109 protein-coding genes and 3 pseudogenes (1 of these 112 cut by a window edge) are annotated in these 102906 nt (G+C 49.8%); 34 read left to right on the top strand and 78 right to left on the bottom strand.

Features of this window, described 5'->3' with window-relative positions; genetic code table 11:
* Positions 1-119 precede the first annotated feature (119 nt).
* From AC6B99_RS26525 to AC6B99_RS26420, 22 genes are all read right to left on the bottom strand, one after another.
* Positions 120-563 carry an XF1762 family protein gene (locus tag AC6B99_RS26525; RefSeq protein WP_496664623.1) on the bottom strand — a complete coding sequence of 148 codons (444 nt, stop codon included), beginning with the start codon at positions 561-563 and terminating at the stop codon, positions 120-122.
* Between the two features lie 47 nt (positions 564-610).
* Positions 611-814 carry a hypothetical protein gene (locus tag AC6B99_RS26520; RefSeq protein ID WP_496664622.1) on the bottom strand — a complete coding sequence of 68 codons (204 nt, stop codon included), beginning with the start codon at positions 812-814 and terminating at the stop codon, positions 611-613.
* Positions 815-833: 19 nt separating this feature from the next.
* A complete protein-coding gene (locus tag AC6B99_RS26515) occupies positions 834-1028 on the bottom strand; it encodes a hypothetical protein (protein ID WP_496664205.1) in 195 nt (64 codons plus the stop codon).
* A gap of 252 nt (positions 1029-1280) precedes the next feature.
* Positions 1281-1898, bottom strand: coding sequence for a hypothetical protein (locus AC6B99_RS26510; RefSeq protein WP_496664621.1), 618 nt, complete (start codon positions 1896-1898; stop codon positions 1281-1283).
* Positions 1895-2344, bottom strand: coding sequence for an ASCH domain-containing protein (locus AC6B99_RS26505; RefSeq protein WP_496664620.1), 450 nt, complete (start codon positions 2342-2344; stop codon positions 1895-1897). Before AC6B99_RS26505 ends, AC6B99_RS26510 begins: the two co-directional genes overlap by 4 nt.
* A gap of 36 nt (positions 2345-2380) precedes the next feature.
* The gene (locus AC6B99_RS26500) at positions 2381-2509 is read right to left on the bottom strand and encodes a hypothetical protein (RefSeq protein ID WP_496664619.1); all 129 of its coding nucleotides are present in this window, start codon (positions 2507-2509) and stop codon (positions 2381-2383) included.
* A gap of 21 nt (positions 2510-2530) precedes the next feature.
* The gene (locus AC6B99_RS26495) at positions 2531-2713 is read right to left on the bottom strand and encodes a DUF7167 family protein (RefSeq protein WP_496664618.1); all 183 of its coding nucleotides are present in this window, start codon (positions 2711-2713) and stop codon (positions 2531-2533) included.
* A gap of 19 nt (positions 2714-2732) precedes the next feature.
* The gene (locus tag AC6B99_RS26490; protein WP_496664617.1) at positions 2733-3137 is read right to left on the bottom strand and encodes a hypothetical protein; all 405 of its coding nucleotides are present in this window, start codon (positions 3135-3137) and stop codon (positions 2733-2735) included.
* Between the two features lie 28 nt (positions 3138-3165).
* A complete protein-coding gene (locus AC6B99_RS26485) occupies positions 3166-3813 on the bottom strand; it encodes a hypothetical protein (RefSeq protein ID WP_496664616.1) in 648 nt (215 codons plus the stop codon).
* Positions 3814-3822: 9 nt separating this feature from the next.
* Positions 3823-4101 (bottom strand): hypothetical protein, encoded by a 279-nt coding sequence (locus tag AC6B99_RS26480; RefSeq protein ID WP_496664615.1) that lies wholly within the window; start codon positions 4099-4101, stop codon positions 3823-3825.
* A gap of 118 nt (positions 4102-4219) precedes the next feature.
* Complete coding sequence (locus AC6B99_RS26475; RefSeq protein ID WP_496664614.1) at positions 4220-4543, bottom strand: HNH endonuclease; 324 nt, start codon at positions 4541-4543, stop codon at positions 4220-4222.
* A gap of 9 nt (positions 4544-4552) precedes the next feature.
* Positions 4553-5338 carry a PD-(D/E)XK nuclease-like domain-containing protein gene (locus AC6B99_RS26470; protein ID WP_496664613.1) on the bottom strand — a complete coding sequence of 262 codons (786 nt, stop codon included), beginning with the start codon at positions 5336-5338 and terminating at the stop codon, positions 4553-4555.
* The gene (locus AC6B99_RS26465) at positions 5304-6203 is read right to left on the bottom strand and encodes a hypothetical protein (protein ID WP_496664612.1); all 900 of its coding nucleotides are present in this window, start codon (positions 6201-6203) and stop codon (positions 5304-5306) included. The genes AC6B99_RS26470 and AC6B99_RS26465 overlap by 35 nt, the downstream gene beginning before the upstream one ends.
* Positions 6204-6348: 145 nt before the next feature.
* On the bottom strand, positions 6349-6597 hold the full coding sequence (locus AC6B99_RS26460) for a hypothetical protein (protein ID WP_496664611.1): 249 nt from the start codon (positions 6595-6597) through the stop codon (positions 6349-6351).
* Complete coding sequence (locus AC6B99_RS26455; protein ID WP_496664610.1) at positions 6594-6971, bottom strand: hypothetical protein; 378 nt, start codon at positions 6969-6971, stop codon at positions 6594-6596. Before AC6B99_RS26455 ends, AC6B99_RS26460 begins: the two co-directional genes overlap by 4 nt.
* Entirely contained in the window at positions 6968-7240 is a 273-nt protein-coding gene (locus AC6B99_RS26450) for a hypothetical protein (protein ID WP_496664609.1), read from the bottom strand. The genes AC6B99_RS26455 and AC6B99_RS26450 overlap by 4 nt, the downstream gene beginning before the upstream one ends.
* Entirely contained in the window at positions 7237-7371 is a 135-nt protein-coding gene (locus AC6B99_RS26445) for a hypothetical protein (protein ID WP_496664608.1), read from the bottom strand. Before AC6B99_RS26445 ends, AC6B99_RS26450 begins: the two co-directional genes overlap by 4 nt.
* Positions 7361-7555, bottom strand: a complete 195-nt coding sequence (locus tag AC6B99_RS26440; protein ID WP_496664607.1) for a hypothetical protein — start codon at positions 7553-7555, stop codon at positions 7361-7363. The genes AC6B99_RS26445 and AC6B99_RS26440 overlap by 11 nt, the downstream gene beginning before the upstream one ends.
* 23 nt (positions 7556-7578) lie before the next feature.
* Entirely contained in the window at positions 7579-8202 is a 624-nt protein-coding gene (locus tag AC6B99_RS26435; protein WP_496664606.1) for a hypothetical protein, read from the bottom strand.
* Positions 8202-8396, bottom strand: coding sequence for a hypothetical protein (locus AC6B99_RS26430; protein WP_496664605.1), 195 nt, complete (start codon positions 8394-8396; stop codon positions 8202-8204). The genes AC6B99_RS26435 and AC6B99_RS26430 overlap by 1 nt, the downstream gene beginning before the upstream one ends.
* A gap of 110 nt (positions 8397-8506) precedes the next feature.
* Positions 8507-9295 (bottom strand): Rha family transcriptional regulator, encoded by a 789-nt coding sequence (locus tag AC6B99_RS26425; protein ID WP_496664604.1) that lies wholly within the window; start codon positions 9293-9295, stop codon positions 8507-8509.
* Between the two features lie 48 nt (positions 9296-9343).
* Positions 9344-9571, bottom strand: coding sequence for a helix-turn-helix transcriptional regulator (locus tag AC6B99_RS26420; RefSeq protein WP_496664603.1), 228 nt, complete (start codon positions 9569-9571; stop codon positions 9344-9346).
* A 162-nt stretch (positions 9572-9733) separates the two neighbouring features.
* On the opposite strand from AC6B99_RS26420, the gene AC6B99_RS26415 reads away from it, so the two are divergent.
* Together AC6B99_RS26415 and AC6B99_RS26410 are read left to right on the top strand one after the other, a co-directional pair.
* Positions 9734-10036 carry a helix-turn-helix domain-containing protein gene (locus AC6B99_RS26415; RefSeq protein WP_496664602.1) on the top strand — a complete coding sequence of 101 codons (303 nt, stop codon included), beginning with the start codon at positions 9734-9736 and terminating at the stop codon, positions 10034-10036.
* 225 nt (positions 10037-10261) lie between these two features.
* On the top strand, positions 10262-10480 hold the full coding sequence (locus tag AC6B99_RS26410; protein ID WP_496664601.1) for a helix-turn-helix transcriptional regulator: 219 nt from the start codon (positions 10262-10264) through the stop codon (positions 10478-10480).
* Between the two features lie 154 nt (positions 10481-10634).
* Here AC6B99_RS26410 and AC6B99_RS26405 read toward each other — a convergent pair whose 3' ends face one another.
* Entirely contained in the window at positions 10635-10985 is a 351-nt protein-coding gene (locus AC6B99_RS26405) for a LytTR family transcriptional regulator DNA-binding domain-containing protein (RefSeq protein ID WP_496664600.1), read from the bottom strand.
* Between the two features lie 97 nt (positions 10986-11082).
* On the opposite strand from AC6B99_RS26405, the gene AC6B99_RS26400 reads away from it, so the two are divergent.
* Genes AC6B99_RS26400 through AC6B99_RS26390 form a run of 3 tightly spaced genes read left to right on the top strand, consistent with a single transcriptional unit; the run spans position 11083 to position 13722 of the window.
* A complete protein-coding gene (locus AC6B99_RS26400) occupies positions 11083-11721 on the top strand; it encodes a hypothetical protein (RefSeq protein ID WP_496664599.1) in 639 nt (212 codons plus the stop codon).
* A gap of 26 nt (positions 11722-11747) precedes the next feature.
* Positions 11748-12143, top strand: coding sequence for a recombinase family protein (locus AC6B99_RS26395; protein ID WP_496664598.1), 396 nt, complete (start codon positions 11748-11750; stop codon positions 12141-12143).
* A 55-nt stretch (positions 12144-12198) separates the two neighbouring features.
* On the top strand, positions 12199-13722 hold the full coding sequence (locus AC6B99_RS26390) for a recombinase family protein (RefSeq protein ID WP_496664597.1): 1524 nt from the start codon (positions 12199-12201) through the stop codon (positions 13720-13722).
* A 26-nt stretch (positions 13723-13748) separates the two neighbouring features.
* On the opposite strand, the pseudogene AC6B99_RS26385 reads toward AC6B99_RS26390, so the two are convergent.
* The 12 genes and pseudogenes from AC6B99_RS26385 to mobA form a co-directional block, all read right to left on the bottom strand.
* Positions 13749-13970: pseudogene (locus AC6B99_RS26385) on the bottom strand (multidrug ABC transporter ATP-binding protein); the annotation flags it as partial.
* A gap of 178 nt (positions 13971-14148) precedes the next feature.
* Positions 14149-15123 (bottom strand): diacylglycerol kinase catalytic domain-containing protein, encoded by a 975-nt coding sequence (locus AC6B99_RS26380; protein WP_496664596.1) that lies wholly within the window; start codon positions 15121-15123, stop codon positions 14149-14151.
* Positions 15120-16136 (bottom strand): SPFH domain-containing protein, encoded by a 1017-nt coding sequence (locus AC6B99_RS26375; protein ID WP_496664595.1) that lies wholly within the window; start codon positions 16134-16136, stop codon positions 15120-15122. Before AC6B99_RS26375 ends, AC6B99_RS26380 begins: the two co-directional genes overlap by 4 nt.
* A gap of 154 nt (positions 16137-16290) precedes the next feature.
* Positions 16291-16587 (bottom strand): hypothetical protein, encoded by a 297-nt coding sequence (locus AC6B99_RS26370; RefSeq protein WP_496664594.1) that lies wholly within the window; start codon positions 16585-16587, stop codon positions 16291-16293.
* Positions 16584-16937 carry a hypothetical protein gene (locus AC6B99_RS26365; protein WP_494880368.1) on the bottom strand — a complete coding sequence of 118 codons (354 nt, stop codon included), beginning with the start codon at positions 16935-16937 and terminating at the stop codon, positions 16584-16586. Before AC6B99_RS26365 ends, AC6B99_RS26370 begins: the two co-directional genes overlap by 4 nt.
* Positions 16938-17073: 136 nt before the next feature.
* Positions 17074-18219, bottom strand: a pseudogene (locus AC6B99_RS26360) (nitrate/nitrite transporter); the annotation flags it as partial.
* On the bottom strand, positions 18216-18401 hold the full coding sequence (locus tag AC6B99_RS26355; protein ID WP_046233447.1) for a hypothetical protein: 186 nt from the start codon (positions 18399-18401) through the stop codon (positions 18216-18218). The gene AC6B99_RS26355 and the pseudogene AC6B99_RS26360, both read right to left, overlap by 4 nt.
* Positions 18391-18924: a Rieske 2Fe-2S domain-containing protein gene (locus AC6B99_RS26350; RefSeq protein WP_056028502.1), complete on the bottom strand. Its 534-nt coding sequence runs from the start codon at positions 18922-18924 to the stop codon at positions 18391-18393. The genes AC6B99_RS26355 and AC6B99_RS26350 overlap by 11 nt, the downstream gene beginning before the upstream one ends.
* A gap of 169 nt (positions 18925-19093) precedes the next feature.
* On the bottom strand, positions 19094-19657 hold the full coding sequence (locus tag AC6B99_RS26345; RefSeq protein WP_046233445.1) for a 4Fe-4S dicluster domain-containing protein: 564 nt from the start codon (positions 19655-19657) through the stop codon (positions 19094-19096).
* Positions 19654-21831, bottom strand: a complete 2178-nt coding sequence (locus tag AC6B99_RS26340) for a molybdopterin-dependent oxidoreductase (RefSeq protein ID WP_494864460.1) — start codon at positions 21829-21831, stop codon at positions 19654-19656. Before AC6B99_RS26340 ends, AC6B99_RS26345 begins: the two co-directional genes overlap by 4 nt.
* On the bottom strand, positions 21818-22858 hold the full coding sequence (locus tag AC6B99_RS26335; RefSeq protein ID WP_056028508.1) for a hypothetical protein: 1041 nt from the start codon (positions 22856-22858) through the stop codon (positions 21818-21820). Before AC6B99_RS26335 ends, AC6B99_RS26340 begins: the two co-directional genes overlap by 14 nt.
* Positions 22859-23035: 177 nt before the next feature.
* On the bottom strand, positions 23036-23656 hold the full coding sequence (mobA, locus tag AC6B99_RS26330) for a molybdenum cofactor guanylyltransferase (RefSeq protein ID WP_056028511.1): 621 nt from the start codon (positions 23654-23656) through the stop codon (positions 23036-23038).
* Positions 23657-23889: 233 nt separating this feature from the next.
* On the opposite strand from mobA, the gene AC6B99_RS26325 reads away from it, so the two are divergent.
* Positions 23890-24606 carry a Crp/Fnr family transcriptional regulator gene (locus AC6B99_RS26325; RefSeq protein ID WP_056032624.1) on the top strand — a complete coding sequence of 239 codons (717 nt, stop codon included), beginning with the start codon at positions 23890-23892 and terminating at the stop codon, positions 24604-24606.
* Positions 24607-24669: 63 nt separating this feature from the next.
* On the opposite strand, the gene ric is transcribed toward AC6B99_RS26325, so the two are convergent.
* Together ric and hemG are read right to left on the bottom strand one after the other, a co-directional pair.
* Positions 24670-25377, bottom strand: a complete 708-nt coding sequence (gene ric, locus AC6B99_RS26320; RefSeq protein ID WP_496664593.1) for an iron-sulfur cluster repair di-iron protein — start codon at positions 25375-25377, stop codon at positions 24670-24672.
* 106 nt (positions 25378-25483) lie between these two features.
* Positions 25484-26944, bottom strand: a complete 1461-nt coding sequence (gene hemG, locus AC6B99_RS26315; protein WP_442952483.1) for a protoporphyrinogen oxidase — start codon at positions 26942-26944, stop codon at positions 25484-25486.
* A gap of 163 nt (positions 26945-27107) precedes the next feature.
* Between hemG and AC6B99_RS26310 the strand changes: the two genes are divergently transcribed.
* Positions 27108-27794 carry a Crp/Fnr family transcriptional regulator gene (locus AC6B99_RS26310; RefSeq protein ID WP_056028519.1) on the top strand — a complete coding sequence of 229 codons (687 nt, stop codon included), beginning with the start codon at positions 27108-27110 and terminating at the stop codon, positions 27792-27794.
* Positions 27795-27806: 12 nt separating this feature from the next.
* On the opposite strand, the gene AC6B99_RS26305 is transcribed toward AC6B99_RS26310, so the two are convergent.
* The 3 genes from AC6B99_RS26305 to AC6B99_RS26295 all read right to left on the bottom strand — a co-directional run bounded on the left by AC6B99_RS26305 (position 27807) and on the right by AC6B99_RS26295 (position 32672).
* Positions 27807-29120: a hypothetical protein gene (locus AC6B99_RS26305; RefSeq protein ID WP_056028522.1), complete on the bottom strand. Its 1314-nt coding sequence runs from the start codon at positions 29118-29120 to the stop codon at positions 27807-27809.
* 97 nt (positions 29121-29217) lie between these two features.
* Positions 29218-31476, bottom strand: coding sequence for a nitric-oxide reductase large subunit (locus AC6B99_RS26300; RefSeq protein WP_496664592.1), 2259 nt, complete (start codon positions 31474-31476; stop codon positions 29218-29220).
* A gap of 26 nt (positions 31477-31502) precedes the next feature.
* Positions 31503-32672, bottom strand: coding sequence for a TIGR04053 family radical SAM/SPASM domain-containing protein (locus AC6B99_RS26295; protein ID WP_496664591.1), 1170 nt, complete (start codon positions 32670-32672; stop codon positions 31503-31505).
* 181 nt (positions 32673-32853) lie between these two features.
* Between AC6B99_RS26295 and AC6B99_RS26290 the strand changes: the two genes are divergently transcribed.
* Complete coding sequence (locus AC6B99_RS26290; RefSeq protein WP_496664625.1) at positions 32854-33819, top strand: multicopper oxidase domain-containing protein; 966 nt, start codon at positions 32854-32856, stop codon at positions 33817-33819.
* On the opposite strand, the gene lpdD is transcribed toward AC6B99_RS26290, so the two are convergent.
* Positions 33729-34175, bottom strand: a complete 447-nt coding sequence (gene lpdD, locus AC6B99_RS26285) for a prenylated flavin chaperone LpdD (protein ID WP_496664590.1) — start codon at positions 34173-34175, stop codon at positions 33729-33731. The genes AC6B99_RS26290 and lpdD overlap by 91 nt on opposite strands.
* 244 nt (positions 34176-34419) lie before the next feature.
* Here lpdD and AC6B99_RS26280 point away from each other — a divergent pair, with 244 nt between their 5' ends.
* Genes AC6B99_RS26280 through AC6B99_RS26260 form a run of 5 tightly spaced genes read left to right on the top strand, consistent with a single transcriptional unit; the run spans position 34420 to position 37216 of the window.
* The gene (locus AC6B99_RS26280; protein WP_056028537.1) at positions 34420-34659 is read left to right on the top strand and encodes a DUF2249 domain-containing protein; all 240 of its coding nucleotides are present in this window, start codon (positions 34420-34422) and stop codon (positions 34657-34659) included.
* Between the two features lie 43 nt (positions 34660-34702).
* Entirely contained in the window at positions 34703-35023 is a 321-nt protein-coding gene (locus AC6B99_RS26275) for a hypothetical protein (RefSeq protein WP_046233434.1), read from the top strand.
* 22 nt (positions 35024-35045) lie between these two features.
* Positions 35046-35633, top strand: a complete 588-nt coding sequence (locus AC6B99_RS26270) for a DUF2249 domain-containing protein (RefSeq protein WP_496664589.1) — start codon at positions 35046-35048, stop codon at positions 35631-35633.
* 13 nt (positions 35634-35646) lie between these two features.
* Positions 35647-36879: a hypothetical protein gene (locus AC6B99_RS26265; protein WP_056028543.1), complete on the top strand. Its 1233-nt coding sequence runs from the start codon at positions 35647-35649 to the stop codon at positions 36877-36879.
* 31 nt (positions 36880-36910) lie between these two features.
* Positions 36911-37216 carry an iron-sulfur cluster assembly protein gene (locus tag AC6B99_RS26260; RefSeq protein ID WP_494864448.1) on the top strand — a complete coding sequence of 102 codons (306 nt, stop codon included), beginning with the start codon at positions 36911-36913 and terminating at the stop codon, positions 37214-37216.
* A gap of 347 nt (positions 37217-37563) precedes the next feature.
* Here the strand turns inward: AC6B99_RS26260 and mobB are convergent, their stop codons facing one another.
* Positions 37564-38076 (bottom strand): molybdopterin-guanine dinucleotide biosynthesis protein B, encoded by a 513-nt coding sequence (gene mobB / locus AC6B99_RS26255; RefSeq protein ID WP_496664588.1) that lies wholly within the window; start codon positions 38074-38076, stop codon positions 37564-37566.
* A 118-nt stretch (positions 38077-38194) separates the two neighbouring features.
* On the opposite strand from mobB, the gene AC6B99_RS26250 reads away from it, so the two are divergent.
* Together AC6B99_RS26250 and nrdD are read left to right on the top strand one after the other, a co-directional pair.
* A complete protein-coding gene (locus AC6B99_RS26250; protein WP_235533006.1) occupies positions 38195-38866 on the top strand; it encodes a radical SAM protein in 672 nt (223 codons plus the stop codon).
* Between the two features lie 11 nt (positions 38867-38877).
* Positions 38878-40848: an anaerobic ribonucleoside-triphosphate reductase gene (gene nrdD, locus AC6B99_RS26245; RefSeq protein ID WP_496664587.1), complete on the top strand. Its 1971-nt coding sequence runs from the start codon at positions 38878-38880 to the stop codon at positions 40846-40848.
* Between the two features lie 208 nt (positions 40849-41056).
* On the opposite strand, the gene AC6B99_RS26240 is transcribed toward nrdD, so the two are convergent.
* Positions 41057-42328, bottom strand: coding sequence for a molybdopterin molybdotransferase MoeA (locus tag AC6B99_RS26240; RefSeq protein WP_496664586.1), 1272 nt, complete (start codon positions 42326-42328; stop codon positions 41057-41059).
* Positions 42329-42539: 211 nt separating this feature from the next.
* On the opposite strand from AC6B99_RS26240, the gene AC6B99_RS26235 reads away from it, so the two are divergent.
* Positions 42540-43067, top strand: a complete 528-nt coding sequence (locus AC6B99_RS26235) for a Crp/Fnr family transcriptional regulator (protein WP_496664585.1) — start codon at positions 42540-42542, stop codon at positions 43065-43067.
* On the opposite strand, the gene hmpA is transcribed toward AC6B99_RS26235, so the two are convergent.
* The 4 genes from hmpA to AC6B99_RS26215 all read right to left on the bottom strand — a co-directional run bounded on the left by hmpA (position 43068) and on the right by AC6B99_RS26215 (position 47022).
* A complete protein-coding gene (gene hmpA, locus AC6B99_RS26230; RefSeq protein WP_496664624.1) occupies positions 43068-44324 on the bottom strand; it encodes an NO-inducible flavohemoprotein in 1257 nt (418 codons plus the stop codon).
* 463 nt (positions 44325-44787) lie between these two features.
* Positions 44788-45774: a glycoside hydrolase family 43 protein gene (locus tag AC6B99_RS26225; RefSeq protein ID WP_496664584.1), complete on the bottom strand. Its 987-nt coding sequence runs from the start codon at positions 45772-45774 to the stop codon at positions 44788-44790.
* Positions 45713-45937, bottom strand: a complete 225-nt coding sequence (locus tag AC6B99_RS26220) for a hypothetical protein (protein WP_496664583.1) — start codon at positions 45935-45937, stop codon at positions 45713-45715. The genes AC6B99_RS26225 and AC6B99_RS26220 overlap by 62 nt, the downstream gene beginning before the upstream one ends.
* Positions 45938-46131: 194 nt before the next feature.
* Positions 46132-47022: a LysR family transcriptional regulator gene (locus AC6B99_RS26215; protein WP_496664582.1), complete on the bottom strand. Its 891-nt coding sequence runs from the start codon at positions 47020-47022 to the stop codon at positions 46132-46134.
* Between the two features lie 121 nt (positions 47023-47143).
* On the opposite strand from AC6B99_RS26215, the gene AC6B99_RS26210 reads away from it, so the two are divergent.
* Positions 47144-48241 carry a branched-chain amino acid aminotransferase gene (locus tag AC6B99_RS26210; RefSeq protein WP_496664581.1) on the top strand — a complete coding sequence of 366 codons (1098 nt, stop codon included), beginning with the start codon at positions 47144-47146 and terminating at the stop codon, positions 48239-48241.
* Between the two features lie 174 nt (positions 48242-48415).
* Here AC6B99_RS26210 and pdaA read toward each other — a convergent pair whose 3' ends face one another.
* From pdaA to AC6B99_RS26190, 4 genes are all read right to left on the bottom strand, one after another.
* On the bottom strand, positions 48416-49201 hold the full coding sequence (gene pdaA, locus AC6B99_RS26205; protein WP_494864596.1) for a delta-lactam-biosynthetic de-N-acetylase: 786 nt from the start codon (positions 49199-49201) through the stop codon (positions 48416-48418).
* Between the two features lie 83 nt (positions 49202-49284).
* Positions 49285-50190 carry a sigma-70 family RNA polymerase sigma factor gene (locus AC6B99_RS26200; protein ID WP_494864435.1) on the bottom strand — a complete coding sequence of 302 codons (906 nt, stop codon included), beginning with the start codon at positions 50188-50190 and terminating at the stop codon, positions 49285-49287.
* A 65-nt stretch (positions 50191-50255) separates the two neighbouring features.
* Positions 50256-50702 carry a carboxymuconolactone decarboxylase family protein gene (locus tag AC6B99_RS26195; RefSeq protein WP_099520004.1) on the bottom strand — a complete coding sequence of 149 codons (447 nt, stop codon included), beginning with the start codon at positions 50700-50702 and terminating at the stop codon, positions 50256-50258.
* 211 nt (positions 50703-50913) lie between these two features.
* Entirely contained in the window at positions 50914-51102 is a 189-nt protein-coding gene (locus AC6B99_RS26190) for a hypothetical protein (protein WP_056028590.1), read from the bottom strand.
* Positions 51103-51238: 136 nt separating this feature from the next.
* Here AC6B99_RS26190 and AC6B99_RS26185 point away from each other — a divergent pair, with 136 nt between their 5' ends.
* Complete coding sequence (locus AC6B99_RS26185; protein WP_056028593.1) at positions 51239-51565, top strand: helix-turn-helix domain-containing protein; 327 nt, start codon at positions 51239-51241, stop codon at positions 51563-51565.
* A gap of 32 nt (positions 51566-51597) precedes the next feature.
* Here the strand turns inward: AC6B99_RS26185 and AC6B99_RS26180 are convergent, their stop codons facing one another.
* Positions 51598-52041 (bottom strand): phosphatase PAP2 family protein, encoded by a 444-nt coding sequence (locus tag AC6B99_RS26180; RefSeq protein ID WP_056028596.1) that lies wholly within the window; start codon positions 52039-52041, stop codon positions 51598-51600.
* A gap of 280 nt (positions 52042-52321) precedes the next feature.
* Here AC6B99_RS26180 and AC6B99_RS26175 point away from each other — a divergent pair, with 280 nt between their 5' ends.
* The 3 genes from AC6B99_RS26175 to AC6B99_RS26165 are packed head-to-tail and all read left to right on the top strand — an operon-like array spanning position 52322 to position 55255.
* The gene (locus AC6B99_RS26175) at positions 52322-53188 is read left to right on the top strand and encodes a class I SAM-dependent methyltransferase (RefSeq protein ID WP_056028599.1); all 867 of its coding nucleotides are present in this window, start codon (positions 52322-52324) and stop codon (positions 53186-53188) included.
* Entirely contained in the window at positions 53188-53955 is a 768-nt protein-coding gene (locus tag AC6B99_RS26170) for an RluA family pseudouridine synthase (protein ID WP_056028602.1), read from the top strand. The genes AC6B99_RS26175 and AC6B99_RS26170 overlap by 1 nt, the downstream gene beginning before the upstream one ends.
* Positions 53939-55255, top strand: coding sequence for a CapA family protein (locus tag AC6B99_RS26165; protein ID WP_496664580.1), 1317 nt, complete (start codon positions 53939-53941; stop codon positions 55253-55255). Before AC6B99_RS26170 ends, AC6B99_RS26165 begins: the two co-directional genes overlap by 17 nt.
* A 147-nt stretch (positions 55256-55402) precedes the next feature.
* On the opposite strand, the gene AC6B99_RS26160 is transcribed toward AC6B99_RS26165, so the two are convergent.
* Positions 55403-55807, bottom strand: a complete 405-nt coding sequence (locus AC6B99_RS26160; protein WP_046233412.1) for a MarR family winged helix-turn-helix transcriptional regulator — start codon at positions 55805-55807, stop codon at positions 55403-55405.
* Between the two features lie 196 nt (positions 55808-56003).
* Here AC6B99_RS26160 and AC6B99_RS26155 point away from each other — a divergent pair, with 196 nt between their 5' ends.
* Positions 56004-56171: a hypothetical protein gene (locus AC6B99_RS26155; RefSeq protein WP_172455590.1), complete on the top strand. Its 168-nt coding sequence runs from the start codon at positions 56004-56006 to the stop codon at positions 56169-56171.
* Here AC6B99_RS26155 and gyrA read toward each other — a convergent pair.
* Genes gyrA through AC6B99_RS26130 form a run of 5 tightly spaced genes read right to left on the bottom strand, consistent with a single transcriptional unit; the run spans position 56162 to position 63420 of the window.
* Positions 56162-58615, bottom strand: coding sequence for a DNA gyrase subunit A (gene gyrA / locus AC6B99_RS26150; RefSeq protein WP_056028604.1), 2454 nt, complete (start codon positions 58613-58615; stop codon positions 56162-56164). The genes AC6B99_RS26155 and gyrA overlap by 10 nt on opposite strands.
* Before the next feature lie 12 nt (positions 58616-58627).
* Entirely contained in the window at positions 58628-60598 is a 1971-nt protein-coding gene (gene parE, locus AC6B99_RS26145) for a DNA topoisomerase IV subunit B (protein ID WP_056028607.1), read from the bottom strand.
* Positions 60599-60654: 56 nt separating this feature from the next.
* Positions 60655-61641 carry an ABC transporter permease gene (locus tag AC6B99_RS26140; protein ID WP_081418554.1) on the bottom strand — a complete coding sequence of 329 codons (987 nt, stop codon included), beginning with the start codon at positions 61639-61641 and terminating at the stop codon, positions 60655-60657.
* Positions 61634-62593 (bottom strand): ATP-binding cassette domain-containing protein, encoded by a 960-nt coding sequence (locus AC6B99_RS26135; protein WP_494880330.1) that lies wholly within the window; start codon positions 62591-62593, stop codon positions 61634-61636. Before AC6B99_RS26135 ends, AC6B99_RS26140 begins: the two co-directional genes overlap by 8 nt.
* A 14-nt stretch (positions 62594-62607) precedes the next feature.
* Positions 62608-63420, bottom strand: coding sequence for a GDSL-type esterase/lipase family protein (locus AC6B99_RS26130; protein ID WP_056028613.1), 813 nt, complete (start codon positions 63418-63420; stop codon positions 62608-62610).
* A 143-nt stretch (positions 63421-63563) separates the two neighbouring features.
* On the opposite strand from AC6B99_RS26130, the pseudogene AC6B99_RS26125 reads away from it, so the two are divergent.
* Positions 63564-64292, top strand: a pseudogene (locus AC6B99_RS26125) (TylF/MycF family methyltransferase).
* Positions 64293-64753: 461 nt separating this feature from the next.
* Here the strand turns inward: AC6B99_RS26125 and purT are convergent.
* The 11 genes from purT to leuC form a co-directional block, all read right to left on the bottom strand.
* Positions 64754-65935 carry a formate-dependent phosphoribosylglycinamide formyltransferase gene (gene purT / locus AC6B99_RS26120; protein WP_494864424.1) on the bottom strand — a complete coding sequence of 394 codons (1182 nt, stop codon included), beginning with the start codon at positions 65933-65935 and terminating at the stop codon, positions 64754-64756.
* A gap of 142 nt (positions 65936-66077) precedes the next feature.
* Complete coding sequence (locus tag AC6B99_RS26115) at positions 66078-67907, bottom strand: ABC transporter ATP-binding protein (RefSeq protein WP_056028619.1); 1830 nt, start codon at positions 67905-67907, stop codon at positions 66078-66080.
* Positions 67907-69688 carry an ABC transporter ATP-binding protein gene (locus AC6B99_RS26110; RefSeq protein WP_056028622.1) on the bottom strand — a complete coding sequence of 594 codons (1782 nt, stop codon included), beginning with the start codon at positions 69686-69688 and terminating at the stop codon, positions 67907-67909. The genes AC6B99_RS26115 and AC6B99_RS26110 overlap by 1 nt, the downstream gene beginning before the upstream one ends.
* Before the next feature lie 308 nt (positions 69689-69996).
* Complete coding sequence (locus AC6B99_RS26105) at positions 69997-73725, bottom strand: dynamin family protein (protein WP_496664579.1); 3729 nt, start codon at positions 73723-73725, stop codon at positions 69997-69999.
* A 3-nt stretch (positions 73726-73728) separates the two neighbouring features.
* Positions 73729-74001 (bottom strand): hypothetical protein, encoded by a 273-nt coding sequence (locus AC6B99_RS26100; RefSeq protein ID WP_046234755.1) that lies wholly within the window; start codon positions 73999-74001, stop codon positions 73729-73731.
* A gap of 44 nt (positions 74002-74045) precedes the next feature.
* Positions 74046-74726 (bottom strand): endonuclease III, encoded by a 681-nt coding sequence (gene nth / locus AC6B99_RS26095; protein ID WP_494864416.1) that lies wholly within the window; start codon positions 74724-74726, stop codon positions 74046-74048.
* 140 nt (positions 74727-74866) lie between these two features.
* Complete coding sequence (locus AC6B99_RS26090) at positions 74867-77341, bottom strand: S-layer homology domain-containing protein (protein ID WP_496664578.1); 2475 nt, start codon at positions 77339-77341, stop codon at positions 74867-74869.
* A 132-nt stretch (positions 77342-77473) separates the two neighbouring features.
* A complete protein-coding gene (locus AC6B99_RS26085) occupies positions 77474-78034 on the bottom strand; it encodes a GerMN domain-containing protein (protein ID WP_494864412.1) in 561 nt (186 codons plus the stop codon).
* Between the two features lie 20 nt (positions 78035-78054).
* Positions 78055-79497, bottom strand: coding sequence for an N-acetylmuramoyl-L-alanine amidase family protein (locus tag AC6B99_RS26080; RefSeq protein ID WP_496664577.1), 1443 nt, complete (start codon positions 79495-79497; stop codon positions 78055-78057).
* Between the two features lie 253 nt (positions 79498-79750).
* Positions 79751-80353, bottom strand: coding sequence for a 3-isopropylmalate dehydratase small subunit (gene leuD / locus AC6B99_RS26075; protein WP_056028640.1), 603 nt, complete (start codon positions 80351-80353; stop codon positions 79751-79753).
* A 29-nt stretch (positions 80354-80382) separates the two neighbouring features.
* Positions 80383-81798, bottom strand: a complete 1416-nt coding sequence (leuC, locus tag AC6B99_RS26070; RefSeq protein ID WP_056028644.1) for a 3-isopropylmalate dehydratase large subunit — start codon at positions 81796-81798, stop codon at positions 80383-80385.
* Between the two features lie 162 nt (positions 81799-81960).
* Here leuC and AC6B99_RS26065 point away from each other — a divergent pair, with 162 nt between their 5' ends.
* Positions 81961-82854 carry a LysR family transcriptional regulator gene (locus tag AC6B99_RS26065; RefSeq protein ID WP_056028646.1) on the top strand — a complete coding sequence of 298 codons (894 nt, stop codon included), beginning with the start codon at positions 81961-81963 and terminating at the stop codon, positions 82852-82854.
* 114 nt (positions 82855-82968) lie between these two features.
* Here AC6B99_RS26065 and AC6B99_RS26060 read toward each other — a convergent pair whose 3' ends face one another.
* A complete protein-coding gene (locus AC6B99_RS26060) occupies positions 82969-83766 on the bottom strand; it encodes a carbon-nitrogen family hydrolase (protein WP_056028649.1) in 798 nt (265 codons plus the stop codon).
* A gap of 132 nt (positions 83767-83898) precedes the next feature.
* On the opposite strand from AC6B99_RS26060, the gene AC6B99_RS26055 reads away from it, so the two are divergent.
* The 9 genes from AC6B99_RS26055 to AC6B99_RS26015 all read left to right on the top strand — a co-directional run bounded on the left by AC6B99_RS26055 (position 83899) and on the right by AC6B99_RS26015 (position 93098).
* Positions 83899-84351, top strand: a complete 453-nt coding sequence (locus tag AC6B99_RS26055) for a hypothetical protein (protein WP_056028652.1) — start codon at positions 83899-83901, stop codon at positions 84349-84351.
* Positions 84352-84458: 107 nt separating this feature from the next.
* Complete coding sequence (locus AC6B99_RS26050; RefSeq protein ID WP_496664576.1) at positions 84459-85655, top strand: pyridoxal phosphate-dependent aminotransferase; 1197 nt, start codon at positions 84459-84461, stop codon at positions 85653-85655.
* Between the two features lie 336 nt (positions 85656-85991).
* A complete protein-coding gene (gene proB, locus AC6B99_RS26045; RefSeq protein ID WP_496664575.1) occupies positions 85992-87092 on the top strand; it encodes a glutamate 5-kinase in 1101 nt (366 codons plus the stop codon).
* Between the two features lie 61 nt (positions 87093-87153).
* On the top strand, positions 87154-88404 hold the full coding sequence (locus AC6B99_RS26040) for a glutamate-5-semialdehyde dehydrogenase (RefSeq protein ID WP_496664574.1): 1251 nt from the start codon (positions 87154-87156) through the stop codon (positions 88402-88404).
* A 45-nt stretch (positions 88405-88449) separates the two neighbouring features.
* Complete coding sequence (proC, locus tag AC6B99_RS26035) at positions 88450-89331, top strand: pyrroline-5-carboxylate reductase (protein WP_494880312.1); 882 nt, start codon at positions 88450-88452, stop codon at positions 89329-89331.
* Positions 89328-90548, top strand: a complete 1221-nt coding sequence (locus AC6B99_RS26030; protein ID WP_496664573.1) for a 2,3-diketo-5-methylthiopentyl-1-phosphate enolase — start codon at positions 89328-89330, stop codon at positions 90546-90548. Before proC ends, AC6B99_RS26030 begins: the two co-directional genes overlap by 4 nt.
* Positions 90545-91216, top strand: a complete 672-nt coding sequence (locus AC6B99_RS26025; protein ID WP_056028670.1) for a 2-hydroxy-3-keto-5-methylthiopentenyl-1-phosphate phosphatase — start codon at positions 90545-90547, stop codon at positions 91214-91216. Before AC6B99_RS26030 ends, AC6B99_RS26025 begins: the two co-directional genes overlap by 4 nt.
* Positions 91216-91866: a methylthioribulose 1-phosphate dehydratase gene (gene mtnB, locus AC6B99_RS26020; RefSeq protein ID WP_056028674.1), complete on the top strand. Its 651-nt coding sequence runs from the start codon at positions 91216-91218 to the stop codon at positions 91864-91866. Before AC6B99_RS26025 ends, mtnB begins: the two co-directional genes overlap by 1 nt.
* A 191-nt stretch (positions 91867-92057) precedes the next feature.
* Complete coding sequence (locus AC6B99_RS26015; protein WP_496664572.1) at positions 92058-93098, top strand: MerR family transcriptional regulator; 1041 nt, start codon at positions 92058-92060, stop codon at positions 93096-93098.
* A gap of 22 nt (positions 93099-93120) precedes the next feature.
* On the opposite strand, the gene AC6B99_RS26010 is transcribed toward AC6B99_RS26015, so the two are convergent.
* On the bottom strand, positions 93121-93993 hold the full coding sequence (locus tag AC6B99_RS26010) for an SDR family NAD(P)-dependent oxidoreductase (protein WP_494880307.1): 873 nt from the start codon (positions 93991-93993) through the stop codon (positions 93121-93123).
* Between the two features lie 144 nt (positions 93994-94137).
* Here AC6B99_RS26010 and AC6B99_RS26005 point away from each other — a divergent pair, with 144 nt between their 5' ends.
* Positions 94138-94602: a MarR family winged helix-turn-helix transcriptional regulator gene (locus AC6B99_RS26005; RefSeq protein ID WP_056032632.1), complete on the top strand. Its 465-nt coding sequence runs from the start codon at positions 94138-94140 to the stop codon at positions 94600-94602.
* A 185-nt stretch (positions 94603-94787) separates the two neighbouring features.
* Here the strand turns inward: AC6B99_RS26005 and argC are convergent, their stop codons facing one another.
* From argC to AC6B99_RS25970, 7 genes are all read right to left on the bottom strand, one after another.
* A complete protein-coding gene (argC, locus tag AC6B99_RS26000; RefSeq protein WP_496664571.1) occupies positions 94788-95741 on the bottom strand; it encodes an N-acetyl-gamma-glutamyl-phosphate reductase in 954 nt (317 codons plus the stop codon).
* Between the two features lie 210 nt (positions 95742-95951).
* Positions 95952-98369 (bottom strand): RNA polymerase recycling motor HelD, encoded by a 2418-nt coding sequence (gene helD, locus AC6B99_RS25995; RefSeq protein ID WP_496664570.1) that lies wholly within the window; start codon positions 98367-98369, stop codon positions 95952-95954.
* A 428-nt stretch (positions 98370-98797) separates the two neighbouring features.
* Complete coding sequence (locus AC6B99_RS25990) at positions 98798-99673, bottom strand: sugar phosphate isomerase/epimerase family protein (protein ID WP_496664569.1); 876 nt, start codon at positions 99671-99673, stop codon at positions 98798-98800.
* A gap of 197 nt (positions 99674-99870) precedes the next feature.
* Positions 99871-100560: a DnaD domain protein gene (locus AC6B99_RS25985; RefSeq protein ID WP_081418557.1), complete on the bottom strand. Its 690-nt coding sequence runs from the start codon at positions 100558-100560 to the stop codon at positions 99871-99873.
* A 33-nt stretch (positions 100561-100593) separates the two neighbouring features.
* Positions 100594-101817, bottom strand: a complete 1224-nt coding sequence (locus AC6B99_RS25980; protein WP_494880301.1) for an acetate/propionate family kinase — start codon at positions 101815-101817, stop codon at positions 100594-100596.
* A complete protein-coding gene (locus AC6B99_RS25975) occupies positions 101817-102689 on the bottom strand; it encodes a 3-hydroxyacyl-CoA dehydrogenase family protein (protein ID WP_056028690.1) in 873 nt (290 codons plus the stop codon). The genes AC6B99_RS25980 and AC6B99_RS25975 overlap by 1 nt, the downstream gene beginning before the upstream one ends.
* 158 nt (positions 102690-102847) lie before the next feature.
* Positions 102848-102906, bottom strand: partial view of an AAA family ATPase gene (locus AC6B99_RS25970; protein WP_056028693.1) — the final stretch only. The gene runs 1438 nt beyond the window's last position; the window shows 59 of its 1497 coding nt (coding positions 1439-1497); the start codon falls outside the window, past its right edge; its stop codon occupies positions 102848-102850.

The raw sequence follows: 102906 nt of genomic DNA, 5'->3' as shown, positions 1-102906 counted from the left end.
CCGAAACTTAATCTCCCTCATCTTCGTTCACTCTCCCTAATGTAATGGTTCCACGAACTGACGTTCTATCAAAGGGTATGATGGGCCGCCAGCTCGTGGGTACGGCTGTATGGGTGGTACTATTCAGCGAGTATCTCCCAGATTGTTTTCTGTCCGGTGGGATGCTTGTCCAGACGCGGGCGAGACTCGCAATTCCAGCTTCCGCCCTGCGTTTGGTAGAGTGACCTCCAACCCGAAGCTCTCAGGCTTGTGCCCGGTTCCTGTGCCAGTGTATAGGTGACAAGCCTTCGGTATCCCATAGCCCTCGCTGCCTGCCACGCAGCTGCGTACAGCTTGCTCGGGGCGTTCCGTGTTCCGTCAGTGCAGCAACGAGTGACTTCTAGTGTCCTGCCGTTATCCAAATGGCGCGCTACTGGACGCCCCACCATGACCACGCCGACAACTTTTTGCTCGTCAGCCACCGCGATGCTAAATTTGTGACCCTGTGGTGCTGGGTGATGCCGATGATACTGCTCCACATAAGCGCAGGCGTCTGCATACGTTATTGGCTGCGTTTCTAGCACTTCCGTTCCCTCCTCCCTTTTGTATGGGTGGTTATATGGGGTGATGCCTAGAGCCTAATCCCTTGATCTCGAAACCACTCTTCAATTTCGTCGTACTCATCTTCCGAGATTCCCCAGCTTTCCATGAGCTCTACTAGCGAGTCTCTACGCGCCTGCTTCATGACCATCTGCATGAACGTTTTCAATTTATCCGGCATTGTCGTTCCCTCGTCACCTTCCAGCCATACACCTGGCAAATTGTTTCTTTTCATGTCGTTCCCTCCCATGTATTCAGACCTCATCAACATCTGTAATTCCGTCAATTTCTTCCCCGCATGACGGACAAACATGGATGCAACAATCTCTGTATTCAGGATCAGATATACTACCGATGTCGCTTCCTGTAAAAACATTCCTTGTCGCTTTATCCCAATCTCGATTCCAATTCTTAACTCCGCATTTCGGGCATTTTGCTTTGAGTTTCATTTTGTAGCCCTCCCATGTATTTCTGTATTCAACCTGCATGAATGTCCGCATGACCATCGTTGTTGCCGTCCAGATCAGAGCATCCGCTGCACAGCTTTATTTCTCGCCTTGGATCTGATTGATACGCGGAACCAAACATCCTGCGATACCTGTTGCCCGCCCAAATGAACCGACCACATCCATCACATTCGTGTGTCTTTCTGGCTGTGTGAACCTCATTCCTAATAACAACGCTCACTTGAATCCGCCCTCCTAGTACCCGTTAGCCTGACGGTCAGCGGCAATAGACTTGTAAGACTCGAAATTCGTCTGTACTCGCTCTTTAGCCTTAGCTACAGCTCTTTTGTATCGCTCATCCCTGTAAACTGACTTGCCAAGCAATACGTCGCTCACAACCCAATCCTCTCCATCATGACGGATGAAAAAGTCATATTCTTCAATGGTGAACACCTTCTCCCCAATTACCGACTCGCGGGTTATCACACCTTTATTAAGAGTGGTTATCTCGAACTTTTCCGGATTCCGCAGCTTACGAATTGGCGCTGGCGGCTTCTCCCTACGCTGTCTAGGCTTCCGCTCGCGCTTAGGCAGCTGCTCAACGTATTCGCTCAATGCTTCCATGTCAATTCCGCTTAAGCTCTCAAATTCCGTCTGGCACTTCTCGAAGAATTCTTTGTGCGCCTCAGAAAGCTTGCGTTTTCCTATCTCTTGCTCGTACCACCAAGGACGGAACACCGTAATGTATGAGCGGTCAATATACTCGCCGTATGCATCCCTCGCAATGCGGAGATGCAATCTGTGCAGGTCCTTTCCCTGCTCTAACCGTGCTGCAACGATCTTAAATACCTTTTTAAGCTGACGTTTCTTCATTGTTCACCATCCCAATTCCAGAGCCCTTGCTGCCCCTTGGCTGGGATCGGCTCTGCAAACCGCTGAACGTCTGCAAGATGCCATGCAAAACGGTCGTCATCGTACCAGCCAAATGCGAATTCATTTGATGCTTGTCCGATCCAGTCAGTCGGCACACCGCCAACCATTAACACTGCATCGCCTGTATGGTCCATGTGGATTGCTTTTGAATCGGATAAATTGACTATCGCGACTACCGAACCTGCGGGGAGATTATCCGCAGTGTATCCATGTTTGGCGAGCGTTGACTTGATCGGCTCACTCTCGCAAGCCTTCCTGTCTATCTTCTTGCCTGCGTGGATAGCTATCGGTCCACGGTGCTTCGTAGCCCAACTGCGCGTTTCAAAGCGTTTTTCGTCAAGCGCAATGAGTGTTGCATACGGCTCTATGATCGTAATAGCTTTCATGTTTGTTCCCTCCTGTATTGGATGCCCCGAAGGCGCTTAATACTTTCCATCCGATTCAATTTCCCGCATCGTTCTTTCCAGATCCGAAACGTGGATTATTTCTCCTTCACAAACCAAGTGAGGTATAGAATCGACAAGCTCTTTCCACATTCTTTCGTAGTTCAATCTGTCCGCCTCCTTTCCCCTCTAACCCTCACGAACAGAAACTTCTATATATTGCTGCGCATCTTCATACGCCAATTCTGTAATGCGATCCCTGCGTTCCTCGTCGCTCAATCCTTCAAGCTCTTTTGCATCTACTTCGAAATCTATTTCCCTCTTTGCTCCGGGAAAACCGATAGAAAGAGTGTAAGTTATTAAAGTCTCCATTTATTTTCTCCTTTCCCCTCTATAGGGGGTTACTCCGCTTTAACATGTCTGCTTCAATTTCCTCTGTATCCTTTAACGCAAATGCTGTCCAATCATCAATTTCGCCTTTTATAGCCCACACAGCGTCAAAATCAAACCCGTGCAGCAACGGCTCATACTCGGCTGTCAAATCGGTATCAAACTCGCATTTGCCGCATGCTACCCAGCTTTCGTTGTTCGTGAACTCGTAATCGGTCGTTTCGATGTACAGTTCATATTGACCACAGCATGGACAACGTTCTGCCTTGCGCGTCAGTTGCCCATAATAATCAAACACCCTAAGCCTGCGAACTGCTATATCCACCGATATACCGCAATCGTCAGCGTATTGCTGCGCTCGCGCTTGAAACGCCTCTATGACCTTCCTGCGCTTTGACTCTCCCATATAGGGTTGTCCTCCTCTCTGTATGGAGCTAAAATAGCGTCATTTGAACGGCAGCTCGCGGCTCATACTGCACCCATTGCTCGCCGTATTCTCGCATCCACTCATCTATGCTTTTCCTGCGATTCCATGCGTCACGCGGTATCCAGCTGGTGTTGTCGCCCTGTACAGCCTGACTGTAAGGCGCAAACCATTCATGGCGCATCATGCCGAGCAAATGCACCTTGGCGCGCATAGGCTTAAGCAGCAGGCTGTCCAAATATCTCCTTCGCTGGTCATCAGGCATTCGCACTGTGCCTCCGACAAAAACCGTTTCCTCCGATTGCAGCATTCCTTCGTCACCGCCCGGCTGCAGGATCGGTATGGGGCGATATCCCCGGCGCCTCATATCTCGTAAATACCACTCCGTCGCCTCTGGGTTACCGATCTCGTCGTACTGCATGTATTGGTGCCGCGACTTGACGTTACGATCAATGTAGGCGCGGTAGCCTTGGTAAGATATGCAGTCATCCGTAAACGTGCCGGGGTCCCATATGACCGACCTGTTACGCATGTACGGCTCGATCCATGACGGATACTTGCGTAGCAGCGTGGCGCTCAGCAGCCAATACGGCACACTTTCAGCCGCTGCAGCTAGATGCTTGCGATTGACGCCAGCGACGTATATGGTCCGTATCATCTGCCCACCTCAATTCTCGGTATACAATTCTTCCAGGGCGGCGTGCAGATCGTTCTCGCTGCAACCAAATTCCTTCGCCAGCTCCCGCGCTAATTCGGGGTTCTTATCCACGTCCGCTGCTAAATGGTTAAAAGCATATGTCGCCAGCTTCTGGTGTACGCTGCCCTCTGGGTAAACAACTGCTATTTTGCTTGGGTATCCCTTTTCGGGGTCAACAACCTTGCAATTCAGGCAAAGTTCGTTAAGCGTGTATATCCGATTGCAGTTGGCGCAAAGTGTTCTGTCCATTTCGCACTCTCCTCTTTGGGTATGGAGCTATAGGGGTTATCCCTACAAAAAAATATGATCATTCGGCCTCCGCTGCCGCTAGGTAATTCAGTCGCTTTGGAGGCCTTCGTCCAATTAGTTAATTTGCATCCAATAGATTATCAATGCGATATTTTTCAAACCACTGCCTAACCTCACGCTTACTGTGCGCCTCTGTATGGCACGGACGGCACACGCATACGCCGTTGTCTACCGTGCCCAATCCGCCCTGAGATTTATAGATGATGTGATGAGGCACAGACTCAATATAATGGCTGCCACAGCGCACACAACGTGCCTTGTCGCGCTCTACGATCGTATTGATAGTCTTGGTGCTGAATTTACCTCTAGCGGCTCGTTTGGGCTTATTACGAGCGTGTGACGGCTTGAATACTGCGCGTATAGGTTGGTTGGATAGATTCATAGTGTCCTCCTAAACTGCTAAATCGCTGTAATGGGTGATTCCTCGCAGCTTCTTTGTGCGGGCGCAGTAACTGCATTTATCGCACCGTGTAGGCGGTTCGAACCCACGCTTTACCGCCATAATTCTCGGCATCTTATCAGCAACCTCATTTAATTCAACAAGTAACCGTTCATCATCAAAGCCGATAACCGCTTTATCCGGTGTATTCTCTTTTGATATCGCAACGATCAGAGGTTCCAACCAATCAGCACGGCCGCAAGAAATCCGCTCTATTTCTGCATATACCGCCATTTGACGGATGTACTTAAAAAATTCTATGAATGATTCATACATGCCGTATTCCTTGTTCCAGTATTTTTCGCGAATTCCCTTGACCGTTTTTAAATCAACGATCCTGCCACGCTGCCTGTTCAGAACATCTACCTTTGCCTTCCACTTGGCGCCAAACATATCAGCCGTCAGAATTACTTCTTTTTCACCCTGCAGCACGAATTGTATAAATTCATCGTCGCGGATGGTTTGGATCATGGCATTCGCATTATCGTATTTGGCATAAAGCTCGCCTTTAGAGGTGAATAGTTCTGGCGTGGTCCGCTTAAACTCGTCCAGCGTCCCCTCGACATATGCGTGAACGTATGAACCCAGTAGGAAATGTTCGTTGGAAGGGGCTATATAAGTCCCTGACAGCTTCGCCATCGCTCTAGCTTCACACTCTTCGAAATCCTTGAACTGGCTATTACTCATATAAATCCGGTTAGCTTCAATCGAGTGGTAGTTCTGACTGGTTAGGATCATGGTCAGGAGCACCCTTTCCTTCTGTCTGCTTCAAATATTCCTCGAAATCATCAACCGTTTTGGATACGGATTCTTTTGGCGCAGCAATACCTTTAATGTCAAAGTAATCTTCTCGCTTAGCCATGCCGTCTCTTATCGATAAACCTATTTTTTTGAGACTAACAAGGTCGTGTTCAGTAAACGCGCTTATCTTATAACCGAAATATGTTTCTACCATCTCAGTCGAAACCTTGAACTCTTTGTCAAATGCAGCCAAAACAGCGTTTAATCTATCCATCAATGGTTCGTTATTCTTGCCCATAAGAGTCTTGCTACACTGCTGTATTGCCTTGTCTACGATATCTCCAGGTATAACGCCAAGGATGCAAGCGCGGCGACGGCGAGCGCCCATATTCGCCACAAGCTCATAAATATCACGAGGATCGGTTAATTTTTGCACACCGCGCTTTGTGTGACGTTCATGCTTAACGGTGAAAATCTTTGTCTCACGGACATTTGTTTCTAAATCCCAGCAGTAAGCCATAGCTACCGATTCCCCAGACTTCTGCTCCAATTCAACAACGCCTGAGTCGATGTTCCCCCAATTCTGAGCAATTACCTCGACTAATCGAATTGATGGACCGGTTACTTTCTCGGAACCACGCGGGTATTGATAAACCGCATTCTCCGCCAGCAGTTTCCGATCACAAGCCGTCATGATGCGCTGATAGGATTGAGATAAGTCACGCGGAAACTGCTTAGCCATGAACACCATTGCCTTAACTTCCTGCATTTGACGGCCTACCATTGACTCCGTTGCAACGCTTCTATCTTGATGCGCTACCTTTGGCAGATAATCGCTGTCACTATTTTCATGATCAAACATTGAACAATCTCTCCTTTTGGTCTATAATGACCGTATTATCTTTCACCTTTACTTGACTGGCGCTGCTACAACAGCGCCTTTTCTTTTGGCGTTTTTCAGCAATACGATGGCTATCCTTCGCCCTGACCTATGACCTTTGAATCGTTTAGCCAAGGCGAGATAGTCCATTTGTAACCTCCTGCATGCAAGTATCCATCTCCTCCACGATCGTTTTGTAAAGCTCGTCGTGATTCCACTCAGGGTGATGCTCGAGAAACCTTGGAAACATCCGCTCATCCGAATTGCCCGATTCCACTTCGTTGTACGTCCATGATCGAACCACCATTTTCAACGCCGACAGGATATCTTCGCGTTCTGCCTGCACTCGTTCGTAAAACGGGAGTTCTTCGGTCATGCAATATCCCTCCCCAGCACGCTCTCATGGCTCCATACAGGCCCACGCTGCGTTTCTTGCTCTTTCGCTTCACGTTCATGCTCGGCCCAGATTAAACTTGTGATGTGCATGCGTAGGATATTCTCGTAATTAATATCGAAAGAGGTCATCCCATCAACGATTTTGCATGCTTCCTCCAGCCTCATCTTCACTGTGAACAAGTAAATGGAATATTGTTCATCGGCGAATGGAGAACGAATAGATTTGGGCTTGTCTTTCCTCAGCCAATCAGGATGATTTACAGAGTCCGAAAGCTGCTCCGCGTCCCAACCCAAGTAGTAAAGCTCCTGTACGATCTCCATTACTTGCGGCTTTAAATGCTCCCAAACGTTCATGCGTTTACCCCCTTGATCTTTTTACCTAATAGATTAAGAGTAGTCTTGCAACCTTCACCCGCACCGTTCCAATAATCCGCATTAACTTCCGCGCCGTCGAAAAAAGTATCTGCCTTCTTTTCCGTCGCATACTTATAGTATTGATGTACACTTTCTTCCGGCGTTTTCTCTATCTCATATCCGATGTATAGAGCCTTAACGATAGTATCAAGGTCAAGGTTTTCAAGCACATCGGCCTGCTCCTTTGTCAACCTCACTTTTTCACTCACTTTTTGAACCCCCCATATATAGATGCAAAATCACTGTTGCGCTTCTGCTGCTCGCTTAGCCAAAGCTCATTATCACGTGGGTTACGCACCCGCACCACTGGATGCGGCTGTTCTGTTCGTCTAAGCTGCATGCTGCTCGCCACCTTTCAACATAATTTCTAGCAGGCCAATCAATTGGACGTTAAGCTTACGTCTGTCATCCAATGTGTCGAGAAGATACTCCACGGTTTCGCCTTCATATTTGGCTGACTCATCAAGGCTGTATTCTTCATCAACGAGTTTCTTCAACATACGGGCGAGCATTTGCTGATCCATGCTAATCACCTACCCCTTTCTGTTTATCCATTTCGTTTCCCCAGCTCTTTCTTCTTCTCATCACATTGCACCTGTGCCTCATCTGCTGTTTTGAAGCACTCTGAAACATCGAGATATTGGTTACCGCCGTCAGTGCGATAGTATATCGTCACTTCTTTTTTGTTATATTCTTTTGCGTAAAAGGCGATTTTCTCGACTTTGGCTTCCTGCACAAAGTAAGCCTCTGTCAGGACTTTACCTGAATAACAATCTTTCGTAGTGCAAGAAATTTCGACCTGCGCCCCACCTTCAAGTGTGGCTTGTAGCTTGCCAGAACCTTTACAGGTTTCGCATGTCTCTCTATTTCGTTCGAAGTTTACATAAAAGAAAGTTTCACCCCTGAGGAAACCCCCGAACATTTCGCGTTCAAACGCTTCGCGAGCTGCGTCAACCCGCTTTCTCACTTCGGAATCTATGCCACGAACTTGAGCAGATAGTTCACTGTTTTTCTTCTGAACATCATTGATTGTGTGGTGGAGCCTGCCCATTTCCTTTAACATTTCCTCGCGTCCAGCGATCACCGCATCCTCTACAATCCCTTGTATCTTCTCAAGAAATTCAGGCATTGGCTCGCACATTGGTTCTTCTTCGTATTCGCGATAACTCATTACTGTTCACCTATCCCTTTCGGTTTATATTCAGTTGCAGCCAGCTCCAGCGCTTTTTTGATGACTTCCGCATCGTGCAGAAAGTATTTGTAGGCCAACTCCATTGCCGCACTCTCCGGTAACTCCTTGAATTTTTTCAATGCATGGGCTTGCGTATTGCTGGCTATTTCATAGATTGTTGCGGTTGCCATCATTTCTTGCCTTCACGCTCCTGCATTTCCACGTGTCTGCTTAGTCGATTCGCGAATTCTGCGTAACGCTGGCGGCAGCGATCTGATGGTTTGTTTTTGGTTATGGTCATTGGTTATGCCTCCTTCGATTGTTCGCGATCCATGTAAGGCACAATGCCGCGTGCGCCAAGCGTTTCGTGTATAAACAGCCGTCCCTTTTGCGTCCAACGGGTGTTCATCTTGACCGATGTTGTGCCGTCCGTGTGATGCACGTCCCATGTGGTCGATTTCGTGTATCCCTTATCTTGATGACCTCTGTACAACAGCCATTGCTTGTTCATTTTGTATTGAATCTTCTCTTCGTGAAGCATCTTATTAAGCTCGTAACCGGTCAGACCGTAATCTTTAGCAATTTGTGTCACCGTGATGCTGTCTTTGCTTTGCAGGATCGTATCAAGGTAGCTGACTTTTGGTTCGTATTCCTTCACACGCTGCTCAAGCATCAGTTTTTCTGATTCAAGCCGCTCGCTGCGTTTCATTTCTAATAAGTAAGCTTCCAGCGCTTCAACCTTCGTTTGTGGGATGTGGAATTGCGGTTTGTTCAATTCTTCACGCATCCGCTTGAATTCTTGTAGAAACTTAACCTTCATCTTCATCGCTTCTGGTGTGGTGTAGGACATAGCCACTATCGCGAAGGCATCTTCTGTCATGTTGTATTTTGGATACCATTGTTTGTTTTGTGGGTGTTGATATTTGGTATGCTCAAAGTTGAGCGCACCCCACTCTTCTTCTCCTGCTTCAACTAGCTTTTCTATTTGCAGTTCGATATCCCGAACAACGTTTTTATGCTCTTTATTGAACTTCTCTGCTACAAGCAAACTATCCGTAATCAGGCGATTGTTTTCAATAAATACCAATTTCATATTTCTCCCACCTTTCAATATGTTGATTTGTGTCGTAAAATCATGTTGTTAGGCTATTTTCGCCTTAACTTGACTCGTTTTGCGTCCGTTTTTCTCAAAAAAAAGCGTCCAATCGAATCCTAAAGCGTTTCCGATATCCTTAGCTGTGTCAACTTTAGGATTGCGAGAACCGCGTTCGATGTCAGCATAAAAACTACGAGATATGCCGCAAATGTCTCCTACTTGTTTTTGTGTAAAACCCTTTGTGTTCCTGATACTTGCAAGCCATTCTCTCATTTGCATCTCCTCCTTAATGACGCGTTTTGCGTCCGTTCTATGATTTGATTATATGACTCATTTTGAGTCATGTCAACAACTATTTTTGACCTATTTTGAGTCATATGTTTAATGTCGCGTATTGCGTCGTTATAATATTTAATGGAAGAAGGTGAGAATTTAATGTTTCACATGAGGTTGTATGAGTTACGGGGAAAAACAGGACTTTCGCAAGCGGAACTATCGAAGAAATTAGGAATGGCCAGAACAACATACGCGGGATACGAAACAGGGGCTAGAGAACCTGACTTAAAGACATTGACTAGATTAGCAGATTGGTTTGGAGTAGATTTGAATTGGTTAGTGGCAGGAGAGGAGAAAAAAATGGTGGAGGAAGATACACTATTGTTAAAAAAATTTTCAGCGTTAAATGAAAATGATCAAAACTACATATTGGAACTAATGGAGAGACTAATTAAAGAATAGATAATTTAAAGACAAAAGAAAAACCTAGCCCCTCTTTTTACTGAGGAGCTCGTTAAGTTTAGATTCAAGCATTTTCTTCTTTTCATCAGTAAGCTTTTTTAAATTATTAGCAAATATAAGTTCAGTTTCTTTCACAAGCGGTCAACCCCTTTTCGCCGCATTGTTCGCTTATACATCATAAACTAGAACACATGTTCTTATCAACCTAAAATATGAGGTAGCCTTATGGAACTCAAACCCATAAGCTGCCGTATCCCAGAACATTTAAAGCGCCATCGACAAACACAGCAATGGTTGGCTGACCAGGTCGGCATTTCTAAGCAATTACTCACCGACTACATAAAGATGAGAAGCATAATGGGTGTTGTTATTGCTAGGAGAATTGCCCAAGTGCTGGGTGTAGCGATAGATGATTTATATGTATGGGATCAGGCAGCAGAGTAGAGATTTCTACTCTCGGGATTGAGTACTGTAATTCACGTACAAAAAAGTACGTTTAAGCGATTACATAGACATTTTACGTCACTATTTAAATGCTTGCAATCGCCCATTTGGCATGTCTTTATTGTAAACTATATTTTCCAAACTGTTTGTCGCATTATGTCGAACTATTATGACCGTTGGTGTCACGAGAACGTTTCTCAATTAGATTTTGAAGCTTTCGACGTTTTCGTTTTGCCACATCATAATACGAGCCATCTACACGAACTTGTCCATCATAGAACTCCTTCACCTGGTGGACATTTATTATTCTGTTCTTGTCGATCAAAAAGAACCCGGCATCAGACATAATGGAATCAACCTGCTCGATTGTGGAAGGTAAGTAGTACTCTCCGCAAGCAGCTGTTACGATAATTTTTCTAGATTTAGAATCCTTATGGATACTGTATATTTCATGTATTTCAATGTATACCAGATCATTATTGTCGTTAAATACCGGCATAGGCATGGCATCATCTCCTTTTTAGGTCATGTTGCCCAATTGATGTAACTTTTAGTCGATGCAGAGCCGATTACATAGATATAAAATAAAGGGGGATTTCGAGGTGAAATGGATTAAGTTACTATCAGCGGTAGCTATCTTGATTATTTGCGTATCTTGTTCTTCGTTTGACAAAAATATGAGAAGCGGTAAAGATTATATGATCGAAAAAAACTACACTCAGGCAATAGAACAATTGAATATGGCTTTAATCGAGAAGCCTACTGATAAAGATGCTCTAGCACTATTAGAGAAAGCTACAACATTGGACAAGCAAAAGAAGGAAAGTGATGAAGCAGAGAAATTCATACGAGAATCTTCTGAAATTTATGATTTTCTTGCTGATGACATATCGCCCATCGACGAACATGAAATTTCTATTCCTGAAGCAGAAGCTGTTCTTGAAAAAGTTAATGATAATCATAAATACGTTATCAAATTGGCGAGTGATTGGAAATTCAAATCCGAAGAATACGTAAAATCTTCTGAATATTTAATGCAGGTTTTTGACTATTCAGTGTATACTTTAGAACAAATAATAAGAAATGAGTTTATACCATTAAGCGAAAATCCGACTCGCAAAGAAAGATTTGATAGTAACCCGCGATCAAGAGCAGGCCTGGATCTTTCTTTGGCAAAAAAAGCATTGCAAAATTATGAAATCGAATTAAACAATATTAAAAATAAAGTTATAGCCCCTTAACCGGGGTGGAAAAAAGGAGAGTTTATATGAAAACAGTAGGTTATGTAAGAGCGTCGAAATACGAACATGAGCAAAGGCAACTATTAGAGGAATTAGCTAAAGAAAAAGGGTTTACGATAACTGATTACTTCATTGATATTGGATTTGCTGCCGATGGCGACAAGCCTGAGTTTAATAAAATTTTAAAAATGATGAATGACGGCGAAAAAATTACGATATTGGCCGTTTCCATCGACCGATTCTACCGGGATTCAGTAGAATTCGCTAAATTTATACGCACTGTGATAGACAATGAGTGTCGCGTCGTATGCTTCAAGCAAGATTTCGATTCTGCTGACCCATCGAAGCAAGTCGTTATAGAGGTCTTAGCAACCATTGATGAACTCCAGTGTACAAAAAATGAACTCCAACGTACAAAATAAGTTCAACGCTCTACCTTATTGGTAGAGCCTTTTAATTTAAGGGGGACGCGACAACATGAGAGTGGTCATATACGTAAGGGTATCAACAGACATGCAGGCGGAAGAAGGTTACTCGCTCGATGCTCAGATCGCCAGCTGCAAGGCTTATGCCCTATCGCAAGGCTGGGAAGTGGTAATGGTATACATCGAAGAAGGCGAGTCGGCTAAAGACTTGAATCGCACTGAGCTTAAACGGATGCTAGCGGACGCAGGATCTAATACATTCGACGTGATTTTAGTGTACAGATTAGACAGGCTCACGAGATCCGTTCGCGACCTACATAACCTAATGGATATGTTCGAACGGTTTGGTATCAAGTTTCGGAGCGCTACAGAGGTATATGACACGACAACAGCTATGGGACGGTTATTCATCACAATCGTGGCAGCTCTCGCGGAATGGGAGCGCGGCAACCTCAGTGAGCGCGTAAAAATGGCGATGGATCAACTCGTTGAAGAAGGGAAATTCCCTGGCGGTATTGTCCCTTACGGATACACATGGGACGGCGAGTTTATGCATTTGGTTCCTGAGGAGTTCACAATCTTACGAGAGTTGCGACGCTTGTATATGTCAGGTCTTGGCGGCAGAACTATCGCTAAGCAACTAAACCTTACCAATCGTTTGCGGCGCGGAAAGCCTTGGTCAGGTGAAATGGTAATATACGTTCTCGAGAATCCTTTTTATGCTGGAAAAATTCGCCGTGGCGGAAAAGATGAACGAGGAAAATACCTCCACCGTAAGCGCATTGATCGGGTGAATACTAAGGTAAGAGATCATCAGTACCCTACTGTGTTCACGTGGGAAGAATTTGAGGAACACAATGCAATACTAATCAAGCGCGAGAAGTACGGTAATTCGAATAAAGCGGATTATTGGTTCTCTGGCGTGCTTCGCTGTTCTCGCTGTGGTAGTAAGATGAAGGCCGCATTCTATCAAAATCGCAGAAAAGACAAAACTAAATATGACCCCGTTACATTCTATCGCTGCTATTCTTCGGCAAAAGGATATGGATGCAATCTCCCTATGTTACGGCAATCGGTTGCAGAAGAGTTAATACTCGAACATGTGCGCTCTATGGGCGAATCATTGGATTTGAGTATAGATGAAGTTGCAGCAGCAGTTGCTGTTGAGGAAGAGAAAAATGATGCATCGGAACAAGAATTAGAACAATTACAGAAAGACCTGAATGCGCTCGGTGAAAGACGCAAGAAATGGCAGTACATGTTTGCGGAGGATTTAATCACTGAACATGACTTCCGGAGCCGTAAGCGGGAAGAAGATGAAAAAGAGAGAATCATGCTAGCAGAAATGGACCGGGTAAAAGCTTCGCAAATTGGAGCGACATCTGAGGTCCGGAAATATTTGCTTGACTTTGAAAGCATGTGGAGAAAATCAGATGATGCCGGGAAGAAAGAATTGATGCAGATTATCTATGAATATATCGAGGTTGAATGCGATGTGCCTGATGGTCTGGATAAAAAAGGTAAAAAGAAGACGGATAACCTGCCTTTTAGGATTGTAGAGGTCAATTTTAACTAATAACACATACCTTTTGCGTATTATGGGACGACATAATTAAGCGCCGTATTGAGCGCATAAACAGCAAGCAGCCCCGCACAAGCAGCAACGATCAGCGTCCAGTTCTGGCTTGGAAGCAAATCGTTAATAAATTGGCTGACCGCAAGCGGGAAAGCCAGCTCCAGCAATCCGGCAAGAATGGCGCAGCCGAAATCAAGAAAGAACAGTCCCTTATAGGGACGATAATACGAAAAAAATCGACGCAGCATTTCAAAACCACTCTCTCATCTCTAGATTAGGTTCACAAGCGTATTCCTGCTAATCCGAATCATCCCCATCAACCCATGACCCAATTATAACATGATTGCAGTGGACTGGCGTGTGAATCTCCCTATAGATTTCCAAAATGACCGTGCGCATCGCCCACCTTCCTGCCTTGTCCTTTGCTTAAACGATGAGATGTCCCTGACGATCTGCTGGCCCAATTGTCGCCTCAAGCCCGGAATGAAAGTTAAGGAAATCACTCTCTACCCCATCGCTGAAAATAACACCGTCGTCCGGCATTTGCGACATGATCCGCAGCTTGCGCTGCTCGTTGATTTGCCCGAAAACGATCGAGGCTGCGGTCGTCCGGCTTGGAAATGGCTCTCTGACCGTAAAATAAAGCGAATCCGCCGACCAGTCCAGCCGGCCTTTCTCCTGTTCCTCAGCCGCGTCTAGATCTTCAGGCATGAGCGTCAGCGGCTGACGCGTCGCGCTGCTCACAATGCCGGCTGCCCCGGCAAGCACGCTTCGCAGCCAGCCGCTTGCGCCGAGGCCGGTCGATACAATAATGCCACTGGAGGACTGCTGCTCGGCATGCTCCTCCAGCTTAATTTCATACCGCGCCGACACATGGGTTTTGCGCCCGATAAACAAATCGTTAACGCCGTAGAGGCACTGGCCATTGTTGATCTGCGCCATTGCCAGTGTAACCGGCTGAACCCGGCGCTTCCCGCGCAGCACCTCGGGAATAAGCAATCGCAAATCTCCAACCGTGAAGGGCAGCAGCACGCCATCCCAGCGCTGCGGCTCCGGATTGACGCCAATGAGCGGCTGGCGGTCCAAATATTTGAGCGTACCCGCAACTAGCCCATCCGGGCCAATCGCAACCACGATATCGTGGTCGCCGAATAGGAAGCTGGGCACATGCTCGCGATCCAGCACTTGGACTCTGCCCTGCTGCTCCAGCTCGCTTACCGCCAATGAGACAGCATTTTGATACACTACATTTTCCAGCCAATAGTCGCCAAAGTCCGCGCCAAGCCGTTCAATGTAAAACTTCGCCTGCTGCACCGTATTGTAGCGAACGAGCAGCTCCTCCAGCCTCGTCTTCCGCTTCACGACGATAAATTTTGCATCTGCACCCGCTGCCCGGCTCATCGTCCTGCCCCTCCTCTGGCTTCCGACTTGCCCAAGCTCGCCCCGTTCCCAGTCCCAGGAATCAGGCTTTGCAGCAGATCCGGCGAAATATTCAGCTGTCCAATCCGCTCCGCTTTTTCCGCCATCTCCTGAAATGCAATCGCAATAAGTTTATTCGAATCCATGCCCATATTTGTCATCGCTTGCAGCACATATGGCTGGGTATCATGTAGTGATTTCATAACAGCAGCGAGCTCAATCATCGCTTGCTTCTTCTCCTCAAGCTGCGTATCAAATTGCAGCTGCACCTCTTTAAGCTCGTTTTGCTTCTGGCGCACCGAGCGCTCCGCATCAAGCTGCGCTTCGCGAATTTGCCTCTTCTTCTGCTCAACCGCAATATCCGTGTTCAGCTCGTTTTCCTTCACGCGCCGCTCCTGCTCAATGGAGGAATTACGACGCACGTACAGCGCCTCATCCGCATCCTGAAGCATTTGCTCACGCGACTGCGCTTCAAGTGCCCGCATCGTCTCCTTGTTCGGCAGTACCGCCAAAATGGACAAGCCCATCAGCTCGATGCCCAGCTTAGCCAGCTCCTCATGCTGGCTGATCTCCTGTCTAATCATTTTCGCCAGCCGTTCGCTCGATTGGATCGCTTCCTTAAGCGGCAGCTGCGCCAGCTGTTTCTTCGTCAGCACCTTGGCAAGTTGAATCATGCGTTGGGACAGCTTGACCGGATCGTCGGAAATATAAGCTTTTTTCTTTATATTGTACGTATAATTCATAATTTCCATCATTTTGCGGTAGTCCACAATCCGGTAGGTCAGTTGTCCCTGCACCGTTACCGTCTGGTAATCGCGAGTAATCTCTTCAAACATAAACGGCACATCGATCGAGGAAATCGGAATGACGACCACCGAGGACGCCCGCTCATAATAATAGAAGGACAGACCAACGCCCTCTTTCACAACCTTCCCGTTCTTCACCTGAATAATATAATCGCTCGGTTGAAACTTAACGAATTCAAATCCAAACATGGCTCGTTCCCCGCTCTCATTTTTAATAATGTCGATTTGATAATATCTAAATGATAATTGATAAAATCCATACTGTCAAACCGACATTATAAAAACAAGCCCCGCCGTCACAACCCAAGCGACGTTGGAGCTCTATAGCGAAAAGGTAACGGCTCTATAAAAAATACACCCAATAATGCAGCTGCGACTGCTCATCATGCGAGACAAAGCGCGGTCCAGTCGGCGTCTGCTCCAGCAGCGTATGCTTCTCATCAAACACCGGAACCGACAGAAACTGCTCCTTGTTAAAATAAAACAACAGCTGTGCTCCATCGCTTGCCGCCGCCACCTTAAACAGCGTATATGGCTTCGGCAGTGTTTGCTGCTCGCCTGAGCGATCCTCCATCCACACCTTAATGCGGCTGCCCGCATACGGCATCAACTCATCAACCAAGCGCTGCATCGCCATCATGAGGCTGCTCCTGCTTCAGCATTTTTACGAGCCGCTTGCTCGCCGCAGTGCCGGCATTCCTCAGGACGCTTCAAATCCAGCTCCAGCCGATAGCCCTGAATCCAATCCCAAAATTCCGGTGGTGCCTGCTCCTCAATAAACAACAGCACCTCCTCATCCTTCTCCCAGTCGCTGTAGCCTTTCACCGCCGCATTGACGACCTGAAGCTCCCCCTCCTGCTTCTCTTCCAGAAACCAGGAGGATTTCTTAGCAAACAGCTGCTGGAGCAGCGCTTCAATTGATTTAGTAAATGAGCTTCCCTGCTCCTGCTTGCGGATGAAGCATAAATCCAGCATAAATTCCGATTTCATCGTCAATCCCTCCCTGAGCATCTATAAAATGAAGCCTGACCTGTAACCTTTAAGATTTGACCATATCGCCCGGCAGCCTATTTCTTGTGCTGTGAGCATTTTGAGCGTTTTGCTGAATCAAGCGCTCAGCCTGACCAAGCTTCTCTTGATAGAACAGCCAAATGACGAGTATTAGGCTCGCCAGCGCAACCTCGGACAGCGCCATAAATCCAATGGCGTAATGCCCCGTCCATTTGAACAGAACGGACAGCAGCAGCGGCGGAAAAAATCCGCCAAGCCCGCCCATAGCGGAGATCAGGCCGTTTGCAATGCCCGCCTGCTTGACGAAATACAGCGGTACCAGCTTGAAAATCGTCCCGTTGCCTGTACCGGCACAAAGCGCAATAATGAGGCAGCCGACCGTATACATGCCGATGGATGGTGCGAACGACAGGACAACCGCTGACAGCGTAAGTCCGCCAAACACGAACATCAAAATCACAAATGGATTGAAACGGTCACCGAGCCAGCCACCGACAGGCCGCATGATGGTCGCCAGTACGATGAAGCCAGCTGTGCGCAGCCCCGCATCCACCTTGCTCAGCTCAAAATGCGAGACGAGGAAGTTTGGCAAATAGACCGTAAAAGCGACGAAAGAGCCGAAGGTAATAAAATAAAACAAACAAAGTGCCCACAGCTTTTCATTGCGGTATACCCCTTTGATCTGCTCCGACAAAGAAGCCATCACCTTCGGCTCATTGCGGTCTCCCAGCATAAAATTAATCAAGATGAATATGGCCAGCAGCACCAGATACAGCAGCACTGTTTTGCTCCACCCCAGATAGTTAGCCGCTACGGGAGCGGTAAAAGCCGTAATCGCCGTACCCAAATTTCCGATGCCATAAATGCCGTTCACAAAGCCATGCCGTTCCTTCGGGTAATATTTCGGCAGAGAAGTGACGCCAACCGAAAACACCGCGCCCCCGATGCCAAGGAAAATCCCGCCGATAATCAGATCGGCAAAGCTGTCTGCCAGGCTGACCCAATAGACGGGTGCAAGCAAAATGAGAAAACTAAACCCAAACAGCTTGCGCGCGCCGTAGCGATTTGTCCAATAGCCGACCGGAATCCGAAGCACTGAGCCGAACAGCACCGGAATGGCCGTCACCCAGGCAAGCTGGCCTGACGTCAGCTGGATATCCTCCTTAATAAACGGAATGAGCGATGAAAGAATTACCCAAACCATAAACCCAAGAATCAGGCTTCCCGTCTGAATGGATAGCTGCGTTTTATTTCCGTTCATCTGCGTACCTCCTTCTTATAAATCCATAGTGCAAGCGGGAATAGCAGAACATTCAGCAAAGCAAATACGAGGACAAGCTCATATTTTTCATGAAAATAATGATTAACGACATACTGCGTACAGACGATATTCAGAAAAAGCACGACGCTCAGCAAAATGACGCCTCTGTAGCTACGTTTCATACCGCTTCACCCCTGTCGCATAAATCGCTCCACCTTCGATTTCAACCAATACCTCAGGCAGCGCTCTCCTCGGCGGTCCTGCTGTCGGCTTGCCCGATTGGGGGTCGAAAAAGCCATGATGGCAAGGGCAGACGAGCTGATCCTCCTCCCGGCTCCAGAACACCGGGCACTTCAAGTGCGTACAAGCATTTTGATAAGCCTTGTATTTATTGTCGCCCAGACGGATCAGCAGTGCTGATTCATGGTCGCCGGGGTAGTGGAATTCCACCGCCTCTCCTACTTTGAGCGCCTGCACATCGGCGATTTTCTTCTTCGGATGGCTGCTTTTTCCAAAGCCCATCAGCTCCTTTGCGGCAAGTCCGCCCCACGGAAGCGTGGACACGGCGAATACGCCGGCTGCGCCAACCATCGTTTTCAGAAAGCCCCTGCGGTCTAGCTGGCGTTCATTGTTTTTGTGGATGTTATGCGTGTAATTATCCTCTTCAAATGGCACTTTATTGTTTTTGCCTGCCTCATTGTCCATTGCATCTGAGCCTCCTTCTACTAGCTAACCTTCTAAACAGCATGACAAGGTGAAACGGCTTTCGCCGTCCTCTGGCGGCGCGCGGCGTTTCAGTCCAAGAAATATAGAGAAAGTATGGCGAAAGCATATACTTTCCTATATTTTAAAAAATTCGATCCAGCTCTATCGTTTAAAATAGTTTTTGGACGCCCTGCAAAATGCCGGGAAGGCTGATCTTCACATTCGTCTCGCCTTCAAGCGGCTCGAACGGCTGGTGGCTGGAAACCCATTTGCCAAGTCTGTGGCGTTCCTGCTTCTCTGCCAGCTCCTCCTCGGTAATCCATTGCAGCGTATTGGTTGGGCAGACGGAAGCGCACATCGGCGGGATGCCTTCCTTCGTCCGGTCGTAACAGAGGTCACATTTATACATTAAATTTTGCTCTTCATCAAATTTCGGAATGCCGTAAGGGCAAGCAATCGTGCAGTTCTGGCAGCCGATGCATTTCTCGACAAGCGCGGACAGCACTGCGCCTTCCTCGGTAATTTGAATCGCTTGCGCCGGACAGCTTCTCGCACATGCCGGATTGACACAGTGCAGGCACATGAGCGGGATCGTCTGCCGATCCACCAGCGGGTTGACGTCATACACATAGTTGCGGTTGCGCTCGTCGTGTCCGCCGCATTGCGTACAAGCGGCGAGGCAGCTGCGGCAGCCGATGCAGTTGTCCATTTCGATATACAGCAGCTTCTTCATCGTACCGCCTCCTTTGCAGCGCCAGGCAACTTCGTGATTTGTGCGGCACAGACTTTAAATTCCGGCATACGCGACATCGGATCAAGCGCAGCAATCGTCAGCAAATTGACCGACTGCTCATAGCCATAGTGATAGGGCACGAATACGGTATCCTTACGAATCGCTTCAATCACCTTCACTTTATAAAAGCATTCGCCGCGGCGGGTGAACAGTCTGACAACCTCGTCATGTGCAATGCCATACTGCTGCGCCGTCTCTGGATGGACCTCGACGTACGGCTCTGGACACATATCCCGCAAAAACGGAATCCGCCGTGTCTGATTGCCGGATAAATAATGATAGACGACCCGGCCTGTCGTCAGGCGGAGCGGATATTCCTCGCATGGCTCCTCCGCTGAAGGGCGGTATGGCAGCGCGCAAATTTTCGCCCGTCCATCGGGATGAAAATATTTGTGATCCTCGAACATATAAGGCGTTCCGGTATCCGCTTCGTCCTTGCAGGGCCAGAACACGCCATCCTGCCGGTCGATTTTGTCCCAAGTGGCGCCGTAATAGTCGGCGTAGCCGCCCTTGGAAGCGAGGCGGAACTCATCTGCAACCTGGCTTGCCGTCTGCAAATGGCGGAAATAGTCACCGCGTCCAAGCCGCTCTGCCAGCTCTACATGAATGAGCCAATCCGGCTTCGATTCGCCCAGCGGCTCCTGCGCCTTGTTGATTTTAATAATGCGGCCCTCCAAATTCGTCACCGTGCCTTCATCCTCTGACCATGTAACAGACGGCAGCACAACATCGGCAAATTCCGCTGATTCCGACAGGAAGAAGTCGGCGCACACCATGAAGTCCAGATCCTTCAATACCGAGCGCACATAATTGAGATGCGGTGCTGACACGGCGGGGTTCGAGCACAACAGATACAAGCCGCGAATCGTCTTCTGCTCCATCAACTCAAACATTTCAAAAGCCGATACACCCGGCAGCGGCATTTCCTCCGGCGTGATGCCCCACACCTCGCATACCTCCTGCACATGCTTCGGATTCGTCAGCTTGCGATAGCCCGGCAGCAGATCGGATTTTTGCCCATGCTCGCGTCCGCCTTGACCGTTGCCCTGTCCCGTAAGCGTCGCTACACCCGATTTCGGCCGTCCGATTTTTCCAGTAACGAGGCACATATTCGTGTAGGCCGAGACGTTGTCCGCGCCTTTAACTTGCTGCTCAATGCCTCTGGCGAACATGACGATCGCATTCGGCGCCTTGCCGAAAATTTCCGCTGCCCGTATCAGCTTCTCCGGCGCTACCCCCGTAATTTCACTCGTATATTCTGGTGTGAAAGTCTTCACAATCTCAAGCGTCTCCTCAAAGCCGCTCGTGTAATTAGCGATATATTCATGATCGGCATGGCCGTTTTGAATGAGCAAATTCACCATGCAGTTGGCAAGCGCCAAATCCGTCCCCGGCCTTAGATCGAGATGGACATCCGCCCTTCTTGCAATCGGCGTTTCCCTTGGATCGACGACGATAAGATAGCCGCCGCGGTTTTGAACCTCCCAGACACGGAACATGGAGGTTGGATGGCATTCCGCCGTATTGCTGCCCGCGATGAACAAGCAATCCGTCTGATGAATATCCGTCCATGGCAGCGTTGAGCCGCGATCAATCCCAAAACTCCGAAGGAAGCCCGCTGCTGCGCTTGCCATACAAAATCTTCCATTGTAATCGATGTATCTCGTTTGCAGCCCGACTCGGGCGAATTTCCCGGTCAAATAACATTTTTCATTCGTCATCGAAACGCCGCTGAATACGGACAGCGTGTCCTTCCCATATTCGGATTGTAGCTCCTTGAAGCGGCGGGCGATTAAATCATAGGCTTCGTCCCAGCTGGCTTCGCGGAAGCCTTCCTTCGTCCCTTTTTTCGAAGCGTCGTCCCGAATGAGCGGCTTCAGCAGCCGGTCCTGATGGTTCGTCTGCTGATAGGCGGTCACGCCTTTCGGGCACATTTTGCCGCGTGTGACGGGCCAGTCGTACCTTGGCTCCACGCCGATAATCGTATTTTTGTCGGTATCGACCCGCAAATTCATTCCGCACTGCATGCCGCAGTAGGAGCAGTGGGTTTTAACCAGCTTTTCCTTCGGATGATGCTTGTTCGCAATATTTTGCTGAAACTTATCCTTTAGCATGCTGGTTCGCCTCCTTGACCTTGATTTCATGTGTCGGAATGCCCGTAAAACGGGACATCCGGTATTTGCGCCTGCAAGGCAGACAAAGCTCGGCCAGATGGAAGCCTTCCTTCATCTCGAAGGAAATATCGTTTTGAGCCAGCACGTGAATGACATCGCTGGATTGCTCCGTCGATACGAAGCTGCTGCCGCATACTTTGCAGGCTTTCATTTGCTGCTCGCCGAAAGCTTCACGATAGTTTTTGGCGAGTACGCTCATCGGACGGAATGGAATATGCGCCAGCTTGCCAAAAGGCAAATAAATCAGCGTAAGGATGACCGACCATTGGTGGATTAGCGAGATAACCGGATGGCCCCAGCCATGCAGGAATATGTTGCTGAACGTCAGCAGCAGCCCCGTAATGCTAATGAAGAGCAGCAAATACAGCGGCAGAAAATCATAGGTAAACGTCTGCTCAGCCTTCGCTTGCATATTGTTAAGCCTGCGATACAGCGCCATGCACACCCCGGCAATAACCATAAAGGCGGTAATATTCAGCGCGTTGTAGAACAGAAAGGCGATCCAGCCGTCCGCCTTCACCTGCATCACATCAATACCGAAGGCGACGACGGTGTACAGGCCATTTTCCCCCATCGTAAAATACATCCATCCAAACACGAGCGGGAATGTGACGCAGCAGGATAGAATACAGCCCCAGCCGAGCAGCACATGCTGTGTCCAGCGGTAAACGCCGCGTTTGAAAATGAAACGGTAAGTTGCGAGATGCTCAACGGACGTTTGGGGCGTGCTTTTGCGAAACAGCAGCTTAAGCCCCTTCTTCATAATCAGCTTCGTTGGCGGACGCTCGGCCCAGGCGATAAAGCGGTAAAAAAATCCCCCGATAAAAACGAACGTGCCCACCATATAGCCATAAAGAGCAAGGTCGATATGGGTGAAAAATCGGGTGCCGACGTACACAAGAATCAGCAGCGCTACTACGGTCATGAAATACATTTTCGCAAATTTGGAAGCAAAGGCTCGATCCATGGCAAATTCTCCTTCTTCGATGTTTTCTGCCCTCATTAAATCATTCCGGCATGGTACATCGCTGTGATTGCCATCACAATAGCTCCTCTGTCACCTTTTGTTCAAAAAAAAATTTCCCTCAGCTCTTCGCAGCGTTAAGGAAAATTGAATTCAAAGTGGCTGCCGATGGCAGGCCTTTTAAGTTTGAGAGGCTGAGGCGGCGTCATACAAGCTGAGGATGCGCTCATATTCCTCAGGCGTGTTCACATTCGTCACACAACTGAGCTGTTCATCCGTCTGTTCGAGCTGCTGCGTATCTACACCGTAATAGCAAATCCGATTCAAAAACGTCATCACTCGGTATTCTTTTATATCGAGCAGCTTCTCAATTTCACCAGCGCTTCGCTTATCATAGACGCCATGCAGCGGATGCAGCTTGCCAGCCGCAGATGGAATCGCCGCCGCAGAGCGACGCTCCCGCTTCACCTTCCACAGCTGCTCGGCCACCGTACTTGAAATAAGCGGCATGTCGCAGCCCACGACCCAGATGTCCGAATGCGTCGCTAAGGTTAAGGCGGCATGCATGCCGCTAAGCGGACCTTTGCCTGGAATATAATCCGTAATGATGCGAATGCTGCTGCCTAGAATAGGCAAAAAGCTTCGCGGGTCATTCGTTACCAAAATGACTTCAGCGCAAAGCTGCTTCATCGTACGGATCTGCCGCTCAACAATGCTTTCGTTTACAAAAGGAAGCAGACCTTTATGGCGACCGCCCATTCTGCGGCTTTGCCCGCCGGCTAATATGGCTCCCGTCAGCATATATGTCCCTCCGTTCTGTAGTGGACACCCTTTTCTGGCTACATTATAGAAGTTTTTATAAGGCGATACTGTTACAAATATCACTCTCTTAGGCCTTATTTACAATTTTTATGGCCAAAGTGTGATTTTAGTCACTCTGACAGTGATGGACTTCTGTTACATTGGGAGTAAGCTATTTCAAGCGGATAGTCCCGCTATACTAGCAGCAAAGGCGGTAATTGGGGATGAAACCAATGACAGTTGCGAGACCTTACACACAAACGGTATACAATACGTTTTGTTTTTCAGAGACTAGTTTTGAGAAACTCAATGAAATTATGTATACACACCATATTCCGGCAGGCAGCCATATTTTCTGGGAGGGCGATGCCGACGACAAGCTCTATTACATAATGGAAGGCCGCGTTAAGCTGATCAAACACAATACCGCTGGCAAGGAATTTGTCTTCTCGCAATATCAAACAGGTGATATTCTGGGTCAGTTCGATCCTTTCAAGCCTACTTGCCACAGCTCAAGCGCAAAGGCCGTGCTGGACTGCACCATTGGGGTTATTCAAAAAAGCGATTTGGAAATATTATTGTGGCAGCATGGCGATTTGGCGATTGAATTCATGAAGTGGATGGGACTTATGCATCGCCTGACCCAGACCAAATTCCGCGACCTCGTCATTTATGGGAAGCAGGGAGCTTTAGCCTCGACGCTTATTCGGCTGGCGAACTCTTTCGGGAAGCAAACGGAGGATGGCGTGCTGATTTCTGAAAAAATAACGAATACCGAGCTTTCGGACTATATCGGCGCTGCTAGGGAAAGCGTCAACCGTATGCTCGGCGAGCTAAAAAAACAAGAGGTACTGTCATTCGATCACGGTTATATCGTGCTGAAAGACATTGATCATCTGAAATCGATTTGCAATTGCGAGCAATGTCCGAAGGAAGTTTGCCGCATATAATAAAGCCTTCCTGCAATGGTTCAACCTGTAGGAAGGCTTTTTTTCTATTCTATTCAAATGCAGTTATGCAATCTGAAGAACGCGCGGGAACAAAATATTATTTTCCAAGTGAATGTGCTGGAATAGATCGGTTTCTAGTTCCTCCAGCTTCTGAAAGGTTAGCGTATACGTGCGGCACGCCCCTTCAGGAAGCTCGTAATGATGCGTAACCGCACGCATTTCCTTGAGCAGATCGCCGACCTGGCTGTGCTCGGACTCAAGCTCCGTTATCGCCGCTGTCAGCTTCTGATGCAGCTCGGGGGATGGCTCCTGTTCATATTGGCGGATGAGTGGAAAGATTTGCTCTTCTTCGTCGATTAAATGCTGCTCCAGCTCCAGCTTCATTTCGTGGAACAGTCGGTGCAGCCGGGGCAGCACATCAGCCTGCTTGTGTCCATGCACCCGCAAAATTTTCGTCGTAAACTCGCTAAGCAGCGGAAGCTCCTGCTGGACATAGACATGATGCGTCTGAATCACATGCTCGATCAGCTCCGTATAAGATCTGCTGCTCCAGTCAATATCCTCGCCCTTATGCTTGCTGGCCTCGGCATAAGTTTCATTGAGTGCGGATAAAAATAAAGCTGCATCCGTTCCCTGCTGCCGCAGCACCGTATGCAGCGAGCGATTGCCCCCGCAGCAAAAATCAATGTTATAGGCTCGCAGCAAGTTGCTTGCCCCCGGATAACGCGTCACTATTTCACCAATTTTCTCTGTACCGTTAAATATGGTCATTTGTCGCACCTCCATAAAATAATGTTGCAGCTCCTGCCTTTTAAGATGATGAAGCTTGAGCTGCTGTTAGTATAGCGCAGGCTGGCTAGCGTGTTTGTGATGAGGATCACTGCTTGAAAAATGGCAGCAGCGCTTCAGCCGCTCGCCTTCCCTGTCCGATACAATCCGGCAGCCCGACTCCCTCATAGCCGGAGCCGCATAATAATAAGCCGGGATGGCTAAGCGCCAGCCCCTCGCGCTGCTTGGCCAGCTGCTCCAGATGCCCCACCGGATACTGCGGCATCGACCGTTCCCACCTGGTCAGCTCCGTAAAAAGCGGCTCAGCTGCAATGCCCATTATCGCCTGCAAATCTTGGCGGACGGCGTCCAGCAATTGACGATCCGTGAGCTTCGTCCAGGCTTGCGCCCCCGCATGTCCGATATAAGCCCGCAATAAAATATGACCATTCGGTGCCGTATGCAGCCATTTCGACGACGTCCAGGTGCATGCGGTTATCATTCGTCCCTCGCTTCGCGGCACTACAAATCCGGAGCCGTTCAGCGGAAGCTTAATGTCCTGCGGCTTGTAGGCTAACGCGATATTGGCAACCGATACATAGGGAATGTCGCGCAGTGCCTGTAATTGTCCCGGCATCTTCGCTGGCATTCCCGCACTTCCTTCCAGCAAAATGGCCGCCTCGTAAGCAGGCAGCGCAATAATAACGCCTTCCGCCTGCAGCTCCTCCCCATGCTCAAGCCGAACCTGATAACCCCGCCCTTCCCTCTTCACTTCCGTGACCGCCTGTCCTGTCAGCCGGCGGATCGAGCTCAGTTGCTCGTCCAGACGCTCAACCAGGCTTCCAAGCCCGCCTTTAAACGTGAGAAATAGGCTGCGGCGGGCGATCTCCGGCAGCTCCTTCGGCATTTCACGCGCCTGCTTCTTGCTCGCGAGCATGCCTAAAATCAAGCTGCGATGCCGCTGCTCCAGCTGTCGAAATTGCGGGAAGGTCGCTTGCAGGCTGAGCGCTTTGGCATCTCCAGCATAAATGCCTGCCAGCAGCGGCTCCGTAACCTGCTCCAGCACCTCCCGTCCAAGCCGCCGCTCAATGAAGCCGCCCAAGGATTCATCCCCTGTCGCCTCCCGCTTCGGCAGCCATAAATCAAAGGCTGCACGCAGCTTGCCCAGCGGCGACAACAGCCCGGTTTTCATAAACGGAGTCACTTCCGTCGGAATGCCGAGCATAAGGCCCATGGGCATTTGATGCAGCCTGCCCTTATGCAAAATATAGTTCGCCCTCGCTTTCGGATTCGCCGCAACCAGCTCCGATTCAAGGCCAAGCTCCCTCGTCAAATCCAGTATGGGCTGCTTGCGCGCCATAAACGAATCCGGCCCCTGCTCGATGAGGAAGCCATCCCGGCGCAGCGTTTTTATTTTTCCGCCAAGGCTGCCGCTTTTTTCAATAAGGGTTATTTCTGCCGATATTTGCTGCCCATCCAGCAGCTTTCGCATGTAGAAGGCGGCGCTGAGGCCTGTTATGCCGCCCCCAATTATGATGATTTGCTTAGGTGCTTCTCCCACTTCTGCCATCCCCCTTCTTCCGTCCAGCTTACGATACCATGCGGGAAACGGAGCGGATGTGATATGCGTCATAGCTTGATAAATGGAATCGATGATCGACTAGACCTGTGACTAGCGTCACATAACGTCTAAATCGTCTAAGGTATAATGGAAAAAACGGAGGTGTACGGCGATGCAGCAGCAAATGGAGCTTTTGCGCCAAATTTCTTTATTCCGCGATTTGACGCCGGATGAGCTGGCCCGGATATGGGCCATCGTCATTCCTCGGTCATACCGCAAGCGGACCGCTATTTTTACGGAGGGCAGCCATAAAGAAGCCGTGTTTTTCGTCCAGAACGGGCTGATCAAAACATATAAAACCGATGAAAACGGCAATGAGCATATTATGTCCTTCCTCAAAACAGGGGATATGTTCCCTCATACCGGCTTTTTCAACCAGCACCCTTACCCAGCAACGGCCGAGGCGATTATGGAGACGCAGCTGCTCGCCATTCCTATTCATGCATTCGAGCAGCTCATGATGAATACGCCGGCGATTGCGATTAAAGTGATGCGGGTGCTCAGTGGTAAAATTATAGAGCTTCAGGAAAAATTGCAGGAGCTAACTGGTCAAGATGTGCAAGACCGCGGCGTATCTTTCCTGCTCAAGCTTGCAGAAAATTATGGAACGGATCACGGCGGCATCGTCCATGTCGAGGTGCCGATGACCAATCAGGAGTTTGCCAATACGATTGGCACGACGAGGGAAACGGTCAACCGGCTCATTAACCAGCTGCGTAAGGAAGGGATTTTGGAGCCGCAGCGGAGCGGCTACCTGATTCATGACTATGAAGCATTAAAAACCTGGTCGCACAAGTGAAGGCGGTTAGCCTTACACTTGCGCGGCCTTTCTTTTTCCCCAGAATAAGGCGATGCCCGTCACCATAATCAGGCTTGCCGCCCAGACGGCTTCCTGTACGAATACAAGCGCCCCATGCCCCGTCCAATCGAATAAGCCTTGTAAAAATAACGTCAGCTCGTTCAGCATAAAACCAGCAATAAAGCTCATATAGCCAATATACGCTATCCTCCCCCTCCCATTCAGCCAGCCCTGCTGGAGAAAAAGCGCTAGGCAGAGGCAGCTTACAAAACCAAGCAGCGTCAGATGCAAATAGCCGATGACGATGCTGCGCGACTGATAAATCGCCTCCGCCAGCTGCGGTACGATAAGGCCCAGCTCAAGCGTCGCCTTAATCGCCGCGAGCAGCAGCGCAAGCACGAGCAAACGTGCCGCCCAGCCTGTGAATACGGCGGATAAGGCGAAGCGGGCTTTGAGCAGGACGGCGCAGAAAAGCAAAATAGCCGCCCACTGAATGACGGCAGCGAGCGCTGCGGCGAGCTGGGCGGCCAGCCCTATTTTCAGCCAGAGCACCGATAATAGAAATGCAGGCGGCATTGCCAGCGCGTACATCCAAAAAAGCAGCCTGACGATTTTCACAGAATAAGTGATTTGCCGCTGTTCCATCAGCCGCAGCAGCACCGCGAACAAGCCGAGCGTAAACCAACCGTTATATTGAAAATGCAAATAAAAATAAATCGCCGCTTCATACAGCGGACTGCCCTTCAATCCATTGGCACTCAGCATGGCAAGCCCCCAGGGGCCAAGCGAGGAAATGACGAGACAAAGCAGACTGCCTTTGACGAACAGAAAGGAGAGCGGCTGTCTTGTGCTTGGATGCGAGCCTGTTCCTTGTACTTGCTGCAATTCCGAATGCACTCCTCGTTCCGGTTTTGCTCCTTCTCTTGCAATTACTGCTAAGCGTCTCCATGCCCATCCGGCGAACCAGTAGGACAGCAAAATTTGCAGCGTCGAAAAGCTGATCGATACGGCGGCATATCCTTGGATACAGAACGCAAAAAACATTCCGGCTAGTGTCAGCTGTGTTATCACCAGCATCACGCGGATTTTCTTTTCCTTGAAGACGCCCCCTGCCCTGCCACTGGCTGAGTTAAAAAAGACAGCGAGAAACAATAAAAACAGCGCCATATATCCCCAGCCGAGCAGTGCCAAATGGGAATGGGCATGCAGCAAATAATCGTAACGCAGTCCAGGCAGCGAGACATATGCCATACTGCGCATCAGCAGGCCGGTTACCGCCGTTACGAGGAAATAACCAATCGTTAGATGAATCCAGCTTTTGGGCAAGCTTTCCCCCTCCTTCGTTTAAAATGGGCCGGCAAGCAGCGATTCGCCCGCTGCTTGCCAGCAAACCAGCATTCCACTTTCCAGCATTAGCGAAAGTCTAGCTTACGTCCGACTTATAGGATCGGCCCGTCGCCAAACCGATGACAAAAATAACAATGCCTACTACACCAAGCGCAAAAATCGTATCGCCGACAGCCCTCAGCCAGACGAGATTTTGCATCGTGCGGGTATGAAGGAATTCGGCAGAGCGCGCATACCACATCCCATGCTCCATGCTCGCCAGCGTTTGGAGTATTCCTACGGGCAGCAGGCTTGCCAGACCCATCATCATCAAGCCGATATTAAACGACCAGAAGGAAAACCTCAGCAGCTTCGTCCGCCATTCCTTCTCTCCGGTGAGCCCGCGCATACAGAACAGCATAAGCCCGATTCCAAGCATGCCATAAACGCCGAACAGAGCGGTATGTGCATGAAGCGCCGTCGTATTAAGCCCCTGCATATAATATAGCGCAATGGGCGGATTGATAAGGAAGCCAAAGAGACCCGCTCCGACCAAATTCCAGAATGATACGGCGACGAAGAAAAAGATCGGCCATTTATAGCGCTTTACCCACGGTTTTGCCCGGCCATGACGCAAATTTTCATAAGCCTCAAACCCAATCAATAGCAGCGGCACAACCTCTAGCGCACTGAACGATGCGCCGAAAGCGAGCACTCCAATCGGCGTCCCGGCAAAATATAAATGATGAAACGTGCCAATAATGCCGCCCGCGAGAAAAATAACGGTCGAGAACAGCACCGTTGTCGTCGCGGTTGCCGTGCGTATAAGCCCCATGCGAGAAAACAGAAATGCGATAACGACCGCAGCGAACACCTCGAAAAAGCCCTCCACCCATAAATGAACGACCCACCAGCGCCAGTAGGTCACAATGGTCAAGTGCGCCTGAGGCCCCCACATTAAGCCCGGAATGTAAAACGTCGGAATCGCAACCGAAGCGATTAGAAACAGCGTCAGCAGATGGCGGCTTTCCCCCTTCTTCTTCAGAGCCGGCCAGATTGCCCGCGCCATGAGGAAAAACCAAATAAATAAGCCGGCCGTCAGAAAAACTTGCCATGCCCGGCCCAAATCGACATATTCATAGCCCTGATGTCCAAAATAAAAATTATGCGTCGCGCTTGTAATATAGCCTTTGACCGCAAGCCATTCGCCCGCCATTGAACCGGCAACGATCAGCAGCAGGCAGCAAAACAGCACGTTCACCCCTAAACGCTGGAATTTGGGCTCATGCCCAGAAATCGCTGGTCCGATATATAGGCCGGTTGCGAGCCATGCGGTCGCAATCCAAAATACCGCGAGCTGCTGATGCCAGGTGCGCGTGACGCTATAAGGAAACCATTCCGCGATCGGGATGCCGTAAAAGCCATTCCCCTCCACCGCATAATGGGCGGTAATCGCGCCGAGACCTGCCTGGACGGCGATCAGCGTCGTCACTATCCAGAAATATTTCATCGTCGCCCGCATGGAAGGCGTCGATTTCACTTGCAGGAGCGGATCTTTCTCCGGTATATGCCCGCTCTCATCCTGCTCCTTGCTCCGCTGTACGGCGTAATACCAAGCAAGCGCCCCTACTCCGGCAAGCAGCAAAACCACGCTCACAATGGACCAAAGCAGCGACGCGCTGGTCGGTTCATTATCAATGAGCGGCTCGCCCGGCCAGTTATTCGTATACGTAATGTCTGAGCCTAACCGATTCGTCGAGGTTGACCAAGTCGCCCACCAGAAAAAGGCATTCAGCTTCTCGCGATCGTCCAGTGAGCCTACCGTATTGGCTGGCAGAGCGATTTGCTCGCGATACGCGGCCCATTCAGGTGCATCTCCGAATACACCTGAATAATAGTCGCCCAGTTCAGAAGCCGTCAACGCCCGCAATGAAGTAATCACAATGTCACCCGTCTCCGGATCATACGTATTCGTGCGGATTTCACGCTTGAGCGTGGCTTTAAGCTCAGCCTGCTGCTCCTCTGTCAGGTGGTCATAAGGCAGCTGGTATTTTTGCTGCGCGTTATAATCATTCATAAACACAAGCTGCCGATGCAAATAGTCGGCCGTCCAATCCGGCGCTACATAGGAGCCATGGCCCCAGATGCTGCCCAGCTCCTGACCGCCCATTCGCTGCCAGACCTGCTGGCCCTCCATAATATCGGCTTTTGTAAAAATCGCATCTCCCTGCTCCGTGACCACCCGCTCCGGAATCGGCGGCTTCTCCTGAATAATCTCTCCGCCATAATAGAGCAATACGCCAAAGGATAAAACAAATACGAGCGCCAATGCCGCCCATAGCTTTTTATAAGGCATGAACTCCCCGCCTTTACCTATTTATTTTAACTCGGTATATAAGCACAATAAGGATCACTCTCCAAATAATCGCCGGTGAGGGCATAGGCCCTCGCCCTTGAGCCGCCGCATATTTGCTTGAAGGGGCAGATTCCACATTTACCCTTTAAAAGCGATTTATCCCTCAGATGCTTCATAATGGGCGAATGCCGGTAAATTTCCGCGAGCGGCCGCTCGCGTACGTTGCCGCATACGATTGGCAGAAAACCGCTCGGATAAACATCCCCCGTATGGCTAATAAAAACAAAGCCGTCCCCATCATTAACGCCTTTGGGAGCACGTCCCAGCATGTCGGCATGTTTGCCCATGCCCCCGCCCGCACCTGCGCTTCCGCTTCGACTACCGCTTGCGCTTGTGTCATGTTCCTCCACTTCCTCACCGGCGTGCTTTCGCTGTTCCAGCTGGTCCTGTTTTTGCTGCTTTTGCTGTTGCAAAAAAACTCTGCGATAATGCGGTGCCTCCGTCGCTTTCACCCCGTAAGGCATCATTCGCTGAGTCTGGCACAGCCACATCATCACAGCCTCATGCTGCTCCGGCGAAATCATGTCTGCCTCCATTCCGCGTCCCGTCGGTACGAGAAAAAACACGCTCCACAGGACGGCGCCCATTTCCTTCACCTTCTCGGCGATTGCAGGCAAATCACCAACATTGTAGCGCGACACGGTCGTGTTCACCTGCAGTGGAATTTGCTGCTCCTGCAAATACGCGATTCCTTTCATCGTCTGGTCAAATGAGCCCCTCGTTCCGCGAAAATGATCATGAATCTCCGCTGTCGAGCCATCCAGACTGAACGCCCAGCGCGACAATCCCGCCTCCTTCGCCTTGCAAATCGCCTCATACGTAACCTTAGGCGTAGCGCTAGGTGTCATCGAAACCGGCAGTCCCTGCTCCTCGGACGCATACTTCGCAAGCTCGAACAAGTCCTGCCGCATTAGCGGATCACCGCCTGTAAAAACAAATAACGGCCGTTCCATCGCCGCGATCTCATCAATCAGCCGCTTGCCTTCAGCAAGTGTTAGCTGACGGGGATCTGCCTTGTACTGCGCCTCCGCTCGGCAATGCAGGCATTTGAGCGCACAGGCGCGGGTCACCTCCCAAATGACGATAAATGGATTAACCTTATAATCGCGCTCCTGCTTGGTTAATTTCGTGCTCATGCTTCTCCCTCCTTTCCTTAGCAAATTAGAAACTGTCCTTATTTTAGAAAACATTCTGGAGCACAACTGTGCGTCCCGTCACATTCGCACGCGGCACCTTGCTTTATTGTTGAGGTATACCGGAGCACTTTAGGCATCTACTGGATTGAAAGGAAGGATGACCATGCTGAATGTGAGGCATATGATTATTGTGATCGCAATTCTGGGAGCAATCGCTGTTTTCTGCGCGTACATCCCTGCGGAGGAAAATGATGCGGCGGCAATCGCGGAAGCGGCGGAAACGTTGAATCAACCACCTATAGCACCGAGTATTCACCGGAAGGGAAGCACAGTGACGATTGAAATGACCGCTCAGGTAACCGACGTGGAAATTTCCAAAGGCGTCTATTACAATGCATGGACGTTCAATGGGACGGTACCCGGCCCGGTGCTGCGCGTGAACGAAGGTGACACGATTGATTTTACGCTAAAAAATATGGACCCGAATGTGCCCCATTCGATGGATTTTCACGCCGTTCATGCTGCGCCAAGCAAAAAATTCATCGATGTGATGCCGAATGAAGCGGGCCATTTCAGTTATAAAGCGGAGTCGCCAGGCGTGTTTATGTATCATTGCGAGACAAGCCCAGCGCTCGCCCATATCGCCAACGGCATGTACGGCATGATTATTGTGGCGCCTGCGGATGGTTATCCCAGCGATGCAGACATTGACCGGGAATATACGATTGTGCAAAGCGAGTGGTATAAGGAGCATGACTATCAAGCCTTTTTAAATGATGAGCCCACCTATGTCGTATTTAATGGCAATGACTTTGGACTTAAAGAGCAGCCTTTCCTTGCCAAAGTCGGAGATAAGGTGCGGTTTTATGTCAATAACGCCGGTCCCAACGAGGTCAGCTCGTTTCATATTGTAGGCACCCTGCTGGACCGGGTTTATATCGACGGCAATCCGCGAAATGTGCTGTACGGCCTGCAAACCTATTTGCTTCCGGCAAGCGGTGGTGCTGTTGTCGAGGTGACTGTAACTGAGGAAGGCGACTATCCGATTGTGACTCATCAGTTTAATGATGCCGCTAAGGGAGCTACCGCGATTTTACGCGTAACAAAAGATGGCAAGGATACGCATGAGCCAGCGATGAAGCAATAGCGCAGAAGCGCAATTTTCTGCTTCATGCCCTCTCTCGTTCGATTGACGATATTCGTAATCTCGCTGCGAGTCGGCTGCTCCAGATGAATGCCCACGACCACTGTAGCGGTTACGCCGAGAGTGCTTGCCGCCAGCATCGCCAGTTCCGCTGCCAGCTCTCCTTCCCGATGCCCTGGCAGTGTAATCGTTTCGCATTTGGGTGCAGCTAAATGAGCGCCCCATGCTGTCCAATATGCGGTAGCTGACGCTCCGATATGGGCGGCTCCCCCGGTGATGAGAAAGACTAGATCGCTGCCCATTGGCAGCACCCGAATGTCCACCTGCTGCTTGATTTGATGCTCCATTTGAGAATCCATATTCCCCTCCGGCTTGGCCGCGTGCAATTAGCGCGGCCTTTTTTATTTGTATAAGGCGAGTCTACAGCAAACCAGGCAGGATGGCTGTGACAGCCATCACCTGCAGCATCTCCGCCCTTCACGCACTTTTTCACAAAAAAACGCCCCTGCTTCACACAATGTGATGCTCGTCACAAAGCCGCCTCCCGCTTTCGATTATGCTTTAGACATAGCCAAAACCAATCTTTTCGAGGAGGAATGTTTTATGCAAGCTTTCACTGCAACTGTCAACGCTACGGAATATCCGCCGCAATTAAAGCACAAAGTTATTTTTCAAACGTTTCAGGAGCTAAAGCCTTCCGAAGCGATGCTGCTCATTAACGATCATGATCCCGTGCCGCTCCGCTTCCAATTCGAATCGATGTACAAGAACCAGTTTGATTGGGAATATATCGAGCAGGGTCCTGAACTATTTCGCGTCAAAATCGGGAAGCTTGCGCTGTAACAGCAAAAGCTTCGTAGAATAGCTTCGATAAGGAGGCAAGCACATGGCCGAAGTGACTATCGTCAATGAAAAAACGATTAAAATTGCGGTCCAGCTGGAGGATGCGCTGACCATGATCCGCGATGCCCAGACCCATATTACGGAATATGCGTTTGACATCGTCACCATGGTGGAAAAAATGCCGCAGTTCAACTATACGTATTTTTGCTTCTATGCTTACGACAGCGCCGCGCTTTTCGAGCGGATGCTGGATACGGATCCCAAGCAGTACACTTCCTTTTCACTCGATGCGCCGGATTCCTTTTTCTATGCTTTGTATGGAGGTATGACAGGACTTTACGAGGAAGCGAGGCTTTACCTTTAACGACTGGAGGAGGAGAGCAGCCATGCTAGCTAAGCAAACCCGAATTGTGGAGCTTGATGTTAGGCCTTATTTACGCCAAAAGCTGGAGCCCTTCCAGCTTATTATGGATCAGGTGAAGGAGCTGGAAACTCATGATGTGCTCGTGCTCCATGCTACCTTCAAGCCTACCCCGCTGCTTGGTTTGATGAAGGTAAAAGGCTACGCTAATAAAGTTCAGCAGGTAGGCCCTGAGCACTGGAGCGTCACTTTCGTCAACAAGAAAAATAAAAGCTTCCTGCAGGCATGGGACGCAGAGCCCGATGCGGCGATGGAGGAGGCTGTACGGGAAGAGGCAGCAGATACAGAAGCGGCAGCCTCCCCAGCTTCCCCAGCTTCTTCAGAGCATTCCGGCAAAAAAATCATTCGGCTGGACAACCGCGGACTGGAGCCGCCTCAGCCGATGATTCGCACCTTGAATGCGCTGGAGAAGCTGGGCACCTGCGATGAAGTCATCATTCATAATGATAGAGTTCCCGTCTTCCTCATTGAGGAACTAAACTCGCTTGGATATGCCTTTACAATTGAAGAGCAGGAAGATGGCTCTGCACAAGTTTTCATTCAAAAAAGCTAGGAGGCCTCAGCTTATGTTGCGTCTCCCTTTTCTCTTTATCGCAACAGGCATCGCCGGGTTCACCTTGTTCCACCTCACCTCCCTGCTGTCGCTTGCCGACTGGACCCTAGATCCTGTTCGCGGGCCCACAGGATGGTTCAACATCCATCTCATCATCCTTGGCTGGGCAACGATGATTGCCATGGGCGCCGTGTATCAGCTCATTCATGTTATTTTACAATCAAAAATTTATAGCGAACGGCTCGCTTACGTCCATTACGGCTGCTTCACCGCCGGGGTATGCGGACTGCTTTACGGGTTCATTAAAGGCGAGGTTGCCTGGATTGCCGGCTTTGCGGTACTCGCTCTAATCGGTCTGCTGCTGTTCGCCTTTAATGTCACCTATACCCTATGGCGCGCCGCACAGTGGAATGCCATTACGCTCAGCACTGCTTGCGCCGTTTTGTATTTGACGCTGACGGGGCTGTCCGGCATGGGCATGGGACTGAACTTCGCCCTAAACGCCTGGAGCGGACTGCATGAACGTTTGTTCGGCGCCCATATTTGGCTCGGCACCTTAGGCTGGTTCGGGCTGCTCATTACCGGCTTCAGCTATAAAATGCTGCCGATGTTTTATTTGGCGCACAGCTTTCCCGCCCGCCTGTCCTATGTCACGCTCGGCTTATGGAATGCTGGCGTGCTGATGGGTGCTGCCTCCTTCCTGTTTGGCTGGGGCTTCTGGGCAAAATGGACTGCGCTGCTCTTTCTCGTGCTTGCGCTGCTTGCATACAATGTTCACCTTGCGCAAATTCGCAAGCATAGGCACAAGCGCCATCCGGGTGCAGGCATCGTATGGTCGGTGAACAGCTGCCGCGCTATCGCTCTGTTTGCCATCGGTGCGCTCATCTATACGGCGTTTTATCCACAGGCGTTCGAGTCTGCTGCGCTGGCAACAGCTGCGGGCTGGATTTATTTAGGCGGCTGGGTCGCTTTTATGATTTTATGCTACTTGTCCAAAATCGTCCCCTTTCTATGGTGGACGCAAAAATACGGCCCGCAGGTCGGCAAAACAGGCATACCTACCATGGCTGCTTTGCTGGGTGATAACGGCGTCAATCTTGGGCTTACCGGCATCGCTTTTTCCCTGCTGCTGCTGTTTGCGGGGCTGCTGCTTGGCCTGCCGTTTCTAGCGCTTGTAGGCGGGCTTGGCTTTTCTTTATTTTCACTCGGTTACATTTCATTAATCGCCTTGGTTTTTACACGGTAATGAACGGCACTTTGGAGAGGAGAGGAGCAGAATGGAAGAACGTACGAAGGAGCAAATATGGGAATTGCTGCGCAAGGTGCATGATCCCGAGCTGGGCGTTAATATTGTCGATCTTGGCCTCGTATACGACCTGAATTGGAAAGATGAGCATATTACAGTGGAAATGACGCTGACAACGCCAGGCTGCCCAATGCATGATATGATCGCTGGCGGCGTCCGGCATGTGCTGCTGGGGGAGCTGGGCTTCACCTCCGTCGACGTTAATGTCGTCTGGGAGCCTGCATGGCAGCCTGCCATGATGTCAGAAGAGGCGAAGGAATTTTTAGGCTATTGCTAGGCGCAAGCGTAAACGGCTGTCGCCGTCCTTTGGCGGCAAAGCTACCGTTTCGCGATGAAATATAAGCCCATTATAAGGGTGATACTTATAAATGCTTATATTTCAAGCGTAAACGGCTGTCGCCGTCCTCTGGCGGCGCCGCGCGTTTCAGTCCGAGAAATAGAAGCACAGTATGGCAAAAACTTATACTTTCTTATATTTAAATAAATAGGCAAGCTGCTGATGACTCTCATCGCGGCTTGCCTATTCGTGCTGTTGTCCATTGTTCGTAGCACCACGAGCGTCTCACGGAGCGATACGAACTCTAGCGGGCATTTGCTTTAATTTACCTTTCCCCGCTTATACGCTTACGTCGGTTCCTCCAGCACGAATGCTCCCTTGCCGCGTTCCTCCCGTATCCAAGCTGCCATACCCGCGCTGTCCTCCACAGAGAATACCGGAAGCCCATCGAAACTCACCGGATACCATGATGCAACCGCAACGACCTGCTCTAATTGCTTAAAGAGCGCCTCATCCTCCTCCTTGCGGATCAAGACAATTTTTGGATAGCGCTCTTGTTTAAAGCCTTCGACAATGACCCAGTCCATTTCACGGAACTGCTGAAGCAGCTCCTTCAGCGGCGTTGGCCTTTGCTCCATAATTGCCGTGCGATGCGGCGAGGTGATGGCGATTTTATGCGCACCCGCCTCGCGATGCTGCCATGTATCGGTACCCGGATGATCAATGTCAAAATCATGTCCGTCATGCTTAACCGTGCCGACGCGGCAGCCGGCTTCGGCAAGCCGCTTGACCAGCGCTGCGGTCAGCGTCGTTTTCCCGGTATTTTTAAAGCCGACAATTTGAATAATGGAAGTTGGCAATGGTCCCTCTCCTTCTTTTTCTCACGCTGCTGTGATCCCTATCACTTCACGACTACCATATGTTGTATTACTATTAACTCCTGAAACTAAATGTAGTTATTCCAGTGGGAAGGAGAATATGATGCTGACCTTCTACCCCCGGTTCATCCGTACCTTTACAGATTTGCCCGGGCATCTCTCCCTGCTGATCCACGCCTGGAACGGCTGTAATATGCGCTGCTACGGCTGCCATAATGATGCGGAATTAATCGCGCAGAAGCCGATTCCGCACTTGTTATTAACCGCAGAGGAGACGCTTGATCGGCTGAGCGGCAGCGACGGGCTGTTCGACGCCGTGCTGTTCAGCGGGGGCGAATTTTTAATCGGCAGCGCGGCGGAGCTGGAAAGCTTCCTGCGGCGTGTACGCCTTATTTTCAGAGGGAAAATCATTATTATGACTAATGGCACGTTCCCAGGCAAACTGAAGCGTCTGCTGGAACTGGCGCTGATCGACGGCGTTCATATCGATATGAAGCTGCCCTTTCACCTGTTGGACCCTGCGGAGGATGCCGAGGTGTTCGAGGCGATTATCGGCGCCCAGCCTTCCGTCCGCTTCTGTCAGGACATCCTCGACTCCGTCGATCTCGTCATTCGCCACAACAGCAGGCTGAGCCAAGTAAGGACCGTTCGTTACCCGCTGCTGAGCGAGGAGTTTTTCGTCCAGATTGCCTCCTATGTTGAGCATTTGAAAGACAAGTATGACAGTATTGTACCTTATTCCCTGAATCCCTACCATCCACCGCAAAAATAGAACGGAGGCCGATGATGTTTAGCCAATCTACCGATATTATCCGCACGTTTACTTCCGGGTCCGAAACGAAGCAAGCCGACTATTTGAAAAGAGAGAACAGCAACTTCGTCTACTCGCTGCCGCTGCTGCGCCATAATCTGAACAATTTTGCCGAGGAGGAGTACTTGCTGAAGCATATTTTGCCGCCTGCTCTTACCGAGCTATATTGGGACGGAGTTGTGTACATTCACGACAAGCAGCTTAGCCCTTATTGCCTAAGTGTAGGCTGCAAAGATATTGCAACAAGCGGCATCCCTACACTGGCAAAAAATATGATGTCCTCGCACCCGACGAAAAAGCTGGAAACGCTGCTGCGTCATTTCAGCAATCTCGTCGTCCTGATGTCGCAGCAGGTGTCCGGCGCCGTCATGCTCTCGCAGATGACGACAGTGTCTGCCTCCTATCTCTATTATGAGGAGACGGTCAAGGGGCACATCTTTAAGGCAGAGGAGCTTCAGCAGCTGTTCCAAAGCTTGATCTGGGAAATGAACATGCCGCTGCGCGGCGGCTCGCAATCTGCCTTCACCAATATAACGCTGGAATTTGGCAAGCCTTCTGATGAAATCAAGGATGATTTTGTAGTCATTGGCGGCTCGCCGCTGGACATGCGCTACAAGGAAATTCCATCCGCCTACTTTGACCGGATTAATGAGGCGGTGATTGCGGTGATGAAGCAGGGTACAGGCAATGGCATCCCGTTTACCTTTCCGCTCTTGACAGTGCCGATTGACGATCATTTTGACTACAGCAACCCGTTGTTTCTGGAGCTGCTGGACGGCATGTACCAATGGGGCGGCGTTTATTTCGAAAACTTCCGCAGCAAGCCGTTCGAAAGCGAGCATTATCGCCGTCTGAACCCTTATATTAAGCCGCGTGATCCAGAGGTCAGCCGCAGCCTATGCTGCCGACTGCAAATTGATTTAACGGTATTGTCACGTCTCGGAAGCGGGATTTTTGGCAGCTCCACTGGCTCTACCGGTGCCGTACAAGTTCTTAATCTAAACATGAACCGCGTCCTGATGGAATACGGCGGACATGAAGATACGCTGCTTGCGAAAATGGGCGAGCTGCTGAACATTATGCAGGAAGGCCATATGGCCAAGCGGCAGTGGATTGAGCAAAACAAAGAGCTGTATCCGACCTTTTTCGCTTTAAACCGTGACTTGTCCAATTATTTCAATGTGTTCGCCGTTACCGGGATGCATGAGGGGCTAATCAATATCGGCTATGAGGGCGGGATGAACAATGAGGCAGGCAAGCAGCTCGCCCACCGGATTATGCAGTTTATGACAGAAACGATCAATACTTTTATCGTCCGCGATCAGGTCGCCTGCGGCATCGAATATGCACCGGGTGAAAATGCTGCCATCAAGCTGGCCCGCCATGATGTCAAATGGGCGAAAAACCATGACCGCACTATTTTTGTACAGGGCACTGGGGAAAACGTTTATTTGACCTCAGGCTGCATGCTGCCGTTCAGCGAGGATGACTTTCTGCGCCAGGTGGAGAACAGCGCCGAATTCCAGGCTTATGCGACCTCCGGCAGCATTTTGCACCATTTCCTTGAAACGAAGCTGGCTCCGGAGAGGCTGGCCGATTATTTAAGGAAAATTTTTGAGAAGCCTATTCAATATATTACGCTTACTCCGACTCTGACTAGCTGTCTCGCTTGCAGCCAGCAAATCGTCGCCGAGGACGGAAAAAACATCCACACCTGTCCCGTTTGCGGCAGCGACGATATCGCCACCTTCAGCCGCGTCATTGGTTATGTCAAAATGATTGCCCGCAAAAAGCTGGAGGTAGATGAGCAGGGCTACTATACAGGAGAATATAATTTTTGGAGCAATGCGCGGCGTTTTGACTGGAATACGCGCAAACGCATGAAGGAAGAGGCTGTTAACAGCGTTAGCACAGCCGCTGCCGTCTCTGCAGCAGACTCTTGATTTAGAAGATAGGCGCGTTAGAAACGTTAATTAGAGCTATAAAGGCTATGTAGGCTTAGAAGCTTTGCAGACTTTGCAAAAATAATAACCGTGTGTATACCTGCTCGGCAAACCACGCCTTGTGCCGATTACAGCCTCCCTTTCCCCTTTCGATTGATAGCGCTGGAAGGGGGAAAGGGAGCTTTTTCATAGCAGGTTTCCCCCTGCCTTACAACTTAGCAGCAGCAAGAGGAATGACCGTAACAAGCGTCCCCGCCTTGATGCCTGTCTTCGTAGGCGGAATGACTATCAGGCAGTTTGCATCCTTTAACGTAACCAGCGCGCTCGACATATCCATGCCCTCCTGCTTCACGTACACCAGTCCGTTGTTGAAATAACGAATGCCCCGCACAAAACGGGGATAAGCATTTACCTTGTTATAATCGGCTGCAAGAAAAGCATCATGTGCTTGAACATCTGCCGCCTTGTGCTCCCCCTGCATCGCGAGCAAAACGGGACGCACCAATAATTCACAGCCGATAAAGCATGCTGCCGGATTGCCGGACAATCCAAAGAAAAGTTTGTTATTCCATACGCCAGCGCTCGTTGGGCTGCCTGGGCGCATCGCAATTTTATTAAACAGCGTTTCCCCTTCCCACTGCAGGAAAAAATCAGCGATAATATCATAATCTCCGACAGACACGCCTCCAGTTGCAATAACCATATCCACATCGCTTGCGAGCAGCTTGTACAGCATGTTTTCAGCGTTTGTATAATCATCAGCAATATGCTCCACAAAAAGCGGTTCAGCGCCGCATGCGCGCACTTGGGCCGCCAGCATATAAATGTTGCTGTTTCTGATTTTGGCGCCTTCCAGCGGATCATCAATGGACAACAGTTCGCTCCCTGTTGAAACGATGGCAACGAGCGGCTTGCGGTGCACGCGAACCTCCGCGCAGCCAAGTGCGCTCAGCAGCGCCATCTGCCCCGGTCCAATCGTCTCGCCCGCCTCCAGCAGCAGCTCCTGAGCGCGCGCTTCCTCGCCGATTGGCGAAATATTCGCGCCGATCGGCACCGCTTTGCGCAGCTTGACATAAGGCCGGCCGGCTTCTGTGGCCTCCTCGGTCATTTCCAGCATGATGACGGCATCGGCACCATCTGGCACCATCCCGCCTGTCATAATCCGCGATGCTGTACCGGATGTAACCGTTTTTGTCGGCACAGTGCCGCATGGCAGCTGTTCTATGACTTCCAGCATAACAGGAAGCTGCTGCAAATCAGCCGTTCGAATCGCGTAACCATCCATGCCGGAACGGCGAAAATGCGGAATTGCTTCGCGCGCGCGAATATTCTCGGCCAAGCGATAGCCTGCTGCATCGGCCAGTGCTATTTTAACCGTACCCGATTGAAGAACCCGTTCCAGCAAAGCCTGCTGCGCGTCGCCTAGCGTTACCGCTTTTCTCTGAAGTTTGCTATCGTTTGTTTCCTTGTGTATGTTCATTAGAAGCCCGTCCTTTCAAAAGCTGTTCTCGTTTATTTGAATGTACCAGTATAATGCGCCGAACCACTGTGAGATAGGTCACTAAAGAATAGCTTAGGAATGTCCAAATTGCAAAAAAAGACCAATCAGCCTGGAACTGATTGATCCCGTCTATAAAAAGCCGCTATAATTTACATATAAGAAATACAGTATGGAAAGGAAGTTGCTCTTTATGCTGCTTCATAAAGGAGAAACGCTGTTCCGCCAAGGAGAACTTGGGCCCCTCTACCATATTAAAAGCGGCATGCTCAAAATTATTCGCCTGCATGAGGATGGCAGTCCGATTCTAATGAATATTATTACCGCTGGCGAAACGATTCCCCATCATTCTCTCATCACTCAGCAGGCGTATCACGGGACAGCTGTAGCGCTGGTTACCTCCGATATTGAGGTGCTGCCATCGCAGGAGTGGTACCAAGCGCTGGAGAGCGAGCCGGAAAAATGCCGCGATATTGCGCTGCTGCTGCAAAACAAGCTGCGCATGATGCAGCAGCGCATCGATCAATTGACACAGGCCGCTCCAATTGATAAGCTCCGCAAGCTGGAGCAGTGGTTCGATCAGCATATTTCACCGGCTACCCTTTGCGATGTACTGACGCAGGATGAAATTGGTCAGCTGATCGGGCTGCGCCGCGAAACGGTCAATCGTCTTCTGCGGGCAAAGGCCGCCGAGAGCGCACTGAAAGAAGCATCCGTCTAATTAAACGGTATCGGCTGTTTCCTGCTGCTCTCCCTGCCCGTCGTTCAAGCTTTCTGCCGGGCCAAAAAACTCAAAATGAATATCGGAAGCCTGAACTTCAAACACCCGCAAAGCGCGATTGATCATTTTCATAAACGGCTGCGGTCCGCAAAAATAGAAGCTGGCATCCGTCGTCGGAATAACTGTACGCAGCCATGGGAAATTGATCAGACCTTCCTTGTGGTAATCTTTAAGCGCCTTGTCATGCGCCGTCGGCTGCGTATAGCAGTAGAAGACAGACAACTGCGGGTGAAGGCCGGCAAGCGCGGTTACCTGCTCCTTCATCGCATGCGTGTCTCCATTCGTGGTTGCATGGATAAAGGTAACGGGGCGCTCTGGACAGGCTTCCACTACAGCATGCAGCATGCTCATCATCGGTGTCAGCCCAACGCCGCCACTAATAAGCACGACCGGACGCGTATCCTCCAAATCGATTGTGAAATCTCCCGCTGGAGCGGACAAGTGAACGATATCCCCTTCCCACAAATGCTCATGCAGAGACACAGACACTTTGCCAGCAGGCCGGTCATCCTGCCCATCCTCGCGTTTGACCGAAATGCGGTAATAAGGCTTGCTTGGCGAATCCGATAAACTATATTGGCGAATATGGGTAAAAGCATCATTCGGCAGTTCCCTTTTCATACTCACATATTGCCCAGCTTTAAAGCTTGCAATCGCACCGCCGTCCTCCGGAACGAGGTAGAAGGATGTAATGTTGTCGCTCTCCTGAACCTTTTTATTGACCACAAAAGCCCGGAACCCTTCCCAGCCGCCATGCTGCTGCTCCGCCTGCTTATACATCTCTTTCTCCACACCTATAAACGCATCGGCAATAAGACCATATGCTTCTGCCCACGCCTGCAAAATATCATCAGTAGCCGCATCGCCCAGCACATCCTTGATGGCAGCAAGCAAATATTTTCCGACGATCGGATAATGCTCTGGCAAAATCCCCAAACTTCTATGCTTATGGGCAATTTGCTTCACAACTGGCAAAATAGCAGCCAAATTATCAATATGAAGAGCGGCAGCGTAAACCGCATTTGCGAGCGCCGCTTGCTGCTTGCCTTGTTTTTGATTGGCATGGTTGAAAATATGAAGCAGCTCCGGATGAGCCGCAAACATCGTCTCATAGAAACGCTTCGTAATTGTCGTGCCGTGGACTTCCAATACAGGAACGGTAGATTTAATTGTGGCAATGGTTTTCTCACTCAGCATCATCGCACTCTCCTCACGGGTCTAAGTATCCTTCAAACTTGATCTTCACCAGTATAAACAAGGAATACGTTTTTGATTGTGATTGAAATCACAATAAAAGATGCTGAATTGTGACAGTTGCCCAGGGATTAATCGACAAAAGCGAAAAACTAAGAAAAACGCCTGGCGGCAAAGCTACCGTTTCGCGGGTGAAATATAAGCCCATTATAAGGGTGAAACTGATAATAGTATTATATTTCAAAAAAATCCAGATAAAGCAAGAGCTTCAGCTGAATTTGAGCTTTTTTTCAACCTTATAGCGCCTTTTGTCACATTTGACGTCAATCATTCACGTTTTAGACAATCGTTAGACAAAGTTCTTTAAGGTTCGACTAAGGTTTTGTTTATATAATAATAACTATCAACCCCACAGTTGATCATATAACTAGGACAGGCCCACAGAGATGTGGGCCACTTTTTTTATTTAACCTTTACTCCAGATATTAAAATCAGGTCTGCCATCCTTCGACCAATGCAGCTGCTTGACGAATGTATGACGATTCGGATCATTTAGCGGGTCGCCCTCAATCTCCTTATAGGTGCGGGCATGGTACACGAATACATCCGTCTCGCCATCCTCCGCTACCGTGAAACCGTTATGCCCCGGGCCATACTGCCCGCGTTCCCCATCAGTCTTAAATACCGGCTCCGGCGATTTCGTCCACGAAGCCGCATCGAGCAGGTTGCTGTCCTCAGATGCCGTAAGCAAACCGACGCAATAATTTAAATCGGTAGCGCTTGCAGAATAGCTGATGAAAATGCTGCCGCCCCGTTTAATGATCGCGGGCCCCTCATTAACCAAATAGCCGATTTTTTCCCAATCGTATTCAGGGGTTGCGATCATAATCTGAGTCCCGCGAATCGTCCAAGGGTTTTCCATCGCCGCGATGTACAGGTTTGTATTGCCTTTGATCGCTGGATCATTTTGCGCCCAAACCAGATAGCGCTCTCCCTTATGCTCAAACGTCGTAGCATCCAGATTGAAGGACTCCCAGTTCATTATGATTTTGCCCTTCTCCGTCCATGCGCCCTCCAGCGGATTAGCGCTTTCATTTTCAAGCACATAGGTGCGGTGGGCAAAGCCTGCATCCGTCCGCCCCGAAGCAAAATAAATGTACCAACGGCCATTGATAAAATGAATTTCCGGGGCCCAAATTTTCTCGCTCATCTCGCCGCTTTCATGCTTGTGCCAAATTGCAGCCGGCTCCGCATCAGCAAGCCCCGCAATCGTCTGCGAGCGGCGCAGCTCGATATAATTATAATCCGGCTCTGTCGCCGTGAAATAATACCAGCCGTCTACATGCTTATAAATCCAAGGGTCTGCGCGCTGCAAGATAATCGCTTTCCCCTCATTTTGCGTGATTTGCTTTGTAATCGGCTGTAAACTCTTCGATGATTTTGTCTCCGCCATCTTTTCTCCATTTTGCAACTGCATCATTCCAACCTTTCTCGTCAAGCTCACCCATTACGTATTTGGTCTGTGCATCGGTTATTGCTGTTTTGAGCTCATTGCCCTTCTGCACATTGGTGTCGGACAACAACGATGCGCGTAAATCAACCACAGCAAGCTCCAAATTATCCTCATAATAGCTTCTCCAGCTTGACGTTCAACTCCTTCTTTTCACCCTGCATCGCAATGGTGGCCAACATCTCCCGAATGCTACTCCGCTTGCCAACCAAAAGGTAAATGATGGCGGCTAAGATATTGAACAAACCGTCATACAATTGGAAAAGATAAAACAATTGGCCGAGGGGACGTTCATGGCGGTTATTGCTGAAACATTTGAATAAAATGACGGGCAGCATTGGACAGATAACGATTCCTGAGCCATACGATGCCGACATCCGATTGAAAATCCGTGTCCGTGATGGCCAGCATGCGAATCGTTGGCAGCGGAAAAGAAGCCATAACCGATTTAGGAAAGACGGTTACGCCGATTCCTGCTGCCACTAGCGCCATTATTATGGCGACGCTAGAGCATTCGCAGATGATTTTCGGCTCAAAGCCGTGAGCGCGGCATTCAATCATCACCTTCTCATGCATCGCCGTTGTCCGCTCCGTCTTGAGGGCAAGAAACGGCAAATCCTTAAGCTCGCTCATCTGCATCGATTGCTTTTGCGGATCTGTGCTCCACTTTGATGGCAGTACCGCTACGAACGGATCGGATGGCAGCGGCAAAATCGAATACGGCAGCGAATCAGAAGCCGATTCAAACGGGAGTCTGGCAACGACAAGCTCAATGCTGCGCTTCTCCAGCTGGCTGCCCAGCAAATAATGATCGCCTTCCCAAATTTTAAACGTCACCTCGGGGTGCTTGTCCCGAAATCGCTCAATGACAGGCGGCAGCAGCGAAATGCAGGAAACGACCGAGCCAATGGGCAGCACGCCCTGAATGCCCGCATCCAGCTCGCGCACCTCCTGCATCGTTTCATTAAATTGATTAACCAAGCTTTCGGCCTTATCGCGAAGCAGCTCTCCTGCATGGGTTAGCACAAGGCTTTTGCCATTGCGGTCAAATAAAGTGACGTTCAGCTCCTGCTCCATTTGCTTTAATTGGCGGCTCAGTGGGGGCTGCTCCATATTCAACAGCTTGGCGGCGCGCGTAATTTGCCCCTCCTTGGCGATCGCCAAAAAGTATTTAAGCTGACGGATATCCATGTGCATTCTCCTATACCTAAAAAGTATGATGATCCGACTAAACAGATATTATCAATATACTTCGTTAAGTGGTACGATTCAACTAAACGAATATTACGAATATATGTGGGAGGATTCTGAAATGAGCCAACCGATTGCCATTGAATTAGCTGCTACCAAAAAAACAAAGCCCCAATCCGATCAATTAGGGTTTGGAAAATATTATACCGATCATATGTTTATTATGGACTATGAAACATCGAAAGGCTGGCATAGCCCAAGAATCGTTCCTTACCAACCAATTACGCTCGACCCTGCCTCCAAGGTATTCCACTACGGACAAACGGTGTTCGAAGGGTTGAAAGCGTATCGCACGGATAAAGGCAGCATTTTGCTGTTCCGTCCAGAGGAAAATTTTAAACGGCTAAACCGTTCTAACGAGCGTCTGAGCATTCCGCATCTTGATGAGGAAATTGCGCTGGAAGCTTTGAAGCAGCTCATTGCTGTTGATCAGGACTGGATTCCTGATGAGGATAAAACGTCCCTTTACGTCCGTCCGTTCATAATTGCGAACGAATCATCACTTGGTGTAGCGCCTTCTCAAAACTATATGTTTATGATTATCCTTTCGCCGGTCGGCTCGTATTACGCAGAGGGTATTCATCCGGTGAAAATTTTTGTAGAATCCGAATATGTACGTGCGGTTAAAGGTGGCGTCGGCAATGCCAAGACAGCTGGCAACTATGCTGCTGGCTTGAAAGCCCAGGAAGAAGCATCAGCCAAAGGCTGCACGCAAGTATTGTGGCTGGATGGTGTTGAGCGCAAATACATCGAGGAAGTCGGCAGCATGAACGTCTTTTTCAGCATCAACGGCACGATTGTCACTCCGGCGCTGAATGGCAGCATTCTTGACGGCATTACGCGCAAATCGATTATTGAGCTGCTTAAATCGTGGAACATTCCTGTTGAGGAGCGCAAGCTGTCCATTGACGAGCTCGTGGAAGCTTATCATAATGATACGCTGGAGGAAGCTTTCGGAACAGGTACGGCAGCGGTTATTTCGCCAATTGGAGAGCTGCATTACCTTGATGAGCAGCTGCTGCTTCGCGGTGGCGAGACAGGCCCGCTGTCGCGCAAGCTGTATGAGACGTTAACAGGCATCCAAACGGGCGTCATTGCCGATCCATTCGGCTGGACCGTTGAACTGCCAAGTGCCCAATATACCGCTGGAACAAAATAAAACATAGCGGCGCTCATTTGGCGCACAGCATGCCCCCTATACACATAAAACGAACCCCGTGCATTCTTAACAAGATCACGGGGTTCGTTTTATTTTTTATATTTCCGTTTTATTTCTTATCGTATTCAGCGTATGTGGCGATTAACTTTCTCCTGACGAAGCAGCAAATACCTATCAATAGCTGCGATTCGTCAGCTGATCCAAGCTTTTGAATGTATAGCCTTGCGCCCTCGCGCCATCTATAATCGCCCCTAAAGCTTGGGCATTGTCGCTTGAAACCGAATGCAGCAATATTACAGCTCCCGGATGGAGCTGGCGCATCACTTGATCTAGGGCGTATGCTGCACCCTTCTGGCTCTTAATGTCCCAATCCTTGTAGGCAACCGACCAAAAAACGCTTGTATATCCAGCCTGCTTGCTGACAGCAAGCACCTGATTGCTGAAAATCCCCCTCGGCGGCCGCAAATACGCCATTTGCTGCTGGCCGGTCAGCAGTGCCGACTGCTCCTCCACCTTTTTGAGCTCGGTCTGAATTTGTCCTGAGCTGAGCTGTGTCATATCCGGATGGCTCCATGAATGGTTGCCAACGATATGTCCTTCTGACGCCATACGTTTCACCAACTCCGGCTGATCCTTAATAAAATGGCCTGTTACAAAAAAAGCAGCAGGCACACCCTTCGCTTTTAGCGTATCCAGCACCTTAGCTGTATAGCCGTTTTCATAGCCATTATCGAAGGTCAAATACAGCTCCTTTTGCTTCGTATCGCCGAGGAAAATCGCCCCATTTTGCTGGACGATGCCTTTGAAACCTTCCTCATTTATCGAAGGCAGCTGTCCTCCAGCGCTTTTCTTAAACCCAAAATGATACACGCCCGGCTGCGCCATTACGCTGTCCATCCCCAGGCAGCCTAGCCATACAGCCAGACACAGGCTCAGCAGCCGGAGTGCTATTCGCTTCATCATGCTGTTCCCCCTCATTCATATGCTGCTTACTCGACCTTATGTTCTGCATCCAGCAAGCAAATTATGAGTGGAACCTTACATTAAATAAACGATAGCTTATCCGGGTTATACATCGCATAAATTCGCTTTATACGGCTGCCTTCCTCCGTTTGCACCCATTCTAGGCACATGACCGCCTGAACCTCTTTTCCCCGGCGGAAAATGAGCGCTGGCTGTCCGTTCAACATAGAAATGGATATGTTCGTACCGTGCAGGCTGTGCGTGGACATTCTCCGCAGCAGTATTACAGCGCGGCGTGCGCTAATAACGGGCCGTCTCACTGCAGTAACTTTGCCGCCGCCGTCGGTGATAAACACAGCATCTTGACGCATCAGAGCAAGCAGCTTCCCAATATCGGCCTGTTCAAATGCCGCAACAAATGGCTCCAATGCTGCTGCGTCCACTGTTAGCTCTTGTTCCTCAGCATCCGATTGTGGAAGCAGGCGGTACTGGTCAAGCGCCAGCTTGGCACGACTTAAAATTTTGCGGCAGTTTGACTCAGACTTGCCTACCAGCTCAGCAAGCTCATCGTAGCCATAGCCATAGCCTTCACGCAGCACAAATACCGCACGCTCTAATGGGGATAAATGCTCCAGCATGACGAGCATGGCATAGCTGATCGTTTCCCTGCGCGCGAGCTGCTCCAAAGGCTCATCGCCATAATCGCCGCTCCATGGCTCCGGCAGCCATTCGCCGACATAAGCTTCTCGCTTGTGGCGGGCAGATTGCAGCACATTCATGCAGCGGTTGACCGTCATTTTGCACAGATAGGCTTTGACATTGCGCAGCGGAGAAGGCTCTGCCGACTGAAGCGTCACAAAAACATCCTGGACGACATCGTCCGCCTCCTGCCGTGATCCAAGCAGCTTGTATGCAAGCGAGCTAAGCAGCGACTTATAATCCGCATACCACTCTGCTACTTTCCACAACACCTGAGTATCCGCCATCTCGCTTCCAAAACTTCCTTTCCCGTAAACAAATAACCAAATTTATAATTTCCTATAACGTCCTTTTAGTCAAAGCATCCGGGGAACATGCTAGTTGAAATGGCAATCCGATTCCAGCTGTTGATCGTAATAATCGCCAAAATTAATGCTGCATATTCCGCTTCATCATAATAGTCTCTCACGCGATTGTACAGCTCATCCGGCACTCCCGCTGCAGAAACCTGAGTCACGTGCTCGGTCAATTCCAAAACGGCACATTCCTTTTCCGTATAAATAGGCGCTTCTCGCCATACGCTTAGCAGCATAATTCGCTGCAAACTTTCGCCTTTGTTCATCAAATCCTCACTATGCATATCCAGACAAAAAGCACAGCCATTGATTTGCGACGCCCGCAGCTTAATAAGCTCATAGGTGATAGGATCAATGCCGGAGCTTGACGCTGCTTTCTCCAATTCCATCAACGCTTTAAATACTGCAGGGTTCGCCGTGCGATAGTTTACTCTTAATTTCATTTTAAATTCCTCCCAGTAGGTTGGTGTTTTTCGGTTCTCATAAGATAAGACAAAGAAGCCGCCCCTTTTGTGACAAGCATAAGCAAAAAAAGCCAAACTCTACGCATAAAGCGTAAAATCCAGCTTTTTTACTCTTATTTCCATACTCTGAAACAACATCGTTTGCAATGCTTGATTGCACAGAGGCCCGTTCGGTGCCCTTTCTTGCAAGCTATTGCTTCTCTAATCGGTAAGTATGGCCGCAGAAAGAGCATTTGAACAACATCCCAGTATCGCCCATGATCCAGCTGATGCGATCATCGTCCTCTGCTTCTAAATATTCGCGCCCCTGTTCGTCTCGATCTCCGGTTGCGAACAATCCGGTTTGATTGCCGCAAACACATTCAAAGGTTAGTACCACGGTTTGTTTCCCCTCCCCTAAACACAGTTGTTTCCTGCTATTTTCGCCAAAACTATTGACAATGATACATTTTGTATCATAAATTAATAGTTAAGCTTGTATTATTATTTCAGCTTTTTTGAAGGAGCCACTAAAAATGACGATGGGAGACCGCTTGAAGGAACTCCGCCTACAAAAAAATCTTTCGCAAGAAGCCGTTGCCCGTGCGATCGGGATCACCCGCTCCGCTTACAGTCATTACGAAATTAACAATCGCCAGCCGGTATATGAAACGCTGATTAAGCTCGCCTTCTTTTTTCATGTGACGACGGATTATATTATTGAAGGTGAGACCCGTCAGCAAGTGGCTGGGCTCGCCAGGGAAGAAACGCACGAGCTGCTGCAGCTGCTGAATCATATGGATGAAGACAAACGAAAAGCATCGATTCATAAATTGCTTAATGTCATTCGCGAGTCGGAGTAATCCTTTGCCGGCTTGCTGCCCTGCTGCTTTCTTTAGCGGCGAGCCGTCAGAACGGTCATCATCAGTGCAAGGATGGCAAAGCTCGCTGCATACCCGCCAATAATGTCCGTTGCGTAGTGGACGCTGAAATAAAGTCTTGAAGCGCCCATTAATACAATAAGCAATCCGGCGAGTACATAGCTGGCCCGCTTCATCGTTTGACTAAACCAGGCATCCCTTCCAATCCAAATAGCTGCAAGCCCATAAAGCGCCATCGCCATCATGGCATTTCCGCTTGGAAAGCTTGCGCCAGCTGCCTCTAATCCCCAAGCCTCCTCTGGCCGGCCCCGGTCAAAGGCCATTTTGGCCAACGTATTCGTTATGTATACAAGTCCAGTACCTACTATAATCGGAGCTGCTTTCAGCCAGCCGCTGCGCCAACCGAACCATAGAAAAAGCGCAAAAGTCGCTGCGATAATAAATAGAGAAGAACCCATATAAGACAGCGCCTTGAAAAAAGCCGTCCATCCTTCTCCCCGCATTTGCTCAGCGAATGCGGCTGTTTCTTTGTCGAGCTGTGACAGCTCTGGACGTGCTGCAATCGCTGTAGTTAACGCAAATAATACCAGGCTTGCGGCAAGCCCGGCGACCCATCCCCAAAATACCTTTCGAATAAATATCCTCTCCCAATTGCTTCAACTTGTTTGCTTCGCTATAATTAGCGTTGACCTTAATATTATAATACAAATTTTGAAATTGGGAAGGAACGCTAAAATCATGTACGTATCAGATAAATGGAGAGATTACGAGGTAATAGATACAGGGAATGGAGATAAGCTGGAGCGTTGGGGCTCTTATATTCTTCGCAGGCCGGACCCGCAAATTATTTGGCCAATAGCGAAGGAAGACGGCTTGTGGAAAAAAACAGACGGCCACTACCACCGCAGCTCCTCTGGCGGCGGCGAATGGCAGTTCAATTCCCAGCTGCCGGAGCGCTGGACCATATCCTATGGAGAGCTGTCCTTCCATATTAAGCCGACCAGCTTCAAGCATACGGGGCTCTTTCCTGAGCAAGCGGTGAACTGGAGCTGGATGATGGATAAAATCCGCACGGCGGACCGTCCGATTCGCGTACTCAATCTTTTCGCCTATTCCGGTGGAGCTACGGTTGCGGCTGCCGCAGCAGGCGCAGAGGTTGTTCACGTGGATGCTTCCAAAGGCATGGTGCAGTGGGCGAAAGAAAATGCCCAGCTTTCCGGGCTGTCCGACAAGCCGATCCGCTTCATTACCGACGATGTATTCAAGTTTGTTCAACGCGAGCAGCGCCGGGGCCGTCAATATGACGCTATTATTATGGACCCGCCGTCCTACGGACGCGGACCGAACGGCGAGACGTGGAAGCTGGAAGAGAACCTGTTCCCGTTCCTTGAGTTCTGCACGACGATTTTATCCGATAATCCATTGTTTATGCTAATTAATTCGTACACGACAGGTCTATCCCCATCCGTGCTGCATAATCTGCTTCATATGACGATGGCGAAGCGCTTCGGCGGTGCGATACATTGCGGCGAAATCGGTCTGCCTATTACTGCATCCGGACTGAACCTGCCTTGCGGCATATTGGGCCGCTGGGAGTCTGTCTAATGGCTGGCTACTCTCTAGATGGCATCGGCGAAATTCCGGTGCTGTTTGAAGACAATCATATTTTGGCAGTTGTGAAGCAGCCGGGCATTCCCTCCCAAGAGGATCACACGGGTACGCCGGATATGCTGACACTGCTCAAACGCGATTTAAAAAAACGCCACGATAAGCCGGGAAATGTGTTTCTCGGCCTTATTCACCGACTGGATCAGCCTGTGGGCGGCGCCATGCTGTTCGCCAAAACCTCGAAAGCGGCCTCACGGCTCTCCGAGGCAGTCCGCAGCAGAAATTTTGGCAAAACCTATGTGTGCGTCGTACATGGCAAGCCTCATGCGGCAAGCGGCAAGCTTCGCCACTTTATCCGCAAGGATGCGAAGCTTAATCAGGTGACCGTATTCAAGCAGGAAGCACCGGAAGCGAAGGAGGCTGTGCTCGAATATACGGTTATAGCCAGTACAGACCGTTATGCTCTCATAGCTGTCATGCTGCATACGGGACGGCCCCATCAAATTCGGGCGCAAATGGCCTTTATCGGCTGCCCGCTGGTGGCCGACCGCAAATATGGAGCGCCGCAAACGGGCGGTGTTAACGATATCGCGCTTTGGTCTACTTCCGTTTCGGTTTCCCATCCCATAACGAAGGAACACGTCTGCTTCCGCTCCATCCCTTATGGGTCGAAAGCTTGGGGCTGGTGGCCGCAAGCCGAGCTGGAAGCCGCAGCAGACGTCTACCTGGCTGAAGGAGAATCCGTCCATGCGCCGAAGGACTAAAATTCATCTCGCCGTCAATATGATCCTGCTGCTGCTGGCAGCAGCAGGACTCCTTATTATTTTTTTCCCGCCGCTAGCAGGCTCATTACCGTTTACCGCTAACAGCGTCGATTCCACGATGCAAGTGGAGTCGGAATCGAGCGCCAGCGCGCAATCGGCTACAGCTCCTAGTGCAACGACCTCCCCTGTGCCTTCATCTGAGCCATCACCCGAGCCCACTACAACGCAGGAAGCCAGCGTTCCCCCATCCAGCCCTTCTAACAGCTATCAGGAAGCGCTATGGGTCGCCGTTGGCGATATTATGATGCATTCCCCGGAGCTGCCGGGTGCTTATAACAAAAAGACGAAAAGCTATAATTTCGATCCTTTCTTTCAAGATGTAGCGCCGATATTGAAAGAAGGCGACTGGGTTTTGGCGAATTTAGAAACGCCTGTAGCCGGATCCGCGTTCGCTTATACGGGTTACCCGACGTTTAATGCGCCCGTTGCCCTGCTCGATGCGCTGCAAAACGCCGGCTTCAACATATTGACCAATGCCAACAATCATATGCTCGACAAAGGCGAGAAAGGGTTGTTGCTGACGCTGAAGCATATGAAAGAGAAAGAGTTTATAATAAAAGGCTCCGCCGCCACACAAAAGGAAGCGGATACAAACATCATCGTCGAAAAAAACGGGATTCGCATGGGGCTGCTCGCTTACACGTATGGTACGAACGGCATCGCTATTCCTAAAGGAAAGCCATATATGGTTCCGCTAATTGATGAGCAAAAAATGATTGCCGATATTAAGAAGCTTAAGAAAGCAGGCGCCGATTTTGTTACGGTAGCGCTCCATTTTGGAACGGAGTACCAGACGAAGCCCAATGAGGAGCAGAAGACGCTTGCCCGCAAGCTGATTGCGGAAGGCGCCGACATTATCGCAGGCTCGCATACGCATGTCATTCAGCCCTATGAGGTGCTGGAGGCAACGGATGACGACGGCCGCGAGCGCCAAGGACTTATCATTTATTCGATGGGCAATTTTATTTCCAACCAGCGTGGAGACACGAAGGATTATGGCGTCATTTATCAAGTGCTTATTCGCAAAAATAACGGGGACGGCAGCATCCAGCTTGCCGATATTGAAGCCATTCCGACTTGGGTTTACCGCTACAAACCGGATCATAATTATCGCTATCGCATATTGCCTGTTGAGCAAACGCTTGCGGAGCAGTCGAGCAAGCTGCTTACACCAGATCTATATGCCTCTCTGAAAAAAAATCTCAGCCTGCTGCGCACCCGGCTCGAATCGATGTCCTAATCGCGGCTGTTCAGGGCAGAATGGGTAACAGGATAAGCAAACATAAAAGGGCGTTGCCGTCTTAGGACAGCAACGCCCTTTTTGTGCAGAATATAGCGGCGTCTTGCCTTAAGCCGCCTGTTCCACCTGCACCCTGCATTAGCGGAACTATCTATTGGCTACCTTGCCTAATAAGTAAACAAGCAGCTGCTGATTATGGGAGGAGATCCGGTCTAGCGCTTCGGAAATGAGCTTCGTTCGTACTTCCTTGCCACGCTGTGCCTCTGATTTCCCTTTGCCTGATACGGATACCCATACAATTCGTCTATCGGCTGTATCTCTTGTACGTACAATTAGTTCATTGCGCTCCATACGATCGAGCAAAGTAGTAATCGCTGCTGGAGTCGTTGCCAAATGCTGCAGCAGATCGGATGGCTTCATCGGTTGGTGTTGCAGCAATAAATCCAGCACATTCAGCTGGCCTTCCGTGAGCGGCGCCAGTCCCTCTTCCAGACCTGTCCTCCATTCTCTGCTTAGCTTCGTCCACAATCGAGTAAATTCATCAGAAACCATTCATACACCCGCTTCCTGTCCAATTTCTCTTTAATTCCAATTATACCATCCGAGATTGTCGAATAAAAGGTTAACCCGATTAATAATTTCCCTCACAAACTGCGATATACCCGAACGTTTTGACAAGAGTAGACATACAATGAATCTGGGCGCTTTCCCTATTTCGCCATCCTCACCTCATAAGGAGTGAACCTCAATGGACAACGAGAAAGCCGAAATTATTCGCAAAATTAAAGCTTATGGCATCATAAAAAACCCACAATGGCTCGATCGCCCGGATGAGCTCGTACCATTGTGGGTTATGTTGGATGCGATGATCCAGTTAATTGAACGCTTTGATCCGCCTAATCGCCCTTATGATTGAAGGACATCAGACGGACGGACAATGACTGCCGTTAAAACATCATTTTTTTCGAGCGGAACGATAGTCCGCCCTATCGATCTGCGATCATCTATCGGTGATTTCTCCGTCGTCATCGGCAGCTTAGCCCCAGATGAGGCTAGCGCGATGAGATCAATCGCATCCTTGCAATAAACGGCATAAACAAGTGCTGAGCCATTCGGCTTCACGCGCTTGCCTTCTTTAAATTCGAACGTCTGAACCCCTTTGCCGCCTCTGCCCTGAACAGGGTAATCCAGCAGCAGCGAGCGTTTGGCATAGCCAAGGTCAGAGATGACGAACAATTCTCCTTCATCCTCGCCTACCCAGTCTGCCGCAATCAGTTCGTCGTCTTCCTTCAGCTGCATGCCGCGCACGCCTCCAGCGACACGCCCCATAGGGTTTACTTCGCTTTCGGAGAACCGGATGCTCCAGCCTTGCTTGCTCACGAGCATCAGCTGCTTCGTACCGTCGCTCGGCAAAATTTTAATAACCTCGTCGCCTTCAGCTACTTTGCAGGCTGCAATCGCTGTCGAGCGCGTTGACATATAGTCCTTCAGCTCAGTCCGCTTCACCTGTCCGCGTTTGGTAACAAAGACGAGCGAAGCGCCTGGAACATTAAAGTCCTTCACTGGGATGACGCTAATGATCGCATCATCCTTCGGAATCGGAACGATATTGACGACTGCGGTCCCCGTATCCTTCCATTTGAACTCGGGAATTTGATGGACGGGCAGCGTGTAATATTGTCCCTTTTTCGTGAAGAGCAGCAAATTATCAATCGTGTTGACCGCGTACAAGCCGCGAATGATATCGCCATCCTTCACGCCCGCGTTGCCAACTTCACCGCCGGAGCGCGTAAACGAAAGCATGCTTGTCCGCTTCATGTAACCTTCATTGCTCAGTGTAACGAGCACTTCCTCAGGCGTTACCATTACTTCAAGGTTAACCTTAAGCTCTTCTACTTCTCCCTGGATGTCTGAACGGCGGTCAATGCCGAACTTCGCATGAATTTCCATCAGCTCATCACGAATGACACCGATCAGCTTCTTATTGCTGTTCAAGATGCTGCTCAAATAAGCGATGCGCTTCATCACTTCTTTATGCTCTTTCTCCAGCGACGTAATTTCCAAATTCGTCAGACGATACAGCTGCAACGTTAAAATCGCATCCGCCTGGCGCTCGCTGAACGCGAACTTCTGGACGAGATTTTGCTGCGCATCGGCACGGTTTTTGGAAGCTTTAATCGCCGCAATCACTTCATCAAGCAAATTCAGTGCCTTAACGAGACCTTCCAGCACATGGGCACGATCTTCCGCTTTTTCCAGATCATATTGCGTACGGAATGTGACAACTTCCTTCTGATGTGCAATATACGCATCCAGCATTTGGCGAATGCCGAGCTGCTGCGGCGTTTTATTAACGATAGCCACCATATTAAAGCTGTAGGCCACCTGCAAATCCGTCTTTTTGAGCAAATAAGCCAAAATGCCGTTTGCATCTGTTTCCTTCTTCAGCTCGATCACGATCCGAAGGCCGTTTCGTCCACTCTCATCGCGCACCTCGGCGATACCTTCGACCTTTTTCTCCAGTCGAATATTTTCCATCGCCGTCACAAGGCGTGATTTGACAACCTGATAAGGAATTTCGGTAATGACAATTTGCTGGCGTCCGCCGCGCATGTCCTCGATTGCTGTCTTGGCGCGCAAATAAATGCGGCCTTTGCCAGTCGCATAAGCATCGCGTATGCCTTCCTCACCCATGATGAGGCCGCCCGTCGGAAAATCAGGCCCTTTAATAATTTGCATCAGCTCTTCGAGCGTCGTCTCTGGGCGGTTCATAACGGTGATACAGCCATCAATAACTTCACGCAAGTTATGGGGCGGTATTTCAGTCGCAAAGCCGGCAGAGATGCCGCTGGCCCCATTTACGAGTAAATTGGGGTAGCGAGACGGCAGCACAACCGGCTCTTTCGTCGTATTATCGAAATTATCCTTGAACATGACCGTACGCTTATCAATATCTCTCAGCAGCTCAATGGCTAGCGGAGATAATCTAGCTTCCGTATAACGCATGGCCGCAGCGGGATCATCATCCATCGAGCCCCAGTTGCCGTGGCCGTCAACGAGGATATGCCCCATTTTCCAAGGCTGCGCCATCCGCACCATGCCCTCGTATATCGAAGAATCGCCATGTGGATGATAATTGCCCATTACATCGCCGACCGTTTTCGCAGATTTGCGATATGGCTTGTCCGGCGTATTGCCGGAATCGTACATCGCGTACAATATACGTCGTTGTACCGGCTTCAAGCCATCCCGTACATCGGGTATGGCACGGTCCTGAATAATATATTTAGAGTAGCGGCCGAAGCGGTCGCCCACGATTTCTTCAAGAAATGCTGGAAGAAACTGTTCCAAAATGCTCATGCTGCTTGCCTCCTATTCCTCATATTCCGCAAAATCAACATTTTCCAAAATCCAGCGCTTGCGTGGATCAACTTTGTCGCCCATAAGCGCAGACACTCGGCGCTCCGCCTTCGCAGCATCCTCGATCTGCACCTGCAGCATCGTCCGCGTCTCCGGATTCATCGTCGTTTCCCACAGCTGGTCGGGATTCATCTCGCCAAGTCCTTTATAGCGCTGAAGCTCAAAGTTTTTGCCGAATTCCTTTAAATAATTTTGCAGCTGCTCATCCGTCCATGCATAACGCACCGTCTCCAGCTTGCCGGATTTTCGCGTCAGCTTGTAAAGCGGCGGTTGAGCAATATATACGCGTCCGCTGTCTATAAGCGGCTTCATATAGCGATAGAAGAACGTTAGAAGCAGCACCTGGATATGGGCTCCGTCCGTATCGGCATCCGTCATAATAATGATTTTGTGATAGTTGCATTCCTCGGATTCAAATTCCGGGCCTACGCCCGCGCCAATAGCGGCGATAATCATTTTGTACTCGTCGTTTTTCAAAATATCATGCAGCTTGGCTTTCTCCGGATTCATCGGCTTGCCCTTGAGCGGCAAAATCGCCTGATGCTTCGAATCACGCCCCTGCTTGGCCGAGCCGCCCGCCGAATCGCCTTCGACGATAAACAGTTCATTGCGCGTAACATCCTTCGATTGCGCTGGCGTCAGCTTGCCGCCAAGATTGGAGCTTTCGCTCTTCTTCTTGCCGCTGCGCATATCTTCCCGCGCCTTGCGCGCCGCTTCCCGCGCCCTTGAAGCCTGAACAGCCTTCTTGAGCAGCAGCTGGGCAACCTGCGGATTTTCTTCGAGAAACACTTGCATTTTCTCCGTCACAATCGCATCAACGACGCCGCGTGCAGAAGCGCTGCCGAGTTGGTCCTTCGTCTGGCCGACGAACTCCACCTCAGACATCTTAATGTTGATGACCGCCATCATGCCTTCGCGGAGATCATTGCCTTCCAGATTTTTGTCCTTTTCCTTCAGCATCGCGGCTTTGCGGGCATAATCGTTCATGACGCGCGTATATGCGGTTTTGAAGCCCGTTTCATGCGTACCGCCGCCCCGTGTAGGAATGGCATTAACGAATGAAGCCAGTGTTTCCGTGTAGCCGTCATTGTACTGAAGCGCCACTTCAACCTCAATATCCTCACGCTCGCCAGTAAAATGAATGACGTCATGCAGCACCGACTTGTCCTCATTGAGAAACTCGACAAACTGGCGCGCTCCGCCTTCATAATGGAACACATCGAGCTTGCCGCTGCGATCATCCTTGATCGTCACTTTCAGCCCCGAGTTGAGAAAAGCGATTTCCTGCAGCCGTTCTGCCAGCGTATCGTAATTCAGCGTAGTTCCCGTCTGAAACACGCGTCCATCCGGCTTAAATGTAACCTTCGTGCCTGTCCGCGACGTCGTTCCCGTTACTTCAAGTCCCGTTGTCGGCTCGCCGACATGCTCCTTGCCATCCGCATCTACCCAATATTCGAACCGAAGCTTATGTATTTTTCCATCACGGAAAATTTCCACTTCCAGCCATTCGGATAGCGCATTCGTTACCGAAGCGCCGACGCCGTGCAGGCCGCCTGATTTTTTATATCCCCCGCCGCCGAACTTTCCCCCAGCGTGAAGGATCGTAAATACGACTTGCGGCGTTGGAATTCCGCTTTTATGCATCCCTGTCGGAATGCCTCGTCCATTGTCATAGACCGTAATGGAACCGTTTTTGTGCAAAGTTACCTCAATGGCGGAACAAAATTTCGCCAAATGCTCATCGACAGCATTGTCTACGATTTCCCAAACGAGATGATGCAGCCCTGAGCTGCTCGTAGAGCCTATATACATTCCCGGACGTTTCCGTACGGCTGTCAAGCCTTCAAGAATCTGTATATCATCGGCCTCATAATTCCGATCCGCGGCCGGTGCTTGTGTAAAAACATCTGCATGCTCTGCCATATGCGCCCCCCTTATCTGCAGCACTTGTTACATTGTTACCGTATCTTCAAGCTATTTTAATTCAAGATGTCCTGTTTAGTAAAGACGCTGAACGAGACAATAAGCCCCGCAATCGCCCAAATCGCAAGCACGATAAGGGAAAAAGAAAATGACATGCCCTCAATCGGCGGCGGCGAACCTTCCAAATATGTCGGCAAATTGAGGTTCACGGCGAATAAATATTTGGCATTTTCCCACGAGGAGGACATGCTCGAAAGAATTGTTCCGGCAATGACAGAAGCCATCATGATCACCATGCTTGCCGCCGTGCTTCTGACAAGAACCGATACCATCAAAGCGAGAATCGCTACCGTCATGGCGGACAGCCATACGAGTCCCGTCTGCATGAGCATGTACAGCCACTGAGGAACAATGTGCACAAAGCTCGTGTCGACCTCGCTGCCGTTGATCGTAAAACCGGTAAAGATCGGCAAGCCCCAGCCTCCATAGCCGAAGAACATGCCCGATATTAAATAACACAGCAGCACCATCACCCCGACAAGCAGCGATACATAAAGAGTAAGCGCCGCGAGCTTGCTGAACAGCACCTTCCATCTGCGGACCGGCTTGGTAAGCAGCATTTTGATCGTTCCGGTGCCGCGCTCGCCAGATACGAGATCAGAACCAATGGTCAAAACGAGCAGCGGAATAAACAACCCTACCGCATTATTCATAAATTCCCGAGTAAAAGTGACGCCATTCGGGCTGCTAGGATTGACATCATGATCCAAATAATATTGAAGCTGCTGTACCGCAATGCGCTGCTGCTTCTTCCATTCCTCAGGAATCCGATTGCTGGACAGCCTGTTTTGCATATCCGTAATTTGCTGCAGCACCTCGTTGCGCCAGTCGGCAAATTTGTCTTTATTGTTCTGTGCTACGGTTAACTGAGCATACGTGAACATTGGAATAATAACAAGGAGAACAAGGACAATGACGAGAAACCTTCTTTTTTTCCACATTTTCAAGGTTTCATTTTCAATAAGGAGCAGTAGTTTATGCAAGGCTTTTCCCCTCCGTCATGTTCAGAAACAATTCTTCCAGTGTAGGAGCCGCTTTGTGCACCCCTTCAACGCTTATACCTTCCGCTACCAGCCGGCTGACGGTACCTGCAATATCCTCTAGCGGCATCGTTGTGACGACGGCGCCCGGCATGCTCGCAAGCACGCTCTCATCAATACGGTGCTCCTCTTCCGAAACGATTGCGGCCTTGCCGTCTTGCAGCAGCAAAGCAATGCCTTTCTCCCGAGGCTCCAGCTGCCATAATACATACGTTCCAGCCTGCTGAACCAGCTCGTCCACCGAACCGACGGCCAGCACTCTGCCCTTGTCAATAATGGCCACTCTATCGCACATCAGTTGAATTTCACTGAGCAAATGGCTTGATATGAACAGGCTGATGCCTTCTCCAGCAAGCATTCGCACAAATGCCCTCAGCTCCTTGATCCCAAGCGGATCAAGCCCATTCGTCGGTTCATCAAGAATAAGCAGCTTCGGACGTCCAAGCAAAGCTTGGGCAATGCCTAAACGCTGCTTCATGCCAAGCGAATATGTTTTGACTTTCTCATGAATGCGCTGCGTCAGGCTGACGATTTCGACGACCTCGCTTATTCTGGCCTCATCCACATCATCAAGCATATTGGCAAAATATTGCAAATTATCCCAGCCCGTCATATAGCCATACATTTCAGGGTTTTCTACAATGCTCCCGATATAACGGAGCGCCTGCTCCGGCTGCTTCTGGACATCATGTCCGCAAATCCGGATTTGCCCAGAGGTTGGCTTAATAAGATCGACCAGCATGCGAATCGTCGTCGTTTTGCCAGAGCCATTGGGTCCAAGAAAACCAAAAATTTCACCTGCCCGCACCTCAAAGCTGACATCGTGAATAATTTGCTTGCCGCGAATTTTTTTGCTTAAATTTGTCACTTGCAGCACTACATTTGACTGTTCCATAGCGCCTCCTTCTGCTACAACGCCTGCACGACCCGCTGCGCAATTTGTTTGTAACCTTCATGATTCGGGTGAAAATGGTCTGATGACAAGTAGCTGCCAATCCGTTCCTCAAACAAATCGAATGTCGGTACCATCGTCATATTTGAGTATTCATGAAGCATGTCATAGGCTTTCTCGTTCCACTTCTGAACCTCCAAGCTGCCATCCCGTAGCTCTTTTACATCAAAAAACGGATTATAGAGGCCAATATAAATGATGCGGGCATCCGGATTAATCCGGTGCAGCTCCGAAAGCACATTATCCAGCCGCTTCAAGCCTTCCTCAAGTCCCTTCTCCACCTGCGCGAGCGACATGTTTGGTTCAGCTGCTGCAGTTCCATTGGAATCCTGAGCGCCTTGCAGCGATTGAAACAGGTCGTTGCCGCCAATCGTCAGCAAAATGACATTTGCCTGCTGCAGCGCATAAGCCATGCCTTTATCCGTCTTTAAATTTTCCGCAAGCTGGTCGGCGCGCAGCCCGCTAATGCCCAAATTATTGACGAGCTCCGCCTGCTTGTCCGGATCAGCAGCCAAGCTGTCTACGACCTGCTTGACATAACCCCCGCCTGCCGAATCGCCAACTCCCTTGGTCAGAGAATCGCCTATTGCGACAATGCGAAGCTGATTTTTCTCAGCCGTCTGCTCTGGCAATGCCGTAACCTGCGGCTGTACGGATACAGAGGGAAACAGCTGATCCTTAATGGCATAGCCAATACCAACGAGCATCAATATCGTGATCAATAGGGAGCAGGCGCCAATCATAATGCCTAATCTTTTGGATGAACGCATCGCTTGTCTCTCTCCTTTTTCACAATCATTTACAAATTACAGGCAATGTATAAGTTTTTCGCTCCAATTGCCGTACACACAAGCCATTTTCAAACTTGTTTCATGTTCATACGTTAACCATAAAAAAGAAAAGGACTGTGATTATGAGCAATAATACACCAAAAGAGATGTATTTGGAAATGTTGAAAAAAGCAATATTATTTGAAATTTGGCTGGAGCGTGAGCCTGGCGCTACGAAGGAAAACCGCTTTTAAGGCCTCGATTGGCCCCTCATTGCACATAGTATGATTGGGCGTATTCGCATGAACCATCTGCATCAGCTTATGAATGCCGTCGTTAGCAACAACATCGAGGGCGATTTCATTGAAACTGGCGTATGGCGCGGCGGAACTTGCATTTTCATGCGCGGCTTTCTGAAAGTACATGGCATAACGAACCGGAAAGTGATCGTCGCCGATTCCTTTGAAGGGCTGCCAGCGCCGGAGGCCCGCTGTCCGATCGACGAAACCTCGAAATTTCACGAGCAGGACTTTTTGCGCGTTTCCTTGCCTGAGGTCGTCAGCAATTTTCAAAAATATGATCTATATGACGATGGCATTATCTTTCTTAAAGGCTGGTTCAAGGATACGCTGCCGGCGGCGCCAACGAATAAAATAGCGATAGCCCGCCTCGATGGCGACATGTATTCCTCGACGATGGATGCGCTGACTCATCTATATCCTAAAGTATCCATTGGCGGCTTTATCGTCATTGACGATTACTCCATTGGCTATTGCGCCGCAGCTGTTACCGACTTCCGCAATGCCTATCACATTACCGATCCGCTCGTGACGATAGATTCAACGGGCGTGTACTGGAAAAAAACAAAATAGGCAAGGTGAAACGGCTATCGCCGTCCTTTGGCGGCAAGGCGCGTTTCACTCCGAGAAATATAAGCCTAATGATAAGTGGGAAACTTATAAATTCTTATATTTCAAGCAAAAACGACTTCGTCGTCCTTCTAGGACGAGCGAAGAGCTTTGCCTTAGAATTCTAAGCGGATATAAGGATGAAACCTATTAGTGCTTAGAATTCAAGGTGAAACGGCTGTCGCCGTCTTCTTGCGGCGTGGCGCGTTTCAGTCCGAGAAATATAAGCTCATTTATAAGGGTGAAACTTATAAATTCTTATATTTCAAGCGTAAACGGCTGAAGCCGTCCTTTGGCGGCAAAGCTTCCGTTTCGCGTTGAAATATAAGCCCATTTATAAGGGTGAAACTTATAAATTCTTATATTTCGAGAAGGAAGGGCTGCTGCGCCCATGCGATAACTGGACGCGGCAGCCCTTCTGCAGCCTATTCTCCGTATGTAATATGCAGCAGCTCCGCCGCTTGGCGCGCCGTTTCCCGTGCCTGCTCTACATCTGCAGCCGTACTGAGCGCAACAGCCATCCGGCGTCCGACTTTCGTCTCCGGCTTGCCGAATACCCGCACCTGCGTATGCGGCAGCGCCAGCGCTTCCTGCACGCCGCCAATACGGAACTGATTGCTTTCACGATCCGCTTTGAGCGTATGCGAGGCACCTGGCGACAGCAGCCTGATCGTTGGAATCGGGAACCCCAATACAGCGCGAACATGCAGTGCAAACTCTGACAAATCCTGCGTCGCCATCGTAACCATGCCTGTATCATGCGGACGTGGAGAAACCTCGCTAAACAGCACGCCATCCTGCGTAAGGAACAATTCGACGCCATAGAGGCCATAACCGCCCAGCTCTTCGGTCACTTTGCGGGCAATGTCCTCCGCCTGCTCGATTTGCTCAGTGCTCATCGCATGCGGCTGCCACGATTCGATGTAATCGCCATCCTTCTGTACGTGGCCAATAGGTGCGCAGAAGCTCGTGCCTGATACGGAGCGAATCGTAAGCAGCGTAATTTCCGATTCAAACGTAATAAAGCCTTCGACGATAATCCGCTGCTTCTTCGCGCGACCACCCTCCATAGCGTAGCTCCAGCAAGCTTCAATTTCCGCTTCACTGCGGCAGACGCTTTGCCCTTTGCCAGACGAGCTCATGATCGGCTTAATGACACATGGGAAACCTAGCGCTGCTGTCGCTTCACGCAGCTCCTCCAGCGTATCGGCAAAACGGTAGGCGGCCGTCGGCAAGCCAAGCTGCTCGGCAGCAAGGCGGCGAATGCCTTCCCGGTCCATTGTCAGCCATGCAGCGCGAGCCGTTGGAATGACGCGGAAGCCCTCCTGTTCAAGCTCCAGCAGCGTTTCGGTTGCAATCGCTTCAATTTCCGGCACGATATAGTCCGGGCGCTCCTGTTCAATGATTCGTCTTAGAGCCGCTCCATCCAGCATATCAGCTACATAAGAGCGATGAGCGACCTGCATCGCCGGCGCGTTCTCATAGCGATCTACCGCAATCGTCTCAGCGCCGAGACGCTGCGCTTCAAGCGCTACCTCCTTGCCAAGCTCTCCTGATCCGAGCAGCATAAGCTTGCGCGACGCTCCGGACAATGGTGATCCATACATAATAAAAAGAACCTCCTGGAAGCAAACCGGATAATTGTCGGCGGCTGCCCTAAGGGACAGCGATACCGATTCCGAATTGTTTTTTCTTCCATTGTGGAGGTTCCTGCACTAAAAATCAAGACCTTAACCGCTTTGCTTCGACTTAAGCTGACAAGAAACGATATTGGGCTTCAATCAGCCCATTGTATATGCCCTTTTGCGCAATAAGCGCTTCGTGCTTGCCCCGCTCGACGATGCGGCCATGGTCCAGCACGATAATTTCATCGGCATTGCGGATCGTTGACAGGCGATGGGCAATCATGAAGGAGGTCCGTCCAGCAAGCAGCGCCTTTAGCGCCTCCTGGATTTTCAGCTCCGTATCGGTATCAATGCTTGCCGTCGCTTCATCGAGAATGAGAATGCGCGGATTCGCAAGCAATGCTCTGGCGAAGGAAAGCAGCTGGCGCTGGCCCATCGACAAAATGTTGCCGCGCTCCTCTACTTCCGTATCGTAGCCATCCGGCAAATTCATAATGAAATCATGGGCATGAACCGCTTTAGCCGCTTCCACAATATCCGCATCCGATGCATCAAGTCTGCCGTAACGAATATTGTCGCGAATCGTTCCCGAGAATATAAACGTATCCTGCATTACGATGCCGACTTGGGAGCGCAAGCTTTCAATCGTTACGTCGCGAATATCCTTCCCGTCGATCTTCACGCTGCCGCTAACGGGATCATAGAACCGGCAAAGCAGGTTGATGATCGTACTTTTGCCTGAGCCCGTATGCCCAACGAGAGCGATCGATTGGCCTGCTTTGGCTTCCAGGCTAATGCCTTTAAGTGCTTGGCGCCCTTTTTCATATTCAAAAATAATGTTGTCAAATACGACGTCGCCGCGAATATTCGGCAGTGCCTTCGCTGCGCCCTTCTCGTGTACCGTTGGCTCTTCATCGATAAATTCAAAAATGCGCTCGGAAGATGCCATTGCAATAAGCAGCTGGGAATACATTTGGCCAAGCCGGTTAATCGGGTCCCAGAAGTTGCCGATATAGTTGGCGAAGCCGACGAGCAAGCCGATTGTAATCGCACCTTGCTGAATCAGATGGGCACCGTACCAGAACAAAATAAATGTCCCGATAGCTGACGTAATTTCAATAACCGGACCGAACGCTTGGTTGAGCGCCGAGGCCTTATTCCATGATTTCACATTGACCGTATTCATGTAGTCAAAGAAACGCATATTGTCTTTTTCCTGAACGTAGGCTTGCGTTACTTTCATCCCCTGGATGCTTTCGTTCAAGTGGGCATTAATTCGCGACTGCTTCATCCGAACGTCCTGCCAAGCAAAACGAATCCGCTTGCGCAGCGCAGTTGAAACGATAAACATGAGCGGTACCGTCACCATGATTGCAAGCCCCAGCTTGAAATTCCAGATCAGCAAAATGACAACAATCCCCAGCAGCTGCACGCAGTCCATCAGCAAGTTGACGACACCGTTCGTAAACAAGTCCTGAAGGGCGTTAACGTCATTCGTAATCCGCACAAGCACGGAGCCTGCCGGACGCTTGTCGAAGAAGCGGAAGCTAAGCTTCTGGATATGCTTGAACAGATCATGCCGCAGGTCATAAATGACCTTTTGCCCAATAATATTCGTGTATTTGATCCGGTAGCTGTTGGCAGCCCATTGCACCACATACAGCAAGAGCATTAAGCCGGCATACAAGTACAGCTTTGGCAAGCTTGCCGCGCCATCAGCTGGCTGAATGGCTTCGTCAATCGCGAGGATGACGAGTGCGGGAGTCGCGAGCCGCGTAAGCGTGCCAATAATCATCATGAAGATGGCCGGGATCAGCTGGCGCTTATAGGGCTTCATGTAAACGAACAATCTGCCCACCTGCGCCCAGTTAAACGGCTTCTCGATCGCATCATCATCTTTGTAAATAAAACGTTCTTTTTTATCGTATTTATCCGTGCCGGAAGTGCTGCTCATTATAGCGCCCCCTCCTTCCGCTGCGAACCCGCCTGCTCAAGCTCTTCGAGCGGAAAGTCGGCGTATTGAATTTTGTAAGTATCACGATAAGGGCCAGGCTGCGCAAGCAATTGCTGATGCGTGCCGCGCTGCACAATTATGCCTTGATCCAAAACGATAATTTCATCCGCATGGCGCAGCGAGGAGATGCGGTGGGCAATAATGAATGTCGTGCGACCCGCCATAAGCTCCTTGAAGCCCGCCTGAATTTCATGCTCCGTTTCCATATCTACAGCGCTCGTAGCGTCGTCCAGAATGAGAATATGCGGATTTTTAATAAGGGCGCGGGCAATCGCAATCCGCTGCTTCTGTCCGCCGGACAATCCCATTCCTCTTTCACCTACAATCGTATCGTAGCCTTCCGGCATTTCCATAATAAAATCATGTGCCTTCGCCAGCTTCGCTGCACGTTCAATTTGCTCATCCGTTACATCCTGCATGCCATATGCCAAATTCGTGCGGATAGAGGCGGAGAACAGGAACGTTTCCTGAAAAACAGGAGCCATCTGTCTGCGCAGGCTGTTCACGTCAATGTCGCGAATGTCCATGCCATCCAGCGTAATGCTGCCCTCTTTCACATTATAGGCGCGCATGAGCAGCTGGATAACCGTCGATTTTCCTGAGCCTGTAGCTCCTAGGAAACCGATTACGGAGCCCGCCGGGGCATCAATCGAAATATTCGTTAATGCCGGAGCATTGTCAGGATAATTAAACGTTACGTTGTTGAAACGGACATGCCCTTTAACCAATTGCTCGTCAAGCACGATGGCATGTTCGAGGTTTTTCACATGGACATGCTCGTTCAATAGATTCAGCACCCGTTCGCCGGAAGCTTTGGATTGCGTGTAGTTGTTAATATGGAACCCAATCCCCCACATCGGGCCGATAATGTACCAAGTTAAGCTGAAAAAGGCAACCAGCTCGCCTAGCTTGAGCTCTCCTCTAATGACGAGCATTCCACCTGCTAGAAGCAGAATAACTGCGCTTATGTTGGCGCATAATTCCATAATAGGGAAATAACGAGCCCATATTATTGCAGCACCGATCTGATTCGTCTGATAAGCTTCATTTTTCACTGAAAATTTGTTCACTTCATGCGGCTCGCGGGCAAAGGATTTCACCGTGCGAACACCCGTAATGTTTTCTTGAACAGCCGTCGTCAGGCTGCTGAGCGCGCGGCGCATTTCTTGAAAGGCCGGGTGGATTTTGCGCTCGAAGCGCAAAGCCGTAAACACGAGCAGCGGGATGGTAACCAAAGTAATAAGCGTCAGCTGCCAGTGGATGGACAGCATCATCGCTCCGCCGAATACGACCATCAGCACCACGTTCAAAATTTGGGCAAAGCCAAAGCCGATAAAGTTGCGAATCGCTTCCAAATCCGCAGTCAAACGCGACATGAGATCGCCTGTTTTCGCTTTGTCATAATATTGAAAAGATAGCGATTGCAACTTGTCATAACAAGCATTGCGAAGCCTAAAAGCTACTCGGTTGCCGAGCCTTCCTCCGAAAAAACCATGCAAAAATTGCATCAATCCCTTTAACGTCACAACCCCCACAACAGTTAGCGCTAACGCAGGCACCTTGCCATACTGCTCTTCTTTAATAACATCGTCGATTAAGATGCGAAGCAAATTCGGATATACGAGCCCGAGCGCTGTCGCAAACATCAGGCAGACGATGGAGGTCAAAAGAAATTTTCGTTCGACCCAGTAAAATCGTTTGAGTTGCCTAAAGACGTCCAAGCAAATCCCACTCCCTGTTCTTTTTTGTAAGCATGAATGAATATTATCAGCATCCTATGACAGGAGCAATCTGAGTAAATTTCCGTATATTACATTGAAACAGCCGATTAAGGCAATTTGGAAACACTAACTAACCTATGCTCAAGTATCGTCTTAAATCATCCCTAAAGTGTGCGTCTTACGCCATTTTTGCACAGAAACACACAAAACAAGCCTAAACAATTTTTCATAAATACTTATATTAAAAAAATGCTTTCAAAGGCTCATACCCGCCCTTGAAAGCATTCAGATTATTATTAGATGAAAGCTTATGCAATTGTTGCGCTATGCAGATGAATCAATTGCTCATGCAGCTCGCGCAATTGCCCCACATCAGCATTGTCCGCTAGCGAGATGCGCTTGCCCTCTACATAGTTTACAACGTCTTGCTGAAGCTGCTCGCCTGACTGCTCGGCGTACTTTTTCCAAAGCGCGCTGTAGCGTTCGGTCCACTGTCCATTTTGGACAGCCATCCACTGCTGGAGCGATGGAATGAGCAGCGCCTCAAGCTCCTTGCGCAGCTGGCCTTTGCCGTCGCCTTCGAAAAATTGCCGCGGCGATTTAAAGCGGCTCCACAGCCATTTGCCGGTAATATCCGTCGTCGTCCAATCGACATCGATTTCCGGAGTAGGAATGGCCGCTGTCTCATACGGGATCGATTGATAGCCCGCCAGCAGAGCGGCAAGCTCCGACGCGCAGCTGTCAAATTGCTTGCGCAAAAGGCCGTTCAAAATTCGCTCCAGACGCAGCGAAGTCGCTTGCAGCTCCTGCGCCAGCTCCATCTGAATTTGCCGCTGCAAATCAAGCCAAGCCGTCCAAATCATCTTCTTCAAATCGCGACCATCATCCTGCAAGACAGAAGGATTAAAGGCGTAGTTGTAAAATTCTCCGAATCGAAGCTGCTGGCGCTGTACGACATAATAGAGCAGCTCGCTTAGCTCCTGTGCCTGCTGAGGCGGCGCCTCGCTGGACCGGTAGGACGCAAGCAGCAGCTGTGCCTGCTCTTGCAGCGCAGCCAGCTGGCTGCGTTCCTGCTCTCTCGTAGCCGCATCGCCTGTAGCACTGTTCAGCCAGCCATTTACGGTAGCCGCCGCCCTGACAATTTCCTGCTCCGCTGCGTCGATCGCAAGCCGCCCTAAATCCTCGCTCACAAAATGCAGGAAGGAGCGCTCGAACGCGTCAATGCCTGAGCGCGCTAACAGTTCGCCATCGCCGCTTTGCTTCGCGTCGAGACCATCCAAGCTTGAAACCGGATAAAGACGCGGCGAACGAATGCCGTGCTGAAGCAAATTAAGCTCCACATGCTTCAGGACGCCCGCAAGCTCCTCCTGATCGGCTGCCAAATCAGCCGCATTGACGAGGAAAAACATTTTATCGAGCTCGAACTGGTCCTTGACCCGCCCCAGCTGCATAAGAAACTGACGGTCTGCCTGTGAAAAAGCATGGTTGTAATAAGTGACGAACAGGACAGCGTCGGCATTTTTAATGTAATTGAACGCTACGCCCGTATGCCGGGCGTTCACGGAATCGGCTCCCGGCGTATCGACGAGAACGATGCCCTGCCGCGTCAGCTCGCAATCGTAATAAAGCTCGATTTCGCTGACGTAGCAGGAGCGAGATTCCTCCGCTACGAAGCGCTCGTATTCCGCTTGGGAGACGGTGAGGCGCTGGCCAAGCAGCGACTCATGCGCTTCCCAGCCTGCGCGTGCAGCACGCAGGAAGCTGTAGTGCGGCCGTCCGCCGGCGTGAATCGCATCCGGCGACAGGCGGTCGATCGCGCGCATAAGAGCGGCAGCGTCCGGCAGCGCAGCGTCAGTAGCGTCTTCGCCGAGCAAAGCGAGCGAATAGCGCAGGTCTTCCAGGACGGCGTCACGGGATTTCATGACGACGCCTGCCGTGCCATGCTCGTGTTCGCCCGATGGCGGCACGAGACGGTTGATCGCCGCCGTCGTCGGATTCGGCGACACCGGCAGTACCGGCTCGCCAATAAGCGCATTGGCGAGCGAGGATTTGCCCGCGCTGAACGCTCCGAACAGCGCGATTGTGAACCGGCTGCTGCGGAGCCGGTTCGCCTTGTCCTGCATCGCCTGCGCGGCCGCGGCTAGCGGCGCGTGCGGCGTCAGCAGCGCGGCTGCGCTGAGCAAGCGCGCTGCTGCGCCATGCTGCTGCGACAGCGCTTCGCCGCTGCCGAGCGCAGCTTGCGCTCGTGGCGCGTGCGGCGGCGCGCCACTGGCACTTGCGGCAGCAGCGTCGCCCGCTGCCGCCCTATCGCCGCGCTGCGCAGCTTCGCTCGCGCGGCGAGGCCCGGCGGCGGCATCTGCCGCGCCGCCGTCCACACCTGCGCGCGCGCTGGCATCCGCCGCTGCGCGCTTCGGCGCAGGCAGCGCCGGCCGCGCCACTGGCTGCGGCAGCGCCCTTACGACCTGCGCCGCATGCTGCGCGGCGCGCTCCGCCAGCGCCGCAAGCAGCCCTAGCGCCCCGGCTTGCGCATCAAGCGCCGCAAGCCGGCCTCTCACGTCTGCAGCGGCTGCCTCGCTCGCCGCTGCCACATGCGCCGTCAGCGCGTCAATCAGCTCATTGCCGCGCTTCCGGTAAAGCTCCTTCACCTCCGCGGCTAACTCGCGCGTATACGTCATCGTATATTCGTTGCCGAATACGGCTCCCGTATTTACGCGCTGAATGAGCCAGGAAGCATCCGGCTTCCAGCTAAACTGCTCGGCAAGCTGCTGCTCCAGCGTTTCCGCTGCGTAGCCGACTCGCTCAGCGGCACGGCGAAGCAAATCCTTTACATGCCAATCGACAGCCGCGCCCACTTGGCCAGCAAAATCATGGCAGAACAGCTCGGCACGCCGCTCCTGCTCAGCCGCCGTCTTTGCGCCCGCGAACAATAGCCCCGTCTTGAAGCCCGGCTTTCTGCTTTCCAGAAACGAATGCGCCAAATCACGCACCGGAGCTGGCGTAATGATCGCATTGTCTACCAGCGCCTGCATTTCACGGCGCAGCTCCAGACGCAGCCGTTCCGGTTCAGCCTTGAGCTGCTCCACCTGAACAGTCAGCTCGCCTTGCTCCGCCTTCACCCGCTGTGCTTCCTCTTCTCCGCCTGCCTCGGCAAGCAGCCGTTCCTTCTCCGGCTCATCCTGCATCTCGCACCATTTCAAATGCTCTGCTGCAAGATGGCGCAGCGAAGCGTCGACGCTGTAAGCAGCGAGCGGCTCACGCAATTCCTTCAGCTCGTCAAGCAGCTGCGTAAGCGCCTCCCATTCCTGATGCGGATGATCCGGCTGGCGCAACGACAAATAAACGATTCCCGCTGGCTCCAAATGCCATGCTTGAAACGCCTCTTCTACGCTTTTGCGGTAATCGGCAAACGTTAGCTCGCGTTCCCTGTGTTTATCAATCTGATTAACGATAAAATATAACGGCTTGCCCCAATCCTTAAGCTGCTTCGCAAACGCAAAATTAATTTCCGATTGCACATGATTGTAATCCATCACATAAAACACGACATCCGCCAAATGCAGCGCTGACTCCGTTGCCATCCGGTGTGCATCATCCGTAGAATCAATGCCCGGCGTATCCAGAAGTACCGTATGATTGCCTAATCTTTCTGTTGGATACGTAATCGAGACCGATTGGAACTGCTCCCCGTCTACGCAATAGCGATCCAGATCCTCCAAAGGCACACTAAGACTAGAGGCCTCGCCGTCCCTCTCCGTGATGATGCTTGCCAGCGCCTCTGCTCCGCCTCTTATGGACACTACGTTCGCGCTGGTCGGAATCGGACTGGAAGGCAGAAGCTGAGCCCCGCACAGCCGATTGATCAGCGTGGACTTGCCTGCGGAAAAATGACCGCAAAAAGCAACAGTAAGCCGACCTTCGGCCAGCTTACTGTTTACTTCCATAACTTGTTTGGCGTGCAGCGCATCACCTGCGTCCGCCATTTCGCGGGCCGCCAGGATTGTTGCTTCTTCAATGCGTTGTACCGTCATTTCAGCCATAACCTATGCAATTTCCTCGTCATCGGAAGGCAGGCAAATTTCGAATACATTGCCATGCTGCAAAATCATAATGTTACGCTCTTTTTCACGCATAACAACGACTTCCGGTTTTTGGCGCATACGCTCGATGTATTGGTCAGGCACGTCGCCGGAGCCGCTAACGGTTACGCCTTCCACTACGATATCTTCGTTTTCTTCTGGCGGGGAGCTAAGCACTTGCTCATAAATATCGGAGAAAAGCTCAAAACTATTTGTATACACAGAAATACACTTCACTGTCATCATCCTTCATTTTAAAAGTATTTGTCTCTTAGCCAACCTTATTTAGCCACTTTCTTAACAGTCTTCTTGTTTAAGCCTGGCTTCATACGTTGTTTTCCTTCTTTGCACATATCCAGCAGCGGACATACCTCGCATTGCGGATTTTGCGCCTTGCAATGATAGCGGCCGAAAAAAATGAGCCGATGATGGGTAAGGGTCCATTCGTCTTTGGGAACAAGCTTCATGAGCTTCTTCTCAACTTCCAGCACAGAATCATCAGGCTTCGCTATCGAAAGGCGCTTGGATACACGCTCAACGTGAGTATCGACGGCAATAGCCGGCACATTAAACGCATTAGACATGACGACATTCGCCGTCTTGCGTCCAACGCCCGGCAGCTCGACCAGCTGCTCATGCGTGGAAGGAGTTTCTCCATCATATTTATCAATGAGAATACGGCACAATTTTTGAATATTGGAAGCTTTGCTTCGGAATAGACCGATTCTTCGAATATCCTGCTCCAGCTCCTCCAGCGGAACCGCCACATAGTCCTCTGGCTGCTTATACTTCTGAAATAAGTTAGCGGTTACTTTGTTCACCATTTCATCGGTACATTGTGCAGACATTAGAACGGCAATCGTCAGCTCAAACGGATTAGAATGGTTCAGCTCGCAGTGTGCGTCCGGAAACATCTCCGCAAGAGTATCCAATATGTGTCGCATCTTCTGCTTCGCATTCATCGTCCTCTCTCCCATTCCAAACACTATCGTTCAAAGTGTAGCGAAAAACGTCCCGCCATGCAACTATAATCCACCATAAATATTGAAAAAAGCATAAAAAAACTGCCCCGTAGGGCAGTTTGTCACATAACCTTACCAATTTACACTTTTACAATTTCCACGGCTTTATTTTTGAAAGCATAAACGATGATCTGATCGCCGTATTTAATATCCTGCAGCGAAATCGTTTTCCCATCTTTTAGCAGCTTTGTTGAGCCTGTCACGTAAAAATAATTGGCGTTGTCGGCATCGGTCGTTTTGAGCGTCCACAGCTGTCCAGCCGTAGCGTCATACTGCCAAAATGTTCTCGTCTGGCCAACAGCGACAGTAACCAGCACGACATCATTTTCATTTTTGCTCAGTTGAATCCGGTCTCCAGTTGCAAGCGTCGACGTAATCGCAGAAGTTGATGTGCCCTTAGTAATTAGGAAGGATTGGCCAAGTGCAGCCGTTGTTGTCTGGCCACTCTCATTGGTCAGCGTAATGCTGTTCGTGCCTACCGATTGAACGGTTCCATAAGAAACGACGATGGATTTCACGGCAGTTATTTGCTTGCCAATGTAGCTAACATTAATGAAAGTGCCCGGAACAAGTGTATCGATCGCCACTTTGCTTCCTGTCTCATTCGTAATGTCGATTCCCGACAGCACTAGATCTGTCTGGACATTTTGCGCATTAACGACCGTAACCTTTTTGGTTCCAGTGTTGACAGCACGTACTTCATATTGGATAGGACGATGAACCTGAATGAGCGTTGCCCGATCCTGATTCACATTCATAACCGTTGTAATCGTATCGCCAACTTTGAGATCAGTCAGAGATGCTGCTGCAATGCCCGGAACTTCTACCGTTGGCGCCGAATAAGTAACCGTAACATCTACGCCGCCAGGCACGCTCATCGTAACGGAATTGCTCGAAGCATTAATAGAGACGAGCTTGCCTGTATATTTGCTTGCAATCGACAAGGACACAACCTTATCGCCGCTGTAAGTAATCGTCAGTTTGCGGTTTTTAGTCAGCCAAGTGCCGATGTCCTCCAGCTTGATTGCATTGCCGTTGTTGTCAATTCTCGTTTTGTCAGTCAAATAAAGCGGATAGGCTTTTGACCCTGCAGAGTCAAAAACGACAAGGAATTTTTTGTCCGCATTATAGCTTTCCACCTGAGCACCAACGAGCGTCTGAACGTTGCGGTTTACGACCTCGATTTTTGTAATCTGGTCCTGGTCATTCGTTGTAATTTGCAGTTGATCCACATCTTTAATCAAATCGCCAATCGTTGGCCCAACGATGCCTTCGATTATAATTTCAACCGTGCTGCTCAAAAATTTGGAATTGAGCTTTCCAGCGCTGTCTTCATAAGTAAGGACGCTTGCATCGCCGGAAATAAACGTGCCTTTGAGCACAGCCGCTCCTGTTTGTTGGTCAACTGTAATTTTCAGCGCTTTAGGAGATGTACGGAACGTATCCTGCGTCACTGTAATTGCGCTGTTTTCTTTCAAGTCGCTAATGGCAATCGTCTTGCCAGACGTTTCGGTTAAGATAAGCGAGTCGTCATAATAAACCTCTACCGGCTTATTATCTATCCACACATACAGCATCTTCTGATCCGGCAGCACGCGGCCAACCGTACCTGTTATCGTTTTAATTTGCGGCTTGTCATCCTGGAGCTCCACGTAAGCAGCCCCGCCCGATTTCGTAATGACCGTTACATTTGCATATTGCACAAGATCTTTGGCTGCAATTGGCGTTTCTGAGTCATAACGATAGATGACCGTATCTGGGCTAAGCGTATATACAGCTGATTGAGACTTGCTATAAATCGTTATGCCCGTATCGCTAGATTGCAGCAGCACACCCGTTGCTTGGCCTGCGTATTCCACCGGATACAGCTTCTCAGCACGGCTGAACAGCGTTGCAAGGCTTGCACGGTTTACATTCGCTTTAGGGTCGAACTTGACTGCCGTTACCCCTTTAACCAAATCTAGTGAAACAGCTGCATTGACATAGCCACGGTAGCTGCTAGCAATTTGATCTGCATCATTAAACGATGAAACAGCGTTCTGCAGGCTGTCCGCTGTGCTCTTCTGGTTAATAGCACGAATGAGCAGCTTCGTCACCCATTCACGAGTGGCAGGGCGTTGTCCCCAGCCTACAGCTTGATCGCCGGAAGCGGCAAGCGCATATTCTTCAGCTTGATCCAGCAAGCCTTTATCAAAAGCAAGCTTCACTTCGCCTTTAAAGTCGCTCTTAACGACAAACGTTTCTGGAAAAGCAACAGTATCATCAGCCGGAGCTTCACTTGCTGCGCCTATAAAACGCAAAGCCATAAGAACGGCTTCCTGCTGCGTTACATTATCAGCCGGACGAAACAGGCCATTAGAGCCATTAATGATGCCTTGAAGCGACAGCTTCGTAATATGCTTTTGCGCCCAGTGATTCGATGCTACATCGCTAAACGGGTTGGAGCTGACAGACGCCGCATACGAAATAGGGGCGGGAACCGCAAAAGGCCCCGCCAAAATGGAAAATGCAATTGTACCTGCAATGATAGATTTAGATGATCGTGACAATGCCATAGTTATCGTTCCCCCCAAATAGTTTCAAAACGTATTAAATGGAATTTCTATTTTATTACACTCTTTTATTCATTATCTATCATTTTCTTTCTATCAAGCGTAAACGGCTGAAGACGTTCTCTGGCTGCTAAGCTACGGCTTTAGTGTTGGATGCTCAAGCTCAACATGGCCCATCAGCGTATCTGCGCTGTCTCCATCAATGAGCAAATCATAGGATTTTACAAATTCGAACTGGAACAATGTTTTTTGGAGCGTCTCCAGCACTAATACTTCGCCAGGCGAACCAAGCCGGGACTCGTCAGACAGATGAAGATCAATCGTCACCTGTCCATCGCTTCCCAGCAACACCGATTTAATTTCAATCAGCTTCCACAGCGATACAGCGCCATCGCCCTCCGCTTGCTGTAATGCTGTAATTGCGTTTTGAACTAACTCCAGATCTGAGCTGTATGCAACCTGAACCTGCTGCTCCACTATACCATCCAGCTCTTCATTTCCCGCATATACCTTTATTTCTGCTGTCTGTTTTGCAGGCTCAATTGACGGCTCGGCCGTCGGAGCAGCGGATGGCTGAATAGAAGGCGACGGGCTGCTGCCCGCGCCTGATTCAGCTGGCTTGTTAACCGCCGCACAGCCCGCAACGAGTCCAACTATACATAAAGTCAACATGAACTTGCTCACTGTTCGCAGCATCTGTTATCCCCCTGTCTCTACTATAGCTTCAAATAGTCCTTGATTCCTGCTACAATTCCGGCAGCGATTTTATTTTGCACGGATTCATCAAACAGCTTCTTGTAATCGTCTGCGTTAGACAAAAATCCTGCCTCAAGCAAAATGGCTGGCATTGTCGTTTCTCTCGTCACATGCAAGCTCTGCTGCTTGACACCGCGATCCTTAAGGCCTGTTGCTTTGGCAAACTGCTTGTGTACCGCATCGGCAAACGCTTTGCTGCTAGCTCTTGTGTAGTAGGTTTCCGTGCCCGTTGCGGCGCTGCTCGGATTGCTGTTGGCATGAATAGATAGGAATAGATTAGCTTTAAGATTTTCAGCAAACTTTACCCGATCCTCCAGCTTGACATAGTTGTCATCGGGACGGGATAAAGAAGCTTTTATTTTCGACTCCTTATCAAGCAGAGCCTTTACTTTCAAAGAAAGGCTGAGATTAAATTCTTTCTCCCATCTGCCATTAATTCCTTTTGCTCCTGGATCAGAGCCGCCATGTCCCGCGTCAATTACGATAGAATAAACACCGTTTGCTGGCAGTGTCGGACCTGCAGTTGGCGTTGGCGTCTCTGAAGGCGTCGGTGTTGGCGTAGGAGTAGCTTGCACTGGCAGCGGATCAATGACATTGATGCGAATTTCGCCTAGCGCACTGTTGATGACATCCACATCGGCATCTGCTTTCAGGTCAAGCACGATACGTACAGTTGCCGGGCTTGACGAGAACAAGGAATAGCGGATACCGCTCAAATAAGGATGCTCGCCTACCTCAAGATTGATCTGACCTGAGCCAAGCTGCGCTAAAAGCGTATCCGAATAGGACACCTTGGGAATGTCCATTACGATTCGTTTCGGGCTTTCGAGCTTGAAAGGCTGATTGTAGACAGCGCTTCCCTCGTAGTGAATAATAATCGCATTTTCATTGTCATACGAAATGTCCGTTACAACACCATCAGGCTGTGTGACAACCGGATCTGTTGATGGAGTTGGCGTAGGCGTTGGCTCCGCTTCTTTAAACAATTGGACGGATTTTGTCGTTTGGTCCCAATTGACCTGCATTCCGAGAGATTCCCCAACGAATCGCAGCGGAATAAGGGTTGTCCCTTTTTGCAGCAAAGCTGGCGTATCCAGCTTCACCTGCTCATTGTTAACAAAAGCGACATCCTGGTTAATAGTAAGTACAATTGAATCAGAGCCATTATGTACAGTAACTGTCTGTGTAGCTGACGACCAGCCTACTTTGTAGCCGATACTCTCCGACACGAGCCGAATCGGTACAAGCGTATACTTGTTGTCTACGATTTGCGGCGCTACCTTCGAATCCAGTAAAGCCCCATTCAAATAAAGCTTTGGCACAACCTCGGCAGCATGTCCTGCACTAGAAAACAGCGTGAACAAAAACGACATGAGCAACAAAATCGGTACAAATTTCTTCATTTTCCACCTCGATGACTGAAATTGCCCTCATCGAATGGGGTGCATTCGACTTAAACAGACTAAAATATTAGACGCATAGCGTCAGAAAAAGTTGCGTATAGAGGAAAAAAGAGGACAATTTTTCCGACAGGAAATTGCCCTCTTTTTAAAATATAGGAAAGTATATCGTTTTTCCATCCTTCTCTATATTTCTCGTAATGAAACGGCTGTCGCCGCCAGAAGGCGGCAACAGCCGTTTTTTCTTATTTACAGCTTATGCGTGCGATTTTGCAGCGCGTTTTTGCTCGTAAGCTGTAATTTTATCTTCATGCATCAGCGTAAGGCCGATATCATCAAGACCTTGCAGCAAAAACTGGCGACGGTGCTCATCCAGCTCAAAGTTGATTTCCAGACCATAATCATCAGTCAGACGATTGTTTTCCAGATCAACATTCAGCTTGTAGCCATCATGCTTCGCCGTGCGCTGGAACAGATCTTCAACCTGCTCTTCGCTCAGCTTAAGCGGCAAAATGCCGTTTTTGAAACAGTTATTGTAGAAAATATCTGCATAAGACGGTGCAATAACGACTTTGTAGCCATAGTCGAGAATGGCCCATGGCGCATGCTCACGTGAAGAGCCGCAGCCGAAGTTAGCGCGAGATATAAGAACGGAAGCGCCTTGATAACGAGGCTTATTCGGTTCAAAATCAACGTTTACTTCACCGTTCTCATGAAAACGCCATTCGAAAAATAGAAATTGTCCAAAGCCGCTGCGCTCAATACGCTTCAAAAATTGCTTAGGAATAATCGCATCCGTATCTACGTTAACGCGATCGACTGGAGCAACAATGCCCGTAAACTGTTTAAATGGTTCCATATCGGTAATACCCCTCTCACACGTCCTGATTAGTTCAATACTTCTGTTTTGACATTCCAATCACGCACATCTGTAAAACGGCCCATAACAGCTGCAGCAACAGCCATTGCTGGAGATACGAGATGCGTACGGCCTCCGCGGCCTTGGCGGCCTTCGAAGTTACGGTTCGATGTCGAAGCACAGCGCTGTCCTGGCTGCAGAACGTCCGGATTCATTGCCAGACACATCGAGCAGCCTGCTTCACGCCATTCGAAACCTGCTTCGATAAATACTTTATCAAGGCCTTCTTTCTCAGCCTGAATTTTAACGCGGCCCGAGCCTGGAACGACGATTGCTGTCACTTTATCACTAACTTTGTAGCCGCGAGCGATTTCAGCAGCAGCACGAAGATCCTCAATACGTCCATTTGTACAAGAACCGATAAATACATAGTCGATCTCGATTTCATTCATAGGCGTACCTGGCTTCAGATCCATATATTCAAGTGCTTTCTCAGCAGCTTTACGCTCATTTTCCGTAGGGAGCTGTTCTGGGTAAGGAACGGAAGAAGTAATATCCGTACCCATGCCAGGGCTTGTACCCCAGGTTACTTGCGGAATCAGGGAATCCACATCAAAATCAACAATCGTATCATAAGTTGCGCCTTCGTCAGTGGACAGCAATTTCCACTCTTCTACAGCTGCATCATAATCTGCTGGAGCATATTCGCGTCCGCGAAGATAGTTGAAAGTCGTTTCGTCAGGAGCGATCAGACCTGCGCGAGCGCCGCCTTCGATCGACATGTTGCAAACCGTCATACGCTCTTCCATCGTCAGCGAGCGGATCGACTCACCTGTGTACTCGATAACGTAGCCGGTAGCGAAGTCCGTGCCGTATTTTGCGATAACGCCCAAAATCATATCTTTTGCCGTTACGCCCGGTTTGCGGTTGCCTGTGAAGCGAACTTCCATCGTTTTTGCTTTCGATTGCTGCAAGCATTGTGTTGCCATTACGTGCTCAACCTCGGAAGTACCGATACCAAATGCAAGCGCGCCGAACGCACCATGCGTGGACGTGTGGCTGTCGCCGCAAACGATCGTTTTGCCCGGATGCGTGAGGCCAATTTCAGGCCCCATAACGTGTACAACGCCTTGGTCAATATTGTCAAGATCAAACAGCTTTACGCCGAAATCCTTACAGTTTTGCGTCAGCGTATCGATTTGTTGCTTGGAAATAGGATCTTTAATATTAAAGCGGTCTTTCGTAGGAACGTTGTGATCCATCGTTGCAAATGTCAAATCCGGACGACGTAATTTACGACCAGACATGCGAAGGCCTTCGAAAGCTTGCGGCGAAGTTACTTCGTGAACCAGTTGAAGATCGATATAAATAATACTTGGTTTGCCTTCTTCTTGATTAATGACGTGATTATCCCAAATCTTCTCAAACATCGTTCTTTTAGCCATTAAATTCACCCCATCGTTCGACTTCTCTTCAAAAATGATGCTCTAAGCATAACATCTGGCACTTGATTGATCCAAGATATAATATCTATAATGTCTATAGGTAACAACTATAACGGTAAATGAAGAAGCTCTTCCCAGAAAAATAGAAAGCGAAGGATGCCCATGGAGCTCAGACAACTGCAGTATGTGCTGCAAATCGCAATTGAAAAAAACTTCTCCCGCGCAGCGGAAAAGCTGCATATCGCCCAGCCTTCGCTCAGCCAGCAGCTGTCTAAGCTGGAGCAGGAGCTTGGCGTGCTGCTGTTTCGGCGCACGACCAACTCGGTTGAGCTTACGCAGGCTGGTCAGGTATTTGTTGACAAGTCCCAAACGATTCTCGATGCGATTGAACAATTAAAGCAGGAAATGGATGATATGGCGCAAATGCGGCGCGGGCGGCTCGTCGTCGGAACGCTGCCGATTACGGGCTCGCATATTTTGCCGCTCGTCCTGCCGGTATTCGGCGCCCAGTATCCACAAATCGAGGTGGTGCTCGTAGAGGATACATCGGCAAAGCTGGAGCAGCTTACGGCAAGCGGCGGCACCGACCTCAGCTTGCTGTCCCTTCCGCTTGCCGACACCACGCTTGCATGGGAGCCTTTAATGGAAGAAGAAATTTGCCTGGCCATTCCGCCGCAGCATCCGCTTGCGGAAAGCACGGAGCCTGTACCGATAAGCATATTGCGCAATGAACCCTTTATCGGATTAAAAAAAGGCCAGGGCTTTCGGCAAATTACGGTCGAGCTGTGCCAGGCTTCCGGCTTTACGCCGCAAATCGTATTTGAAAGCAGCAATATTGAAACCGTCCAATCGCTCGTCGCGGGCGGCATGGGCATCGCCTTCGTCCCGAAAATGCTGACACGGCAAAGAGGGAGCGAATTCGCCCCCATCTACTTGCCCCTGTCCCCCAAAGCGTCACGGACACTAGTCATCGCCAGCCGCAAGGGGCGCTACCTATCCAAAGCTACGGAAGCCTTCATTCGAACGATGAACAAAACGATCGTCCATTATAAATAAATGATCCGCTAAAAAATGGTATTAAACAGAAACGGCTAGATGTAAAAAGGTTGGGCTGCCCGAGGGCTATTTAACCCCAACCTTTTCACTTCTCTTGACTTTTTATCCAAGCTTTTAATACAAATTTGGCCGACGATCTTCAAATACGGGGATTTTCCCGCGTACCGCATCAACGAGTGAAAGGTCGATTTCCGCATAAATAATCGCTTCGTCCTCTCCACCCTCAGCAATGGTTTCTCCCCACGGATCAAGGACGAGTGAATGCCCGAAAAAGCTCGTTTCGCCGCTTTGCCCTACCCGATTGCAGGCAATGACGAACATTTGATTTTCAATCGCTCTTGCGCTCAGCAGCGTTTTCCAGTGATGCAGGCGCGGATTCGGCCACTCAGCTGGAACGAACAGCAGTTTTGCGCCTCCAAGCGCCAGCTTGCGAGCAAGCTCAGGGAAGCGGATATCATAACAAATCATCATGCCGGCTTCCTGTCCGCCAAGCTGAAACAAACCAAGCTTATCGCCAGCTTGCAAATATTTTTCCTCATCCATTAAACGGAACAGATGGATTTTAGAATAATCCGCAATCGTTTCCCCCGCACGGTCGAAAGCAAAAATCGTATTGTAAACGCCATCCGCCTTGCTTTCCGCAATCGAGCCCGCAACAATATTTACTTGATGCTTAGCCGAAAAGGCTGACAAAAGCTGTTTCGTCCGCTCCCCATTCGCATCAGCCAGCGTTTCGATTTCCGTCAGCGCATAGCCTGTGTTCCACATTTCAGGAAACACGATGACATCAAGCTTGCGATCCCCGCTTACCGCTTGCTCCAGCATTTGCGCAAGCTTGGCAAAGTTCGCCTCCGGATTTCCTGCATTTATGTCCATTTGCAGCAGCGCAATGTTTAATTTTTCATTATTCATTTTCGTCAGGCCTCCTGTATGTTGCAACCATTCATTTTCCCTAATGATACCTTCACATGGTTCTGTGTCAAGATGGGGATGATAACTCAAGTACAATTACCAATCCATATACAGACAAGGAGCATGCATAACATGAAGCTGCAAAAATGGATAGCTGCCCTGTGCGCAGCTTGCTCATTATTTATTTTTGCCTCCACCGGATTTGCCCAGGAGACAGCAAAAGAGCAACATACGGTGGGACCCGTTCAAGTTTTTGATGTTAAAGCTGGCAAGGTCGTGCTGACTGTACCGAATGACAAGGACTATCAAAAGATGGCAAACAGCTGGCTTGGCTCCATTACAGGTCTTGCCCCCCAATTAACGAATGACAACACCTGTACCTATGTATATCGCGTTCCTCTAGCTAAACCTTACAAGCTGAGCACGAACAATATTTCGCTCAATGCAACCGAAGTATTTTTGTTCGTATGCGAAGGCAAAGCGCCGCAGCTGTTAGTTTTTGATGATCAGCGCAGGCCGCTGCTGCTGTTATTTACAGCTGATATCGCAGCTTTTGTTAAAAAAGTCGGCATTCCGGCCGCTTAAGAATCCATTCCAACTGAATCACTCGACATAAATGGTTTTTGCGTGCTACAGTAATGCTTAACGGCTTATTGTTCATGAGCAACTATTGGATGTGGAGTGTGAATAAAATGGAAACAAAGCTGGAACAGCATATCATTAAACCAGCAGATCGTATGACTGGCTTGCCTACGCAATTTTTTGCTAAATTGGTTGCTAAGGCTAATGCCCAAGTCGCGAAAGGCCGCGACGTTATTAACCTTGGACAAGGCAATCCCGATCAGCCGACTCCGCCGCACATTGTGGCCAAGCTACAGGAAGCAGCCGCAAACCCTATGTATCACCGTTATCCGCCTTTCAGCGGCTACCCTTTTCTCAAGGAAGCCGTAGCGAAACGTTATAAGGAAGATTATAACGTCGATATAGACCCAACGACAGAAGTTGCCATTTTGTTTGGCGGCAAGACAGGTCTGGTGGAACTTAGCCAGTGCCTGCTTAATCCAGGCGATGTCTGCCTCGTGCCTGACCCGGGCTATCCCGATTATTGGTCAGGCGTGGCGCTCGCTGGAGCGGATATGCATTTTATGCCGCTAACGGCGGAAAACCGCTTTTTGCCTGATTATGGCGCCATTGACGAAGCCGCCCTTAGGCGTGCTAAGCTCATGTTTATGAACTATCCGAACAATCCGACCGGAGCGGTAGCGAATGCTGAATTTTATGAACAGACAGTAGAATTCGCCCGCCGCACAGGCGTCGTTGTCGCAAGTGATTTTGCTTATGGCGCGATTGGCTTTGATGGCGAGCGTCCCGTCAGCTTCCTGCAAACGCCGGGAGCAAAGGAAGTGGGCATAGAGTTTTATACATTGTCGAAATCCTACAACATGGCGGGCTGGCGCGTAGGTTTTGCACTAGGCAACCCGCAAGTCATTTCTTTAATCAATCTTATGCAGGATCATTATTATTGCAGCCTGTTTGGCGGCATTCAGGAAGCGGCGGCTGAAGCGCTAACCGGATCTCAGCAATGCGTGACGGAGCTGAATGCCACTTATGAGCGCAGACGAGAAGCGTTGTTTGGCGCGCTGGATCGCATCGGCTGGAAAGCAGAGCGTCCGGGTGGCTCCTTCTTCTGCTGGCTGCCTGTTCCAGAAGGCTATACATCTGAATCGTTCGCGGATCTCGTTTTGCAGGAAGCAGATGTCGTTGTCGCGCCTGGAGTCGGCTTCGGCACATTCGGCGAAGGCTATGTACGGCTTGGATTGCTTACGAGCGAAGCTCGGCTGGAGGAAGCGGTTGAACGTATTGGAAAGCTAGGCATTTTCAAAGCATAACCGCCTGCAAATGCCTCTCTTTACAGCACCCGTCGATCATGATATGCTTACATCAATTGAACATGAAACGTTATGACGGGACCAGTAAGCTTGACTAGGTCGTGCCCAGAGAGTGAATTCCAGAGGCTGCAAGAATTTACCTCGACTGCTCGCTGAACCTGCCCCTGAACGGCCGATGATGAATCGGACAGCACCTCCTGTTACGAGGCCCAAGCAGGATTGTTTGCCTTAACCGGCCTACAGTCAATTAAGGTGGTACCGCGGAAGCATATAAGACTTTCGTCCTTTACGGACGGGAGTCTTTTTTATTTTGTCAGGAAATGGGATGATGGGAAAATGGCGGAACGAATCATTGTAAAAATCGGCAGCAGCTCGCTAACCTCCGAGGAAGGCGGACTGAACAAAGAACGCATCGCTTATTTTGTCTCCGAGCTTGCCGCGCTGCATGCAGCAGGCTGCTCGGTCATATTAGTCACCTCCGGTGCCGTTGCTGCAGGCTTTCGCCAAATTGGCTATGAGTCAAGGCCCAAAGCCGTACACGAGAAGCAAGCGGCCGCCGCAGTTGGGCAAGCGCTGCTCATGCAAGCTTATCAGGAAGCTTTTAGCCAGTTCGGTATCGGAGCGGCACAAATTTTGCTGACGCGGGCAGACTTCTCTAACCGCAAGCGAATTCAGAACGCTTTGATGACCATTGAAGAGCTGCTCAGGCTGCGCACGATACCGATTATTAACGAGAACGATACCGTCGCAACCGATGAGCTGAAATTTGGTGACAATGACAATTTGTCAGCACTGGTCGCAACAATGACGAAAGCTGGACAGCTCATTATTATTACGGATATGGACGGCTTGTACACGGAGGATCCACGGAAGAATCCGCAAGCAGTCAAAATCGAGCGAGTCGGCAGCATTTCCGCAGACATTATGAAATTCGCCGGCGGTGCTGGCTCGGCAGTTGGAACGGGCGGGATGCGCTCCAAAATTGAAGCAGCCCGAATTGCCATGCGCGGCGGCGTACCCGCTTTTATCGGGAAAGTGCAGCAGCCTGGCGATCTGTCGCTTGCGACAAGCGGCTCCGGCAAAGGCACGTATTTCGATACGGAGATGCATAGCCTGCCGATGAAGAAGCAATGGCTGGGCTTCCACTCTATGCCTCAAGGCACGATATCAGTCGATGCAGGAGCTGAGCTTGCGCTGCTTACAGGGGGCAAAAGCCTCCTCCCTGCCGGCATTACAGGCAGCAGCGGCGATTTCCATCCCGGCGATATCGTGGAGGTGCTTAGCGCCAGCGGCGAAACGATTGGGCGCGGCGTCGTCAATTACGCTGCATGGCAAGCTAAGGCAGCAGCCGGACTTGGCAGCGAAGAAGTGAAGCGCAGAATTGATGTGAGCCGGATTGAAGTCATCCACCGGGATGAATGGGTTTCATTAAAATAAGCCCTTGTCCATTAATAGGGCCAGTCGTTATTCATCACTTATTTTTAGGAGGAACAAACCTATGACAAGCGAAGTTGTCCAAAAAGCCACATTGGCAAAACGTGCTGCAAGTATTATGAACACCGTAACGACCGACCAGAAAAATGCCGCACTGCTTACGATCGCTGACGCTTTAATTAAGCATACAGCTGATATTATTGAAGCGAACAAGCTCGATTTGAAAAATGGAGAAGCAGCCGGCACTAGCCGCTCCCTGCTCGACCGTCTCGCTCTCGATGAGGCAAGAATTGAAGCAATTGCTCAAGCGCTCCGTGAAATCGCTGATCTGCCTGACCCAGTTGGCGAACTGCTGGAGCAGTTCGACCGTCCGAATGGACTGCATATTGAAAAATCACGTGTTCCGATCGGCGTTATTGGCATCATTTATGAAGCGCGTCCGAATGTGACGGTCGATGCGGCTGGATTATGTCTCAAAACTAGCAACTGCGTCGTGCTCCGCGGCGGCTCGGCAGCACTTGAATCGAATCGCAAAATTATCGAGGTGCTGCGCCAGGCGCTTGAGTCGACGGCATTGCCAGCCGATGCCCTCCAGCTCATTGAAGATTCCGATCGCGCGTCGGTCAATGAAATGCTCAAGCTGAACGGACTGCTCGATGTTATTATTCCACGCGGCGGGTCAACACTCATTCGCACCGTCGTTGAAAATGCTACCGTTCCGGTTATTGAAACCGGCGCAGGCATTTGCCATACTTATATTGATGCGAGTGCAAACGTGGAGATGGCGGCCAGCATTTCGCTCAATGCCAAAGCACAGCGTCCATCCGTCTGCAACTCCATGGAAACGCTGCTTGTACACAAAGCTTTTGCCAGCGAGTCGCTTCTCTCCATTGCTGAGCAGTTTACAGCAGCAAAGGTGGAGCTTCGCGGCTGCGAGCGCGTTATGAAGCTTATTCCGCACGCCAAGCAAGCGACGAATGAGGATTACGCGACAGAGTATAATGACTATATTCTGAACGTGAAAATCGTAGATAATCTGGATGAGGCCATCGCTCATATTAGCAACTACGGGACGCAGCATTCCGAATGCATCGTTACCGAGGACGCAGGCAATGCAGCCCGCTTTATGCAAGAAATTGATGCGGCTGCCGTCTATCACAATGCTTCCACTCGCTTCACGGATGGCTTTGAATTCGGCTTTGGCGCCGAAATTGGCATTAGTACGCAGAAGCTTCATGCACGCGGGCCTATGGGCTTGCCTGCACTCACATCAACCAAATACCGGATTACCGGCTCTGGACAAATTCGCGGCTAATTAAGCGTTCACTTTACGATTTCGAAAATATGGGAGGAAACCGTTATGCCAATAGATACAGACACCAAGACGATTGATCGCATTCAGTCGCTGCAAATCGCTTTCTACGGCGCAGGCTCCATGGCGGAAGCCATCGCCCGGGGCATGATTAATCAGAACCTGACGCAGCCGAAACGCATTGCAATGCTCAACCGGCAAAATGCCGATCGTTTGAACGAGCTTAACAGCCAGTATGGTGTTCAGACGATTTTGCAAGGCTCCTCGAACGAAGCTTTTCTGAAGGAAGCCGATATTATTTTTCTCGCCATGAAGCCAAAAGATGCAGCCGAAGCCATTGCAGGCATTAAGCCTTTTATTTCGGAGCATCAGCTTATTATTTCGGTCATTGCCGGACTATCGATTTCTTCGATTGAGCTGCTTCTTGGCCGCAAGCTGCCTATCGTACGCACGATGCCGAATACGTCCTGCACGATCGGGCTCGGTGTTACAGGCATCAGTTATTCCGAAGCGGTGACGAAGGAGCAGCAGCTGCTGGCGGAAGCTATTTTCCAATCCGTTGGCATCACCTCCGTCGTTGAGGAGAACTATCAAGACGCCATTACCGGCGTATCGGGCAGCGGCCCGGCTTACGTGTATTATTTTATGGAATCGATGATTGATGCGGCGAAGGCAATGGGCCTTAGCAAAACGGCTGCCAAGGAGCTTGTCACGCAGACGGTGCTTGGTGCAGCGGAAATGGTACGTGCAACTGGCGAGGAGCCTGCCGAATTGCGCCGCAAAGTGACATCCCCGAACGGGACGACACAAGCAGCGCTTGAGCTGATGAGCCAGCAAGGTTTGGCAGAGACAATTGCCAGCGGCATGAAGCGTTCCGCCGAACGCGCAGCCGAAATCGGAGCCGATATTGAAAGGAGCTTGAAAAAATGAGTGAATTTTGCATTGCTACCTACCGCAGCTTTGATGATAAAGCTGATTTTGATAAAAAAGCGTTATCCATTGCCGTCGGCCTGACGGTTGGAAGCTGGACCGATTTGCCGGAAGCGCGCAAATCCGAAATGGAGAAGCATCTCGGCAAAGTATTGTCCGTTGAGGTGCATGAAGGCGGAGAAGGCAATCGCTACGCTGATATTCGCATCGCCTATCCAGATATCAACTTCAGCCGCGATATCCCTGCCCTGCTCGTTACGATTTTCGGCAAGCTGTCGATGGACGGACGAATTAAGCTGATTGATATTGAAGTTTCACAGTCGTTCGGCTCTGCTTTTCCGGGTCCGAAGTTTGGCTTGCAAGGCGTTCGCGGCCTACTCGGCGTACAGGAGCGTCCGCTGCTGATGAGCATCTTCAAATCTGTTGTCGGCCATGATCTGGCGAACTTGCAGGAGCAGTTTTATAAGCAGGCGCTTGGCGGCGTTGATCTGATTAAAGACGATGAAATTTTGTTTGAAAATCCGCTGACCCCGCTGGAAAAACGCGTTGAGGCTTGTAGGGAAGCTGCCGAGCGCGCCCAGCAGGAAACGGGCCAAAAGCTGCTGTATGCTGTCAATTTGACGGGCCCTACTTCGCAGCTTGCTTCTCAGGCGCGCAAAGCGATTGCTGCTGGAGCTAACGCCCTGCTCTTTAATGTGCTGGCTTACGGCTACGATGTGCTGCATGAGCTGAGCAAAGATCCGTCGATCAGCGTACCGATTGCTGCGCATCCGGCTATGGCAGGCGCGATGTATCCTTCGCCGCACTATGGCATTGGCGCTTCCGTGCTTCTGGGCAAGCTTATGCGCCTTGCGGGAGCTGATCTCGTGCTGTTCCCTTCTCCTTACGGCTCGGTCGTCATGCCGAAGGAAGAAAATCTCGCCGTCAAGGAAGCGCTGCTTGCCCCATCCAGCGAGCTGCTCACCAGCTTCCCTGTTCCATCCGCGGGCATTCATCCGGGCCTCGTGCCGCTTATTTTGCGCGACTTCGGCACCGATGTAGTCGTCAACGCTGGCGGAGGCATTCACGGCCATCCGATGGGCACCGCTGCTGGCGGACAAGCCTTCCGCCTCGCGATTGATGCAGCGATGAATGGCATTCATCTGCGCGATGCTGCCGCAGCTCCTGGCGGTGAAGCACTGCAAGCTGCTATTGACGCTTGGGGGATTAAAGAATGACAGCAGCAAAAAAACGCATCGTGTTCTGCGATTTCGACGGAACGATTACGGTAAATGATAATATTATTGCGATCATCCGCCATTTTAACCCGCCAGGCTGGGAGCCGATTGTGGAGCAGACGATTTCACAGCAAATATCCATTCGTGAAGGGGTAGGCAAGCTGTTCCGCCTCCTCCCTTCTTCTATGCAAAAAGAAGTTGTCCATTTCGGCATTACGAATGCGCGCATTCGCGAAGGGTTTGGCGAGTTCCTCTCCTACTGCCGGAAAAATGATATTGAATTTTACGTGACAAGCGGCGGCATAGACTTTTTCGTCTATCCGGTGCTTGAGCCATTCGATATTCCACAGGATCATATTTATTGCAATGGCCATGATTTTAGCGGTGCTAATATTGAAATTACATGGCCGCATCCGTGCGACGGACAATGCAGCAATGAATGCGGCATGTGCAAAACGACGATTATGCGCAGCTTCCCCGCTGAGCAATATGAACGTATTGTCATTGGCGACAGCGTGACGGACTTTGAAGGCGCAAAGCTGGCGGATGCTGTTTTTTCCCGCTCGCACCTGACGACGAAATGCCAGGAGCTTGGCCTGCCTCATTCCGAATATGAGACGTTCCATGATATTATTCGCGTGCTTGACAAGGGAAAGGATGAATCGTAATGACATTTGAGCAAATTACAACCGAGCAGAAACAGAAGGCGCTCGCTGATCTGCGTGAAGTAAAGGAGCTGTTTGCCTCGCGCGGCTGGTTCCCTGGCACAAGCGGCAATCTGTCCGTGCGCGTAGGGGATTTCGACCCCGAGCAGTTCCATTTTGCCATTACGGCAAGCGGTAAGGATAAGACGGTTCATACACCGGAAGACTACCTATTCGTCGATAAAGAAGGCAAAGCTGTCGAAGCGACTAAGCTGAAGCCTTCGGCGGAAACGCTGATCCACTGCGAAATTTACCGCCAGACGGGCGCAGGCGCTATTTTTCATGTGCATACCGTCTTTAACAGCGTCATCTCGGAATGGTTCTGGGATCGCAAATCCGTGCCGGTTGACGGCGTAGAATTAATTAAGGCGTTCAATATTTGGGACGAGGAAGCGCATATCGACATTCCGATTGTGTCCAACTTCGCCAACATTCCGCAAATCGTTCCTGAAGTAATGGAGCGCCTGCAGCCCGAAATTCCCGGCATTTTGCTGCGCAAGCACGGCATTTATGCTTGGGGTGCGAATCCGTTTGAAGCGAAGCGCCATTTGGAGGCGTTTGAGTTCATTTTTGAATACGTGTATCGCTGGGAGCTGTTGAACGGCCGCAAATAAAGCGCTGTTTCAACGGTAGGCTATATTAGGATCATACTAATAAATAAGACTAAGAGCTGTCTCGATGCACACCCGTGCAGAGGCGGCTCTTTTTTCAAGACGTAACCAGCTGTAGAATGAATGAGCAATTTTGAAAAAAGCTTGACCTTTACGTTAGGGAAAGGTTCATGCTTAGTAAAGGAGGGATGACGGTGAAAGTATTTGAAGCTGCACGGCTGCTGGATACAACTCCGCGTACGCTGCGATTTTATGAGGAAAAAGGGCTCGTTACGCCCACGAAAGCGCGCGAAAACGGCTATCGCCTGTATAGTGAGGAAGATATAGAGCGGCTGCGATGGATTATTGCGCTCCGCGAGCTTGGCATGCCGCTGGCTGCCATTGGCGAGGTGCTGCAAACGGCACGCCAGCCTGATGATTTTCTGCGATTAGCCGATCGTGCGCGGGCTCTCCTCTATGAGGAATGGGTCGCAGCGGGGCAAAAGCTGCAGGCGCTTGATGATACGATAGCCAAATGGCGGAGCCAACCACAGCCTGAGCTTGGCGCTGCTGAGGATGCAGCGGAAAAGATGAAGCATTCCCGCTCCCAGCGAAGCAGCTGGAATGATCGCTGGGATTATGATCGTCTAGCGCTGGAGCATGGCGAGGCTGCCCCAATGGCTGCATTGGCAAAGGTGCTGACTCCCTTCAGCTATGAACAAGCGTTAATGAAGACGCTGGAATGGATTGATCCGATTGCAGGCGAGTACGGCGCCGAGCTTGGAGCGGGAACCGGCAATCTGTCTGTCAAGCTCGCAGAAGCAGGTGTACGCTTAACAGCAATTGAGCAATCGGTGCAAATGCTGAGCATTTTGCGCCGGCGTCTGCCGCATGTGGATGCAAAGCTCGGCAACCTGCTCACCATACCACTGCCGGATCGAGTATGCGCCTTCATTGCTTGCAGCTTTGCAATGCATCATTTGAATGATTCCCAGCAGCTGCTCGCTCTGGCTGAGATGGATCGAATTTTGCTGCCTGGAGGACGAATAGCCATTATCGATATTAGCAAGGATAGCGAAGCAGCAGCAGACTCAACTAAATTTGCCGCTGCCGGGCAGCCTCTTGCTGCAGCTATTGAGCCTTTCCGTTTGCATGAGCTTCAAAGCTGGCTCCAGTCGCGCCGCTACTCCATCTTCGTTGAGCGCTTGGAGAGCGCTGCGGTCATGCTTTTTGCGGTAAAATCGGAACAGTCATAATATACCGCCTTAGTCCCATTATTTATATCCATTCCTTTTGCTTCAGCAATTGCTGTGTCTCTTTCCACAGCCTAGACTGCATTGCCAGATCGCCGCCTGGGTGCACAGGAAGGATCGATTTCCCTGTCCCAACGTTATAATATCCGCCAGTAAAACCTTCGTATTGCGAATCAACTGCTAGGCGGGTAATAATCTCGGCACCTTTGCGCGGGTCTCCAATTCGCAGCCATTTTAAAATTCGTTCAAGCAGCGGGGCAAACCAGAGCTCGCGGCCAAGTCCGGTTACATTAAATCCGGGATTGAGCGTATGAACAGCTACACTCGTGCCAGATAATTGACGGGAAAGCTCTCCTGCAAACATAATGTTCAACAGCTTCGTTTTTCCATAGATGGCTGACGAGCCCCTCGCTGTAAAATCAGCGGTATCCGTCAAATCTTCAGGCAGCGTCAGCACCCCATGATTGCGGGACGCTTCTGATGCCACATTGACAATTCTCGCTTTGTTTGAAGCCTTGAGCGACGGCAGCAAAATCTTCGACAATAGCCAGGGAGCCAAATAGTTGACAGCCATCATTTCCGAGAAGCCTTCGGAGGTGATCCGCTGTTTAAAAGCATGCAGACCCGCATTATTTACGAGCACATCGATTTTGGGATAGGTTGACTTGATTTCTTCCCCTATCCGTTTCACATCCGCCATAATAGATAAGTCACCGTAAAAAAAGACCATTTCTGAATGAGGCGCAACCTCATTAATCCTTCTGGCTGTTTCCTCCGCTCGTTCTCTGCTTCTGGCAGTTAATGCAAGCTTCATGCCGCGCTTGGCTAAATCCATGGCCGCAATCTGTCCAATGCCGCTGGTCGCTCCTGTTATGACAGCCACTGATTTCGTATCCATACGTTTCTCCTCCATCACGCTGAATTTATTTTGACACCTTCTAGGCAAAATCATATAATTGACATAAATCAACTATATGATTTTATTTGATATATGTCAATTATATTCAAGTGTAAATCTATGGAGCCAACGGAGATGTTTATTATGGACAATAACCCATCAGAGCAGCTTGCACCGAGAACACAGCTTGAGCTAAAGCTTGGTGAGCAGCTTAATGCGCTTATCAGCGCCTCCCACGCCTTGAATGTCAGAGCTGCTGCGCGGTTCGACTCTAGCTTGCAGCCCGCCGCTTTTTTAATTGTACGGTGGCTCCTCTCCTATGGGGCAACTAGCGCCACTGCTTTAGCCGAAGCAACAGCTATGGACCGCAGCTCCGTCAGCCGTCTGGTCAACCAGCTTAAGGGGCTGCACTATGTACAGAGTGAAACGGCTCCTGAGGATCGCCGCGGCGTACGCTTATCCTTAACCGAGCTTGGACGGGAACGAACTTTAGAAGCCTTGAAGGAAAAAGAATCCGCCTTCTATGCCAGCATTTCACAGTGGGATGATGCCACGCTGCAGCATTTCACCGAAATGCTCCAAAATTTCAATAGCTACAATTTGAAATAGCACATGTACAATTGAAATAAACGATTAGACCAGCCCGACTATAAGAAAAATCGGTTGCCATGGACGAAAAAATAGGCCAACCAGAAATCTCTGGTTGACCTATTAGAATAACAATACAGCTGGACCAACGCATTTTTATTGAAATAACGTTACTCGATAGCAGAAAAAATTTTGCCTAAACGAATTTAGTTCAATAAGCTATTCCCTTCATCCAATCCAAGCATGAGATTCATATTTTGCACTGCAGCCCCTGATGCACCTTTTCCTAAATTATCGTATCTTGAAATAATATTCACCTTGCCCTTTTGTCCAAAAACAAAAATTTCCAATCGGTTCGTGTTATTGCACTCCGAAATCATGAAGTGTCCTTCATCAAGGTTTGCTTCTGAATCGTATGGCATGACATGTACAAAACGCTCCGATTCAAAATAAGCGGATAATGCTTCATGTACCTCTTTTGCAGAAGCGTTTTTGGACAAAATCCTGCTAATTAAGGGGACTGACATCGCGAGTCCTTGTGCATAATTAGCTTTTATGGGCGTGAATAATGGTTCATATAAAAGTCCTGAATACATCAACATCTCAGGTATATGCTTATGATTATGCTGCAGCGCATAATGCCTTGGAACATGGAGCTTTCTTTCAGCTGCTAATTCTGAATTCTCATATTCCTCTATTCCGCTTTTGCCAGCTCCGGAATAGCCAGTCAAGGAATAACACGTTACAGGGTAATCTTCTGGAAGTATGCCTGCTTCAATTAGCGGTCTAATCGTAAGAATAAAACCAGTGGCATGACAGCCTGGAACGGATACTCTCGATGCGGACTGTATGAGTTCTCTTTGATTTTTCAACTCAGGCAGACCATATACCCAGCTTTTATCTGTTCTAAAGGCAGTGCTGGTATTAATGATTCTTGTTTTGTCATTTTTCACAAGCTCAATTGACTCTTTAGCAGCCGAATCGGGCAGACAAAGAAATACGATATCTGCACTATTAAGGAATTTACTTCGTTCTTCAGGATTTTTTCTTTTGTCAGAGTCAATCCTGAGAACTTCAATGTCCGACACCTTAGACAGATACTCAAAAATCTTTAAGCCCGTCGTGCCTTCTTGTCCGTCAACAAATACCTTATATGTCATAAAGCTCTCCCCTACCATGCATATATATTCTTTATAATGAATAATTATACACAACTATATAGCTTTAAGCAAATTTCATTTGCAACGTTTATACAATCACAAGGCTTACATTTTTTGCCCGGCAGCTTATTGAGACATCGTCAGTTTCGGAGCAAAATGGATTTCTAATATGATCAGCAGCTTATCGGGGTCGAAGTTTTCCCCGATCCATCAAGATGTAGCTTTCTCATACAAATTCGCAGGCAATGACTGCACGAATGGCGACCAATTGCCCGCCGTATAAAGATGAAGCCGATGCATAGCCCGCGTACAAGCCGTGTAAAGAAGCTTGCGTTCGTTATTCTGTCCGTAAGCTTCGGGCGAAGCATCATAGATCAAGACTGCATCGAACTCGACACCCTTGGCGAGATACACGGGAATGACCATCACTCCTTTTTCAAAGCCCAGCGTCTCCTTCGTAATGAGCTGCAGAGCTGCGCCTCCATATATCCGCAACGATTCATGAGCCTCCCGGCTTTCGGCTGCGGTCTTCGTAATGACGGCGATGGAATCGAAGCCCTCAGCCCTGAGCGCTGCGATGTCTGCCATCATTTGCGCATCACGCTTCTCCTCGCTGGCCCTTCTCGTCAGAAGGGGCTTGTGGCCTCGCCTTTCAAAAGGTGCAATTTCTTCCCCGCCTGGAAGCATCGATCTCGTAAATTCAACTATCTCCCTGGTTGAACGATAACTGCGTACAAGGCATACTAGGCTCGTTTCGGCTTCGCCATAAAGGCGGACCAGCGGCGAGTCGGATGCGGACAAACTTGTAGCCTGCATGAAGATCGCTTGCCCAAAATCACCGAGCACCGTCATCCGAGCACGTGGAAACAGCTTTTTTAAATATTCATATTGAAACGGCGAATAATCCTGACCCTCGTCTACGAACACATACCGGATTTCCTTGTTCGTCCGGACGCCTTCGATCAGTTCTTTTACATACAAATAAGGAGTCGCATCCTCGTAGAATAGCTCATTGCGAAGCAGCGATTCCTTCGTTTGCCTGCATATTTCAGGCCACAGCGGTGGGACGACAGCCCCATTCGTTTTCTCTTGATAAGCGGCTTCGTCAACAAACAGTTGGCCATATATGCCTTTAATATCTACGAACGATAGCTTCTTCACCATTTTCCTTAGCGGTTTAAAGCATTCTTTCACGATCCTGCGGCGGTGCAGCTCTTCCTCCCTTGTGGCGAAGTCAAAGTCGCCTTCATCTTCCCGAAGCTTGTTGCTTATTTTCTCGCGAACTACCGCGTATTGTTCCGCAATGTCGAATACTTCCTTATCTTTGTGCAGCATTCCGAAAACTTCCGCGTACTGCTCGGCATCGAGATAATTCAGCTCTTCCTGCACCCAAGGCGCTTCCCGCTCCTTACGTTCCAGCAAAGCCAGTTCTTTCAGCAGCCATTCCTGTAAAAGTTCGATACGATTGAGCAACGGCTGAGAACGGTCATATTCGTAAAATTTCGCTTTTATTCGCTCTGCGGCAATCAGATCGCGTTCCCGAAACCGGATACCGTTGAATCGCATGCCTTTTTGTCCCAACCACACGCCATAGTCCTTCAGGGCTTGCAGGAAAACCTCGGAAGCTTTATATTCGATCCCCTGAAGTCGAGCCTCATACCCCGGCACCCCTTGTGCGGTCAGTACATATTCAATTTGATCAAAAGCATCCTCCGGCCGTAACGAAGAACCTAGCCAATAGTCGAGATATTCTTGAAAAGTCGTCTGCTGTATGTTCTCTTCACCAAGCTCCGGTAGGACGGTGGAGATATAACTGGTAAACATCGGATTCGGCGAAAAAAGAACGATTTGATCGGCCTTGATCGACTGGCGATGTTTGTACAGCAAATACGCCACTCGCTGCAATGCCGCTGAAGTTTTGCCACTGCCGGCCGCCCCCTGTACGATAAGCATCCGGCTTTTTTCATTGCGGATGATGATGTTTTGTTCCCTCTGTATGGTGGCCACGATACTCTTCATTTGCGAGTCCGCCCCTTTGCCGAGCACTTGCTGCAGCAATTCGTCTCCGATCGTCTCGCTCGCGTCAAACATGCTCTGGATTTGCCCGCTTTGAATCTGAAACTGGCGCTTGAGCTCCATCGTCCCTTCGATTTGTCCAGCTGGCGTGACATAAGACGCCAAGCCGGGGGAATAGTCGTAGTAAAGGCTCGCGATGGGCGTACGCCAGTCATAAATCAGAAAGCTCAAACCGTCATCGTCGATGAAGGAAGATACGCCAATATAGATTTGCTCGCTGAAGCCCAGACCATCCTCCTGAAAGTCGAGGCGTCCGAAATAAGGAGATGGATGCAGACGTTTCATGCTGTCCCATTGCTGCGCCAATAGCTTGCGGCCCCGCTCCCGTTCGGCCAATACCGCGGACTGCTGGTTAATCGTGTAGAAGGTTTCTTCGAAATCTTCTTGCGTGCTTGTGTTGATCGTAACCTCTTCCCAAAACCGCTTGCGGATGTCCGCAGCTTGATCGCGCAGTCCGGCAACCTCCGGCTCCAGTTCAGCAATCCTCGCCTGCAGCTTGTTCCTGATCCATTCCAGTCTCTCCTGTTCTTGCCGCCAATCCTTCGTATCCATTCTCCTGAACACACTCCTTTTTCCGTTTTTCCGGGATAAAAAAGAGCATTGACAAATCAAAGTTCCAGATGTACAATTAAAGTGGGAATAAAATTGGATACATCTTTAATCTGCATTGTCAATGACGCTATCGATTATACCATGGCGTTATTTTGCGTTCAATCTATTTTTTTTGTTACCCCTCCGGCAGAGCAGAACACTGGCCCGGATTGTAGACAGTTTAAACAAATCACCGCGGAATTAAGCGGCCATGAGAGGAGCCTTGCATTTAGCAGGGGTCCTCTTTTTTATTTCAAGCCTGATACGAAATGATTCTGCTACTTCATGAATTAAATCACACCAAAACAACCTCTCCATGACGTACTGGAGAGGTTTGATGATGAAGGAACGTTGGTGGCCTACGTGTCATCAGGATTATTTGCCGTTGGTTAGCGGTATCGTTTAATAAACTCGACAGCTTTGCGAATATCCTCCTCTGGCTGCGTACCAACCTCGCGCTCAATCGTCAAATAGCCCTGATACCCGATCGTCTGTATCATCTTAAAATAAGCATCAAAATTTACGCGGCCCTCGCCAAGCGGCAGCTCTGAAAAGTCCGGGCCTTCGGACGCCATTTGCGCGATTTGCCCATGGTCCATTTTTTCATAGCCTAGCGCTCCATATACTTGCCGGGGGTCCATAACACGGTGGCGGACGCCATCCTTCACATGCGTATGCACAACATAATCCCTTAGGAGGTATAGCCCATTCACAGGATCATCTCCAGTAACCATGACCATATTCGCTGGATCAAAATTAACCGAGACGCCCCGCGAGCCTAGCGTATCAAGGAATGCCTTCAGATGCGCCGCTGTTTCCGGCCCCGTCTCAATCGCAAAATACGCCTGTTGGCTAGTTGCATAATTCGCCAGCTCCTCGCACGCCTGCTGCATGGACGCATACACTTCGCTATTCGGATCGTCCGGTACGATGCCAATATGGGTCGTAACAATGTTTGTCCCCAGTTCAACCGCTAAATCCAGAATGCGTTTGGATTTTTCGATTTTTAACGGATTGGCCCGTTTATCCTGAAAACCATGTCCACCTAAATCGCCGCATAACGCCGATATTTCAAGCCCTAGCTGGGCAATTTCGTCCTTGAGCTGCTTGCACTTTGCTCCTGTCAGTACAGCAGGGTCCATTTCTCCATCCACTGCATATATTTGTACACCCTCCGCTCCAACATCCTTTGCCAGTCGCAAGCCTTCGCTTACGCCGACGCCAAAGCTATCGACAATTACTCCAATTTTGTTTGTAAGCTGCACGCTCTGCTCATCTCCTTTAATCAAGTTACTTCTTAAATTCGCTTCTCACTAGCGGAGTTCCTACCTCTCGTAAATAAGCAACCAAAAAGCCTAAAAAAAACAGCCGCCACCCTATAAAGGATGACGGCCGCCGCTATATTCAATCCATAGACGCATTGATTCACTTCACTTGCATAATAACCAGACGCTTCCTGCGCTTATCCCCTGCCGCCGCGAAAACGCTGCGCATGGGCGCGAGCTTCATCCTCGTTCGTTACACGATTGCGGCTCCACTCGATTAAGATGCGGTCAATGTAGCGGAAGCTTAGCTTCCCGGCAAATACCGCTTCCTTAAGGGCAAAGCGAATAAGCTCTTCCGCATATTTATCCTCGTCCATCCACCCGCTAATGGTCTCGCATTCGATGGGGGATAGCAGCCGGCCAAACTCCTGTTCAAAAATATTAAACAGATTGACCGGATTTGCAACGCGCTGCACCGGCTGGCGCTGTGCTTTCTCCGCTTTTTTCGACTCGCGTTTTTCCAGAGCTGCCCATTCCGCTGCCTTTAGCAGCCAGCCGCTCCAATTATACTGCTCGGATTGGATACCTGTTTGGGAGTCCAAGTGCTCATCTATCGCTAGGAAACCTTCTTTCATCAGCTTCCCAAGCTGCTCGACAATGCTGCGCTCGCTTGCGCCCATACGCTCCGCCAGCTCGTCTGGCGTCGGGAAACCATTTTCCTCCGTTTCCCGAAATGCCTTAAGCTGCAGCAGCAGCAGCAGCTCGCTATCCGTCAGCCCAAGCTGCCGATAAGAACGCAGCAGCACGGCGTAAATATGCACACCGCCCTCCTCCATTACAGCCGCCATACCGCGCGAGTAAGCTTTCCAGATGTCATCATTGCTCACTGCTTGCCCGCCTTTCCGTTAAACCTGCTTTCTTTAAACGTTTGCTTCTCCAGCAGCCTGTGCTTGTACCAGTGTATACGTATCGCGAGCGATCAAGAGCTCTTCATTCGTAGGAACAACCAGCACCTTCACGCGCGAAGCCTCTGTCGAAATAACCCGCGCTTCCTTGCTGCGCTTTGCATTTTTCTCTTCATCCAACTCAATGCCAAGGAAAGTAATGCCATCGCATACCGCTTTGCGAAGCGCCGAAGAGTTTTCGCCAACGCCTGCTGTAAACAGCAGGACGTCAATGCCGTTCATCGCAGCTGCATAAGCACCGATATATTTACGAACGCGATACGTGTACATATCAAAAGCAAGCTTCGCATTACGGTCGCCTTCCTCCATCGCTTCCGTTACTTCGCGCATGTCGCTGCTGATGCCTGAAATCGCCAGCATGCCGCTATGCTTATTCAGCATGGAATTAACTTCGCTAAGCGTCAGCTCTTCTTTATTCATGACGAAAGGAACGATCGCCGGGTCAAGATCGCCGCTGCGCGTACCCATCATTAAACCTTCAAGCGGGGTCATGCCCATGCTCGTATCAAACGATTTGCCATCCAAAATCGCCGTGCAGCTTGCGCCGTTTCCAATATGCGCTGTAACCATTTTAAGCGACTCCAGCGGCTTTCCAAGCAGCTCTGCACCTTGCTGGCTCACATATTGGTGCGATGTGCCGTGGAAGCCGTAGCGGCGTACCTTGTGGCGACGGTAGAGCACCTGCGGGATTGGGTATAGGTAAGAGGTGTTCGGCATCGACTGGTGGAACGCTGTATCGAATACAACAGCCTGTGGAACGCCCGGCATATTCGCCTCAACCGCCGTAATCCCCATCATATGGGCTGGATTATGCAGCGGCGCCAGATCAAACAAGCGGCGAATTTCAAGCTTAACCTCAGGTGTAACAAGCGTGGAGCTGTTGAATACTTCCCCGCCATGCACAACGCGGTGTCCGACCGCCTCTATTTCATCCATTGTCGCAACTGCGCCATGTTCCGGATGAGTCAGCATGTCGATAACCTTTTTAACTGCCGTCACATGGTCCAAAATTTCGCTCACATCGCGCACTTCCGGCTTGTCCGCTGGTTCATGCGTTACGATAGAGGAATCCATGCCGATCCGTTCAACTCGGCCGCTTGCCAGCACTGATTCATTGCGCATGTCATAAAGCTGATATTTTAGAGAAGAGCTTCCTGCATTAATAACGAGTACTTTCATTAGATCCGATCCCCATCCTTGTCATATTTGAAAAAGCCAACGCCAGTTTTCGCACCCAGTTGGCCAGCACGCACCATTTTTTTCAAGACGATGGAAGGGCGGTATTTGAGCTCGCCATATTCGCGGAACATGCGGTCCAGTGCAGCAAGCACCGAATCGAGACCGAAGCGGTCTGCCATCTCGAAAGGACCGTGCTGGAAGGAATAGCCGATACGCATCGCGCTGTCGATGTCTTCCGCAGAAGCAACGCCTTCCTCCAATACGTGCAGAGCTTCGTTTATGAACAAGCAAATAAGGCGGGATGTTACGAATCCGGGAGATTCAAATACCATGACGCCTTTTTTATGAATAATTTCTTCAACGAAATGTTTCGTGCTCGTAAAGGTATCCTCGCTCGTTTTAAGACCACGAACAATTTCTACCAAATCGATTTTGAGTACCGGATAGATGAAATGAAGTCCAATCACCCGTTCCGGATGTGCAGATGCGCTAGCCAGCTCCGTCAAGCTGAGCGTCGACGTATTGCTCGCCAAAATAACATCAGCGCCGCAAATGTCGTCTATTTGGCTAATGACAGCCTTCTTGCTTTCCAAGTCCTCGGTAACCGTCTCAATGACCAGTTCGCATTCGGCCAGTGCATCATAAGACAAAGTCATATGAATACGATTCATAATCAGCTTCTTCTCCGCCTGTGTCAAAGCCCATTTCTCGATTTGTTTGTCCAGGCTAAGCTCGATCATTTGCCTGCCATATGTCAATCGTTCTTCCGAAATCTCGATTAAATGAACGTCCAGCCCATTAGAGGCCAACATTTCAGCAATACCCTGGCCCATTGTTCCTGCGCCAACTACGCCAACTTTTTTAATAGACATGATTCTCTCCTTGTCGTTTCCCTACAGCATGTAAATGAGAAACATTCTCTTTATAGTTATGTTCAATGTTTATTATAACGGTTTTCTGAAAAAAAAGAAGACAGACATGTCGTCTGCCTTCAAATTGTAATAAATTGAGGATTATTCATGCTGAATTATTATGCGCTATGTGACAACTTCTTAAGCAATTCACGAAATTCAATGCCGCTGAGCGTTT

This window comes from Paenibacillus liaoningensis, from assembly GCF_059609455.1.
Note: the sequence above shows the minus strand (reverse complement) of the source record. Positions and strands in the feature narration are given on the sequence as shown.

Excerpts from the sequence above, each read along its gene's own strand:
- AC6B99_RS26520 (WP_496664622.1), bottom strand. The coding sequence starts at position 814 with ATGAAAAGAAACAATTTGCCAGGTGTATGGCTGGAAGGTGACGAGGGA.
- AC6B99_RS26515 (WP_496664205.1), bottom strand. The coding sequence starts at position 1,028 with ATGAAACTCAAAGCAAAATGCCCGAAATGCGGAGTTAAGAATTGGAAT.
- AC6B99_RS26510 (WP_496664621.1), bottom strand. The coding sequence starts at position 1,898 with ATGAAGAAACGTCAGCTTAAAAAGGTATTTAAGATCGTTGCAGCACGG.
- AC6B99_RS26505 (WP_496664620.1), bottom strand. The coding sequence starts at position 2,344 with ATGAAAGCTATTACGATCATAGAGCCGTATGCAACACTCATTGCGCTT.
- AC6B99_RS26495 (WP_496664618.1), bottom strand. The coding sequence starts at position 2,713 with ATGGAGACTTTAATAACTTACACTCTTTCTATCGGTTTTCCCGGAGCA.
- AC6B99_RS26490 (WP_496664617.1), bottom strand. The coding sequence starts at position 3,137 with ATGGGAGAGTCAAAGCGCAGGAAGGTCATAGAGGCGTTTCAAGCGCGA.
- AC6B99_RS26485 (WP_496664616.1), bottom strand. The coding sequence starts at position 3,813 with ATGATACGGACCATATACGTCGCTGGCGTCAATCGCAAGCATCTAGCT.
- AC6B99_RS26480 (WP_496664615.1), bottom strand. The coding sequence starts at position 4,101 with ATGGACAGAACACTTTGCGCCAACTGCAATCGGATATACACGCTTAAC.
- AC6B99_RS26475 (WP_496664614.1), bottom strand. The coding sequence starts at position 4,543 with ATGAATCTATCCAACCAACCTATACGCGCAGTATTCAAGCCGTCACAC.
- AC6B99_RS26470 (WP_496664613.1), bottom strand. The coding sequence starts at position 5,338 with ATGATCCTAACCAGTCAGAACTACCACTCGATTGAAGCTAACCGGATT.
- AC6B99_RS26465 (WP_496664612.1), bottom strand. The coding sequence starts at position 6,203 with ATGTTTGATCATGAAAATAGTGACAGCGATTATCTGCCAAAGGTAGCG.
- AC6B99_RS26460 (WP_496664611.1), bottom strand. The coding sequence starts at position 6,597 with ATGACCGAAGAACTCCCGTTTTACGAACGAGTGCAGGCAGAACGCGAA.
- AC6B99_RS26455 (WP_496664610.1), bottom strand. The coding sequence starts at position 6,971 with ATGAACGTTTGGGAGCATTTAAAGCCGCAAGTAATGGAGATCGTACAG.
- AC6B99_RS26445 (WP_496664608.1), bottom strand. The coding sequence starts at position 7,371 with ATGCAGCTTAGACGAACAGAACAGCCGCATCCAGTGGTGCGGGTGCGT.
- AC6B99_RS26440 (WP_496664607.1), bottom strand. The coding sequence starts at position 7,555 with ATGGATCAGCAAATGCTCGCCCGTATGTTGAAGAAACTCGTTGATGAA.
- AC6B99_RS26435 (WP_496664606.1), bottom strand. The coding sequence starts at position 8,202 with ATGAGTTATCGCGAATACGAAGAAGAACCAATGTGCGAGCCAATGCCT.
- AC6B99_RS26430 (WP_496664605.1), bottom strand. The coding sequence starts at position 8,396 with ATGATGGCAACCGCAACAATCTATGAAATAGCCAGCAATACGCAAGCC.
- AC6B99_RS26425 (WP_496664604.1), bottom strand. The coding sequence starts at position 9,295 with ATGAAATTGGTATTTATTGAAAACAATCGCCTGATTACGGATAGTTTG.
- AC6B99_RS26420 (WP_496664603.1), bottom strand. The coding sequence starts at position 9,571 with ATGAGAGAATGGCTTGCAAGTATCAGGAACACAAAGGGTTTTACACAA.
- AC6B99_RS26415 (WP_496664602.1), top strand. The coding sequence starts at position 9,734 with ATGTTTCACATGAGGTTGTATGAGTTACGGGGAAAAACAGGACTTTCG.
- AC6B99_RS26410 (WP_496664601.1), top strand. The coding sequence starts at position 10,262 with ATGGAACTCAAACCCATAAGCTGCCGTATCCCAGAACATTTAAAGCGC.
- AC6B99_RS26405 (WP_496664600.1), bottom strand. The coding sequence starts at position 10,985 with ATGCCTATGCCGGTATTTAACGACAATAATGATCTGGTATACATTGAA.
- AC6B99_RS26395 (WP_496664598.1), top strand. The coding sequence starts at position 11,748 with ATGAAAACAGTAGGTTATGTAAGAGCGTCGAAATACGAACATGAGCAA.
- AC6B99_RS26390 (WP_496664597.1), top strand. The coding sequence starts at position 12,199 with ATGAGAGTGGTCATATACGTAAGGGTATCAACAGACATGCAGGCGGAA.
- AC6B99_RS26380 (WP_496664596.1), bottom strand. The coding sequence starts at position 15,123 with ATGAGCCGGGCAGCGGGTGCAGATGCAAAATTTATCGTCGTGAAGCGG.
- AC6B99_RS26375 (WP_496664595.1), bottom strand. The coding sequence starts at position 16,136 with ATGTTTGGATTTGAATTCGTTAAGTTTCAACCGAGCGATTATATTATT.
- AC6B99_RS26370 (WP_496664594.1), bottom strand. The coding sequence starts at position 16,587 with ATGATGGCGATGCAGCGCTTGGTTGATGAGTTGATGCCGTATGCGGGC.
- AC6B99_RS26365 (WP_494880368.1), bottom strand. The coding sequence starts at position 16,937 with ATGAAATCGGAATTTATGCTGGATTTATGCTTCATCCGCAAGCAGGAG.
- AC6B99_RS26355 (WP_046233447.1), bottom strand. The coding sequence starts at position 18,401 with ATGAAACGTAGCTACAGAGGCGTCATTTTGCTGAGCGTCGTGCTTTTT.
- AC6B99_RS26350 (WP_056028502.1), bottom strand. The coding sequence starts at position 18,924 with ATGGACAATGAGGCAGGCAAAAACAATAAAGTGCCATTTGAAGAGGAT.
- AC6B99_RS26345 (WP_046233445.1), bottom strand. The coding sequence starts at position 19,657 with ATGAAGAAGCTGCTGTATATCGAAATGGACAACTGCATCGGCTGCCGC.
- AC6B99_RS26340 (WP_494864460.1), bottom strand. The coding sequence starts at position 21,831 with ATGCTAAAGGATAAGTTTCAGCAAAATATTGCGAACAAGCATCATCCG.
- AC6B99_RS26335 (WP_056028508.1), bottom strand. The coding sequence starts at position 22,858 with ATGGATCGAGCCTTTGCTTCCAAATTTGCGAAAATGTATTTCATGACC.
- mobA (WP_056028511.1), bottom strand. The coding sequence starts at position 23,656 with ATGCTGACGGGAGCCATATTAGCCGGCGGGCAAAGCCGCAGAATGGGC.
- AC6B99_RS26325 (WP_056032624.1), top strand. The coding sequence starts at position 23,890 with ATGACAGTTGCGAGACCTTACACACAAACGGTATACAATACGTTTTGT.
- ric (WP_496664593.1), bottom strand. The coding sequence starts at position 25,377 with ATGACCATATTTAACGGTACAGAGAAAATTGGTGAAATAGTGACGCGT.
- hemG (WP_442952483.1), bottom strand. The coding sequence starts at position 26,944 with ATGGCAGAAGTGGGAGAAGCACCTAAGCAAATCATCATAATTGGGGGC.
- AC6B99_RS26310 (WP_056028519.1), top strand. The coding sequence starts at position 27,108 with ATGCAGCAGCAAATGGAGCTTTTGCGCCAAATTTCTTTATTCCGCGAT.
- AC6B99_RS26300 (WP_496664592.1), bottom strand. The coding sequence starts at position 31,476 with ATGCCTTATAAAAAGCTATGGGCGGCATTGGCGCTCGTATTTGTTTTA.
- AC6B99_RS26295 (WP_496664591.1), bottom strand. The coding sequence starts at position 32,672 with ATGAGCACGAAATTAACCAAGCAGGAGCGCGATTATAAGGTTAATCCA.
- AC6B99_RS26290 (WP_496664625.1), top strand. The coding sequence starts at position 32,854 with ATGATTATTGTGATCGCAATTCTGGGAGCAATCGCTGTTTTCTGCGCG.
- lpdD (WP_496664590.1), bottom strand. The coding sequence starts at position 34,175 with ATGGATTCTCAAATGGAGCATCAAATCAAGCAGCAGGTGGACATTCGG.
- AC6B99_RS26280 (WP_056028537.1), top strand. The coding sequence starts at position 34,420 with ATGCAAGCTTTCACTGCAACTGTCAACGCTACGGAATATCCGCCGCAA.
- AC6B99_RS26275 (WP_046233434.1), top strand. The coding sequence starts at position 34,703 with ATGGCCGAAGTGACTATCGTCAATGAAAAAACGATTAAAATTGCGGTC.
- AC6B99_RS26270 (WP_496664589.1), top strand. The coding sequence starts at position 35,046 with ATGCTAGCTAAGCAAACCCGAATTGTGGAGCTTGATGTTAGGCCTTAT.
- AC6B99_RS26265 (WP_056028543.1), top strand. The coding sequence starts at position 35,647 with ATGTTGCGTCTCCCTTTTCTCTTTATCGCAACAGGCATCGCCGGGTTC.
- AC6B99_RS26260 (WP_494864448.1), top strand. The coding sequence starts at position 36,911 with ATGGAAGAACGTACGAAGGAGCAAATATGGGAATTGCTGCGCAAGGTG.
- AC6B99_RS26250 (WP_235533006.1), top strand. The coding sequence starts at position 38,195 with ATGATGCTGACCTTCTACCCCCGGTTCATCCGTACCTTTACAGATTTG.
- nrdD (WP_496664587.1), top strand. The coding sequence starts at position 38,878 with ATGATGTTTAGCCAATCTACCGATATTATCCGCACGTTTACTTCCGGG.
- AC6B99_RS26240 (WP_496664586.1), bottom strand. The coding sequence starts at position 42,328 with ATGAACATACACAAGGAAACAAACGATAGCAAACTTCAGAGAAAAGCG.
- AC6B99_RS26235 (WP_496664585.1), top strand. The coding sequence starts at position 42,540 with ATGCTGCTTCATAAAGGAGAAACGCTGTTCCGCCAAGGAGAACTTGGG.
- hmpA (WP_496664624.1), bottom strand. The coding sequence starts at position 44,324 with ATGCTGAGTGAGAAAACCATTGCCACAATTAAATCTACCGTTCCTGTA.
- AC6B99_RS26225 (WP_496664584.1), bottom strand. The coding sequence starts at position 45,774 with ATGGCGGAGACAAAATCATCGAAGAGTTTACAGCCGATTACAAAGCAA.
- AC6B99_RS26215 (WP_496664582.1), bottom strand. The coding sequence starts at position 47,022 with ATGGATATCCGTCAGCTTAAATACTTTTTGGCGATCGCCAAGGAGGGG.
- AC6B99_RS26210 (WP_496664581.1), top strand. The coding sequence starts at position 47,144 with ATGAGCCAACCGATTGCCATTGAATTAGCTGCTACCAAAAAAACAAAG.
- pdaA (WP_494864596.1), bottom strand. The coding sequence starts at position 49,201 with ATGAAGCGAATAGCACTCCGGCTGCTGAGCCTGTGTCTGGCTGTATGG.
- AC6B99_RS26200 (WP_494864435.1), bottom strand. The coding sequence starts at position 50,190 with ATGGCGGATACTCAGGTGTTGTGGAAAGTAGCAGAGTGGTATGCGGAT.
- AC6B99_RS26195 (WP_099520004.1), bottom strand. The coding sequence starts at position 50,702 with ATGAAATTAAGAGTAAACTATCGCACGGCGAACCCTGCAGTATTTAAA.
- AC6B99_RS26185 (WP_056028593.1), top strand. The coding sequence starts at position 51,239 with ATGACGATGGGAGACCGCTTGAAGGAACTCCGCCTACAAAAAAATCTT.
- AC6B99_RS26180 (WP_056028596.1), bottom strand. The coding sequence starts at position 52,041 with ATGGGTTCTTCTCTATTTATTATCGCAGCGACTTTTGCGCTTTTTCTA.
- AC6B99_RS26175 (WP_056028599.1), top strand. The coding sequence starts at position 52,322 with ATGTACGTATCAGATAAATGGAGAGATTACGAGGTAATAGATACAGGG.
- AC6B99_RS26170 (WP_056028602.1), top strand. The coding sequence starts at position 53,188 with ATGGCTGGCTACTCTCTAGATGGCATCGGCGAAATTCCGGTGCTGTTT.
- AC6B99_RS26165 (WP_496664580.1), top strand. The coding sequence starts at position 53,939 with ATGCGCCGAAGGACTAAAATTCATCTCGCCGTCAATATGATCCTGCTG.
- AC6B99_RS26160 (WP_046233412.1), bottom strand. The coding sequence starts at position 55,807 with ATGGTTTCTGATGAATTTACTCGATTGTGGACGAAGCTAAGCAGAGAA.
- AC6B99_RS26155 (WP_172455590.1), top strand. The coding sequence starts at position 56,004 with ATGGACAACGAGAAAGCCGAAATTATTCGCAAAATTAAAGCTTATGGC.
- gyrA (WP_056028604.1), bottom strand. The coding sequence starts at position 58,615 with ATGAGCATTTTGGAACAGTTTCTTCCAGCATTTCTTGAAGAAATCGTG.
- parE (WP_056028607.1), bottom strand. The coding sequence starts at position 60,598 with ATGGCAGAGCATGCAGATGTTTTTACACAAGCACCGGCCGCGGATCGG.
- AC6B99_RS26135 (WP_494880330.1), bottom strand. The coding sequence starts at position 62,593 with ATGGAACAGTCAAATGTAGTGCTGCAAGTGACAAATTTAAGCAAAAAA.
- AC6B99_RS26130 (WP_056028613.1), bottom strand. The coding sequence starts at position 63,420 with ATGCGTTCATCCAAAAGATTAGGCATTATGATTGGCGCCTGCTCCCTA.
- purT (WP_494864424.1), bottom strand. The coding sequence starts at position 65,935 with ATGTATGGATCACCATTGTCCGGAGCGTCGCGCAAGCTTATGCTGCTC.
- AC6B99_RS26115 (WP_056028619.1), bottom strand. The coding sequence starts at position 67,907 with ATGAGCAGCACTTCCGGCACGGATAAATACGATAAAAAAGAACGTTTT.
- AC6B99_RS26105 (WP_496664579.1), bottom strand. The coding sequence starts at position 73,725 with ATGGCTGAAATGACGGTACAACGCATTGAAGAAGCAACAATCCTGGCG.
- nth (WP_494864416.1), bottom strand. The coding sequence starts at position 74,726 with ATGAATGCGAAGCAGAAGATGCGACACATATTGGATACTCTTGCGGAG.
- AC6B99_RS26090 (WP_496664578.1), bottom strand. The coding sequence starts at position 77,341 with ATGGCATTGTCACGATCATCTAAATCTATCATTGCAGGTACAATTGCA.
- AC6B99_RS26085 (WP_494864412.1), bottom strand. The coding sequence starts at position 78,034 with ATGCTGCGAACAGTGAGCAAGTTCATGTTGACTTTATGTATAGTTGGA.
- AC6B99_RS26080 (WP_496664577.1), bottom strand. The coding sequence starts at position 79,497 with ATGAAGAAATTTGTACCGATTTTGTTGCTCATGTCGTTTTTGTTCACG.
- leuD (WP_056028640.1), bottom strand. The coding sequence starts at position 80,353 with ATGGAACCATTTAAACAGTTTACGGGCATTGTTGCTCCAGTCGATCGC.
- leuC (WP_056028644.1), bottom strand. The coding sequence starts at position 81,798 with ATGGCTAAAAGAACGATGTTTGAGAAGATTTGGGATAATCACGTCATT.
- AC6B99_RS26065 (WP_056028646.1), top strand. The coding sequence starts at position 81,961 with ATGGAGCTCAGACAACTGCAGTATGTGCTGCAAATCGCAATTGAAAAA.
- AC6B99_RS26060 (WP_056028649.1), bottom strand. The coding sequence starts at position 83,766 with ATGAATAATGAAAAATTAAACATTGCGCTGCTGCAAATGGACATAAAT.
- AC6B99_RS26055 (WP_056028652.1), top strand. The coding sequence starts at position 83,899 with ATGAAGCTGCAAAAATGGATAGCTGCCCTGTGCGCAGCTTGCTCATTA.
- AC6B99_RS26050 (WP_496664576.1), top strand. The coding sequence starts at position 84,459 with ATGGAAACAAAGCTGGAACAGCATATCATTAAACCAGCAGATCGTATG.
- proB (WP_496664575.1), top strand. The coding sequence starts at position 85,992 with ATGGCGGAACGAATCATTGTAAAAATCGGCAGCAGCTCGCTAACCTCC.
- AC6B99_RS26040 (WP_496664574.1), top strand. The coding sequence starts at position 87,154 with ATGACAAGCGAAGTTGTCCAAAAAGCCACATTGGCAAAACGTGCTGCA.
- proC (WP_494880312.1), top strand. The coding sequence starts at position 88,450 with ATGCCAATAGATACAGACACCAAGACGATTGATCGCATTCAGTCGCTG.
- AC6B99_RS26030 (WP_496664573.1), top strand. The coding sequence starts at position 89,328 with ATGAGTGAATTTTGCATTGCTACCTACCGCAGCTTTGATGATAAAGCT.
- AC6B99_RS26025 (WP_056028670.1), top strand. The coding sequence starts at position 90,545 with ATGACAGCAGCAAAAAAACGCATCGTGTTCTGCGATTTCGACGGAACG.
- mtnB (WP_056028674.1), top strand. The coding sequence starts at position 91,216 with ATGACATTTGAGCAAATTACAACCGAGCAGAAACAGAAGGCGCTCGCT.
- AC6B99_RS26010 (WP_494880307.1), bottom strand. The coding sequence starts at position 93,993 with ATGGATACGAAATCAGTGGCTGTCATAACAGGAGCGACCAGCGGCATT.
- AC6B99_RS26005 (WP_056032632.1), top strand. The coding sequence starts at position 94,138 with ATGGACAATAACCCATCAGAGCAGCTTGCACCGAGAACACAGCTTGAG.
- argC (WP_496664571.1), bottom strand. The coding sequence starts at position 95,741 with ATGACATATAAGGTATTTGTTGACGGACAAGAAGGCACGACGGGCTTA.
- helD (WP_496664570.1), bottom strand. The coding sequence starts at position 98,369 with ATGGATACGAAGGATTGGCGGCAAGAACAGGAGAGACTGGAATGGATC.
- AC6B99_RS25980 (WP_494880301.1), bottom strand. The coding sequence starts at position 101,817 with ATGAAAGTACTCGTTATTAATGCAGGAAGCTCTTCTCTAAAATATCAG.
- AC6B99_RS25975 (WP_056028690.1), bottom strand. The coding sequence starts at position 102,689 with ATGTCTATTAAAAAAGTTGGCGTAGTTGGCGCAGGAACAATGGGCCAG.